Annotated in this window: 117 protein-coding genes (2 of these 117 cut by a window edge); 106 read left to right on the plus strand and 11 right to left on the minus strand. The window is 65.1% G+C overall.

The window, feature by feature from the left end:
- The 62 genes from pilM to IWX78_RS09925 form a co-directional block, all read left to right on the plus strand.
- Positions 1-221, plus strand: the final stretch of a protein-coding gene (gene pilM / locus IWX78_RS09620; protein WP_196833325.1) for a type IV pilus assembly protein PilM. Its footprint begins 829 nt before the window's first position; 221 of the gene's 1,050 nt are visible here — the last part of the coding sequence; the start codon falls outside the window, past its left edge; its stop codon occupies positions 219-221.
- Positions 218-940 carry a hypothetical protein gene (locus tag IWX78_RS09625; RefSeq protein WP_196833326.1) on the plus strand — a complete coding sequence of 241 codons (723 nt, stop codon included), beginning with the start codon at positions 218-220 and terminating at the stop codon, positions 938-940. Before pilM ends, IWX78_RS09625 begins: the two co-directional genes overlap by 4 nt.
- Before the next feature lie 2 nt (positions 941-942).
- A complete protein-coding gene (locus IWX78_RS09630) occupies positions 943-1,614 on the plus strand; it encodes a hypothetical protein (protein WP_196833327.1) in 672 nt (223 codons plus the stop codon).
- 204 nt (positions 1,615-1,818) lie between these two features.
- Positions 1,819-3,237, plus strand: coding sequence for an HNH endonuclease (locus IWX78_RS09635; RefSeq protein ID WP_196833328.1), 1,419 nt, complete (start codon positions 1,819-1,821; stop codon positions 3,235-3,237).
- A 237-nt stretch (positions 3,238-3,474) separates the two neighbouring features.
- A complete protein-coding gene (locus tag IWX78_RS09640; protein ID WP_196833329.1) occupies positions 3,475-4,299 on the plus strand; it encodes an amino acid ABC transporter substrate-binding protein in 825 nt (274 codons plus the stop codon).
- A 25-nt stretch (positions 4,300-4,324) separates the two neighbouring features.
- Positions 4,325-4,987, plus strand: a complete 663-nt coding sequence (locus IWX78_RS09645; RefSeq protein WP_196833330.1) for an amino acid ABC transporter permease — start codon at positions 4,325-4,327, stop codon at positions 4,985-4,987.
- Positions 4,974-5,756, plus strand: a complete 783-nt coding sequence (locus IWX78_RS09650) for an amino acid ABC transporter ATP-binding protein (RefSeq protein WP_196833331.1) — start codon at positions 4,974-4,976, stop codon at positions 5,754-5,756. The genes IWX78_RS09645 and IWX78_RS09650 overlap by 14 nt, the downstream gene beginning before the upstream one ends.
- Before the next feature lie 106 nt (positions 5,757-5,862).
- Positions 5,863-6,900, plus strand: coding sequence for a hypothetical protein (locus tag IWX78_RS09655; protein ID WP_196833332.1), 1,038 nt, complete (start codon positions 5,863-5,865; stop codon positions 6,898-6,900).
- A gap of 168 nt (positions 6,901-7,068) precedes the next feature.
- Entirely contained in the window at positions 7,069-8,343 is a 1,275-nt protein-coding gene (locus tag IWX78_RS09660) for an RDD family protein (RefSeq protein WP_196833333.1), read from the plus strand.
- Between the two features lie 37 nt (positions 8,344-8,380).
- Positions 8,381-12,892, plus strand: coding sequence for an FtsK/SpoIIIE domain-containing protein (locus tag IWX78_RS09665; RefSeq protein WP_196833334.1), 4,512 nt, complete (start codon positions 8,381-8,383; stop codon positions 12,890-12,892).
- A gap of 99 nt (positions 12,893-12,991) precedes the next feature.
- Positions 12,992-13,315: a hypothetical protein gene (locus tag IWX78_RS09670; RefSeq protein WP_196833335.1), complete on the plus strand. Its 324-nt coding sequence runs from the start codon at positions 12,992-12,994 to the stop codon at positions 13,313-13,315.
- A gap of 3 nt (positions 13,316-13,318) precedes the next feature.
- A complete protein-coding gene (locus IWX78_RS09675) occupies positions 13,319-14,590 on the plus strand; it encodes a putative T7SS-secreted protein (RefSeq protein WP_196833336.1) in 1,272 nt (423 codons plus the stop codon).
- 27 nt (positions 14,591-14,617) lie between these two features.
- On the plus strand, positions 14,618-15,154 hold the full coding sequence (locus IWX78_RS09680) for a hypothetical protein (protein WP_196833337.1): 537 nt from the start codon (positions 14,618-14,620) through the stop codon (positions 15,152-15,154).
- Positions 15,151-15,747 (plus strand): hypothetical protein, encoded by a 597-nt coding sequence (locus tag IWX78_RS09685; protein WP_196833338.1) that lies wholly within the window; start codon positions 15,151-15,153, stop codon positions 15,745-15,747. Before IWX78_RS09680 ends, IWX78_RS09685 begins: the two co-directional genes overlap by 4 nt.
- Positions 15,738-16,367, plus strand: a complete 630-nt coding sequence (locus IWX78_RS09690; RefSeq protein ID WP_196833339.1) for a hypothetical protein — start codon at positions 15,738-15,740, stop codon at positions 16,365-16,367. Before IWX78_RS09685 ends, IWX78_RS09690 begins: the two co-directional genes overlap by 10 nt.
- A gap of 76 nt (positions 16,368-16,443) precedes the next feature.
- Positions 16,444-16,731: a WXG100 family type VII secretion target gene (locus tag IWX78_RS09695; protein WP_196833340.1), complete on the plus strand. Its 288-nt coding sequence runs from the start codon at positions 16,444-16,446 to the stop codon at positions 16,729-16,731.
- A gap of 105 nt (positions 16,732-16,836) precedes the next feature.
- Positions 16,837-17,163: a hypothetical protein gene (locus IWX78_RS09700; RefSeq protein ID WP_196833341.1), complete on the plus strand. Its 327-nt coding sequence runs from the start codon at positions 16,837-16,839 to the stop codon at positions 17,161-17,163.
- A gap of 38 nt (positions 17,164-17,201) precedes the next feature.
- On the plus strand, positions 17,202-18,545 hold the full coding sequence (locus IWX78_RS09705; RefSeq protein ID WP_196833342.1) for a hypothetical protein: 1,344 nt from the start codon (positions 17,202-17,204) through the stop codon (positions 18,543-18,545).
- A 46-nt stretch (positions 18,546-18,591) separates the two neighbouring features.
- A complete protein-coding gene (locus IWX78_RS09710; protein WP_196833343.1) occupies positions 18,592-19,185 on the plus strand; it encodes a hypothetical protein in 594 nt (197 codons plus the stop codon).
- On the plus strand, positions 19,182-19,739 hold the full coding sequence (locus IWX78_RS09715; protein ID WP_196833344.1) for a hypothetical protein: 558 nt from the start codon (positions 19,182-19,184) through the stop codon (positions 19,737-19,739). Before IWX78_RS09710 ends, IWX78_RS09715 begins: the two co-directional genes overlap by 4 nt.
- A complete protein-coding gene (locus IWX78_RS09720) occupies positions 19,739-20,653 on the plus strand; it encodes a hypothetical protein (RefSeq protein WP_196833345.1) in 915 nt (304 codons plus the stop codon). Before IWX78_RS09715 ends, IWX78_RS09720 begins: the two co-directional genes overlap by 1 nt.
- A 22-nt stretch (positions 20,654-20,675) precedes the next feature.
- Positions 20,676-21,509: a PP2C family protein-serine/threonine phosphatase gene (locus IWX78_RS09725; protein ID WP_196833346.1), complete on the plus strand. Its 834-nt coding sequence runs from the start codon at positions 20,676-20,678 to the stop codon at positions 21,507-21,509.
- An 8-nt stretch (positions 21,510-21,517) separates the two neighbouring features.
- Positions 21,518-22,888: an FHA domain-containing protein gene (locus IWX78_RS09730; protein WP_196833347.1), complete on the plus strand. Its 1,371-nt coding sequence runs from the start codon at positions 21,518-21,520 to the stop codon at positions 22,886-22,888.
- Position 22,889: 1 nt separating this feature from the next.
- Positions 22,890-24,503: a serine/threonine protein kinase gene (locus IWX78_RS09735; protein WP_196833348.1), complete on the plus strand. Its 1,614-nt coding sequence runs from the start codon at positions 22,890-22,892 to the stop codon at positions 24,501-24,503.
- On the plus strand, positions 24,500-25,216 hold the full coding sequence (locus tag IWX78_RS09740; RefSeq protein WP_196833349.1) for a hypothetical protein: 717 nt from the start codon (positions 24,500-24,502) through the stop codon (positions 25,214-25,216). The genes IWX78_RS09735 and IWX78_RS09740 overlap by 4 nt, the downstream gene beginning before the upstream one ends.
- Positions 25,217-25,350: 134 nt before the next feature.
- On the plus strand, positions 25,351-30,630 hold the full coding sequence (locus IWX78_RS09745; protein WP_196833350.1) for an Ig-like domain-containing protein: 5,280 nt from the start codon (positions 25,351-25,353) through the stop codon (positions 30,628-30,630).
- Positions 30,631-30,671: 41 nt separating this feature from the next.
- Complete coding sequence (locus IWX78_RS09750; protein ID WP_196833351.1) at positions 30,672-31,640, plus strand: AAA family ATPase; 969 nt, start codon at positions 30,672-30,674, stop codon at positions 31,638-31,640.
- Between the two features lie 19 nt (positions 31,641-31,659).
- A complete protein-coding gene (locus tag IWX78_RS09755) occupies positions 31,660-33,033 on the plus strand; it encodes a DUF58 domain-containing protein (protein WP_196833352.1) in 1,374 nt (457 codons plus the stop codon).
- Complete coding sequence (locus IWX78_RS09760; RefSeq protein ID WP_196833353.1) at positions 33,030-35,588, plus strand: transglutaminase family protein; 2,559 nt, start codon at positions 33,030-33,032, stop codon at positions 35,586-35,588. The genes IWX78_RS09755 and IWX78_RS09760 overlap by 4 nt, the downstream gene beginning before the upstream one ends.
- Positions 35,585-36,307 carry an FHA domain-containing protein gene (locus IWX78_RS09765; RefSeq protein WP_196833354.1) on the plus strand — a complete coding sequence of 241 codons (723 nt, stop codon included), beginning with the start codon at positions 35,585-35,587 and terminating at the stop codon, positions 36,305-36,307. The genes IWX78_RS09760 and IWX78_RS09765 overlap by 4 nt, the downstream gene beginning before the upstream one ends.
- A gap of 5 nt (positions 36,308-36,312) precedes the next feature.
- A complete protein-coding gene (locus IWX78_RS09770) occupies positions 36,313-36,843 on the plus strand; it encodes a hypothetical protein (protein WP_196833355.1) in 531 nt (176 codons plus the stop codon).
- Positions 36,844-36,862: 19 nt separating this feature from the next.
- Entirely contained in the window at positions 36,863-37,498 is a 636-nt protein-coding gene (locus IWX78_RS09775; RefSeq protein ID WP_196833356.1) for a spermidine/putrescine ABC transporter substrate-binding protein, read from the plus strand.
- Between the two features lie 107 nt (positions 37,499-37,605).
- A complete protein-coding gene (locus tag IWX78_RS09780) occupies positions 37,606-39,102 on the plus strand; it encodes a hypothetical protein (protein WP_196833357.1) in 1,497 nt (498 codons plus the stop codon).
- A 273-nt stretch (positions 39,103-39,375) separates the two neighbouring features.
- Positions 39,376-39,750: a 30S ribosomal protein S12 gene (gene rpsL / locus IWX78_RS09785; RefSeq protein ID WP_196833358.1), complete on the plus strand. Its 375-nt coding sequence runs from the start codon at positions 39,376-39,378 to the stop codon at positions 39,748-39,750.
- Positions 39,750-40,220: a 30S ribosomal protein S7 gene (gene rpsG / locus IWX78_RS09790; protein WP_196833359.1), complete on the plus strand. Its 471-nt coding sequence runs from the start codon at positions 39,750-39,752 to the stop codon at positions 40,218-40,220. The genes rpsL and rpsG overlap by 1 nt, the downstream gene beginning before the upstream one ends.
- A gap of 89 nt (positions 40,221-40,309) precedes the next feature.
- Entirely contained in the window at positions 40,310-42,424 is a 2,115-nt protein-coding gene (fusA, locus tag IWX78_RS09795) for an elongation factor G (RefSeq protein ID WP_196833360.1), read from the plus strand.
- Positions 42,425-42,568: 144 nt separating this feature from the next.
- Complete coding sequence (gene tuf / locus IWX78_RS09800; protein WP_196833361.1) at positions 42,569-43,762, plus strand: elongation factor Tu; 1,194 nt, start codon at positions 42,569-42,571, stop codon at positions 43,760-43,762.
- Positions 43,763-44,180: 418 nt separating this feature from the next.
- Complete coding sequence (locus IWX78_RS09805; protein ID WP_196833362.1) at positions 44,181-44,393, plus strand: Rv0909 family putative TA system antitoxin; 213 nt, start codon at positions 44,181-44,183, stop codon at positions 44,391-44,393.
- 470 nt (positions 44,394-44,863) lie between these two features.
- Positions 44,864-45,172: a 30S ribosomal protein S10 gene (gene rpsJ, locus IWX78_RS09810; protein WP_005050520.1), complete on the plus strand. Its 309-nt coding sequence runs from the start codon at positions 44,864-44,866 to the stop codon at positions 45,170-45,172.
- Between the two features lie 8 nt (positions 45,173-45,180).
- Positions 45,181-45,837 carry a 50S ribosomal protein L3 gene (gene rplC / locus IWX78_RS09815; RefSeq protein WP_196833363.1) on the plus strand — a complete coding sequence of 219 codons (657 nt, stop codon included), beginning with the start codon at positions 45,181-45,183 and terminating at the stop codon, positions 45,835-45,837.
- Between the two features lie 4 nt (positions 45,838-45,841).
- Positions 45,842-46,540, plus strand: a complete 699-nt coding sequence (rplD, locus tag IWX78_RS09820; RefSeq protein WP_196833364.1) for a 50S ribosomal protein L4 — start codon at positions 45,842-45,844, stop codon at positions 46,538-46,540.
- A gap of 2 nt (positions 46,541-46,542) precedes the next feature.
- The gene (gene rplW / locus IWX78_RS09825; RefSeq protein WP_196833365.1) at positions 46,543-46,842 is read left to right on the plus strand and encodes a 50S ribosomal protein L23; all 300 of its coding nucleotides are present in this window, start codon (positions 46,543-46,545) and stop codon (positions 46,840-46,842) included.
- A 17-nt stretch (positions 46,843-46,859) separates the two neighbouring features.
- Entirely contained in the window at positions 46,860-47,699 is an 840-nt protein-coding gene (gene rplB, locus IWX78_RS09830; RefSeq protein ID WP_196833366.1) for a 50S ribosomal protein L2, read from the plus strand.
- Between the two features lie 12 nt (positions 47,700-47,711).
- On the plus strand, positions 47,712-47,993 hold the full coding sequence (rpsS, locus tag IWX78_RS09835; protein WP_196833367.1) for a 30S ribosomal protein S19: 282 nt from the start codon (positions 47,712-47,714) through the stop codon (positions 47,991-47,993).
- A 25-nt stretch (positions 47,994-48,018) separates the two neighbouring features.
- Positions 48,019-48,384, plus strand: a complete 366-nt coding sequence (gene rplV / locus IWX78_RS09840; protein ID WP_196833368.1) for a 50S ribosomal protein L22 — start codon at positions 48,019-48,021, stop codon at positions 48,382-48,384.
- A complete protein-coding gene (gene rpsC, locus IWX78_RS09845) occupies positions 48,384-49,139 on the plus strand; it encodes a 30S ribosomal protein S3 (protein ID WP_196833369.1) in 756 nt (251 codons plus the stop codon). Before rplV ends, rpsC begins: the two co-directional genes overlap by 1 nt.
- A 2-nt stretch (positions 49,140-49,141) precedes the next feature.
- Positions 49,142-49,561 carry a 50S ribosomal protein L16 gene (gene rplP, locus IWX78_RS09850; protein ID WP_108391772.1) on the plus strand — a complete coding sequence of 140 codons (420 nt, stop codon included), beginning with the start codon at positions 49,142-49,144 and terminating at the stop codon, positions 49,559-49,561.
- A complete protein-coding gene (gene rpmC, locus IWX78_RS09855) occupies positions 49,561-49,884 on the plus strand; it encodes a 50S ribosomal protein L29 (RefSeq protein ID WP_196833370.1) in 324 nt (107 codons plus the stop codon). The genes rplP and rpmC overlap by 1 nt, the downstream gene beginning before the upstream one ends.
- Positions 49,884-50,198, plus strand: a complete 315-nt coding sequence (gene rpsQ, locus IWX78_RS09860; RefSeq protein WP_196833371.1) for a 30S ribosomal protein S17 — start codon at positions 49,884-49,886, stop codon at positions 50,196-50,198. Before rpmC ends, rpsQ begins: the two co-directional genes overlap by 1 nt.
- A 33-nt stretch (positions 50,199-50,231) precedes the next feature.
- Positions 50,232-50,600: a 50S ribosomal protein L14 gene (gene rplN / locus IWX78_RS09865; protein WP_090712295.1), complete on the plus strand. Its 369-nt coding sequence runs from the start codon at positions 50,232-50,234 to the stop codon at positions 50,598-50,600.
- 3 nt (positions 50,601-50,603) lie between these two features.
- Complete coding sequence (rplX, locus tag IWX78_RS09870) at positions 50,604-50,963, plus strand: 50S ribosomal protein L24 (RefSeq protein WP_196833372.1); 360 nt, start codon at positions 50,604-50,606, stop codon at positions 50,961-50,963.
- Positions 50,963-51,544, plus strand: a complete 582-nt coding sequence (gene rplE / locus IWX78_RS09875; protein WP_196833373.1) for a 50S ribosomal protein L5 — start codon at positions 50,963-50,965, stop codon at positions 51,542-51,544. Before rplX ends, rplE begins: the two co-directional genes overlap by 1 nt.
- Before the next feature lie 249 nt (positions 51,545-51,793).
- The gene (gene rpsH / locus IWX78_RS09880; RefSeq protein WP_196833374.1) at positions 51,794-52,192 is read left to right on the plus strand and encodes a 30S ribosomal protein S8; all 399 of its coding nucleotides are present in this window, start codon (positions 51,794-51,796) and stop codon (positions 52,190-52,192) included.
- 7 nt (positions 52,193-52,199) lie between these two features.
- Complete coding sequence (gene rplF / locus IWX78_RS09885) at positions 52,200-52,736, plus strand: 50S ribosomal protein L6 (protein WP_196833375.1); 537 nt, start codon at positions 52,200-52,202, stop codon at positions 52,734-52,736.
- A 2-nt stretch (positions 52,737-52,738) separates the two neighbouring features.
- Positions 52,739-53,098, plus strand: a complete 360-nt coding sequence (rplR, locus tag IWX78_RS09890; RefSeq protein ID WP_090712305.1) for a 50S ribosomal protein L18 — start codon at positions 52,739-52,741, stop codon at positions 53,096-53,098.
- Positions 53,095-53,817 (plus strand): 30S ribosomal protein S5, encoded by a 723-nt coding sequence (gene rpsE, locus IWX78_RS09895; protein WP_196833376.1) that lies wholly within the window; start codon positions 53,095-53,097, stop codon positions 53,815-53,817. The genes rplR and rpsE overlap by 4 nt, the downstream gene beginning before the upstream one ends.
- On the plus strand, positions 53,817-53,999 hold the full coding sequence (rpmD, locus tag IWX78_RS09900) for a 50S ribosomal protein L30 (protein WP_196833377.1): 183 nt from the start codon (positions 53,817-53,819) through the stop codon (positions 53,997-53,999). The genes rpsE and rpmD overlap by 1 nt, the downstream gene beginning before the upstream one ends.
- Entirely contained in the window at positions 53,999-54,718 is a 720-nt protein-coding gene (gene rplO, locus IWX78_RS16375; RefSeq protein WP_334684675.1) for a 50S ribosomal protein L15, read from the plus strand. The genes rpmD and rplO overlap by 1 nt, the downstream gene beginning before the upstream one ends.
- 159 nt (positions 54,719-54,877) lie before the next feature.
- Positions 54,878-56,200, plus strand: a complete 1,323-nt coding sequence (gene secY, locus IWX78_RS09910) for a preprotein translocase subunit SecY (protein WP_196833378.1) — start codon at positions 54,878-54,880, stop codon at positions 56,198-56,200.
- Positions 56,197-56,781, plus strand: coding sequence for an adenylate kinase (locus IWX78_RS09915; RefSeq protein WP_196833379.1), 585 nt, complete (start codon positions 56,197-56,199; stop codon positions 56,779-56,781). The genes secY and IWX78_RS09915 overlap by 4 nt, the downstream gene beginning before the upstream one ends.
- Positions 56,782-56,796: 15 nt before the next feature.
- Positions 56,797-57,624: a type I methionyl aminopeptidase gene (map, locus tag IWX78_RS09920; protein ID WP_334684676.1), complete on the plus strand. Its 828-nt coding sequence runs from the start codon at positions 56,797-56,799 to the stop codon at positions 57,622-57,624.
- A gap of 19 nt (positions 57,625-57,643) precedes the next feature.
- A complete protein-coding gene (locus tag IWX78_RS09925; RefSeq protein WP_196833380.1) occupies positions 57,644-58,525 on the plus strand; it encodes an aminodeoxychorismate lyase in 882 nt (293 codons plus the stop codon).
- Between the two features lie 183 nt (positions 58,526-58,708).
- Here the strand turns inward: IWX78_RS09925 and IWX78_RS09930 are convergent, their stop codons facing one another.
- Complete coding sequence (locus IWX78_RS09930; RefSeq protein WP_196833381.1) at positions 58,709-60,655, minus strand: BglG family transcription antiterminator; 1,947 nt, start codon at positions 60,653-60,655, stop codon at positions 58,709-58,711.
- Positions 60,656-60,834: 179 nt separating this feature from the next.
- Here IWX78_RS09930 and IWX78_RS09935 point away from each other — a divergent pair, with 179 nt between their 5' ends.
- From IWX78_RS09935 to glmM, 18 genes are all read left to right on the plus strand, one after another.
- Positions 60,835-61,188: a PTS sugar transporter subunit IIB gene (locus IWX78_RS09935; protein WP_196833382.1), complete on the plus strand. Its 354-nt coding sequence runs from the start codon at positions 60,835-60,837 to the stop codon at positions 61,186-61,188.
- The gene (locus IWX78_RS09940; protein ID WP_196833383.1) at positions 61,181-61,447 is read left to right on the plus strand and encodes an HPr family phosphocarrier protein; all 267 of its coding nucleotides are present in this window, start codon (positions 61,181-61,183) and stop codon (positions 61,445-61,447) included. The genes IWX78_RS09935 and IWX78_RS09940 overlap by 8 nt, the downstream gene beginning before the upstream one ends.
- 73 nt (positions 61,448-61,520) lie before the next feature.
- Entirely contained in the window at positions 61,521-63,137 is a 1,617-nt protein-coding gene (gene ptsP, locus IWX78_RS09945) for a phosphoenolpyruvate--protein phosphotransferase (protein WP_442929246.1), read from the plus strand.
- Positions 63,134-64,717, plus strand: a complete 1,584-nt coding sequence (locus IWX78_RS09950) for a PTS mannitol transporter subunit IICB (protein WP_196833384.1) — start codon at positions 63,134-63,136, stop codon at positions 64,715-64,717. Before ptsP ends, IWX78_RS09950 begins: the two co-directional genes overlap by 4 nt.
- Positions 64,714-65,154: a PTS sugar transporter subunit IIA gene (locus IWX78_RS09955; RefSeq protein ID WP_196833385.1), complete on the plus strand. Its 441-nt coding sequence runs from the start codon at positions 64,714-64,716 to the stop codon at positions 65,152-65,154. Before IWX78_RS09950 ends, IWX78_RS09955 begins: the two co-directional genes overlap by 4 nt.
- Positions 65,151-66,296 (plus strand): mannitol-1-phosphate 5-dehydrogenase, encoded by a 1,146-nt coding sequence (locus tag IWX78_RS09960; RefSeq protein ID WP_196833386.1) that lies wholly within the window; start codon positions 65,151-65,153, stop codon positions 66,294-66,296. The genes IWX78_RS09955 and IWX78_RS09960 overlap by 4 nt, the downstream gene beginning before the upstream one ends.
- A gap of 147 nt (positions 66,297-66,443) precedes the next feature.
- Entirely contained in the window at positions 66,444-66,665 is a 222-nt protein-coding gene (gene infA, locus IWX78_RS09965) for a translation initiation factor IF-1 (protein WP_111720612.1), read from the plus strand.
- Between the two features lie 82 nt (positions 66,666-66,747).
- Positions 66,748-66,861, plus strand: a complete 114-nt coding sequence (gene rpmJ / locus IWX78_RS09970) for a 50S ribosomal protein L36 (RefSeq protein ID WP_011186712.1) — start codon at positions 66,748-66,750, stop codon at positions 66,859-66,861.
- 139 nt (positions 66,862-67,000) lie between these two features.
- The gene (gene rpsM / locus IWX78_RS09975; protein WP_196833387.1) at positions 67,001-67,375 is read left to right on the plus strand and encodes a 30S ribosomal protein S13; all 375 of its coding nucleotides are present in this window, start codon (positions 67,001-67,003) and stop codon (positions 67,373-67,375) included.
- Positions 67,376-67,419: 44 nt separating this feature from the next.
- Positions 67,420-67,818 carry a 30S ribosomal protein S11 gene (gene rpsK / locus IWX78_RS09980; RefSeq protein ID WP_163287585.1) on the plus strand — a complete coding sequence of 133 codons (399 nt, stop codon included), beginning with the start codon at positions 67,420-67,422 and terminating at the stop codon, positions 67,816-67,818.
- A gap of 126 nt (positions 67,819-67,944) precedes the next feature.
- On the plus strand, positions 67,945-68,937 hold the full coding sequence (locus IWX78_RS09985) for a DNA-directed RNA polymerase subunit alpha (protein WP_196833388.1): 993 nt from the start codon (positions 67,945-67,947) through the stop codon (positions 68,935-68,937).
- A 49-nt stretch (positions 68,938-68,986) separates the two neighbouring features.
- Positions 68,987-69,520, plus strand: coding sequence for a 50S ribosomal protein L17 (gene rplQ, locus IWX78_RS09990; RefSeq protein ID WP_196833389.1), 534 nt, complete (start codon positions 68,987-68,989; stop codon positions 69,518-69,520).
- A 78-nt stretch (positions 69,521-69,598) separates the two neighbouring features.
- Positions 69,599-70,417: a GNAT family N-acetyltransferase gene (locus tag IWX78_RS09995; protein WP_196833390.1), complete on the plus strand. Its 819-nt coding sequence runs from the start codon at positions 69,599-69,601 to the stop codon at positions 70,415-70,417.
- A 12-nt stretch (positions 70,418-70,429) separates the two neighbouring features.
- Positions 70,430-70,639 (plus strand): GNAT family N-acetyltransferase, encoded by a 210-nt coding sequence (locus tag IWX78_RS10000; RefSeq protein WP_334684704.1) that lies wholly within the window; start codon positions 70,430-70,432, stop codon positions 70,637-70,639.
- Positions 70,640-70,660: 21 nt separating this feature from the next.
- A complete protein-coding gene (truA, locus tag IWX78_RS10005) occupies positions 70,661-71,599 on the plus strand; it encodes a tRNA pseudouridine(38-40) synthase TruA (RefSeq protein ID WP_196833392.1) in 939 nt (312 codons plus the stop codon).
- Between the two features lie 137 nt (positions 71,600-71,736).
- Entirely contained in the window at positions 71,737-72,183 is a 447-nt protein-coding gene (gene rplM / locus IWX78_RS10010; RefSeq protein WP_196833393.1) for a 50S ribosomal protein L13, read from the plus strand.
- 28 nt (positions 72,184-72,211) lie between these two features.
- Positions 72,212-72,697 carry a 30S ribosomal protein S9 gene (gene rpsI, locus IWX78_RS10015; RefSeq protein ID WP_196833394.1) on the plus strand — a complete coding sequence of 162 codons (486 nt, stop codon included), beginning with the start codon at positions 72,212-72,214 and terminating at the stop codon, positions 72,695-72,697.
- 27 nt (positions 72,698-72,724) lie between these two features.
- Positions 72,725-74,086 carry a phosphoglucosamine mutase gene (glmM, locus tag IWX78_RS10020; protein ID WP_196833395.1) on the plus strand — a complete coding sequence of 454 codons (1,362 nt, stop codon included), beginning with the start codon at positions 72,725-72,727 and terminating at the stop codon, positions 74,084-74,086.
- Positions 74,087-74,176: 90 nt separating this feature from the next.
- On the opposite strand, the gene coaA is transcribed toward glmM, so the two are convergent.
- Positions 74,177-75,133, minus strand: coding sequence for a type I pantothenate kinase (coaA, locus tag IWX78_RS10025; RefSeq protein WP_196833396.1), 957 nt, complete (start codon positions 75,131-75,133; stop codon positions 74,177-74,179).
- A 34-nt stretch (positions 75,134-75,167) separates the two neighbouring features.
- On the opposite strand from coaA, the gene glmS reads away from it, so the two are divergent.
- From glmS to IWX78_RS10075, 10 genes are all read left to right on the plus strand, one after another.
- Positions 75,168-77,018 carry a glutamine--fructose-6-phosphate transaminase (isomerizing) gene (gene glmS, locus IWX78_RS10030; RefSeq protein WP_196833397.1) on the plus strand — a complete coding sequence of 617 codons (1,851 nt, stop codon included), beginning with the start codon at positions 75,168-75,170 and terminating at the stop codon, positions 77,016-77,018.
- Positions 77,019-77,080: 62 nt separating this feature from the next.
- Positions 77,081-77,455, plus strand: a complete 375-nt coding sequence (locus tag IWX78_RS10035; RefSeq protein WP_196833398.1) for a holo-ACP synthase — start codon at positions 77,081-77,083, stop codon at positions 77,453-77,455.
- Positions 77,452-78,558: an alanine racemase gene (alr, locus tag IWX78_RS10040; protein ID WP_196833399.1), complete on the plus strand. Its 1,107-nt coding sequence runs from the start codon at positions 77,452-77,454 to the stop codon at positions 78,556-78,558. The genes IWX78_RS10035 and alr overlap by 4 nt, the downstream gene beginning before the upstream one ends.
- Complete coding sequence (gene tsaE / locus IWX78_RS10045) at positions 78,555-79,037, plus strand: tRNA (adenosine(37)-N6)-threonylcarbamoyltransferase complex ATPase subunit type 1 TsaE (RefSeq protein WP_442929235.1); 483 nt, start codon at positions 78,555-78,557, stop codon at positions 79,035-79,037. Before alr ends, tsaE begins: the two co-directional genes overlap by 4 nt.
- Before the next feature lie 103 nt (positions 79,038-79,140).
- On the plus strand, positions 79,141-79,758 hold the full coding sequence (gene tsaB / locus IWX78_RS10050; RefSeq protein WP_196833400.1) for a tRNA (adenosine(37)-N6)-threonylcarbamoyltransferase complex dimerization subunit type 1 TsaB: 618 nt from the start codon (positions 79,141-79,143) through the stop codon (positions 79,756-79,758).
- The gene (gene rimI / locus IWX78_RS10055) at positions 79,755-80,243 is read left to right on the plus strand and encodes a ribosomal protein S18-alanine N-acetyltransferase (RefSeq protein ID WP_196833401.1); all 489 of its coding nucleotides are present in this window, start codon (positions 79,755-79,757) and stop codon (positions 80,241-80,243) included. Before tsaB ends, rimI begins: the two co-directional genes overlap by 4 nt.
- On the plus strand, positions 80,240-81,313 hold the full coding sequence (gene tsaD / locus IWX78_RS10060; RefSeq protein WP_196833402.1) for a tRNA (adenosine(37)-N6)-threonylcarbamoyltransferase complex transferase subunit TsaD: 1,074 nt from the start codon (positions 80,240-80,242) through the stop codon (positions 81,311-81,313). Before rimI ends, tsaD begins: the two co-directional genes overlap by 4 nt.
- Before the next feature lie 78 nt (positions 81,314-81,391).
- On the plus strand, positions 81,392-82,411 hold the full coding sequence (locus IWX78_RS10065) for a hypothetical protein (RefSeq protein ID WP_196833403.1): 1,020 nt from the start codon (positions 81,392-81,394) through the stop codon (positions 82,409-82,411).
- A gap of 13 nt (positions 82,412-82,424) precedes the next feature.
- Positions 82,425-82,754 carry a hypothetical protein gene (locus tag IWX78_RS10070; RefSeq protein WP_196833404.1) on the plus strand — a complete coding sequence of 110 codons (330 nt, stop codon included), beginning with the start codon at positions 82,425-82,427 and terminating at the stop codon, positions 82,752-82,754.
- Between the two features lie 3 nt (positions 82,755-82,757).
- Complete coding sequence (locus tag IWX78_RS10075; RefSeq protein WP_196833405.1) at positions 82,758-83,573, plus strand: nitroreductase family protein; 816 nt, start codon at positions 82,758-82,760, stop codon at positions 83,571-83,573.
- A 9-nt stretch (positions 83,574-83,582) separates the two neighbouring features.
- Here IWX78_RS10075 and IWX78_RS10080 read toward each other — a convergent pair whose 3' ends face one another.
- Positions 83,583-84,056, minus strand: a complete 474-nt coding sequence (locus tag IWX78_RS10080; protein WP_196833406.1) for an SRPBCC family protein — start codon at positions 84,054-84,056, stop codon at positions 83,583-83,585.
- A 102-nt stretch (positions 84,057-84,158) separates the two neighbouring features.
- On the minus strand, positions 84,159-85,346 hold the full coding sequence (locus IWX78_RS10085) for a class I SAM-dependent methyltransferase (RefSeq protein ID WP_196833407.1): 1,188 nt from the start codon (positions 85,344-85,346) through the stop codon (positions 84,159-84,161).
- Positions 85,347-85,490: 144 nt separating this feature from the next.
- Here IWX78_RS10085 and groES point away from each other — a divergent pair, with 144 nt between their 5' ends.
- From groES to IWX78_RS10100, 3 genes are all read left to right on the plus strand, one after another.
- Positions 85,491-85,787: a co-chaperone GroES gene (gene groES, locus IWX78_RS10090; protein ID WP_121672470.1), complete on the plus strand. Its 297-nt coding sequence runs from the start codon at positions 85,491-85,493 to the stop codon at positions 85,785-85,787.
- A gap of 102 nt (positions 85,788-85,889) precedes the next feature.
- On the plus strand, positions 85,890-86,885 hold the full coding sequence (gene rarD / locus IWX78_RS10095; RefSeq protein ID WP_442929236.1) for an EamA family transporter RarD: 996 nt from the start codon (positions 85,890-85,892) through the stop codon (positions 86,883-86,885).
- A 150-nt stretch (positions 86,886-87,035) separates the two neighbouring features.
- A complete protein-coding gene (locus IWX78_RS10100) occupies positions 87,036-88,316 on the plus strand; it encodes an ABC transporter substrate-binding protein (RefSeq protein ID WP_196833408.1) in 1,281 nt (426 codons plus the stop codon).
- A 61-nt stretch (positions 88,317-88,377) separates the two neighbouring features.
- Here IWX78_RS10100 and IWX78_RS10105 read toward each other — a convergent pair whose 3' ends face one another.
- Positions 88,378-88,995, minus strand: coding sequence for a TetR/AcrR family transcriptional regulator (locus tag IWX78_RS10105; protein WP_196833409.1), 618 nt, complete (start codon positions 88,993-88,995; stop codon positions 88,378-88,380).
- A 147-nt stretch (positions 88,996-89,142) separates the two neighbouring features.
- On the opposite strand from IWX78_RS10105, the gene IWX78_RS10110 reads away from it, so the two are divergent.
- Genes IWX78_RS10110 through IWX78_RS10125 form a run of 4 tightly spaced genes read left to right on the plus strand, consistent with a single transcriptional unit; the run spans position 89,143 to position 95,451 of the window.
- The gene (locus tag IWX78_RS10110) at positions 89,143-90,483 is read left to right on the plus strand and encodes an ABC transporter substrate-binding protein (protein WP_196833410.1); all 1,341 of its coding nucleotides are present in this window, start codon (positions 89,143-89,145) and stop codon (positions 90,481-90,483) included.
- Entirely contained in the window at positions 90,480-91,421 is a 942-nt protein-coding gene (locus tag IWX78_RS10115; protein ID WP_196833411.1) for a carbohydrate ABC transporter permease, read from the plus strand. The genes IWX78_RS10110 and IWX78_RS10115 overlap by 4 nt, the downstream gene beginning before the upstream one ends.
- Complete coding sequence (locus tag IWX78_RS10120; protein WP_334684677.1) at positions 91,418-92,350, plus strand: carbohydrate ABC transporter permease; 933 nt, start codon at positions 91,418-91,420, stop codon at positions 92,348-92,350. The genes IWX78_RS10115 and IWX78_RS10120 overlap by 4 nt, the downstream gene beginning before the upstream one ends.
- The gene (locus tag IWX78_RS10125) at positions 92,347-95,451 is read left to right on the plus strand and encodes a glycoside hydrolase family 2 TIM barrel-domain containing protein (RefSeq protein WP_196833412.1); all 3,105 of its coding nucleotides are present in this window, start codon (positions 92,347-92,349) and stop codon (positions 95,449-95,451) included. The genes IWX78_RS10120 and IWX78_RS10125 overlap by 4 nt, the downstream gene beginning before the upstream one ends.
- Before the next feature lie 63 nt (positions 95,452-95,514).
- On the opposite strand, the gene IWX78_RS10130 is transcribed toward IWX78_RS10125, so the two are convergent.
- From IWX78_RS10130 to IWX78_RS10145, 4 genes are read right to left on the minus strand one after another with little or no spacing between them, the layout of a single operon-like run.
- Positions 95,515-96,264: an ABC transporter ATP-binding protein gene (locus tag IWX78_RS10130; protein ID WP_196833413.1), complete on the minus strand. Its 750-nt coding sequence runs from the start codon at positions 96,262-96,264 to the stop codon at positions 95,515-95,517.
- Positions 96,261-97,229 (minus strand): ABC transporter ATP-binding protein, encoded by a 969-nt coding sequence (locus tag IWX78_RS10135; RefSeq protein WP_196833414.1) that lies wholly within the window; start codon positions 97,227-97,229, stop codon positions 96,261-96,263. The genes IWX78_RS10130 and IWX78_RS10135 overlap by 4 nt, the downstream gene beginning before the upstream one ends.
- Positions 97,216-98,199: a branched-chain amino acid ABC transporter permease gene (locus tag IWX78_RS10140; RefSeq protein WP_196833415.1), complete on the minus strand. Its 984-nt coding sequence runs from the start codon at positions 98,197-98,199 to the stop codon at positions 97,216-97,218. Before IWX78_RS10140 ends, IWX78_RS10135 begins: the two co-directional genes overlap by 14 nt.
- Positions 98,200-98,208: 9 nt before the next feature.
- Positions 98,209-99,516 (minus strand): ABC transporter permease subunit, encoded by a 1,308-nt coding sequence (locus tag IWX78_RS10145; protein WP_442929237.1) that lies wholly within the window; start codon positions 99,514-99,516, stop codon positions 98,209-98,211.
- A gap of 265 nt (positions 99,517-99,781) precedes the next feature.
- Between IWX78_RS10145 and guaB the strand changes: the two genes are divergently transcribed.
- From guaB to IWX78_RS10160, 3 genes are all read left to right on the plus strand, one after another.
- On the plus strand, positions 99,782-101,284 hold the full coding sequence (gene guaB, locus IWX78_RS10150) for an IMP dehydrogenase (RefSeq protein ID WP_196833416.1): 1,503 nt from the start codon (positions 99,782-99,784) through the stop codon (positions 101,282-101,284).
- 146 nt (positions 101,285-101,430) lie between these two features.
- Positions 101,431-102,324 carry an SGNH/GDSL hydrolase family protein gene (locus IWX78_RS10155; protein WP_196833417.1) on the plus strand — a complete coding sequence of 298 codons (894 nt, stop codon included), beginning with the start codon at positions 101,431-101,433 and terminating at the stop codon, positions 102,322-102,324.
- 187 nt (positions 102,325-102,511) lie between these two features.
- Positions 102,512-103,630 carry a GuaB3 family IMP dehydrogenase-related protein gene (locus IWX78_RS10160; RefSeq protein ID WP_196833729.1) on the plus strand — a complete coding sequence of 373 codons (1,119 nt, stop codon included), beginning with the start codon at positions 102,512-102,514 and terminating at the stop codon, positions 103,628-103,630.
- 52 nt (positions 103,631-103,682) lie between these two features.
- Here the strand turns inward: IWX78_RS10160 and poxB are convergent, their stop codons facing one another.
- On the minus strand, positions 103,683-105,413 hold the full coding sequence (gene poxB / locus IWX78_RS10165) for a ubiquinone-dependent pyruvate dehydrogenase (protein ID WP_196833418.1): 1,731 nt from the start codon (positions 105,411-105,413) through the stop codon (positions 103,683-103,685).
- 225 nt (positions 105,414-105,638) lie between these two features.
- Here poxB and IWX78_RS10170 point away from each other — a divergent pair, with 225 nt between their 5' ends.
- The 6 genes from IWX78_RS10170 to guaA all read left to right on the plus strand — a co-directional run bounded on the left by IWX78_RS10170 (position 105,639) and on the right by guaA (position 112,229).
- The gene (locus IWX78_RS10170) at positions 105,639-107,369 is read left to right on the plus strand and encodes a glycerol-3-phosphate dehydrogenase/oxidase (protein WP_196833419.1); all 1,731 of its coding nucleotides are present in this window, start codon (positions 105,639-105,641) and stop codon (positions 107,367-107,369) included.
- A gap of 88 nt (positions 107,370-107,457) precedes the next feature.
- Positions 107,458-107,988, plus strand: a complete 531-nt coding sequence (locus tag IWX78_RS10175; RefSeq protein WP_196833420.1) for a cation:proton antiporter regulatory subunit — start codon at positions 107,458-107,460, stop codon at positions 107,986-107,988.
- Positions 107,989-107,990: 2 nt separating this feature from the next.
- Positions 107,991-109,367, plus strand: coding sequence for a cation:proton antiporter (locus IWX78_RS10180; protein WP_196833421.1), 1,377 nt, complete (start codon positions 107,991-107,993; stop codon positions 109,365-109,367).
- Positions 109,354-110,196, plus strand: a complete 843-nt coding sequence (locus tag IWX78_RS10185; RefSeq protein ID WP_334684678.1) for an SURF1 family protein — start codon at positions 109,354-109,356, stop codon at positions 110,194-110,196. Before IWX78_RS10180 ends, IWX78_RS10185 begins: the two co-directional genes overlap by 14 nt.
- A gap of 4 nt (positions 110,197-110,200) precedes the next feature.
- The gene (locus IWX78_RS10190; protein WP_196833422.1) at positions 110,201-110,650 is read left to right on the plus strand and encodes a DUF3817 domain-containing protein; all 450 of its coding nucleotides are present in this window, start codon (positions 110,201-110,203) and stop codon (positions 110,648-110,650) included.
- Positions 110,646-112,229 (plus strand): glutamine-hydrolyzing GMP synthase, encoded by a 1,584-nt coding sequence (gene guaA / locus IWX78_RS10195; protein WP_196833731.1) that lies wholly within the window; start codon positions 110,646-110,648, stop codon positions 112,227-112,229. Before IWX78_RS10190 ends, guaA begins: the two co-directional genes overlap by 5 nt.
- A gap of 314 nt (positions 112,230-112,543) precedes the next feature.
- Here the strand turns inward: guaA and IWX78_RS10200 are convergent, their stop codons facing one another.
- Positions 112,544-113,318: the 3' portion of an EamA family transporter gene (locus IWX78_RS10200; protein WP_196833423.1), read on the minus strand. Its footprint extends 203 nt past the window's final position; only the last 775 of its 978 coding nucleotides appear in the window; its start codon lies beyond the right edge, outside the window; it ends in the stop codon at positions 112,544-112,546.

Consider the following 113,318-nt stretch of genomic DNA (forward strand, 5'->3'; position numbering starts at 1 on the left):
CACGACCGGATGCCCCGGTCGAACGAATTCTCCTCACCGGCGGGGGAGCCCACCTCGACGGTTTGCCAGACGCACTCGCCGAACTCACTCGAACCCCGGTGGTTCCGGTCGACCCCTTTGCCGGACTGGCCATCTCGAAGTCGATCAAACCGGACGAGCTTCGTGCCAACCAGTCGGGCATTCTCGTTGCACTGGGCCTCGCACTCGGGAGCGCAGCATGAGCAAGACAACAGACATTCTGATCGTCGGCGGTGCCCCACGATCTGACCTTCTCCCGAACGAGATCCGGCAGGAGCACAAAGGCCGACGCACCCGGCGCAAGCTGATCTGGGGAATCTTCGGAGTCGTGCTGCTGGTCTTCGTCGGCACGGGAGCGAGCTACTATTTCGCCCTCACCTCGCAGACGCAGCTGGCTGTTGCGCAGAACCGTACGAACGAACTGCTCCTCGAGCAACAGAAGTACACCGAGGTCCGAATCGTCCAGGACGAGCTCTCGACGGTCGAAGCCGGCCAGCGCGTCGGCGCAGCGACCGAGGTCGACTGGAAGTCCTACATCGACAAGATCGAGGCGAGCCTGCCAGCCAACGTCGCGATCATGGAGGTCGTGATCGACGGAGCCTCGCCGCTCGCCGACTACACCCAGCCAGAGGCACCCCTGCAAGGCATGCGCGTGGCGACACTCACCTTCGGCGCCTGGACGTCTGCTCTGCCCGATACGGATGCCTGGCTCGTCGCGCTGAGCGCCCTCCCGGGTTTCACGGACGCGAACCCCGATTCGATCAAGTTCGATGAAGAGGTGCAGCTGTACGAAACGGTCGTCACGATGCACATCAACGAAGGCGCCTGGTCCGAGAGGTTCGTGCCCGAAGACGAGAAAGCGGCGAATCAAGACGCCGCTGACGATGCTGAATCAGAGCAGACGGCCAAGGAGGAGGACTGATCATGGACAAGACAAAGATCTGGATTCTCGCCTCGGCAATCGTGATGGTCGGCATCCTGGCGCTGGGCTGGTTCGTCGGAGTCGACCCGCAGTTGAAAGCGAAGGCATCGACCGACGAACAACGCATCTCAGTCGAAGCGCAGAACACAGCCACCGAGCTCACGATCGTGAAACTCAAGAAGGACTTCGAGACCATCGATGACCTGAAGACACAGCTGGCCGGCCTTCGCGGCTCGATCCCGGCCGAGGGGCAGCTGCCGTCGTTCCTGACCCAGCTCGATACCCTCGCCGCCGCGAGCAACTCGAAGGTGACGTCGCTCACGGTGTCGGAGGCCATTCCGTACACGGCCCCCGCCACGTCGGTTGCGCCGGTCGAAGAACCCGTCGATAGCGAAGGAGAAGCCCCGGATGCCGACGCGGCAGCCGAGCCCGAAGCGCCGGACGTCCCTGACACGATCACCGACCCGCGCATCACCCCGGAGAACTTCGTAGCGATTCCGGTCGAAGTGCAGGTGGAAGGCGATCGCGACGCGGCTCGGGCATTCATCAGCGAGTTGCAGCATGGTCCTCGGCTGTTCATGGCAACGAACATCACCATCGCCCCGATCGAAGACAAGCCCGGGGTATTCACCGCGACCATCAGCGGCTACGTCTACGTGTTGTTGAAGGAGTAGGTCCCGTTCAACAGGTGTGATCGTCGATAGCGCACGTTCAACAGGTGGAATCGGCCGGTTCTGAGCGCGGTCACCTGCGGAGTGTTTCCGTGAAACGACCCGAGAATCGGCCCGTGTTTTCCCTCGCTGAGACGTTCCACATGGGCAATTGCGACTGCTGCTTTGTCGGGGTGGGATGTCAGTGGTCGGGTGCACACTTATCGTATGAACACCCCGATCAATGATGATTTCCCGGCAGGCCCCGAGCCCGACCGGGGATCGTCCGAGGGGGAACTCGGGGCGGGGGTTCTGGAGGCGCATCTCGACCGTATCGGTCGGTTGTCGTCAGACGAATTGTTGACCCTCATCGCCGACGCCGCTCGGCTGGTCCGACGGGCTGAAGCCGTTCTGGTCGCCGGGTCCCGCGAGGTCGCGAAACGCTCCGACAAGGCGTTCGGGTCGAAAGGGCTCGCAGCGCGTCACGGCTATGCCCGGCCGTCGTTTCTGTTGGAGCAGGTCACCGGGGTCTCATCGCGCACCGCGAATCGGTATTTGAGAGTCGGGGCGTTGACCGCCGCACGGGTATCAGACACCGGCGGAGCGTTGCCGGCCTTGTATCCCGCGGTCAGGGACGCGCTGAGCGCCGGTCTGCTGGGCGTCGAGGCGGCAGAAGTGATCACGAAAGCGTTGGAAGAGGCCGCGCCGCGGGCATCCGTCGATGATCTGGGAACAGCGGAGGTGGCGTTGGTGGGTCAGGCGACCGGGGAGACGGTGCCGGGCGGGATCGCGGTGCCGACGGATCTGATCGCCGGGCAGGCTCGGTTGTGGAAAGACTGCCTCGACCCCAACGGCATCGAACCGCGGGCGGAGTCAGCGTTCGGGCGCCGGGACTTCTGGGTTTCTCGCAAGGTCGAGAACGATCTGGTTGCGTTCGGCGGCCAGCTCACCGTCGACGTCGCGGCGAAACTGCACGCCCTGCTCGGTGCCGTCCTCACGCCGCGCAGTGCCCCACAATGTCTACCAGGCGGTGACGAGTCAGGCGAGTCCACCCCGGCCAACGAGTGGACCACAGCCGGTGGCAGCGCCCCGAAGCTTCAGGAGACGCGGACGCCGGGGCAGCAACGCGCCGACGTGTTCGCCGCGATGATCGATTCCCTGGCCCGGTCCGGCGACATGCCCACCAGCGGTGGGGCAGCGCCCACGGTTCTCGTCACCGTCTCGGCAGACACCCTCGCGAAGAAGCAGGGCACCGGGCAGACAGTCGGAGTCCCTGATCCGATCCCCTACTCCGCGATCGAGCAGATTCTCTGCGACGCGATCATCCAACCCGTGGGTTTGGACCCCGGTGGTGGGGTCGCGGCGCTCGGCACCCGACAACGCACCTTCAACCGAGTACAACGCGAGGCGATCATCGCCCGTGACGGACCCACCTGCTTCGAGTGTGGCATCCCCGCCATCGGCTGTGAGGTCCACCATGTCGTCCCGTGGTCAGAAGGCGGAACAACCACCGTCGATAACGGAGTGATTCTCTGCTGGTCGGATCACCGCAAGATGCACGCTGGCGAGTGGACGATGATCATGGTCGACGGTAAACCGGTCAGCATCCCGCCGGCCTGGATGACCCGCAAACCCTACTTCCACTGAGCCCTTGGTTCCACCGAGCTGGTGGTTCCGAAGCCGAGCAGTGGGCAGAGCTGAGCGGTTGGGCACAAAACAAAGCTGTTGGGCATAAACGGGAGGAATAGCACGTTCCCCTCCGATGTAACAGCGCGTCACGAGAATTTGGCGCGCCAGGCGCAGCGACTTACGCTCGCTTGCCGGAGTACGCGCAGAGTCCGATCGACCTGCATGCTCCGGTCCACTTCGAAAGGGAAACCCACCATGTCTTCACGTTCCGTCCTGTCAAAGCTCGCCGCAGCTGCCACCGTCGCCGGCCTCGCCGTCACCCTGTCGGCCTGCTCGGCGTCCACAGGTTCCGGGACCGCGTCGACCGACTCCGACAGCGCCCTCGACCGCGTCACCGAAGCCGGTGTTCTCATCGTCGGAACGGAAGGCACCTACAAACCCTTCAGCTACCACGAGGGCGGAGCGGGTGACCTCACCGGCTACGACATCGACGTCGTCACCGCCGTCGCCGAAAAGCTCGACCTCGAGCTGCAGTTCGAAGAGACCCAATGGGACGGCATTTTCGCCGGTCTCGAAGCCGGCCGCTTCGACATCATCGCCAACCAGGTTTCGATCAATGACGAGCGCGAAGAGCAGTACACCCTGACCGAGCCGTACACGGTCTCGCCCGGTGCTCTGATCGTCGCCAAGGACAACACCGACATCACCTCGCTCGAGGACCTCGCAGGCAAGACCACGGCCCAGTCGCTCACGAGCAATTGGTACGAGGTCGCCGAGACCGCCGGCGCCACCGTCGAAGGCGTCGAAGGCTGGGCACAGGCCGTCGAGCTCCTCGAACAGGGCCGCGTCGACGCCACCGTCAACGACAAGCTGACCTTCCTCGACTTCCTCAAGCAGAAGCCGGATGCCGGCATCAAGATCGTCGCCGAGACCGAAGACCCGTCGCGGAGCGCGTTCGCACTCAAAAAGGGCAGCGACGACCTCGCTGACGCCATCAACGAGGCCCTCACCGAACTGAGCGAAGACGGCACACTCGCCGAGATCTCTGAAAAGTACTTCGGCGAAGACGTGAGCAAGTAGCCTCGGCTCCTGCGATACTTCCCTCATGACTGAGTGGGAACTGGTCGTCAGCTCGTTCTGGCCGCTGCTGTCCGGGGCCATCACGGGCACCATCCCGCTGTCGCTGATCTCGTTCGCGGTCGGGCTCGTGATTGCGCTCCTGGTGGCGCTGATGAGACTGTCGCGCAACGCGATCGTCTCCGCGATCGCGCGGATCTACATCTCCATCATCCGCGGCACCCCACTGCTCGTGCAGCTGTTCGTGATCTTCTACGGGTTGCCGTCGATCGGCGTGAAACTCGACCCGTGGCCGAGCGCGATCATCGCGTTCTCGCTCAACGTCGGCGGGTACGCCGCCGAAGTCATCCGGGCCGCGATCCTGTCTGTGCACCAGGGGCAGTGGGAAGCCGCGTACACGATCGGGATGTCACGCAGGCGGGCTCTCCGGCGGATCATCCTTCCGCAGGCGGCGAGGGTCTCGGTCCCGCCGCTGTCAAACACCTTCATCAGCCTCGTCAAGGACACCTCTCTTGCATCGCTGATCCTCGTCACCGAGATGTTCAAACAGGCGCAGAAGATCGCTGCGTTCAGCAGCGAGTTCATGTTGGTCTACCTCGAGGCCGCCCTGATCTACTGGCTGATCTGCCTGGTACTCTCCTCGGGGCAGAACGTTCTCGAAAAGAGACTGGACCGCTATGTCGCCCACTGACCGCACCGCCCCTGATGCCCTCCTGACCGTCACAGGGCTGCACAAATCCTTCGGCGACAACGAGGTGCTCAAGGGCATCGACCTCGCCGTCCGCCGCGGCAAGGTCCTCGTGCTCATCGGGCCGTCAGGCTCAGGCAAGACAACCGTTCTGCGGTCGATCAACGGTCTCGAGATTCCGGATGCCGGCATCGTCACGTCGACAGACGGCATCCGTGTCGACTACTCGGCCAAGCCGCCGAAGAAAGACATCCTCACGCTCCGAGATCGCACGGCCATGGTGTTCCAGCACTACAACCTGTTTCCCCACATGACCGTACTGGAGAACATCATCGAGGGCCCTGTGCAGGTCCAAGGGGTATCGAAGACGGTGGCGACAGAAGAAGCCGTCGCTCTGCTCGAACGTGTCGGTCTCGCCGAGAAGCGTGACGTCTACCCGTTCCAGCTCTCCGGAGGCCAGGCGCAGCGGGTGGGGATCGTTCGCGCCCTCGCACTCAAACCGCAGCTCCTGCTCTTCGACGAACCGACCAGTGCGCTCGACCCGGAGCTCGTGGGCGATGTGCTCGCCGTGATGAAGGAACTCGCAGACGAGGGCTGGACGATGGTCGTCGTCACCCACGAACTCGCCTTCGCCAGACAGGTCGCCGACGAGGTCCTCTTCATGGACGGCGGCGTCATCGTCGAACGCGGCGCTCCGAAAGACATCTTCACCGCGCCGAAACAGGAGCGGACGAAGCAGTTCCTCCACCGCATCCTCTCGCCGCTGGATTGAATCGGCCTGCGCAGACGACCCGCGCGGTTCCGCGGAAATGCGCTCATCCGCCGGTACAGTGACTCCCACGGGGCAGATCAGGCCCCGATCGACGAGGAGTGTCACCATGAGCAACACCACCCCCGATCCGGGCAAGCCCAGCGACGGAACCACCCCGGAGGCTGTGCCCTCCGACACGACGGCCGACCCGCAGGCCACGCCCGAGGCGACCTCAGACGAGTTCGACCCGGATGCCTTCCGTGACTCGCGTCCGGAAGAGACCGCGAGCAACGACGCAGCCCCCGGCGACACCGCCGTGCTCGACACCCCCGTCGACCAGTCTCCCGTTTCGGACGCCGGTGCTGAAAGCTCCTCAGCAACCGCTCACCACCACACTCCCGAGGTTGCCGACCACGCTTACGCCGAGCAGGCCGACACCCACGTCCTGTCGTCGTCCGAGCCCACGGTTCTCACCCAGGCAGACCTGCATGCAGACCAGGTGCGCGCTGAAGAGTCCGAGCATGCCGGCGACACCGCCGTTGCTCCCGTGTACACCGACTCGACCGCTCCGGTCGCGCCGACGCCCGCGAACTACGACCGCGTCGAACCCGCCCCCGTGCGCCAGCCGGTCTACGTACAGGCACCGAGCGAGCCCAAGGCCAAGGGCAACCGCGGATTCGGCATCCTCGTCTCGCTCCTCGCCACCGTCGTCTTCGCAGCGATCTACGCGGTCGTCCTCGCGCTGCTGCTCGTCGCCAACAACGGGTCGGTCGACGTCGTCAACGACGTCGTCGTCAAGGCCCCGTTCTGGATTCCGGTGATCTTCTTCTTCGTCGGCATGGTCCTCGTCGTCGCCGTGGTGAACCGCGGTGGCTGGTGGGCATACGTTCTCGGTGGCTTCGTGGTCGCCGCGATCGTCTACGGCTCCTACCTCGGTGGAGTGCTCATCGAGCAGGCCTCACGCATCACCCCGAGCGAGGTCGCCGGAGTGGTCCAGAACGCCCTGTTCTCGCCCGCAGCCGTCGTCGCATTCGTCATCGGCCGCGAGGTTCCCATCTGGTTCGGCGCCTGGATCGCCGCACGGGGTCGCAAGGTCAAGGAACGCAACGTCGAGGCCAGGAACGAGTACGAGCGCATCCTCGACCAGGGTCCCGTCGTCTCCTGACGTGGTGACGACGTGCCCCGGAGATGGGTAGTTCTCCCCGGGGCAGGCTCGCACCCCGTTGGCTAAGCTGATGGCCGGGCAGGATGCCCCACCATCGACAACCGGTCGGGTTCGGCCGGGATTGCCTGTGGCCCTGCAGGAACGTGGGGCATGACCCGAGGAGCGACCGTGACCGTCACCCCTGCAGTGGCGTCCGAAGCGCCGGAGATCGGCTTTCTTCCCGACGGGCGGCCTGACCCGGAGTATGCGACGGCCGTCGGCCTCGTTGCAGCACCCCGTCTGCGTCGCTCCCTAGCGTTCGCGGTCGACGCGGTTATCTGGGGCGTCATCGCTGCGACCGGTCTGATCGGCGCCCTTCCGTTGCTGGCCGAATTGCAGGCCGGTGATGTCACACCCACGACGCTCGCTCGCAGCGACAACTTCGGCACCGCGCTCCTGTTCTACGTCGTCACCCAGTCGCTGCTTTTCGTCCTCGGCCTCGTGCAACTGATCCTCCACGGCATCCGCGGGGTGACCTTCGGCAAGATGATCTTCGGACTGCGGACCGTCCGCGCGTCGACCTTCGCAAAACCCGGGTTCTGGCGAATCGTCGCCCGCGCCGTCGTGATGTACCTGTCTGCCGTCATCGTGCCCTTTCTCGGTGTCATCGTCTTCCTGCTCTCTCCGATCTGGGACCCGCAGCGCCGAGGACGGGGCTGGCACGACCGGATGTTCACCGTCTGGATGGTCGATGTCCGCACAGGCCTCGACCCCACCGACGCGAAAGCCCTCCGCCTTGCCCGAAAAGCAGCGAGCGCCGGGCCCGCCGTCGAGCAGATCGTGCTTCCGTCGCTGGCCACCCGCGCCGGCCATGCGTCAGACGTCGAGTTCGTGCCCAGTGCGCGGTCGAGCTCGGGAGTCATCGCCGCGCACGCCCCTCTGGACACACCCGGTCCCCTCGAACCGTGGGACCCGCCCGCCATCGGAAACGGCACAGCGGCAGGCGACGTCCCGTCCGCTCCGGCGACGGCATCCGCCCCTGTCCCGCCTGACGCATCAGCACCTCCGCTGCCCCGGCAGGAGCCCGTGCAGCAGCCAACGTCCGAAGCGGTCGGCCTGGCTCCGTCAGCTTTTCTCCGTTTCGACGACGGAGCCGTGATCCATGTGCACGGGACCGGGCTCCTCGGCCGCAACCCCGAGCCCCGCCCGGGTGAGACGGTGCAATACGTGATTCCGGTTCCGGATTCCACCCTGCAGATCTCCAAGACGCACGCGAGTTTCGGCTTCGACGACCGCGGGTTCTGGATCTCAGACCGCAACTCAAGCAACGGCACCACGGTGATCCCGCCGTCCGGCGAACCGCTGGAGCTCACCGCCGGACAACGAGAGTACCTCGTCCCCGGCTCCTCTGTTCTGATCGGCGGACGCCGATTCTCCGTCGAGGTCGGGTCCAGCGCCGCATGACCCCTCCCTGCCGACAGCTACCCACGAAGGAACTTCCATGAAGGTCAAGCTCACGCTCCTGCGGCAGGCCGGCTCGTCGGTCGACATCATCATCACGGCGGACTCGACCGCGACGGTGCAGGACATCGCGCGATCGATCGCCGAGACGGATCCGCTCACCGCTCACCTGTCGAAGGACGGCCTCTCGGTCCTCACCCTGTCGGTCGCGCCGCCCACGTCCAGTGACCTCGTTCCGCTGCACCCCGACGTGCTCATCGGTGAGGCGCCACTGGGCTCCGGCTTCCAGGCGTCCGTGATTTCCCTCGGGACGTCGAACGCGCTGCGTACCCCGCAGGACCTTGAGGCGAGCCCGGTGGCCGCTGTCGTCCGCGTGCATTCCGGACCCGATGCAGGTAAAGACTTCCACGTGCCGCAGGGGCACAGCACGCTCGGCCGCGGCGCCGACGCCGACATCGTGCTCAACGACCCCCTGGTCTCGAAACGTCACGCCAGGCTCGAGGTGACCGGCGGGCTCGAGCTCGTCGATCTCAACTCCGCGAACGGTGTCCTCGTCGACGGTGGTCTCGTGCAGCGTGTGAAAGTCATCCCTGGGCAGCGCATCATTCTCGGTGACAGCGAGATCAGCATCACCCCGGTCGGGTCATCGGTTGCCGGAGGGGACATCGTTCTCGAACGGGGCGGCGGACTGATGTTCAACCGGTCTCCGCGCGTCGAAGTGCGTTACCCCGGCGTCGAATACCCGCACCCTAAGGTGCCGGCCGAGGCGGATCCCCGGGTGTTCCCGTGGCCGATGGTCGTCGCACCAGCCATGCTCGGCGTCGCCATGTTCTTCATCTTCGACCGGCCCGCTGCCCTGCTCATGGTGTTCATGTCCCCGCTCATGATGCTGGGAAACTTCGTCGGGCAGCGCACCCAGAGCGGCAAGAAGCTCAAACGGGAGATCGACACCTTCGAGCAGCAGATCGAGAAGCTCGAAGACGACCTCGTCGGCCAGGTCGCCATCGAACGGGACCGCAGGCACGCCGAAGCCCCCGCCGTCGCGACGGTCTACGAAGCGGCGATGCGACTCGGCGGGATGCTGTGGACACGGCGTCCCGAGCACTGGAACTTCCTCTCGATCCGCCTCGGCGTCGGCCGCGCCCGATCTAGGAACACCGTCTCAGACGGCGGGAACAACAACGGGATCCCCGAGTACTCGCAACGCGTGGATGAACTCACGTCGAGTTACGAATGGGTCGACGACGTGCCCGTGGTCGAGTTGCTGCCCAGCGCGGGTGCCATCGGCATCGCCGGGTCACGGGAGGTCGCCGCAGACATCCTGCGGGGAATCGGTGTGCAGTTGTTCGGTCTCCACGCGCCGAACGAACTGGTGACGGCAGCCATCGTCGACCCGTCCTGGACCAACGAGCTCGAGTGGATGAAATGGCTGCCGCACACGACAAGCCCGAAATCACCGTTTGCTGAGATGTCGCTGGCAGACAGCCAGTCTGCCGGAACGGCGCTCCTCAACGGCCTCGAAGAAGCCATCCTCGGCCGGCTCTCCGGAACTCCGAGCAGGCTGGGACCCCTTCGCGATTCAGAGTCGTCGATGGTACTCGGCTCACGAGTCGGCGAGACCGGCGCGGCAGTCGGCGCCCTCGAAGGCGACGTCGCCCTGCTCCTCATCGTCTCGAGCGATGCTCCGATCGATCGACCGCGCCTCACCCAGGTGATCGAGCGGGGACCGGACGCCGGGATCTACACGATCTTCGTCGGCCCCACCGTCGAGTCGCTGCCGGCGGCGTGCCGCACGTTCATCGACGCCACAGCGGGGATGGACGCCGCGCGTGTCGGTTACGTGCGAGCGGGGGAGGACTACACCGACGTCAAGGTGGAGGGTGTGTCGAATGCGTACGCGCACCTCTTCGCGAAGCGCCTTGCACCCGTCGTCGACTCGAGCACGGTCACCGCAGACTCGAGCGACCTCCCGAGGAGCGTGTCGCTTCTCAAACTCGTGGGTACCGACATGGCCTCTCAGCCAGGCGCAGCGATCGAACGCTGGGCTCAGAACAACTCAATCGTCGACCGTTCGGGTGCACAGCTTGGTCGGCTGAAGCGTGCGGGAACGCTCAAGGCCTACATCGGGCAGGCCAGCCCGGATGCCATGTCGCTTGACCTGCGCACCCAGGGTCCCCACGCCCTCGTCGGCGGAACCACCGGTTCAGGAAAGTCGGAGTTCCTCCAGGCCTGGGTCCTCGGCATGGCGGCCGAGTACAGTCCGGACCGCGTGACCTTCCTGTTCGTCGACTACAAGGGAGGGTCGGCATTCGCCGACTGCGTCGAGCTGCCGCACTGTGTAGGACTCGTCACCGACCTCAGCCCTCACCTCGTGCGCCGAGCGCTCACCAGCCTTCGAGCCGAACTCCACCACCGCGAGCACCTGTTCAACCGCAAGAAGGCCAAGGACCTGCTCGAGCTCGAGAAACGCCGGGACCCGGAGACGCCCCCTGCACTCGTGCTCGTGATCGACGAGTTCGCCGCCCTCGCCGGCGAGGTACCCGAGTTCGTCGACGGAGTCGTCGACATCGCCCAGCGCGGCCGCTCCCTCGGAATCCACCTGATCATGGCCACCCAGCGACCGGCAGGTGTGATCAAGGACAACCTCCGGGCCAACACCAACCTGCGGGTCGCCCTGCGGATGGCAGATGTGTCCGACTCCAACGACGTCGTCGGCGACCCCGTCGCGGGCACGTTCGACCCGTCCATCCCCGGCCGCGGTATCGCCAAGACCGGGCCGGGCAGGCTCGTTCCCTTCCAGTCCGGTTATGCCGGTGGGTGGACCAACGAGGAGGTCGACGAGGCACAGGTCAAGATCGCCGAGCTTCGATTCGGTTCGATCGTCGTCTGGGAGACGGATGCCGGCCCCGAGTCCGACTCGCACACCGAAGACCTCGGCCCCAACGACCAGAAGCGCATCGTGAAGAACCTCATCGAGGCCACGAAGGAAGCCAGGATCCCGGCACCTCGGCGCCCCTGGCTCGATGACCTCCGGGTCGAGGTCGACCTGCGGGAGTTGCCGCTCGTCGGAGACAACCGCATTCCGCTCGGCCTCGCAGACATCCCCGAGCGTCAGTTGCAGGAACCGGTGTACTTCGAGCCGGACACCGACGGGCACATGCTCCTCTACGGGACCGGTGGCGCCGGTAAATCCGCCGCTCTTCGCTCCATCGCGACGGCGATCGGCGCGAACCCCGAGATGGGTGCCGCGCAGGTGTACGGCCTCGACTTCGGTACCGGCGCGCTGCGGTCGGTCGAGATCCTTCCCCACGTGGGCTCGATCGTGTCGGGTGACGACGCCGAGCGTGTGCAGCGCCTGCTCCGCACGCTCCGATCGATGCTCGACGACCGCGCGAAACGGTACTCCGAGGTGAACGCCGCCAGCCTCACCGAGTATCGCGAGCTGAGCGGGCGCACAACCGAACCGCGCGTGGTGCTTCTCATCGATGGCTTCGGCACATTCAAACAGGAGTGGGAGACGACCTCAGCGCGTTCGCCGTACTACAACATCTTCATGCGGATCCTGGGTGAGGGCCGGCCGCTCGGAATCCACGCCGTGGCATCCGCTGATCGATACGGCGCGGTCCCGACCGCCGTCAGCGCAAACGTCCCCAAGCGCATCGTCCTGCGACTCTCCGATGACAACTCCTATGCCATCCTCGGAGCGCCCAAAGACGTCCTCAACGAGCGAAGCGGCCCCGGTCGGGCGATCGTCGACGGCTTCGAAACCCAGCTCGCGGTGATGGGTGGAACGTCGAATGTCGCCAAGCAGACCGCAGCGCTGCACGAGTTCGCCGAACAGCTCCGCGCCCGCGGAGCCATCGAGGTCGGTGAGATCGGCGCACTGCCGACCGAGCTCAAGGTGCAGGACCTGCCAGATTCGGTCGACGGGCTGCCCGTCATCGGTATCTCGGACGATGTGCTCGGCCCGAAGGGGTTCGAACCGATCGGGACCTTCGTCGTCGCCGGGCCGCCGCGCAGCGGAAAGTCCAATGCGCTGCGGGCCCTCATCATCGCCATGGCACGACTGGACCCGGAGGCGAAGTTCTTCCACATCGGTGGCAGGCGCGCCGTGCTCAGAGGCTTCAGGCCGTGGGTCAGGTCGGCGTCGTCTGTGGACGATGTCAGAGCACTCGCCAAGGAACTCACCGGCATCATCCCGGACGAGACGATCCCCGGCCGGATCGTCATCGTGCTCGAGAACGTCACCGAATTCGCCGACTCAGACGCCGAGCGGCCGCTCAAGGAAATGTTCCAGGCTCTCAACCGCAGTGACCACTTCCTTATGGGCGACGGCGACGTCACGCAGCTCGGGTCGGGTTACGGCTTCATCGGCGACTTCAAGGGCGGGCGTCGCGGAATCGTGCTCAAACCGGACACGTACGATGGCGACTCGTTGTTCAAGGTGCCGTTCCCGCGCGTGCAGAGACACGAGTTCCCCGAAGGCCGTGGTCTTTTCGTCGAGAACGGGCGTGCGGTCACTGTGCAGATGCCACTCGTCCCCGAAGACTGAGCCCTCCCGGGACCCGGGGGGTGATGGGGAGGACTCCCCATGGCCTCGTCGGATGCCGCTCGATAGGCTGAAGCCGAACGCACGAAATGGGGGGACCGGATGAGCGACATCATGCTCGACCTCGAACGACTTCGCACCGCCAACGAGGGGTTGGTGAACTCGATCAGCGAGTTCGAAAACGCTGCGAAGCGCAACGACGAGCTCGAAAAAAGCATCGGACGTCCGGATGACCGGAGCGCTCTCCGTGACAAGGCGAGCGACTTCGAAAGCGCCTGGAATGACAAACGTGAGGCACTTCTTGAGAATCTCACCGGCATCCAGGAACACCTGCAGGCAATCGTCGACAACTGGCACACCGTCGACACGGATGCCGCAGCGGCGATGACTGCGGACACCACGACCGTCCCATCACAGGCAAGGTAGACGATGGCACTGACTTCACCGACCAAGGGTTACGAACTCCGGCATCTCGAGGGCAAACCCACCGACATCAACACCCGCGGCAACGACCTCGTCACGCTCGGACAGCAGATGGCGGCCACGGCGCAGGCGCTCAAGGACATCGCCGATTCGGGCATGCACAAGAGCATGGGCACAGACAAGCTCAAGGAAGCCGCTGACGAGACTCACGCAGACCTCGACCAGGCGGCGACCAGATACGAGTTGACCGGCGCGGTTCTGGTGACGTACGCCGGCGTGCTCGAGACCGCACAGAACTGGATCGACCCTCGCATCGAAGACATCACAGCGGCCGAGGAGAGCTATCAGAGCGCTGTCGACGCGAAGAACGACGCGCAGGGCCAGGTCGATGATCTCGACCGGACCTGGATCTGGGAAGACGACCCGACACCCGCGGACCGGGACCAGGCTTCAGACGCGCTCGGAACGGCGTCGACCGCCCTCACCTCGGCTTCGACAGCTCGCGATACGCTCTGGAGCGAGTTCGAGACGACGTTCACCACCTGGTCGAACGGGTACGACACCGCTGTCGGCGATCTCGAGAAGGCGATGGAGACCGCGGGCAACAATGACGGCTTCTGGGAGAATCTCGGGGACTTCCTCGAGGTCCTCGGCTGGGTCATCGCGGTTCTTGCCGTCATCGCACTCTTCGTCTCCGGACCGTTCGGTCTGCTTCTGATGGGACTGATCGCTGTGCTCAGCGTCGTCCACTTCGTCGGGACGCTCGCTTCGGCCATCTCAGGACATACGACCTGGGACCAGGTGGTCTGGAGCGCCGTCGGCCTGGTGACCTTCGGCGCTGGCGCCGCGATCGCCAAGGTGATGTCCAAGACCGCACCGGGACTTGCGCGCGTGATGGCATCCGGTCGTGGTGTCCTGTATCAGGCGGTCCGTTCGACACTGCCGCAAGCACGCTTCTTCACCCCGTTCAAGAACATCGGCAACTGGTGGGCTGCACGTGGGGTCGCCCGCGCCGGCACACCGAAGCCGGGCTGGCTCGTCAACCCGTTCACCAGCATCCGCACGGGAAGCACAGGTACCGCCAGGATCAACAGCTTCCTCAACAACATGGGACGCAACTGGGGCACGCAGTTCCCGGAGGTCGCACAGTGGGCGAATGCCACACGGGGAACCGTGATGCCCGGTCTCGGCACCCAGGCCACCCAGGTCGCGACCTGGACCACGGGAACAGTGGCCAGCTGGGGCAGCAACCTCGGCGTATTGCCTCGATTCGGATGACCTCGGCGACGGCGCTAGTCTGACGACATGATGCCATTCAACCCGCTCGAGGCGCCGCCAGGCGTCGCGCGGCAGTACCTGATCGGGCGCGGGATCTTTATGGTCGGGGCGTTCAGCATGCTCGCGATCGTGCTGTTCATGTTCGTGTCCGGGCTGCTCGCAGGCGGCCAGTTCGGACCGACGAGCGACGTGAAGTGGGACGTCATCGTTCCCTGGCCGCTTCTCACGATCCCGGCCTGGCTGGTCATCGCTATCTGCGTCCTGCCCGCGCTCGGAGCGGTCATTCTCGCGCCGAAAGCGACCTGGGAGCAGGCGCCTGAATTCATCTTCATGCTCGCCGTCACCGTGGTCCTCTTCGTTCTGTTGCCGCTCGGCCTTTCCCGCATGTACCCGGATGCCGGCGCCGCCGTATTCGACGACAGATACCCGGAACTGGGACTGGCTCAGCACTGGATCGGAGCCCTCCCGCAGGTTCTCACGCTCGCGGTCCTCGGCATCCGGTTCGCCATGCTCGTTCCGGCATACAACACCGCCGTCCGGCGGAGCAGGGAGAACCCTTCGTGAGCACACTGGCCGACGAACTTCGGCAGCCCGCGGCGCCGTCCACCTTCCGTGTACTGTTGCCGCCAGGCTGGGCCCAGCACCAGCCCAACGAGGAGGGCAGGCAGAAGCTCGCCGAGAGCATCCGTGCCCGGTTCAAGCAGGCCGGGCGCCCCGACCTCGACGTCAAGCTCTCGTTCATGCTCAACCGGCAGTGGACGGCGCTCGGCCGGATGGGCGCCGTCGCCCTCTACCTCCCCACCGAAGATACCGAGGTGCCGATGCCGATGACCGTTGTCGCTGTCCCGTACACGGTCAAGGCTGGAGAGACGCTCGACGCGGATGTCCGCAAACGTGCACGCGGTCCCGTCGAGACGTACGACCTTCCGTTCAGCCGCGTATACCGGTGGATCGAGACCCAGAACAACGTCAACAGTGAAGCAGGCGCGTCAGCACGCTCGATCTCGTACCTGTATCCGGTTCCAGGCAGGAACCCGACTCGGGGGATGCTCCTCGCGACGAGCATCCTTCACCTCCAGTCGGGGGAGTCGGACGAGATGCTCGAGTCGCTGACCACCCTGTCCGATGCGATTGCGGAGACCTTTCGATGGAAATGAACACAGTCGGGTACTCCGTCGATGTCGATCCGGCGCTGTGGGTGCCCGTGCCCCTCGAATTCCCCACGAACGAGTGGCCGAACGCCCAGGTGTGGGCCGAGACGACGGTTCGCTCGCTCATGACCGACATGGAGATCCCTGACGAACTGCACGGGGACCTTGAACGGCTGGCGCTCTCGATCGCGGCGAGCGACTCCCCTCTGCCCGGCGCGGAGGGGCGGTTCTGGTATTTTCCCGTGACAGGGGGGATGATGCAGATCGCCCACCTCTATGCGTCGACGAGGGATGCCGTCGACGACCTCACGCTGGTCGAGGTCGCCGTCGGCGGGCGCGACGAACCGGAGCCTCAGCGGGCCGACAGCGTGCAGTTCGCCGGCTTCGACGACGCGTGGCGAGTCGTCCTGCTCGGCACGCTCCCCGGAGACGACGAACAGGTCCCCGTCGGACACATCCGCTTCATCGGAGAAGCGAAGGGCATCATCGTCATGCTCGATGTCACGGGAACAGACCTGGCGGTGCTCGGTGTGATGGAGAGCCACCTCGCGTCTCTCTTCGCCTCGATCCGGATCGGCACCGCTGCAGAACTCACCAGCCCGAACGTGGGGACTTCTGCCCATTGAGTAGTGTGTGGAGAGTTCAGTAGCGTAGCAATCACGAGGTCCGTAGGGGGCCGAAACCGAAACGGAAAGGTCGAACATGGCTGACTTCAAGGCGTCATACGGCGAAATGGAAAGCATGGCGGGAAGGCTCGAGCAGGGTCGCGAAGACATTGCAGACATCCTCCGCACTCTCAAGAGCGGCGTCGATACGCTTCTCGGCGATGATTTCAAGACGGAGCACGCATCCGGCAAGTTCGGCGAAGGCTACACGGAGCTCACAACAGGGCTCGAGACGGCTATCGACGGCATCAAGGACATGGGTGAGTCGCTCCGCAAGATGCAGCAGGCGATCAAGGACACCGACGCAGCGCTCGCAGGCCAGTAACACCAGCTTTTATCCGAACGGTGGGGAGACGCGGAAGCGTCTCCCCACCGTTCTCTTGAGACTTCGTCTTCATCTCGCACACCGCTGTCGTAAGGGAGCCCGGCCATGGCCGACGTCTACATCAAGGTCGAACACCTCAACCAGTTGAACGGTTCGCTGAAGCAGATCCTCGTCGAATTCAACGATGCGGCAACGCGCACCGACAAGCTCCAGGAAATGATCGACAGCCCGGATGGACGCACGGAGCTTCGCGACAAGACCCACGACTTCGAGGGCGGCTGGGACGACAGGCGCAACGCGCTTATCGAAAAGCTGACCGGCATCCAGGCAGCCGTTGAAAGCACCTGCACCGGATGGCAGGAGTTCGATGCAGACGCAGCCCAGCAGCTGAAGGTCAACAAGAACACCGGCGCCAACCTACCCACCCGATAACAGCCCTTCCCACCCGAACACAGCGCGGAGCTCAGCAGATGGAAACCAAGAACGGGCACAACGTCGCTGTCATCGTCGGCAACGCGGCAGGCATCCAGGACCGCGGTCGTGAGATCGAGGACCTCGGCGATCAGATGGAGGGTGCCTCAGACGTGCTCCGCGAGATCGGCGAAGGGGCGACCGAAGAAAAGGGCCGTTCCATCGAGCGGATTCAGAAAGAAGTCGGCGACGTCCACGAGGAACTGAAGCTCGCCGGTGAGCGCTACAAGCCAACCGGCACCGCCATGAAGAATTACGGCCGCATACTCGATTCAGTGCAGATCGCCATGCGGCGCATCGTCACCGAAGCCGAGACCGCCAAGCAGGAGCTCGATACGAAGAGATCCGCAGCCGTCTCGGCAGCGGAGACCGCCGATTCGGCTCCGGAACCCGCCCCGGACGATACGGCAGCGGCCACCGCGAACACGGAACTCGACGACGCAGCGACCGCCGCGGACACCGCAGCCGGGGACGCGCAGGATGCACTCGACGAACAGCTGCGGCTGTTCGACGTCGAGTGGGATACCTGGGACGCTGCGTACGACGACGCCCTCTCGGCGATCAATGACGCAACAGAGGGCAACGTCACCGACGACTGGACAGACAACCTCGCGGGTGTCGTCGAGGTCGTGCTCGAAGTTCTCAGCTGGGTCGGTGTCGCCCTCGCCATCGCCGCCCTCATCATCGGCGGCCCGATCATCGCGGCCATCGCTGCCGTAGTCGGAATCATCGCCCTGATCGGGACGATATACCTCGCCGCCAAGGGCAGGCGTGGAGCAGGGGACGTCGCGTGGGCCGTCGTCGGGATCCTTCCGTTCGGCAAACTGGGCAAGCTCTTCCAGAAGGGCAAGCGTCTCACCGGCCTGACCGAGTTCTTCACCGGTCCGTTCGTCGACACGGTGACACCGTTCCGCCGGATGCGGGCTCTCTCCGGCCTCGCAGACAATGCCTCTGGTTTCCGCGCAGGTGGAGGCCTTGGCCAGCGTGCCGCGGACGGCCTCGCCGCCCGGTTCGGTTCGGAGTTCTCGAACTTCGGCGGAGCGGGACCCCGCAACATCATCAGTCGCATCGTCGGCGGGTCGAGCAGGGGGTACTCGGTGGCGTTCGCTGAGAACTTCGCCAACCTCTCTGCCCACCACCAGAGGGTCGTCACCCCGCACCTCGGCGTCCTCGCCGATGTCATCGCAAGCGGCTCGAAGGGCGTACCGACGAGCGAGGCCATCTTCAACGTGGCTGAGTTCGCCGTCAAGAAGGAACGCCAGGTCGAAGCCCGGGTCAATGACGTCGTCGCCATGACGTCGCCCGACCCGGTGGACGCCTGGCGGGAACAGCTCACCCGCTAGCGGCACAACGGCAGATCGACGACACCGACCGGATAGGGTTGCACCGATGGCACTGAACGACGTCCCCCCGTTTCGACTGATCCTCCCAGCCGGCTGGGAGGAAAAGCCCGCCGACCGCGAGAGCGTCACGATGCTCATCGAACGGGCGCGCGAGGTCTTCCAGTCGCAGCACCGGCCTGACCTCGACAGTGAGTTCAGCCAGCTGATGGGTGTCTCCCTGCACAAAATGAAGCAGGGGGGAGTCTTCGCCCTCTACCTGCAGACGTCCGTTCCGGCCGACGAGGTGCTCCCGATGTCGATGACCGCCGCGGTCGCCCAGGGGCAGCTCGGGGGAACGCTCGACCGTCAGGTGACCTCACTCTTTCGCGAACAGAAGGCGGAGTTCCTCACCGACGATCGGGCGATCGTGCGCTGGCGCTCCGACGTGGAGCACACCGGCAGGCTGAGCGGTTCGTCATCGCGGAACCTCAACTATCTCGTCGCCGTTCCCGGCACCGAGAGGCGGTCAGCCGTGCAGTTCACGACCACGATCCCGTACCCGACCGGGGAGGACGTCGAGAACGAAGAACTTCTCGACGACATCACCCTGCTCAGCGACACGATCATCAGCACCTTCGCGTGGGAGCCCCAGAACTCATGAAATACACGATCGAGTACGACTCGGCCGCCTGGTTCCCCGTGCCGGAAAGTTTTCCTGACGACACCTGGGTGACCGAAGGCGCATGGCTCGACAGTCTGGTCGCGGATTTCGAGGCAGACCTCGGCAATCTCACCGACGACGCGCGTGCCGCCGTGCACGAGTTCGCGATCGGCGCCCGCGGAGCACGCGTTGCAGGCACATCGCAGACCCTGCTGTTCTGCCCGCGAACGCTGCCGGTGCTCGGGATGGCGAGCATCTATGTCGGAACGCCTGACGACGTCATCGACCTCGACCATGAAGCGTCCGCCGACCACCTCGCCCAGCTGCCCCCTCTCATCGAGGACTTCGCAACAGACAACCTCGGCGCCGGGCGCCGGGCGGCAGTCGTCATCGGGGCGAGCGACGGCAGCTCGGCCGCTGGTCGGTACAACTACGCCTTCAACCGAGACGGATGCGTCGTCACGGTCAGCGGGACGGCCGACGGGCTGCAGGACGCGGCGCTGATGCAGCCGTTCCTCGACGGACTCGTGCGCGGGATACGGCTCGAACCCTGATGCGCCTCGACGCCGGAACCGACGGAACGCCGGGCGCCCGCGCCGTCTCCGTTGTCGTGACGCGTGGTGCGAGTATGCCGCTCACCGAGGTGAGCCCACCTGCCGACGTGATGCGGGAGTTCGAGAACCTCGCGATCGCTCAGCTCGACGCTCTCGCCGCTCGCAAGCTGACCGACATCGACCGCCGATTCAACCGAGCGTCCTCGGCGCTTGGATCGGAGCTCGCCCGGCGGCAGGACGCCGCCTCGGAGACCTACCGTCGCAGGCATCCGGTGACACTCGACGTCTGGGCGTTCCTGTTCGCCGCCGTCAGTATCGGGCTCCTGCTCGCCGGCGGACGTTCAGGCCCCTCTGTTCCCACATCGGGTGCCCTCATCGGAGCATCCGTCCTCGGGGTCGTCGCCGCCGGCCTGCACTTCGTGAGTTCGTCCCGCGCCGCCGGGTCCCAGCAGAGCGGCACGCAGAGCTGGTACCTGGTGATGCTGACCGCCGTTCTTCTCTTCGCGTCTGCGCTCGCCGGCTACTGGCGGTACGGCACGGACACCGACGCCGGATTCCTCATCACCGCCCTGACCATCGGCACGCTGATCTCGTCGGGTGTGTTCGCGACTGTGCTCGTCGTCAGGGGAGCCGGCGCCCGGTCGGCGGAACTCCGGCAACGTGCCGCGCGACGCGAACGCGAAGACGCTCTGCGCGCCGACCTTCGCGTGCAGCTGGGCGATCTCATCGCCGTCTGCCGTGTCGAGGCCGAACGGGTTTTCAGCAGCCTCGACCCCTCGGCTCGGACGGCGCTCGACGCCGCTGTCGCCGCTGGAGTCGCGTCCGTGGAGAAACGCGGCATCCTCGAAACCGCCTCGATCCGCGAGCTGCGCACGAGTTCGCGAGGCGAACTCCGCTACGACCTTCCGCTCTAACCGAAGACCCAGATTGGCTGGCATGGCTGCACTCGTCGAAACCATCACGACCCCCAGGTCGATCGTGACCATCGCCGTGACCGGACGCACCGAAACCGGGCACGTCCGCGAGCACAACGAGGACAGCCTCCTGGCGTCGTCACCGATCTTCGCCGTTGCCGATGGCATGGGAGGCCACACCCGCGGTGACCTGGCCAGTCAGGCAATGGTGCACCAGCTGTCGCACAGCATCCGTCCGGGGCAGCCCACCACACCTGAAGCCGTGTTCACCGCGATCACCGCTGCGAACTCATACATCATGAGCTGGGCGGAGCAGTCCGGGATCGCAGGCACAACCGTGGCGGGGCTGGCGCTCGTCACACTGTCGAGCCAGGCAGACTGCCACTGGATGGCCTTCAACATCGGTGATTCTCGCGTGTACCTCTGGGACAACGATCAGCTCCGCCAGGTCACTGTCGATCACTCAGCCGTCCAGGAACTCATCGACGCCGGGACCATCACTCCGCTCGAGGCGTTGTCGCACCCCGAACGAAACGTGGTCACCCGGGCGGTGGGAGTCGAGACGGATGCCGACCCTGACGTCTGGCTGCTCCCCGCCTCCGAACACCAGGTCTTCGTCCTCTGCTCGGACGGTCTCACGAGAGAAGTGTCGACGGAGCAGATCGCCGACGTGCTCAGGGCAGGCGTCCATGAGGCCGCAGACCGGCTCACCCAGTTGGCTCTCGACGCCGGGGCGCACGACAACGTCACCGTTGTGGTCGTCGACTCCCGCGCGGTCGACACCATGCCGCCGCGCCCGGGATATCATGAAAACCGGTCTCTCGGTTACCTTGAGCAGACCCTGCCGAGAGTGTGAGGGGTGGCATGACCGGGTATTCCTATGAACCTGCGAGCGCGCAGAACTGGTTGGCAGTCGCCACCGCCGGTCGTCTGCTCGTCGCCCGGGTCGCCGATGGCGGAGACCGGGTCGGTGTGCTCGCAGCGACGGGAGATCCCGAAACATCGGTGCAACAGGTGCTCGAGGTCCTCACCGCCCAGGGACTCGGTGCGACAGGACCGTTCGCTCTCCTGTTCTGGGTCGACGGCGATCTGGGCGGCCAGGGACTCGGGGTCATCGTCCGCGGTGACGCTCGTGTCACCGTCGAAACCGCGGATGGCCCCCTCGAGATCTCGTCGCGTGGCGTGACGACCTGGACGGAGCAGGTGATCGAGAACCCGACCGGCTTCCGTGTCGACGTCGACGACAGCGCCGCGACCGCTCCTGAACTTCCCCTCGTCGCCGGAGCGGCCTGGGTATCGCGCATTCGGCTGACGGCATCCGTCAGCCCCCCCGCTTCTGGCGGGCAGGCCCAGACGCCCGCTGAGGCTCCGACGGTCACTGCTGCGCCGCAGGCTCTCGCAGGGTCGAGCGCTCCGGCACACGCGTCCCCTCCGGCCACGACATCCTCGGCCGCCGAACCGGCGGCGCGCGAATCAGCGGCACCCGACTCTCGCCCAGCCGAGATCTCGCACGAAGAAACGCGAGTATTCCATACCTCGACCCGCACCGGAATCGACACTGCTCAGGGCGGTACCGAGCAGCCAGCCGCGGCCGCCGCCGAACCGGAAGGGTACGACTATCTCTTCGGCGCGACGGTGTTCCGACCGGTCGGCGCCGCCGCAGGACTGCCTGCACCAGACGGGTCGGCGACGGCCACCACGCCCGACAGCGGGCCGGTTGCCCCCGTGCCCGCCTTCCTCGATTCCACCCGAGCCGCACAGCGGCAGGAGAAGCCGCCAGCACAGGGCGGAGACCACGATGGCCGGACCGTTCTCGCTGCTGATATCTCGGCTGCGCGTTCACAGGCCAGAGCGCACAAACCTGAGCAGCAAGCCTCCGAGAATCCTGTTCGCGAGGCCCCGCACAGCTACGTTCTCGAACTTCCCGACGGCGGGCGGCAGCCGTTGAGCGCTCCGGTCATCCTCGGCCGCGCGCCGAGCGTGTCGAACGTGCCGGCATCCGTGCTGCCGCACCTCGTCACCCTGACCGGCGACGACATCTCGCGGAGCCATGTGCGGGTCGCCGTCGAGGGGGACACGGTGGTCGTCACCGATCTTCACTCGAGCAACGGAACCCACGTGATCGCCCCGGGCAAACTCCCGCAACTGTTGCGTGCGGGGGAGCCGACACCGGTGATCACGGGAACCGTCATCGATCTTGGCAGTGAGATCGCCCTCACCGTGAGCGAGGCATAGGGTGGCCGCACGGCAGGTCGCAACTCCGCCGGAACTCCCTGGGCTGCGTTACAGCAGGCTGCTCGGTTCCGGCGGGTTCAGCGACGTCTACCTCTACGAGCAGGAGCTCCCGAAGCGGCTCGTCGCGGTGAAGGTGCTCGCATCCGAGGACCTCAGCGACACGTCTCAGGCGGCGTTCGTGGCCGAAGCGAACCTCATGGCCCAGCTCTCCGCCCACCCGTACATCGTCACCATCTACAACGCGGCTGTCGCCGCGGACGGTCGTCCGTATTTCGTCATGGAGTACTGCTCAGGGCCGAGCCTGGCCGAGCAGTACAAACGAGCCCGGTTCGGCGTCGCAGACGCGCTCCGCACCGGTGTGCGGCTGTCGAGTGCCGTTGCGACGGCTCACGCTGCGGGCATCCTGCACCGTGACATCAAGCCGGCCAACGTTCTCACGAACAACTACGGCTGGCCGGCGCTCACCGACTTCGGTATATCGAGCGCCGTCGACATCGACCTCCCGGTGAACACGACGACGCGAGACGCCATGAACGCGGCGGGAGCGGGTACAGCAACGGGGACCATTGGGATGTCGATCCCGTGGTCGCCCCCCGAGATGTTCGACGATCACCCGCAGCCAGACGTCCGTAGCGATGTCTTCTCGCTCGCAGCCACCCTGTACACCCTGCTCGTCGGTCATACCCCGTTCGAGGTGCCTGGCAAACCAAACGGAACCGTCGACCTGATCGGCAGAATCGAACGCGGCACCGTCACACCGATCACCCGCACAGACATCCCCCGTTCGCTCATCTCGATCCTGAACAAGGGCATGGCCGTCTCGGCCGAAGACCGGTTCGCCACCGCCGTCGACTTCGCTCGGGCGCTGCAGCGGGTCGAGATGGAACTGTCGTATGCGCCGACCGCAATCGATGTACCCAACCTGACCGTCCTCGAGCGAGCGCACGACGCCGATGCCGCGGAGTCGGGTGACGCCACCAGGATCCGCCGCGTCTCCACCATCGAGGCTCAGCCGGTCCTCGCTCCCAAGCCGCCAGACCCGTCTCCGCAGACTCCGGCAGATCCCACAGTGATCAGACGGATGCCGTCTGTGGCACCGCACGCGCAGGCCACTGCGCCAGAGAACACCGTTATCCGCCCCCGACCGACCGTCGAGGACCCGGTCGAGGAATCACCGGCCCCGACAGAGCAGGAACCCGCGTCCCGCCGACGGATCTGGCCGATCGTCGCGGGGATCGCCGGCGTGCTCGTGATCGGCGGAGGCATCGCCACCGCCGTGATCTTCGCTCCGACCGAGACCGACCCGTCGCCGACCCCCCAGCCCAGCTCCGACATCGTCACCGTCGGCGTTCCCTCTCCTGAGGCCGGGTCCGTTTCTCTCAATGCCGACGGCACCGCCGTGACGTTCAGCTGGACCAACCCCGAGCCCGAAGACGGGGACCGGTACATCTGGTACCGCAGCGACGGACCGAACCCGGGTGACAAGGTGCCGACCGAGTCGGAGTCGGTCGTCGTCGACGGCATCACGAACGGCAGCCAGGTCTGCATCGACGTTGTGATCCGTCGAACGACCGGCAAACAGTCGACCGAACCCCTGGAGATGTGCACCGAATGAAGGCACCACGGATCGAATTCTGCGGGGAGTGGTACGACATCACTCCGGGTGAACCATTCTTCGTCGGCCGCGAGTCCGACCTGATCATCGACGAGAACCCGTTCCTGCACCGCCGGTTTCTCTCGATCAGCCACGAGAACGACCTGTGGTGGCTCTCCAACGTCGGCAACCTCCTCGCGGCGACGGTGACAGACACCACCGGCCAGGTCCAGGCCTGGCTCGCCCCTGGCGCGCGACTGCCCGTCGTCTTTCCCGAACTCCAGGTGATGTTCAGCGCCGGCTCGACAACATACGAGTTCACGATCCACTCCGAGCCCGAGTACTTCGGCACGACGTCGCTGACCACCATGCAGGCTGGGACGACGACGGTCGGTCCGGTGCACCTCACCAGCAGCCAGCGGCTCCTCATCGTTGCGCTGGCCGAAAACGTGCTGAAGCAGGACTCTCCCGGACGCGGTGAGATCCCCGCGTCTGCGGATGCCGCTGCGCGTCTCGGCTGGACGCAGACCGCCTTCAACCGCAAGCTCGACAACGTCTGCGACAAGCTTGATCGCATCGGCGTGCGCGGGCTGCGCGGGGGACGCGGCAAGCTCGCGACCGGGCGTCGTTCCCGACTGGTCGAATACGCCGTCTCCTCACGTCTCGTCGATTCGGACGACCTCGTTCTCCTCGACCGTGAACGGTCGGAAGCCCCCGGTTCGACCGATTCCTGACCCCAGTTCGGGTCCCGAATCGATGCATTCAAATGACTGCATTTTTCGGCGTGACCGGCGTGTTAGCGTAGACCCGGTTCCTGTCTGAGATATCCGGGAATCAGCAACCGTCTGGATCGTGGGGGGACGACTACGTGTTGAAGTGGCTGAAGGCGCGCAAAGTCACGGCATCCGTGGTCGCGCTGTCGCTTCTCGTCGCGATCCCGGTCACCATCGCCGTTCTCCACGACGGATTCCCGGTCACAGACGTCGATCTCAGCGCGCGTGATGTCTGGGTCACCAACGGCACCGAGCTGCAGGCGGGCCGACTGAACCGCCAGATCGAGGAACTGAACGCTGCCGTTTCCACGGTCTCCAACGACATCGACGTCCTGCAGAACGGTGAGAACGTGCTCCTGCACGACCGCTCGGCATCGAGTGTCGAACGGATCGACTCGGCATTCACCACACTCGTCCAGCGGGCCGAACTCCCACCGAACGCCGCCCTGTCTCTCGGCAAGACGACGCTGTCGATTCTCGAGCCTGACAGCGGGGAGCTCTGGACGACACCGACCGCGGGGGAACTGCGCTTCTCCACCATCGACACCGAGCCGATCGCCAAGCTCGGCGCAGACGCCCAGAGCGTCGTCTCGAGCGAGGGAACGGTCTTCGCCGTCTCGCCCGAGAAGAAGAAGCTCTACGCCTACCCGTCCGCAGGCGGCGAGCCGAAGGTCACCGACCTCCCCGCGCTCGAGGAATACCAGCTGACCGCTGCGGGTGAGCAGGCCGTCATCCTCGACCTCACAAAGAACCGCCTCGTGACGGATGCCACGACCGCGATCGAACTGCCGACGAAGGCCGTGAAGATCCAGCAGGTGAGCGCAACCGGTGGCGAGGTCATCGTCGCGACCGGCTCGTCGCTGTTGCGGGCGCGGCTGAACGACAACACACCGCAAGAGATCGACGCCAACATCACGAACCCGGTCACGAAGGCAGGCGAGGTCTCGTCACCGGTGAACCTCAACGGCTGCGCGCACGGTGCCTGGTCGGGCGCGAGCCGTTACCTGTCCGTCTGCGGCGAAGCATCCCCGACCCGGCAGGACATCGAGCCGCTCGCCGAGGGAGCGAAACTCGAATTCCGGGTGAACAAGAACGTCATCGCCCTCAACAACCTGCAGACCGGAGATGTCTGGCTCGTCGACGCGAACATGCGACTCGTGCAGAACTGGGAAGAGGTCACCCCTCCGCAGGAAGACGACGGCGAAGAGGGAGACGAGAAGGCCTCGACCCAGTCGTTCGAGGACACCCTCGCCGACCGGACCGAGCAGAACCGCCCGCCGATCGCCCGAGACGACGTCCTCGGTGCCCGACCGGGCAAGAGCACGATCCTTCCCGTGCTCGACAACGACACCGACCCGGATGGCGATGTGCTCACCATCGGCCGCAACCTGCAGGGTCTCGTGCCCGAATCGGGCACGGTCGAGTTCATCGACGGTGGTCGGGCACTGCAGTTCACACCGAACCCCGACCAGGCTGCGGGCACGATCTCGTTCCGTTACTCCGTCTCAGACGGCCGATCAGGGGGCGTCTCCGAAGCGAACGTGAGCGTCACGATCATGCCGACCGAAGCGAACTCCGCGCCGGTCGAGCAGCGCAAGGGTGCCGTGTCTGTCGAGGCGGGCCAGGAGATCACCTACAACCCGCTCGCGGACTGGCGTGACCCCGACGGCGACGACGTGTTCCTTCAATCGGCGGTCAGCGACAACGGGGACCTCGTCAGGTTCTCGCACGAAGGTTTCGTCACCGTCACCCACACCTCGGGGCAGATCGGCCCGCGCGACATCGTCTATGTCGTGTCCGACGGTACCGAGACGGCATCCGGAACGTTCACGGTCGATGTGAAGGCCGCTGGCACGCTGAACCCGATCGGTACTCCCGACCACGTCGAGACGTTCGTCGGCGAGCCCGTCGAAGCCTTCCCGATCGCGAACGACCTCTCGACGAACGGATCGCAGCTCTCGCTGCTGGGGGCTGAAGCCCTCCAGGGCGGCCTCTCGGTCACCCTCAAGCCCGACACCAACTCGATGCAGGTGGTGTCAGGCAAGACCGGCGTCTACTACATCCAGTACACCGTCGGTGCCGGTGCAGCGACGAGCATCGGAATGATCCGGGTCGATGTCAAGGACGTCCCCGAAAAGGTTCAGCCGCCGATCGCCGTGCACGACACCGGCTACCTGCGACCCAACGAGCCCACCGTGCTCAACGTGCTCACCAACGACGCGTCGCCGAGCGGCAAGGTCCTCGCCCTGCGTTCTCTCGACATCCCCGATGAGGCACGGGTGCTCTCCATCGAGGTGCTCAACTCCTCGGTGGTGCGGGTGACGTCGAGCGCTGCCGTCACCGAACAGCTGCAGTTCAGCTACACCGTCTCCGACGGGGTCAACGAGGCGGTCAGCACAGTGGCCATCATCCCGGTGCCTCCGTTGACCAAGCACCAGGCGCCGATCGCCGCAGACGACGCCGTCACCGTGCGTGCCGGCGACATCGCCAGCGTCCCGGTACTGGACAACGACGTTCACCCCGACAACGCGGTGATGACACTCTCCCCCGACCTCGCCGAACCCGTGCAGGCCGGCCTCGCATTCGTCGCCGGAGACCGTGTGCGCTACCAGGCACCGCGCGAACCCGGCGTCTATTCGGCCATCTACGCGGTCACCGACGACTTCAAGCAGAAAGCGGTGGCGACGGTCACCTTCAACGTCGTGGCCATCGACGAGGATGCCAACGAGGAACCAGCGCCCAAGACGCTCACCGCGCGGGTCTTCGCAGACTCGGCCGTCACCGTCAACGTGCCCCTCGACGGGCTCGACCCCAACGGTGACTCGGTCATTTTCGACGGGCTGTCGAGCGCACCGGCCTACGGAAGTGTCACCGATTCGACGAGCACGAGCTTCACCTACACGGCGGCGCCCGGTTCGGCGGGGACGGATGTCTTCAGCTACCGGGTCAAGGACGTCTACGGCGCGACGGCCATCGGCACGGTGCGGATCGGTGTCATCGAGCGACCCGAGCAGGACTCGCCGCCGATCGCCGTCGACGACACCATCGAGGTGCAGCCCGGCCGCGTCGCCACCGTGCCTGTGCTCGGCAACGACTCGGATCCCAACGGCTACACGATCGAGGTGAGCAAGAAGCTCAAGGACGTTCCCGAGGGCATCACCGCCACAGTGCAGAACAAACGCTCCGTCGAGATCGAAGCCCCGGACGAGGAGACGAGCTTCGTCGTCCGATACGAGATCACCAACGGCCAGGGCGGATTCGACACGGCATTCGTGCAGGTGCGGGTCACCGAGGACGCCACGATCGCACCGCCGACGGCCATCGACCACATCGTCGAACCCGAGGACGTACTGGCCGAGAAGACCATCGACATCGATGTGACCAAGGGTGCCAACAACGCCGGCGGACGTGTCGATGACCTCGAGATCGGCATCGAGGGTCCCAACGCGGGCAGCGCAGAGATGCTCGCGAACGGCCTCGTCCGGGTCACTCTCGGTGATGCCAGAACGGCGATCGCGTACCGGCTCACCAACACGACCGACGACCTCAGCTCAGCGGCGTTCATCGTCGTTCCGCCGTTCTCCGACGGCCTCCCGCCCCGGATCAAACTCAACCTGCCGACCCAGTACGTCGACATGAACGAGACGAAGAGCTGGAAGCTGTCCGACATCGCCGAGTCGCCGACCGGCAAGGACATCCGCATCACTGGTGCGAACACCGTCAGCGCCATCAAGAGCGACGGCACGCCGAACTTCGTGGACGACCAGACGCTCACTTTCACCCCTGCTCTCGACTACCGGGGCCCGGCAAGCATCACATTCGAGGCGACGGACGGCTCAAACACCGGCGTAGCGATGCTGGTCCTGCCGATCACCGTCGGCGACCCCGAGATGAAGGACGTCCCGCCGACGTTCACCCCGCCTGAGCTGACGATCGAGGCCGGCGAAGCCGCGCAGACGCTCGATCTCCGCACCGCTAGCGACCACCCCAACCCCGAGGTGCTGTCTGCGCTCAGCTACAGCGGAATGTCTGCGGCAACCGGCGGGATCGTCGCCGGGCTCTCCGGTTCGACGCTCACCGTCTCTGCGCCGTTCGGCGTGCAACCGGGGACAGCGACCACCCTGAGCTTCACCATCAGCTACCGCGACTTCACGATCCCCGGAACTGTCCACGTCCGCGTGGTGTCGTCGTCGCAGCCGCTGCCGTCCACGGTGGATGACAGTTATCCCGACGGCCGCTCGAGCCAGGCCGTGACGATCAACGTGCTCCAGAACGACTTCAACCCGTTCCCCGAAACGCCGCTCAAAATTCTCACCGCGGCTGTGAGCAACGGCGCGAACGCCACCGTGCGGATCGACGGTCCGAACCTCATCATCACCCCCGGACCGGACAAGAGTCAGCAGATCAGCGTGATCTACAAGGTCGAGGATGCGACGAAGGACCCGAACAGGCAGGCCCAGGGTCGAGCGGACGTCACCGTCACCAGCGCTCCCGACCAGCCGCCGGCTCCGACACTGGTCGCCGAAGCCGACCGGATCAGGGTCACCATCAACCCGTCGCCGTCGAGCAACGGCGCCGAGATCACCGAGTACACCGTGACACGCACCGGCGGGGGTGGCACCGTCGTCCAGAAAGGCCAGGCCGGCAACGTGCTCGCCTTCACCGGAACCAACGGCACCGAGTACACCTTCAACGTCTACGCCACGAACAACGTCGGCAACAGCGAACGGTCGGCGTCCCAATCGGCAACGTCATACGGCAAACCGAGTGCTCCGAGCACCCCGAAGCTCTCACGCGACGGGGACTGGGCGCCGTCGACATTGACGCTCAATTGGAACAGGCCGACGGACACCGGCGGAAGTATCACCCGTTATAACTGGAGAGTCCCCAACGCCGGGTCAGGAACCGTCACCGGTGAGAGCAACCAGAGGGCGAAGACAGACCGTGTCCCCGCTGGGACATACGGCAACGGCCAGGTCCAGGCCTGCGGCAACGGCGGGTGCGGCCCCTGGAGCGCAGGGTCGAACAGCGTCGAAGTCAAGAACGAGCCGCCGCCCCCGCCACCGACGAAAGACATCACCAGGGTATGGGGGACCGACGGACCGCAGACACGCACCGACCCGCAGGGTCGCGCGATTTCCAACACCTACCGGGTCGCCTTCTCCTGGAGCGACTGGCCTGCCGGTTCCTATCAGGTGACTCCGCAGTACTGCAGCGGCGGCACCTGGAACGACGTCTCCAACACCTACGCCGTTCAGATGGGCGCTGGCGGCTCGTTCACGTTCACGGCGTGGGCGCAAGCGCAACTGCCATCGTGCGGCATCCGCGTCGTCGTCCAAGGTGAAAAGACCAGCGGAAGCTACCCGTTCCCCTAACACCAGATCGTCCATACTTCCCCCACAGAAAGAGAAGCTCAGTGCCCGTAACGCAAGAGCAGTCGGAGTGGTTCGCCGGCGCATTCGATTCCCTCGTCACCAACGTGGGCCAGGCCATCCTCGGCAAGGAGGAGACGATCAAACTCGTTCTCGCCTCGATGCTCTCGGAGGGTCACGTGCTCCTCGAGGATTTCCCCGGCACCGGCAAGACCGTGCTCGCCAAGGCCCTGGCCAACACGCTCGAAGGCACCAATTCGCGCATCCAGTTCACTCCTGACCTGCTGCCATCCGACGTCACCGGTGTCACCATCTACAACCAGTCGACGAACAAGTTCGAGTTCCACAAGGGTCCGATCTTCGCGTCCGTTGTTCTGGCCGATGAGATCAACCGTGCGTCGCCGAAAACCCAGTCCGCTCTCCTCGAGGTGATGGAGGAAGGGGTGGTCACCGTCGACGGTGAAAGCTACCCCGTCGGCAAGCCGTTCATGGTGATAGCGACCCAGAACCCGGTGGAGCAGGCCGGAACCTACAAGCTCCCTGAGGCTCAGCTCGACCGCTTCCTCATCAAGACCTCGCTCGGGTACCCCGACCGTTCGACGGCCGTCGACCTGCTTCTCGACTCAGCCAACCGGTCCAGGGCGTCACAGATCAGCCCGATCATCGGGGGACCGTCGCTCATCGCGATGTCCCAGCTGGCATCCGCCGTGCACGTCGACCGTTCGGTGATGGAATACATCACGGACATCGTCCACGCCACCCGTTCGCACAAGGATGTCGCGCTCGGCGTGAGCATGCGTGGGGGGCTTGCCCTCGCCCGGATAATCAAAACCTGGGCGCTCGCCCACGGTCGCGCATATGCGACCCCTGACGACGTCAACACGCTCGCCGTGCCGGTGCTCGCGCACCGCCTCATCGTGGATGCCGAGAGCGAGTTCGCCGGGGTCAAGGCCGAAGACGTGATCTCGGGCATCCTCGTCGAGTTGCCCGTTCCCGCCTACCGCGCCGCCTAGACACCCTGAATCCGCGCCCATGACGACAAGCCTCGAAACGCCTGTGCTCGATGAGCCGGCCGTGGCTGGACCGCGCCCCGAAACGGAAGCGGTCACGCCGGCGAGCCCCGCTCCGGTGAAGCGTCGTCGTACGCTCGACCTCTCCAGGGTCCGGGCCGTCGGTCGGGCGGTCGCCGCTCCGGTATCCGCCCTCTGGCGCATCGTTTCGTCGTGGGTCGGCTGGGGCTGGGGCCGGGTCAAACCGTACCTCGGCATCATCAGCGGGCTCGGAGCGCTCGTGCTCGGTAGCGCCGTCGTGGCTCTTGTCGCTGGGGTGCTGCTCGGCTGGGCCGAACTCACCGTCGTTGCGCTCACCCTTTTCGCCGCTCTCGCGGTCGCGGCCCTCTTTCTCATCGGTCGGGCCTCATATTCGGTCGACATCAACCTCAACCCCCGGCGCGTCACCGTCGGGGAGCGCGCCATCGGTCGCGTCCTCGTCACCAACATCGGCAAGAAGCAGGCGACGGCGACCACGCTCGAGGTGCCGGTCGGCGAGGGACTCGCCGAGTTCGCGATCTCGTCGCTCGCGCCCGGTGCAGAGACCGAGGAACTCTTCGCCGTCCCGACGAACAAGCGAGCAGTCATTCTGGCCGGACCAGCCGTCTCGGTCCGCGGCGACCAGCTCGGACTGTTCCGGCGAGCCGTGCGTTGGACCGACCAGATCGAACTGTTCGTTCACCCGGTGACCACGCGTCTCCACCCGACGGCCGCCGGCCTCGTTCGCGACCTCGAGGGCCAGATCACCAAGAAGATCACCAACAACGACATTTCGTTCCACGCCCTGCGCGCGTACGTGACAGGAGACGACGTCCGGTACGTTCACTGGCGTACGTCGGCCCGCACCGGGCAGCTCATGGTCCGTCAGTTCGAGGAATCCCGGCGCAGCCAGCTGACGATCGTTCACACGAGCGACGAGAGGTACTACGCGAACGATGACGAGTTCGAACTCGCGGTGTCCGTGACGGCATCCATCGGTTCCCAGGTCATCCGCGACGGTACCCAGATCAGCGTCGTGACCGAGGGGCGCATTCTCAAGACGCACTCGGTGACCTCCCTGCTCGACGACAGCTGCCGCGTCGAGAAGGTCTTCGGTTCCACGGCCACCCCGCGTGATTTCGCCCGTGAGGCGACCAAGCGACTTCCGCCGCCCAGCGTCGTCGTCATCGTCGCAGGATCCGGCATGGATGCCCCGGACTACCGGGCGATCCAGCGACTCTTCGGAGGGGAGACGAACGTCATCGCCCTGAAAATCGACCACGGCTCGCGTCCGCGGATCCAGGACGTCGCCGGACTCTCCATCGTGACGCTCGGAGCCCTCGGTGATCTTCCCCGGGTGATGGCGAGGGCGGTATGACCGACAACATTCCCAACCCGCCCGACGGCACGCCGCCGGGCGGCGGTACGAGCGCAGCCAAACAGCCGAAGGCGCCTCAACAGCCGAAGGCACCAAAGGCACCAAAGGCACCGAAGGCGGCCCGGACACCGGCCGCTCCCGCCCCGAAGCTTGCCGGCGGAACGGTTTCGGCCGGTGCCTGGCAGGACCTTGCGGTGGTTTCTGCGCTGGCTGCGCTCGGCATCTGGGGCCTCGCCCCGGCGTTCGGCGGCAACGGCTACCTCCTCGCCGGACTCGGCGGCCTTCTCATCGGAACCGCAGCGGGGTACCTGTCTCATCTGTTCCGGCTCAATGCGTTCTTCACCGGGCTCGGTGCGATCGCCCTGTATTTCGTGTTCGGGAGCGCGCTGGCGATGCCGGCAGACGCGACCTTCGCAGTGCTCCCGAACCTCGTCACCCTGCGCGGACTCGCTTTGGGGTCCGTCTTCGGCTGGACAGACATCGTCACCCTCGGCGCCCCGGTCGGTGCGCCGGACTACATCACCGTTCTGCCGTACGTCGCCGCCTGGCTGGTCGGACTCGTCAGCGCCGTCCTCGCCCTGCGCTGGCTCCCTCGCCATGACCGCTCAGCGACGAGGCTCGCCGTTCTGCTTCTCGGCCCCGCGCTGCTCTACGTTCTCAGCGTGCTCTACGGCACCTCGACGCCGTACCTCGCGAGCGTGCGGGGAATCGCCTTCGCCGTTCTCGCTCTCCTCTGGCTCGGCTGGAGGCGGGGCGCAGCGCAGAACGCCAGCCTGCAGGAGCGCCGCGGGCTCAACCGGTCCAAGCTCATCGGCAGCGCGATCGTCGCCGTCGCTGCGGTGCTGGTCGCCACCATCGCCGGTTCGATCCTCATTCCAGCTCCCGAGTCCCGCTTCGTCCTCCGCGAAGAGGTCGTTCCGCCGTTCGACCCACAGGACTACCCCAGCCCGCTCAGCGGATTCCGCAAGTACACGAAGGACCTGGGTGAGAGCGACCTGTTCCGGGTCACCGGGCTCACGGCATCCGACCGCATCCGTCTTGCGGTCATGGACAGCTACGACGGTCGGCTGTGGGACGTCTCCGGTCCGGAAGATCAGGCCGAGGGGTCGGGATCGTTCCGCCTCGTCGGCGCGGAACTTCCAGCGCCCCCGCTCATCGAGTCGTCCGCCGGCCGGTCGGTCACCATCGAGATCGCCGGATACTCCGGTGTGTGGCTGCCGGTCGTCGGCTACCCGGAAACGCTGGCTCTGCCGACGACCCCGACCGACAAGTCGCAGGATCTGCGCTACAACGCCGCGACGGCGACGACCGTGCTCACGTCCGGGGTCGAAAACGGCTACGAGTACAGCTTCACCTCCGACGTGCAGGACGAGTTCAGCGAAGACGCACTCAAGAACGTCCCCGTCGCCTCCGTCGAGCTCCCGCTCGTCGAGCGGGTGCCGGACGTCGTGGCGGCGAAGGCCGCAGAGTATGTGGGCACAGCAACGACACCGATCGAACAGCTGCGTGCCATGGAACAGGCCGTGAAGATCAACGGATTCCTCAGCCACGGACTCGCTTCTGACAGTGTGCCGTCGCGGGCCGGCCACGGCGCGGATCGGATCGAAGAACTCTTCACCCGCAATCAGATGATCGGTGACGAGGAACAGTTCGCCGCCGCGTTCGCGCTCATGGCACGATCGCTGGGTTTCCCGGCCAGGGTGGTCATGGGGTTCGCGCCCAAGGACGTTCAGGAAGGTGAATCGGTCACGGTGACCGGAGACGATGTCACCGCGTGGGTCGAGGTGCCGTTCGAGGGTGTCGGCTGGGTCAGCTTCTCGCCCACCCCGGACGAAAAAGAGATTCCGCAGGACCAGAACCCGAAGCCGAAGACCGAGCCGCAACCGCAGGTACGGCAGCCTCCGCGTGCGGAGAAGCAGGACGATGATCTGCTGACCGAGGTCGACATCAACGACAGCGAAGACGACGACAGGAACGACGACGCGTTCGTTCTCCCGCTGTGGGTCTGGATCCTGGCCGCAGCGATCGGCATCCCCCTGCTGCTCTACTTCGTGCCTGTGCTCATCATCGCAGCCATCAAACGCAGGCGGATGAAGCGGCGGCTCGAAGCCGAGACATCGGATGCCCGTGCTGCCGGCGCCTGGGACGAACTGCTCGACCGGTATGCGGAGTACGGTTTCGCTGTACCCGAGATCGGCACCCGTCGTATGTTCGCCGAGGATCTCGGCAGCCAGTTCGATTCCGTCGCATCGCCCGAGCCGTCAGGCGACCCAGCGGGTGCCACCGGCGAACAGCCAGGGGGAGTCGCGACGCTCACGCGCCTGGCACACGGCACGGACGAGGCGGTCTGGGCCGGACAGGATGTCTCCGACGAGCGGATCGACGAGCTCTGGACGACGACGACGGAGTCGAGTGAGCGCGCAGGCGCAGCGGTAGGCTGGTGGCGTCGGCAGGTCAGCCGCTTCCGGGTGAACTCGGGCCAGACCGTCGTGGAACGCCTCACCGCCCCCGGGCGTGGCGGCTCAGCCGGCCGACGGGGTGGGAGGAAGAAATGAGCGAAACGAACGAGTGGAACGGCTATGCCATCCCGCCGCGTCCACCGCTGCCCACCCCCGACCCGCAGGCGCCTCCCGCACAGACGCCGCCACCACCCGAGCTCGAAGCCACGCACGCACCAGCCGCTCCCGCGCAGGCGCCGCCGCCCGCTCCGCCGATCGCCACGCCCGCCTCTGCCGACCGAGGTGACACATCTGTGCGTCGGATCGGGATGCCGCCGGGCATGGAGCCGTCGCTCGACACGGTTCCGTCGTCGGACCACGCGGCGCCGGTGCCCGTTGCCCGTCCGGAGTTCGGGGTCGCCCCGACACCGTTCGCCCCCGCACCCGGAGTCGCTCCGGCGGCGGATCCCGCCGCCCCCGTCACCGCGCCGGTCGCTGCGGCATCCGGTAATCCTCGTCTCGTCCTGCCTGACGGCACCGTTCTTCCGCTGGCTGCCGGGCTCATCGTCGGTCGCGACCCCCAGGAGCAGGAGGGCTACGGCGTGACCGCAAGGGCCACGCTCCACGATGTCGAGCGCAGTGTGTCGAAGACGCACGCCATCCTCGGACTCTCTGAGGGCCGCGTCTGGGTCATCGACCTCAACTCGACGAATGGAACGGTGCTCGTTGCCGCCGACGGCACCGAGACGCTCTGCACCCCAGAGGTCGCCACTCCCATGCCTGCCGGATCCGACGTGCGGTTCGGTGAATACCGGGTACGCGTCGCGCTCGACTGAGCCCCATGTCAGCGCCCGAAGGGTCGGGACGGTCGGCCTCGTACCCGTACATGCTCGTTCTCTTCGCCGTCGTCCTCTACTTCGCTCTCGTCGTCTGCGCCTTCGGTTTCGTCAGCCTGCTGACCGACACTGACGTCGTCGACGCGTCGGATGCCGGCCCGCTGGTCGGACCGGCCGCCACCGGCTCGGCCGTGCTCACCGTGCTGTTCTTTCTCATCGGCATAGCCCGGCAGTACGAACATGACCTGCGTGCAGCGGTCGCCGGGGCGGTGGAACATCCGGTCCGCCTCCCGCTCGGCCGGTCGGTCCTGATCGGTGCGGTCAGTTTTGCCGCATACGTCCTGGTCGGGGCGATCCTCTACGCCGTCACAACAGGGGAGCTGTTCTCCGCGGTGCTTTTCGCAGCCGACTCCACCCTCTCGGGCTACGCCCTCGTTGCCGGCATCCTGGCTGCCGCGGTCGCCGTGATCTACATGATCGTTCTGGCGACCGGTGGCGAACATCCGGCGCGTCCGTTATGGCCGTGGGAGCGGTAAGGCGGGTACTCTCGGAGTCATGGACCGGTCGCTCGACACGCGAGTGAGTCAGGCAGTTGACGCGTGGCTGCGCTGGCTGCCGCGCTGGCGCCCGTCCACTCACCGCGGTCGGACCAGACTGTGCCGCCGGTGCTTCGGTTCGCCCATCATGGCCGCCGTCGGGCTCGACCATGACGTGCCCCATGCCGTGCAACACGGGCTGTCGACCCGGGTCAAGGCGATCGTCGACGACATCGTCGACGACTACACCCAACGGAACCTTCCACTCCTGCAACGTGAGCTCCACGAGGCGGACGTGCGCAAGGAGCGCCAGTACCGCCCGGATCACGGACTCGACCCCGAGTTCGACGGGTTGCCGGTCGACCCGGATCCGATTCCGGGAGAGCCGTACCTGTTCACCCTTGCCGGACTCGCGGGAGAAGAACCGTCTGACGATGATCTCCCTGTTCCGTTGAGCGAGGAAGAGAAGGCCGCACTCCGCACCGAGATCAGGCTCGCGGACGAATGTGCCATCCACGCAGGGAAGCTCGTCTGTATCGCCATCGAGGCGCACCGCGAGCGAATCCAGGAGGCCGTGGCACTGTACGTCGAGCCGCAGGTGGAGGCTCTTCTGGCCGACCTGACCCTCGAGCTGGATTCACCTCCGTCGTGGTGAGTTCGGCGTCATGGGGAGTACTGCCCCTGTGACAGCACTCCGCTGATCGGTAGGCTTCTCGCAACGCCGGGAACATCCGTGCGTGCAAATTTTCTCCGGGGGATGCGATGACGAACGACAACGACGGAACACAGCGACCGGGCGGGCCGTGGGGCGAACCGCAGCCGACCCCGCCGAACCCGTACACCCAGGGTCAGCCACCGCAGGACCCATCCGTGCAGGGCCAGCCGCCGCAGAACCCATACGCTCAGGGTCAGCCCGCACAGAACCCGTACACGCAGGGCCGGCCGCAGCAGGACCCGCACGCTCAGGCCCCTGCCGAACCGAACCCGCACGGTCAGGCCCCTGCCGAACCGAACCCGTACGGTCAGGCCCCTGCCGAACCGAACCCGTACGGTCAGGCTCCTGCTCAACCGAACCCGTACGGCCAGGTACCTCAGAACCCGTACAGCGAACGACAGGGAGCGTCCGATCCCACGTCGGCCCAGCCCACCGCCGCCTACCCGCACGCCCCGGCAGGCAACGTTCCCCCGTCATTGCCTGGCGGACCTCACGCGCCGACCGAGGTCTACCCGCCCTTCGGCGGTCAGCCACCCGTCGCGCCGCGGAAGAAGAAGCGGAGCCCTGCGGGCTGGATCGCTGCTGCCGTCGTACTCGTGCTCCTGATCGTTGGTGGGATCGTCGGCTTCAACATCGGAAGCGCGGCGCACGCCCCCGAGCTCCAGGTCCAGGCCTACCTCGATGCCCTGAAGAGCGGCAAGGCGGAGTCTGCGTTGAAGCTCGCCGGCACAAAGGTCGAAGAGACGGACCTCCTGCTCACCGATGAGGCCTATGCGAACGCGGAAGACCTCATCACCCGCTACACCATCAGCGATTCGACGGTCGACGGCGACTCAGCGACCGTCACGGCGAGCATCACGCAGGGTGGCGAGAAGTACGACCAGGACTTCACGCTGACCAAAGCCGGCACCGACATGGTTCTCTTCGACAAATGGGCGCTGGAAGCCCCCGACCTCGGCGCGGTAGCCGTCCCGGTGACCGCTCCAGACGACGCCGTCATCGAGGTCGGTGGCGTCGATGCGTCGTCCGCACGCAGTGAAGGAACAATCGAACTCCGAGCCCTGCCCGGCACCTACGCCGTTGCGCTCGGGGGAGAGGCCGCCTGGTACGACGCCGAGCCGACCACGGCATCCGTTCTCGGATTCGGCGAGGATGCAGCCGAGGTCGAGCCGCTCGTCATCGCCCTGACCGATGAGGGAACCCAGGCAGCGACGGATGCCGTCGACGCGTGGTTGGATGCCTGCATCGCCTCGACAGAACTCGTACCGCCCGGATGCCCGTTCTCGGCGTCGAACTCCCGCAACTACGAGATCTCGAACCTCGTCTGGACCGTGACCAAGCCCACCTTCACCATCGGCGAGTACTCCGATGGCACGTGGGCGATCGTCACCGACACCGAGGGGGAGGCGAAGGCCACAGCAGACGCCAAGGACCCGTCGACCGGTGGGACCGGCCAGATTTTCACCGACCCGTTCTCGTTCGAGGTGGGCGGAGTGATCGAGGGGTTCACTGACGACGGTGCGACCTTCGTCCCGTCCGAGTGAGTTGGCGGTCATTTGACCGCCACACCCCGACAGGCTATTATTCTTGAGGTGTGCGCTTTGTCGCGCTGCAACGTCGTGCCCGAAACGGTACGGCCTGGAGCTGGATGGATTTCACACCACCAGGGACGGATTGCACCTGCGTCGTCCCCCACGGCATACCCACCACATCAAGCACCGCTTTTCTGCAGTGCCGGTGGGTCCAAATGAACTCGCCTCGCGCGAATGCTAGCAAACATTGCAGCTGTCACCGTGCAGCAAAAACAAGGAGAAGTAGTGCCAACTATTCAGCAGTTGGTCCGTAAGGGTCGCTCGCCGAAGGTCACCAAGACCAAGGCTCCCGCCCTGAAGGCCAACCCCCAGCAGCGTGGCGTGTGCACCCGTGTGTACACGACCACACCGAAGAAGCCGAACTCGGCGATGCGCAAGGTCGCTCGTGTGAAGCTCTCCAACGGGACCGAGGTCACCGCGTACATTCCCGGTGAAGGTCACAACCTTCAGGAGCACTCGATGGTCCTCGTCCGTGGTGGACGAGTGAAGGACCTTCCTGGTGTCCGTTACAAGATCATCCGTGGCGCACTCGACACGCAGGCCGTGAAGAACCGCAAGCAGGCTCGCAGCCGCTACGGCGCAAAGATGGAGAAGAAGTAATGCCTCGTAAGGGACCAGCACCAAAGCGCCCCGTCGTCGCAGACCCCGTCTACGGCGCACCGATCGTCAGCCAGCTCGTCAACAAGATCCTTGTCGACGGCAAGAAGGGCCTCGCCGAGCGCATCGTCTACAACGCACTCGAAGGCGTTTCAACCAAGAACGGCCAGGACGCCGTCGTCACGCTGAAGAAGGCGCTCGACAACGTCCGTCCGACCCTCGAGGTCCGCTCACGCCGGGTCGGTGGCTCCACCTACCAGGTGCCCGTCGAGGTCAAGCCTCACCGCGCAAACACCCTCGCACTCCGCTGGCTCACCAGCTACGCCAAGGGTCGCCGCGAGAAGACCATGACCGAGCGTCTCACCAATGAGATCCTCGACGCATCAAACGGCCTCGGTGCCGCGGTCAAGCGCCGCGAAGACACCCACAAGATGGCCGAGTCGAACAAGGCCTTCGCTCACTACCGCTGGTAGCAGCGATCGGATGCCTCGGCGGTTTCGATCGCTGAGGCATCCGTTCAGCCTGTTCGGCCTTTTCACATTCAACTTCCTGGAGGAACCCAGTGGCACTTGACGTGCTCACCGACCTGAACAAGGTCCGCAACATCGGCATCATGGCCCACATCGATGCCGGTAAGACAACCACCACAGAGCGCATCCTGTTCTACACCGGTGTCAACCACAAGATCGGTGAGACCCACGACGGTGCCTCCACGATGGACTGGATGGAGCAGGAGCAGGAGCGTGGCATCACGATCACCTCTGCTGCCACCACGTGTTTCTGGGGCGACAACCAGATCAACATCATCGACACCCCCGGCCACGTCGACTTCACCGTTGAGGTGGAGCGTTCGCTCCGCGTCCTCGACGGCGCGGTCGCGGTGTTCGACGGCAAGGAGGGCGTTGAGCCCCAGTCCGAGACCGTCTGGCGCCAGGCCGACAAGTACGACGTTCCGCGCATCTGCTTCGTCAACAAGATGGACAAGCTCGGCGCTGACTTCTACTTCACCGTCGACACCATCATCAAGCGCCTCGGCGCCAAGCCGCTCGTGATCCAGCTGCCCATCGGCGCTGAGAGCGAGTTCGAAGGGGTCGTCGACCTCGTCGAGATGCGCGCGCTGACCTGGCGTGGAGACAGCAAGGGTGACGTCGAGATGGGCGCCAAGTACGCCATCGAAGAGATCCCTGCCGACCTCGCCGAGAAGGCTGCCGAGTACCGCAAGCTCCTCCTCGAGACCGTCGCCGAAACCGACGACGCACTGCTCGAGAAGTACTTCGGTGGCGAAGAGCTGACCGTCGCCGAGATCAAGGCTGCGATCCGCAAGCTCACCGTCAACAGCGAGATCTACCCGGTCCTCTGTGGTTCAGCATTCAAGAACCGCGGTGTCCAGCCGATGCTCGACGCTGTCATCGACTACCTGCCGAACCCGCTCGACGTGCCGGCAACCGAGGCACGCGACCCGCGCGACGAAGAGAAGATCATCCTCCGTCACCCGGACGCTGCTGAGCCGTTCGCGGCTCTCGCCTTCAAGGTTGCGGTTCACCCGTTCTTCGGTCGCCTCACGTACATTCGCGTGTACTCGGGTCGTCTCGACTCCGGTGCCCAGGTCATCAACTCGACCAAGGGCAAGAAGGAGCGCATCGGCAAGATCTTCCAGATGCACGCCAACAAGGAGAACCCCGTCGACTTCGTGACCGCTGGTCACATCTACGCGGTCATCGGCCTCAAGGACACCACAACCGGTGACACCCTCTGTGACCCGAACGCGCAGGTCGTGCTCGAGTCGATGACCTTCCCTGAGCCGGTCATCTCGGTCGCGATCGAACCGAAGACGAAGCAGGACCAGGAGAAGCTGGGAACAGCCATCCAGAAGCTTGCCGAAGAGGACCCGACGTTCCGCGTCGAGCAGAACCAGGAGACCGGCCAGACCGTGATTCACGGTATGGGCGAGCTCCACCTCGATATCCTCGTCGACCGAATGAAGCGTGAATTCAAGGTCGAGGCGAACGTGGGCAAGCCCCAGGTCGCCTACCGCGAGACGATTCGCCGTGCCGTCCCGAAGCACGACTACACCCACAAGAAGCAGACGGGTGGATCTGGACAGTTCGCAAAGATCCAGTTCGGCCTCGAGCCGCTCGAGATCACCGCCGAGAAGACCTACGAGTTCGACAACAAGGTCACCGGTGGGCGTATCCCCCGCGAATACATCCCCTCCATCGATGCCGGATTCCAGGACGCACTCCAGGTCGGAATCCTCGCCGGTTACCCGCTCGTCGGTGTGAAGGCGATTCTGCTCGACGGAGCTGCCCACGATGTCGACTCGTCTGAAATGGCGTTCAAGATCGCAGGCTCGATGGGCTTCAAGGAGGCCGCACGCAAGGCTGACCCGGTTCTTCTCGAACCGCTCATGGCCGTCGAGGTGCGCACCCCCGAGGAGTACATGGGTGACGTGATCGGTGACATCAACTCCCGCCGTGGCCAGATCCAGTCAATGGAGGACGCGTCCGGTGTCAAGGTGATCGCCGCCAAGGTCCCGCTCTCCGAAATGTTCGGCTACATCGGTGACCTGAGAAGCAAGACCTCTGGTCGCGCCGTGTACTCGATGACATTCGAGAGCTACGCGGAGGTCCCCAAGGCAGTCGCCGAGGAGATCATCCAGAAGAGCAAGGGCGAGTAATCGCCCTGCGGCGGGGGAGTGCGCGAGAGTGCTCTTGTGCATTCCCCAGCCGCAACCTAGTAACATAAACACACAAATCCCCGTAGTAAATCCGGTCGCAAACCAGTGCCCGGCTTCGCTACATCAGTCCTGAGGAGGACCATAGTGGCTAAGGCCAAGTTCGAGCGGACCAAGCCGCACGTAAACATCGGTACGATCGGTCACGTCGACCACGGCAAGACCACCCTTACCGCTGCCATCTCCAAGGTGCTTGCTGACAAGTACCCGTCGGCAACGAACGTTCAGCGCGACTTCGCGTCGATCGACTCGGCTCCTGAGGAGCGCCAGCGCGGTATCACGATCAACATCTCCCACGTCGAGTACGAGACGCCGAAGCGTCACTACGCTCACGTCGATGCACCCGGCCACGCCGACTACATCAAGAACATGATCACCGGTGCGGCCCAGATGGACGGCGCCATCCTCGTGGTTGCCGCCACTGACGGTCCGATGGCCCAGACCCGCGAGCACGTTCTGCTCGCCCGCCAGATCGGCGTTCCTTCGATCCTGGTCGCGCTGAACAAGTCCGACATGGTCGACGACGAAGAGATCCTGGAGCTCGTCGAGCTCGAGGTTCGCGAACTTCTCTCCAGCCAGAACTTCGATGGCGACAACGCCCCCGTCGTTCAGGTCTCGGGCCTCAAGGCTCTTGAAGGCGACGAGAAGTGGGTCAACAGCATCCTCGAGCTTATGCAGGCCGTCGATGACTTCATCCCGGACCCCGTTCGCGACAAGGACAAGGCGTTCCTCATGCCGATCGAGGACGTCTTCACGATCACCGGTCGTGGAACAGTCGTCACCGGCCGCGCCGAGCGCGGAACTCTCAAGATCAACTCCGAGGTCGAGATCGTCGGCATCCGCCCGACGCAGAAGACCATCGTCACGGGTATCGAGATGTTCCACAAGCAGCTCGACGAGGCGTGGGCCGGCGAGAACTGTGGTCTCCTGCTTCGCGGCACCAAGCGTGAAGACGTTGAGCGCGGCCAGGTCGTCGTCAAGCCGGGTTCTGTGACCCCTCACACCAACTTCCAGGGGAACGCCTACATCCTGTCCAAGGATGAGGGTGGCCGTCACAACCCGTTCTACGCGAACTACCGCCCGCAGTTCTACTTCCGCACAACGGACGTCACCGGCGTCATCACGCTGCCTGAGGGCACCGAGATGGTCATGCCTGGTGACACCACCGAAATGACCGTTGAGCTGATCCAGGCCATCGCCATGGAAGAGGGCCTCGGCTTTGCAATTCGTGAGGGTGGCCGCACCGTCGGTGCCGGTACCGTCACGAAGGTTCTCAAGTAATTCTGAACCGATAGATCCGCGAAAAGGGTCCGGCCGAGAGGCCGGGCCCTTTTTCGTGCGCTGAGAGGCCCGAGCCTGCTGCGCACGAGTACGGCTCGGCACACGGACAGCGCGACAGCTAAGGACATCTCCTGATCATCGTGCGACTCATCGCCCGCGGTGTTTGCCCAGGGCGACGCGGAGAAAACGGGCGACACCCGAACTGGGGGCGGAGAAGTCCCGCGTTTTGGATGTGATAGATCCTCATGTCTGGCAGTCTGGACTCAGCCGTGACAACACCCCCTCGGTCACGACCACCGGCGGCCCCACCCCCTCAGGGGCCGCCGGCTGGCCGGTTCCCGTTCCGATCTGGAACTCGCCGGTCGTCTCCGCCAGAATGGCGACACCGCGATTCGCGGCAGAAGACGGAGGATGCAGCATGGCACTGGACGACATCACGAAGAAGGCGCAGGAGTTTCTCGCCGACAACAAGGTCAAGGATGCGCTCGACAGCCAGCAGGCCGAGGATGCCAGTGACAAGCTGCTCGACTCGGTTGCGGATGCCGCCAGCCGCATGACCGGCGGAAGATTCGACGAGCAGATCGCCGGTGCGAAGGACGCGGCGGACAAGGCTGTCGGGACAGAGAAGTAGACGCATCGCAGACCTCGAACAGTGAGTCCCGGCCTGCGAGCCGGACTCCCTGTTTTACCGGGGAATCGCGGGCCGCTGCCGAGCAGGGCGACCCAGGGCTCCAGCGCGACACGCCCGGGTTGCACAATGGGCACGGATCTGTCAGACTCATCTAGTTCAACATTTTCTGCGCGCTTGAGTGCTGCGCAGAAATCACTGCCAGGCAGTGCATAGGTCACGTTCGAAACCGAGCAAGCAAACCTAGGCCGCGGGTAGCAGAACATCGACTTGGTCGACAATCCCCAACAACTGGCGTGAGCCGCAATCGCAGGGTATTTCTGCGCGTGCGGGATGCGTCACGGGGGCTGCGACAAGACTTGACAGTAAAACAGTGGTGCGACAGCAAGTAGTGCCCAGCGTTGTCCTCAACGCTAAGAAGCGCGTCCAATGCGAAGAGATTCGTAAGACGCAAGACAGAGAGTGAGTCAAACATGGCGGGACAGAAGATCCGCATTCGACTTAAGTCATATGATCACGAGGTCATTGACACCTCGGCGCGCAAGATCGTCGACACGGTAACCCGCGCGGGTGCCACGGTTGTCGGTCCAGTGCCGCTTCCGACGGAGAAGAACGTGGTGTGTGTCATCCGTTCTCCCCACAAGTACAAGGACAGCCGGGAGCACTTCGAGATGCGCACCCACAAGCGTCTGATCGACATCATTGACCCGACGCCCAAGGCCGTCGACTCGCTCATGCGACTCGACCTGCCGGCGGACGTCAACATCGAGATCAAGCTCTAAGGGAACGCATGTCTATCGAGAACAAGACCAGCAAAGGTCTGCTCGGCACGAAGCTGGGCATGACCCAGGTCTGGGACGAGAACAACAAGCTCGTACCCGTGACCGTCATCGAAATCACCCCGAACGTCGTGACGCAGATTCGCACGCCCGAGGTCGACGGCTACAACGCGGTTCAGATCGCCTATGGCCAGATCGACCCGCGCAAGGTGAACAAGCCGGACGCCGGACACTTCGACAAGGCAGGCGTGACTCCTCGCCGCCACGTCACCGAAGTTCGCACCGCTGACGCCGGCGACTACGCCGCCGGCCAGGAACTCACCGTTGATGGAACGTTCGAAGCCGGCCAGAAGGTCGACGTCGTCGGAACCAGCAAGGGTAAGGGTTTCGCCGGTGTGATGAAGCGTCACAACTTCAAGGGTGTCTCCGCATCTCACGGTGCCCACCGCAACCACCGCAAGCCCGGATCCATCGGTGCTTCGTCGACCCCGAGCCGTGTCTTCAAGGGCATGCGCATGGCCGGTCGCATGGGTGGAGAGCGCGTCACCGTGCTCAACCTGCACGTCCACTCGGTTGACGCCGAAAAGGGCCTGCTGCTCGTCAAGGGTGCCGTTCCCGGCGCTCGTGGCCGCATCGTTTTCGTCCGTAACGCAGTGAAGGGAGCGTAGTTAGATGCCTAACGCAACTAGCACCGCAACGCTCGACGTTCTCGACACGAAGGGCAAGAAGTCCGGCACCGTCGAGCTGCCCGCCGAGTTGTTCGACGTTCAGACCAACGTTCCGCTGATCCACCAGGTCGTTGTTGCTCAGCTCGCCGCAGCACGCCAGGGAACCCACAAGACCAAGCGTCGTGGAGAAGTTTCCGGTGCAGGCCGCAAGCCGTTCAAGCAGAAGGGAACCGGTCGCGCCCGTCAGGGATCGATCCGTGCTCCTCAGATGACCGGTGGTGGCATCGTCCACGGACCGCAGCCGCGTGACTACTCGCAGCGCACCCCCAAGAAGATGATCGCTGCAGCTCTGCGCGGTGCACTCTCCGACCGGGCCCGCGGCGAGCGGATCCATGTGGTCGAGACCCTCGTGATCGCTGAAGAGCGCATCACCAAGGCTGCCGTCGACTACCTGGCGACCATTGCCACCTCTCCGCACGTCCTGATCGTTCTCGAGCGGGCCGACGTCGAGAGCTACAAGGCTGTTCGCAACATCCCAACCGTTCACGTCATCAACCATGACCAGCTGAACGCCTACGACGTGCTCGTGGCAGACGACATCGTCTTCACCAAGGCTGCCTTCGACGCTTTCGTCGCAGGTCCGGCCAGGGGTAAGTCGGTCACGGCTGTTGCTTCGTCCGCTGACGTCACTGAGGAGGCCTAGTCATGTCCAACATCAACAAGGACCCGCGCGACATCATCATCTCGCCGGTCGTTTCGGAGAAGAGCTACGGCTTGATCGACGAGGGCAAGTACACCTTCGTCGTCGACCCCCGTGCGAACAAGACCGAGATCAAGCTCGCTATCGAGAAGATCTTCAAGGTCGAGGTCGCCTCGGTCAACACCCTGAACCGCACCGGCAAGACCCGTCGTACCAAGTTCGGCATCGGCAAGCGCAAGGACACCAAGCGCGCCATCGTGACGCTCAAATCCGGTTCCATCGACATCTTCACGGCTGTCGGCTAGGAGCGTAAGGAAAAACTATGGCTATTCGTAAGTACAAGCCCACGACCCCAGGTCGCCGTGGATCGAGCGTCGCCGATTTCGCTGAAATCACGCGCTCGACCCCTGAGAAGTCGCTTCTGCGTCCGCTCTCAAAGACCGGTGGTCGCAACAACCAGGGCCGCATCACGACCCGTCACATCGGTGGTGGCCACAAGCGCCAGTACCGCGTTATCGACTTCCGTCGTAACGACAAAGACGGTGTCAACGCCCGTGTCGCTCACATCGAGTACGACCCCAACCGCACGGCGCGCATCGCGCTGCTGCACTTCGTTGACGGCACCAAGCGCTACATCCTCGCTCCCAACAAGCTCGCACAGGGCGACGTTGTCGAGTCAGGTGCCGGCGCCGACATCAAGCCGGGCAACAACCTGCCGCTGAAGAACATCCCCACCGGTACCGTCATCCACGCAATCGAATTGCGTCCGGGTGGAGGCGCCAAGATGGCTCGCTCAGCTGGAGCTTCGGTTCGTCTCGTCGCCAAGGACGGCATCTACGCGCAGCTTCGTCTGCCGTCTGGTGAAATCCGCAACGTCGACTCGCGCTGCCGCGCCACGATCGGCGAGGTCGGCAACGCCGAGCAGTCGAACATCAACTGGGGAAAGGCCGGCCGCAAGCGCTGGAAGGGCGTTCGCCCGACCGTCCGCGGTGTCGCCATGAACCCGGTCGACCACCCACACGGTGGTGGTGAGGGTAAGACCTCGGGTGGACGTCACCCGGTCAGCCCGTGGGGTCAGAAAGAAGGCCGCACCCGCCACCCGAACAAGGAAAGCGACAAGCTCATCGTTCGTCGCCGTACCGCCACCAAGAAGCGTAAGTAGGAGTTGTAGAAGATGCCACGCAGTCTGAAGAAGGGCCCCTTCGTTGATGACCACCTGCTCCGCAAGGTGGTTCGTGCGAACGAGTCCAATAGCAAGAACGTGATCAAGACCTGGTCGCGCCGCTCGATGATCGTCCCGTCCATGCTGGGACACACCATTGCGGTGCACGACGGTCGCAAGCACATCCCGGTGTTCGTCACCGAGTCGATGGTCGGGCACAAGCTCGGCGAGTTTGCACCCACCCGCACCTTCCGTGGACACGTGAAGGATGACAAGAAGGGTCGTCGCCGCTAAGGCGGTGACGAAAAGGAGGAGAGAAATGGTGGAGTCAGTCGCACGAGTGCGTCACATCCGCGTCACCCCCATGAAGGCCCGCCGCGTCGTCAACATGATCCGCGGAAAGCAGGCCGCCGAGGCCCTGGCCATTCTGAAGTTCGCACCTCAGGGTGCGTCAGAGCCCGTCTACAAGCTGGTTGCTTCTGCCATCGCGAACGCTCGCGTCAAGGCAGACAAAGACAACCAGTTCCTGGACGAGCAGGACCTGTACATCGCCAAGGCATACGTCGACGAGGGTGCAACCCTCAAGCGTTTCCAGCCGCGTGCCCAGGGCCGCGCATTCCAGATTCTCAAGCGCACCAGCCACATCACTGTTGTGCTCGCCACTCCTGAGGAGGGTACGAAGTAATGGGTCAGAAAGTTAATCCATACGGCTTCCGCCTCGGAATCACCACCGACCACGTGTCGCGCTGGTTTTCCGACAGCACCAAGCCTGGTCAGCGTTACAGCGACTTTGTCGCCGAAGACGTCAAGATCCGTCGTCTGCTGGGCACGTCGCTCGATCGTGCGGGAGTTTCCCGTATCGAGATCGAGCGGACCCGTGACCGCGTTCGCGTCGACATCCACACCGCCCGTCCGGGCATCGTGATCGGTCGCCGTGGCGCCGAGGCCGAGCGCATCCGCACCGACCTCGAAAAGCTCACAGGCAAGCAGATCCAGCTGAACATTCTCGAGGTCAAGAACCCCGAGGCTGACGCCCAGCTGGTCGCACAGGGAATCGCCGAGCAGCTCTCCGCACGTGTGGCTTTCCGCCGCGCGATGCGTAAGGGTCTGCAGGGCGCCCAGCGCACCTCGACCGTCAAGGGTGTCCGCATCCAGGTCTCCGGCCGCCTCGGCGGCGCCGAGATGAGCCGTTCCGAGTTCTACCGCGAAGGTCGCGTGCCTCTGCACACGCTCCGCGCGAACATCGACTACGGCTTCTACGAGGCGAAGACCACCTTCGGTCGCATCGGCGTGAAGGTCTGGATCTACAAGGGCGACATCACCAACAAGGAGCTCGCTCGCGAGCAGGCGAACGCCAAGTCGAGCCGTCCGGAGCGCAGTGACCGTCCGCGTCGCGCACCGCGCGCCGAGGCTCCGGTCGCAGAAGGGGCAACGGCCTAATCATGCTTATTCCACGTCGTGTCAAGCACCGCAAGCAGCACCGTCCCCACCGCACTGGCCAGGCCACCGGTGGAACCGTTGTCAGCTTCGGCGAGTACGGCATCCAGGCCCTCACACCCGCCTACGTGACCAACCGTCAGATCGAGTCCGCTCGTATCGCGATGACGCGTCACATCAAGCGTGGTGGAAAGGTGTGGATCAACATCTACCCCGACCGTCCGCTCACCAAGAAGCCTGCTGAGACCCGCATGGGTTCCGGTAAGGGTTCGCCCGAGTGGTGGGTCGCGAACGTCAAGCCCGGCCGTGTGCTCTTCGAGGTCGCCGGCGTCCCCGAGACGCTGGCCCGCGAGGCACTCACCCGTGCAATCCACAAGTTGCCTCTCAAGGCACGCATCATCAAGCGCGAGGAGGGCGACGCATAATGGCGATCGGTTCCAAGGAGCTCACCCCCGTTGAGCTCGACACATTTGAAGACGAACGTCTTGTCGACGAACTGCGCAAGGCCAAGGAAGAGCTGTTCAACCTGCGCTTCCAGGCCGCGACCGGCCAGCTCGAGACCCACGGCCGCCTGCGTGCCGTGAAGCGCGACATCTCTCGCATCTACACGATCATTCGTGAGCGCGAGCTCGGCATTCGGGCAACGCCCGTCGCCGAGGTGGTGCCGGCCAAGGCTGCGAAGAAAACCAAGAAGAAGGACGCCGCCGCTGAGGCAGCGTCCGACACCGAGACTGAGGAGGCCAAGTAATGGCTAAGTCTGACGCTAAGGGCGCAGCACCCGAGGTCGCCGCAGTAGAGGCCGAGGCCGTTGTTCGTGGCTACCGCAAGACCGCACGTGGCTATGTCATCAGCGACCGCATGGATAAAACCATCACCGTCGAGGTCGAAGACCGAGTGAAGCACCCGCTTTACGGCAAGGTCATCCGCCGCACCTCCAAGAGGAAGGTGCACGACGAGCTCAACGGCGCCGGCATCGGTGACCTCGTTCTGATCAGCGAGACCCGTCCGCTCAGCGCCACGAAGCGCTGGCGCCTGGTCGAGATCCTCGAGAAGGCCAAGTAAGCCTCGCGGCTTGCTTGTCAGAAGGAGTAAGAAATGCTTCAGCAGGAATCCCGAGTAAAGGTCGCCGACAACACCGGCGCCAAGGAGCTCCTCACCATCCGCGTTCTCGGTGGATCCGGTCGGCGTTACGCCAGCCTCGGCGACACGATCGTCGCCACCGTCAAGGATGCGATCCCCGGTGGGAACGTCAAGAAGGGTGACGTCGTCAAGGCGGTCATCGTTCGCACCAAGAAGGAAGTTCGTCGTCCGGACGGCTCCTACATCAAGTTCGATGAGAACGCAGCGGTCATTCTGAAGAACGACGGCGACCCCCGTGGTACCCGCATCTTCGGACCGGTCGGTCGTGAACTTCGCGACAAGAAGTTCATGAAGATCGTGTCGCTGGCACCGGAGGTTATTTAAGTCATGGCGAAGATCAAAAAGGGCGACCTCGTCCAGGTCATCTCAGGCCCGACCCAGGCTCGCGGCGGTTCACGCGGCAAGCAGGGTCGTGTCATCGAGGTGCTCGTGGAGAAGAACCGCGTCATCGTCGAGGGTGTCAACTACGTCACCAAGCACGTCCGTCAGGGACAGAGCCAGCGTGGAACGAAGACTGGTGGCATCGAAACCCACGAGGCTCCGATCCACATCTCCAACGTGGCACTCGTCGATCCCGAGACCAAGAAGCCGACCCGTGTCGGCCACCGCAACGAGCAGGTAGTGAAGAACGGCGTCACCAAGACGGTCCGTGTTCGCTACGCCAAGAAGTCAGGTAAGGACCTTTGATGACCATCGCGTCAGTGGAGTCTGGCAAAATCCAGCCCCGCCTCAAGGAGAAGTACAAGGCAGAGATCCAGGAGCAGCTGCTCAAGGAACTCGGCCTCAGCAACGTGCACGAGATCCCGACGCTCACCAAGATCGTCGTGAACATGGGTGTCGGTGAAGCAGCGCGCGATGGCAAGATCATCGACGGCGCCGTTGCCGACCTCGTCAAGATCACGGGCCAGAAGCCGCAGGTCACGAAGGCCCGCAAGTCGATCGCCCAGTTCAAGCTGCGTGAGGGCCAGCCGATCGGCGCCCACGTCACGCTGCGTGGCGACCGCATGTGGGAATTCCTCGACCGCCTGCTGAGCCTCGCGCTTCCGCGTATCCGCGACTTCCGTGGCCTGAGCCCGAAGCAGTTCGACGGCACAGGCAACTACACGTTCGGTCTGACCGAGCAGTCGATGTTCCACGAGATCGACCAGGACAAGATCGACCGCGTTCGCGGAATGGACATCACGGTCGTCACGACCGCGAAGACCAACGATCAGGGTCGCGCGCTGCTCAAGGCGCTCGGGTTCCCGTTCCAGTCGACCGAAAAGTAGTCGAAGCAACAGACTCAGGAAAGTAACGGTATATTAGGTCGGTTGCTTGCAATCGGCCCGCGTGCCGCAGCACAACTGAAGAACTTGATCGCCCAGGGCGCCGGTCAGCCGATTTCTCTGTGAAATCGGGTGGCTGGCGCACTGCGGCGTCGAGATCAGGGGGGCGGAGCATCCGTTTCACCCCTAACCACCACAGGTCGTCATTCGTGTAACGGGTGAACGAAACCTGGTGAACGAAGGAAAAATCATATGACAATGACAGATCCGGTCGCAGACATGCTGACCAGACTGCGCAACGCGAACTCGGCACACCACGAAACCGTGTCGATGCCGCACTCGAAGCTCAAGTCGCACATCGCCGACATCCTCACTTCTGAGGGCTACATCTCCGGTTGGGAAGTTGCAGACGCCCGCGTCGGCCAGACCCTGACCCTCAACCTCAAATTCGGCCCGAACCGTGAACGCTCCATCGTGGGCATCAAGCGTGTTTCGAAGCCAGGACTGCGCGTTTACGCGAAGTCGACCGAGATTCCCAAGGTTCTCGGTGGCCTCGGCGTCGCCATCCTGTCCACCTCCTCCGGTCTGCTCACTGACCGCCAGGCCGAGAAGAAGGGCGTAGGTGGGGAAGTCCTCGCCTACGTGTGGTAGCCATAACATGTCGCGTATTGGAAGACTTCCCATTGAGATCCCTGCAGGGGTCACCGTAGCGGTCGACGCATCTGTCGTCTCGGTCAAGGGCCCGAAGGGTGAGCTGACGCTGAACGTCGCCAGCCCCATCGAGGTCACTGTCGCAGATGGCCAGGTTCTCGTGACTCGCCCCGATGACGAGCGCGAGTCGCGCTCACTGCACGGGCTCACCCGCACGCTCATCAGCAACCAGATCATCGGTGTGACCCAGGGTTACACCAAGGGCCTGGAGGTCGTCGGTACCGGTTACCGCGTCGCTCAGAAGGGCAGCTCAGTCGAGTTCGCACTGGGCTTCTCCCACCCGGTCCTGATCGACCCGCCTGCCGGCATCACGCTCACCGTCGAGGGCAACAACAAGCTCACGGTGTCCGGGATCGACAAGCAGGCCGTCGGCGAGGCTGCTGCCAACATCCGTAAGATTCGCAAGCCTGAGCCCTACAAGGGCAAGGGTGTGCGTTACGCCGGCGAGATCGTTCGCCGCAAGGCCGGAAAGGCTGGTAAGTAACCATGGCCGTAAAGTCCAAGTCGGCTGCCCGTGACCGTCGTCACGCGCGCCTCCGTAAGAAGATCGATGGAACAGCGGCTCGCCCGCGTCTCGTCGTGACCCGTTCGGCTCGTCACGTATTCGTCCAGGTCGTTGACGACAGCAAGGGTTTCACCCTCGCGTCGGCATCCACCCTCGAAGCTGACCTCCGTACCTTTGACGGAGACAAGACCGCCAAAGCCAGGAAGGTCGGCGAGCTCGTTGCAGAACGCGCGAAGAGCGCCGGCATCGAAGAAGTCGTTTTTGACCGTGGTGGTAACCGTTACGCGGGTCGCGTCGCGGCCATCGCCGAAGGTGCTCGAGAGGGTGGGTTGAACCTGTGAGTGAAACAAGCAAGGTTGAGGCCGCTACCGCGGACCAGCCAGTCGAAAAGCCGGTCGAGACCGCAGCTGGAACCGAGAGCTCCGGGCGCGTTGACGCTCGTGGCGACCGTGGCAGCCGCGGAGGACGTGGCGATCGCAACCAGGGTCGCGAGCGCAACAGCCGCGATGCTGACAAGAGCCAGTTCCTTGAGCGCGTCGTCACCATCAACCGTGTGTCCAAGGTCGTCAAGGGTGGTCGTCGCTTCAGCTTCACCGCACTCGTCGTCGTCGGAGACGGCAACGGACTCGTCGGTGTCGGATACGGCAAGGCACGTGAGGTTCCCCTCGCGATCTCGAAGGGTGTCGAGGAAGCGAAGAAGAACTTCTTCCGCGTTCCCCGTGTCGGCTCGACCATCCCGCACCCCGTCCAGGGTGAGGCTGCCGCCGGAGTCGTCCTCCTGCGTCCGGCCGCTGCGGGTACCGGTGTTATCGCCGGTGGTCCCGTCCGCGCCGTTCTCGAGTGCGCCGGCATCCACGACGTCCTGAGCAAGTCGCTCGGTTCGTCGAACACGATCAACATCGTTCACGCCACCGTCACGGCGCTGAAGATGCTCGAAGAGCCCCGCGCCGTCGCCGCACGCCGTGGCAAGGAGTACGACGAGATCGCTCCTGCCAAGCTGCTGCAGGTCGAGGCACAGGCCGCCGCGAAGGCTGCGGCCTCCGCAAAGGTAGGTGCCTGATGGCTCAGCTGAAGGTCACGCAGACCAAGTCCAAAATTAGTGAGAAGCAGAACCAGCGCGACACGTTGCGCAGCCTGGGACTGAAGCGCATCGGAGATGTTGTTATCCGTGAGGACAACAAGCAGAACCGTGGCTACGTCAACACTGTTGCTCACCTCGTAAAGGTTGAGGAGATCGACTAATGGCGATCGACAAGAAGGACGTCACCGAGGAGACCGCCAAGAAGGCTCCCGCGAAGAAGGCCGCTGCGAAGTCGGCCGACACGAAGGCGCCCGCCAAGGCGGCAGCCGACAAGGCTCCTGCAAAGAAGGCACCTGCGAAGAAGGCCCCGGCCAAGGCCGCACAGGCTGACTCCGCAGCTGCTGACGCTCCCGCTGCCAAGGCACCTGCTGCCAAGGCACCGGCAAAGAAGGCTCCTGCGAAGAAGACTCCGGCCAAGAAGGACGAGGAGGTGACCCCTCGCGCCCAGGTGCTGAAGGTCCACCACCTCCGCCCAGCCGAAGGTTCCAAGAAGGCACGCCAGCGTGTCGGTCGTGGTGAAGGCTCGAAGGGTAAGACGGCAGGCCGCGGTACCAAGGGTACGAAGGCTCGTTACACCGTTCGCCCCGGTTTCCAGGGTGGACAGCTTCCGCTGCACATGCGTACACCGAAGCTGCGCGGGTTCAAGAACCCGTTCCGCGTCGAGTACCAGGTCGTCAACCTCGAGAAGCTGGCCGAGCTCTACCCGAAGGGTGGCGACGTCACCGTCTCCGACCTCGTGGCCAAGGGTGCCGTTCGCAAGAACGAGAAGGTCAAGGTCCTCGGCAACGGCGACATCGACGTGAAGCTGAACATCTCGGTAGACAAGGTCTCCGGGTCGGCCGAGCAGAAGATCGTCGCAGCCGGCGGTTCTGTCAAGTAATTCCACAGTCGCCGGACTGCCCCTCGCGCAAGCGAGCAGGTCACCGATTGTTCGACAGGCCCGGTAATCGAGTAGATTCGATTGCCGGGCCTGTTCGATACGGGACCATTGACCGGCACCAAGAGCCGAATTCTTCGGTTCGACATCAGGAGGCCTTTTTTGTTTAGCGCCGTTGCGCGGATCTTCCGCACACCAGACCTTCGCCGGAAGATCGGGTTCACACTGGGCATCATGGCCCTGTACCGACTCGGGTCGTTCGTGCCTGCACCGTTCGTCGACTTCGGCAACGTTCAGGCCTGCCTCGCGCAGAACCAGGGAACATCGGGCCTTTACGACCTCGTCAACCTGTTCTCAGGTGGCGCGCTGCTCCAGCTGTCGATCTTCGCTCTCGGCATCATGCCGTACATCACCGCGTCGATCATCGTGCAGTTGCTCCGCGTGGTCATCCCGCACTTCGAAACTCTCCACAAGGAGGGCCAGTCCGGGCAGAGCACGCTCACGCAGTACACCCGCTACCTGACGATCTTCCTCGGCATCCTGCAGTCGACGACGCTCATCACCGTCGCGCGGAGCGGTGCCCTGTTCGGCACCAACACCAGCGCGGAGTGCAGCCAGCTGCTCACCAACGACACCTGGTACGCCGTTTTGCTCATGGTCATCACGATGACCGCAGGAACCGGCCTCATCATGTGGTTCGGTGAGATGATCACCGAGCGCGGTATCGGCAACGGGATGTCGCTCCTCATCTTCACCTCGATCGCCGCCACGTTCCCCGGATCCCTCGGCGCCATCGCCCAGTCGCGCGGATTCGAGACCTTCCTTCTGGTCATCGCCGTCGGCCTCGTCATCATGATGCTCGTGGTGTTCGTCGAACAGTCGCAGCGTCGCGTTCCCGTGCAGTACGCCAAACGTATGGTCGGCCGCCGCACTTACGGCGGAAACAACACCTACATCCCCATCAAGGTCAACATGGCCGGAGTCATCCCGGTCATCTTCGCCTCATCGCTGTTGTACCTGCCCGCGCTCGTCGCGCAGTTCAACGCACCGGCCGCCGGTCAGGAGCCAGCAGCCTGGGTCACCTGGATCACGAACTACCTCACCACGGGTGATCACCCGCTCTACATGGCGATGTACTTCCTGCTCGTCGTCGGCTTCACCTACTTCTACGTGGCGATCACGTTCAACCCTGAAGAGGTCGCAGACAACATGAAGCGGTACGGCGGCTTCATCCCCGGCATCCGTGCCGGTCGTCCGACCGCCGAGTACCTCGACTACGTGCTCACCCGCGTCACGCTCGCCGGTGCGCTGTACCTCGGCTTCGTCGCTCTCATCCCTCTCGTCGCCCTGTCTCTCGTCGGTGCCAACCAGAACTTCCCGTTCGGCGGCGCCAGCATCCTCATCATCGTGGGTGTCGGACTCGAGACCGTGAAGCAGATCGACGCACAGCTTCAGCAGCGGCACTACGAAGGACTGCTTCGTTGAGCGCGCGGTTGCTCATCGTCGGCCCGCCGGGGGCAGGCAAGGGAACACAGGCTGCCGTGCTCGCGAACGCCCTGGGCATCCCCGCCATCTCCACCGGAGACATCTTCCGTGCCAACATCAAGGACGGCACCGAGCTCGGTCTCAAGGTCCAGGAGATCGTCTCATCCGGCGGCTACGTCCCCGACTCGCTGACAAACGCCATCGTGCAGGATCGTCTGCACCAGCCGGATGCCCTTGACGGCTTCCTGCTTGACGGCTATCCGCGCACTGCAGAGCAGGTCGCAGAACTCGACCGGATCCTCGCAGAGACCGGTTCGGAGCTCGGCGCAGTCGTTCAGCTCGTGGCCGACCCGGACGAGGTCGTGACACGGCTGCTGAAGCGCGCAGCCGAACAGGGGCGTGCTGATGACACGGAAGCGATCATTCGCCACCGCCAGGACGTCTACCACGAGCAGACCGAGCCGGTGATCGCCGCGTACAAGGACCGCGGCATCGTCGTCGAGGTCGACGGGCTCGGAGCCGTCGATGAGGTCAGCGCACGCGTGCGTGCCGCTCTCGTCGACCACGGCATCGCCTTCTGACCCGTCGGGTTCGACATGCTTCGCAAATCGATCTACAAGACGCCTGCCCAGATCCGCCTCATGGTGGAGCCAGGGCTGGCAACGGCGGCATCCCTCGTCGCGGCCCGTGCCGCCCTGCGCGTCGGGTCGACGACCGCTGCGGTCGACGCGGCCGCCGAGGCAGCGATTCTCGCGCTCGGCGGTGCACCGAATTTCAAACTCGAACCCGGCTACTCACACACCGTCTGCGCATCGGTCAACGAGGATGTCGTACACGGCATCCCGAATCACCGGGTTCTCGAACCAGGCGACATCGTCTCGATCGACAGTGGAGCCGTACTCGGTGGCTGGAACGGGGACGCCGCTTTCACTGTCGTGCTGCCGGATCCGACCAGGCCCGAGCTCGTCGCTGAGCGGCAGCGGCTTTCGGATGTCACCGAGGGTTCGCTCTGGGCCGGTATCGCCCGGCTGGCGTCTGCTTCCCACCTCAACGAGGTCGGCGACGCCGTCCAGGGCTACATCGAGAACCGGGGGAGCTTTGGCATCCTCACCGATTACGTCGGGCACGGGATCGGTCGATCCATGCATGAGGCACCACCCGTGTTCAACTACCGGGTGCGGCAGAAGGGCCCGGAAGTGAAGCCGGGGCTCGTCGTCGCGATCGAACCGATGGTCGTGCTCGGCAGCATCGACACCCACATCAAGGACGACGACTGGACCGTCGCCACCGATGACGGGCTTGCCGCTGCACACTGGGAACACAGCGTCGCCGTGCACCGGGACGGAATCTGGGTGCTGACCGCTGAAGACGGCGGCGCCAGCGGCCTTGCGCCATTCGGCGTCACTCCTACGCGTCCGGCCTGAGCGCAGTAGGGTCAAGTCCATGACCTCGCTCGTGCTGCTCCTCGACCCGATCGCCGCAGACGCCCAGCCGGACGACGTCGAGCTCGCGGCCTCGCTGACATTCGTTCCGCCCGAGGAACCGATCCTCTCCGCTTTCGATGCCGGGGCTGGGCGCGGTGACGGGATCTTCGAAACACTCGGAGCGAACGACGGCCGTGCCAGGGGAGTCGAGGCGCATCTCGACCGGTTGGCGGCATCCGCTGTCAAACTCGACCTTCCGATGCCGCACCTCGGTCAGTGGCGAGCGGGAATCGCTGCGATCCTCGAGGCGCTGCCCGCGGACGGACAGGCGTCGATCCGGCTCGTTCTCACCCGCGGAACCGACCCGTCAGGCCCGCCGACCTGCTGGCTCACCGGAACGACGGTGCCCGATCGCGTGCCGGAGCGCACCACAGGCATCCGAGTGGTGACTCTCAGCCGTGGGTACGTCAACGACGTGGGGGAGTCCTCTCCGTGGCTGCTCGTCGGGGCCAAGACCCTGTCGTATGCGCTCAACATGGCTGCGCTCCGTGAAGCTCGACGGCGGGGAGCAGACGATGCCGTGTTCACGTCGACGGATGGCTTCGCACTCGAGGGCCCGACCTCGTCGTTGCTGGTCCGGCAGGGCAACACGATCGTCACACCGGCGATCCAGCACGGCATCCTCGCCGGTACGACGCAGGCCGACCTGTTCGACTTTCTCGCGTCGGAGGGATTCGCGTGCGAGTACCGCACGGTCGAGGCGTCGGAGTTGCTGCGGTCGGATGCCGTCTGGCTCGTCTCCAGCGTCAGGCTCGCTGCTCCGGTCACGGCGGTCGACGGCACTGCTGTCGCCACCGACCTCGACCTCACGGCCCGGATGAACGCGGCCCTGCTGGCCTGAGTCCCGTCCGTTGCCCGTCTCCACATTCAGGAGCCCCCTCCACATTCAGGAGATTTGTCCGACACGCCGTGGTGAGAGCGCTCCCGTACGGCGTGTCGGGTCGGATCTCCTGAATTTGCAGCAGGGGCGAGGGGCGAGGGGCGAGGGGCGAGCGGCGAGGGGCGAGGGCGAGGGGCCAGCGGGTCAGGAGTCCATCGTGTGCACGAGCTCGTCGATGAACGCCCCGAAGTCCACCGACCTCTTCACGATGCGCTGCACATCCTCACGCTCAGAGAACACCTCGACGAACTGATCGAACACGCGCTGGAAATTCGCTCGCTCCGCCGCACTGAACGCGATGAACGCGACGACGTTCACCCGGTTGTCACCCCAGGGCATGCTCGACTCATTCACCGCGATCGCGATGGACGTCGAACGGGCGGTCATCGCCATCGCGTGGGGGACAGCGAGGGAATCCGTGAACGCCGTCGACGACATCCGCTCGCGTTCGATCGCACCGTCGACGTAGGCGTCGTCGATCACGCCGCGAGCCACCATGAGGTCACCCAGCTGACGAATCATGCTCGTCTCATCCTTCGCCCGGACGTTGCGTAGGAAGAGCGACTCATCGAAATACTGCAGAACCTCGTCCTTGATGAGGGCCCTGCGCTTCACCCGTCGCACCCGGCTCAGCGCCTGGCGCACGCGGTCGGCGTCTCCCTGGGTGAAGAACGGCTGGATGACGAGGATCGACTCGTCCGGAACGGGCGGTTCGATCGTGGTCAGGACGATGTCCGCGTCGAGGCTGCTCCACGAGAGGTCGCTTCGGGTGACCACACGCACCACATCGATGGCATCACCGAGCATGAGCATCACCCGGTCGCGCAGCAACAGGTGCATGTCGTAGTAGTTCGGGCAGACGAGGACACAGCGCAGCAACTCGTCCGATCTGGACTGCTGCTGCAGGTGCGCGCCGACGTGCATGGCGATGTACGCGATCTCGTCGTCGGTGATCTCGACCGACCCGTGCTGTTGCAGCCTGCTCGCGATGTAGACCGCGAGTTCGTAGATCATCGGGTATGAGGTCTTGATCGACCGGGCCATCGGGTTGCGCGAGTACGAGTGGTCCTGCGCGCGACGGAGCAGATTCTGCACGTGCAGGGTCAGTCGTGTGATGAAATCCTCGTCGGACAGGTCGACGAGGTACTCCTCGCCGGCGTTCTTCACGATGCTGCGCACGATGTCGAGGTCGGCCTGGTTGAGGTAGCCGGAGTCTGGCGTATCGGCGGCGATGGTCACCGCGCGGGTGGACAGCAGATAGGCGAGATAGTCGATGTCGGCGTCGCCGAGAGCCGTGTCGAAGTGGGTGGCGATGAGTGTGGCCAGTGCGGTCGGGATGCCGTCGGCGTCCGCGACCGGATCGACGGCGGGGGAGGGCACGAGCCTGTTCTTCGATACGCGGTCGACGGCGATGGCGATGTGCAGAAGCACGTTGTCGATGCCGTAGTCGTTGAGCGCGAAACCCCGCTCGGTCAGCATGTCGATGAGCGCCGTCTTGAATTCGCTCAGGCTGTCTGACGCGAACTCCCGCTGGATCGCCTCGAGCTCGATCAGCCCGCGCTCGGTCTCATCGCGGAACATCCGGGACAGCAGTCGCCTCCGAGCGAGCTCCGTCCCGCTCAGAGTGACCGTGCTCGCTGCCCTGGTCAGGGACAGCTCAGCCTCGGCGAGGAGCAGACGCACGCGGGAGAGGTCGGATTCGATCGTGGACTCAGAAACGTGCAGGCTCTCGGCCAGTTCGAAGACATCGAGACCGTCGGGGCTGTCGACCAGCCGACGAACGATGCCGTACAGCCGGGCACGTGGCGTCTCCGCCTGCTCGACGCTCGCTGACGCCCGAAAGGCCGCATAGGCATCCGGGTTGATCCGGTACCCGCTCGGACCTGCCTCGACCACCGGGCTGCCCCCAGCACGTCCTTTGACGGCCGTCACATAGCTGCGGATGCTGCGGGAAGTGACCCCGAGGACGTCGGCGAGCTCGCCTGCCGTCACCCACGTGCCCGCTCTGGCGAGGTAGGTGAGGATCCTGTCTTGCCTGTCCCGTGTCACGATCTCCCTCAGGCGCTCGACCGGCAGCGGCGCTGCCGCCATCGGCGTCCTCTCCGAGTCAACCACCTGCCGGCCCATCCCGTGCGTCGGAGTCACGATTTTCCGCAGGGGCGGAAAGCACTGTGGTGGCGGGCGGTTCGCGACCGGGGAGAGAATCGGTCAAGCCTGCGCGTGAGCCGGGCGGCACCGACCAGAACGTTGAACGGCAATGGAGGCGATCGATGAGAATTCTCGTGGTGTGCGGTGCCGGAGCATCGTCGACCTTCGTCGCCCGCCGTATCCGTAAAGCTGCCGACACCCGCTCTCTCGAGGCAACGGCTGAAGCGTGCCCGATCGACTCGCTCGGTGACCGACTCGATACAGCCGACGTCGTGCTTCTGGGGCCGCACCTCGATGGCCGCCTCGCCGACGTTCGCCGCAGCGCGGATGCCGCCGGTGTCGCCGTCGCAATGATGCCATCCACTGTCTTCTCGTCGCCTCTCGGCGACGAAGCCCTCGACCTCGCCCTGGAAGCTGCAGGGGCGCTGTCACGACGAGGGGAACCACAACGCAGCGACGGAGGAACGCATGGCTGAACGCACCGTACGAATCGGATCATCACACGGGCTGCACGCGCGGCCGGCCAAAATCTTCACCCAGGCCGCGACGGCATCGGGGTCGAAGGTCACCCTCGCGAAAGGAAGCGGCAAGCCTGTCAACGCCGCCAGCATCCTCGGGGTCATCTCGCTCGGTGTGAACCACGGCGACTACGTCACCCTGACCGCAGACGGCGACAACGCCGAGACCGTGCTCGACGGCCTCGTCGAGCTTCTGGTGACCGACCATGATGAGTAACGACCTCGCAACGGGCATCGTCGGCACCGGCACCGGCATCGGGCAGGGCGTCGCCGTCGGAGTCGTTGCCCGGATGTCCGAACCCCTCCCCGCCCCTGACGACGCGGCGAGCAGCCGCACGCAGGCGGAGGAGACCGAGCGGTCACGCGCGTCACTGTCCGTCGTCGCGCGGGAGCTCGAGCAGCGTGGCGCGTCTGCAGGCGGTGCCGCGAAGGACGTGCTGGAGGCGCAGGCCATGATGGCCGAGGACCCCATGCTGTCCGACGCCATAGACGAGGCGCTCGCCGCGGGAAAGACCGCGGAGCGGGCCGTGTTCGAGGCATTCGCAAGCTTTCGCGATCAGCTCGTCGCCATGGGCGGATACCTCGGCGAACGCGCCGCTGACCTCGATGACGTGTCACAGCGCGTCATCGCCCACCTCCAGGGTGTCAGCGCCCCCGGAGTGCCCAACCCGGATCACCCGTTCGTCCTCGTGGCCCGCGACCTCGCTCCTGCAGACACGGCAATGCTCGATCTCGGCAAGGTGCTCGGCCTCGTCACCAGTGACGGCGGACCGACCTCGCACACCGCGATCCTCGCCAGGGAGAAGTCCATCGTGGCCGTGGTCGGGGCAGCGGATGCCAGGACGCTGGCAGACGGCACCGTCGTCATCGTGGACGCGGAAGCGGGAACAGTGACGGCCGACCCGACCGACGAGCAGATCGCCGACGCCGAGCGTCGCATCGCCGAACGCCAGGCCGCCGCAGTCGCCCCGGTCACCCCTGGAGCGACCGCAGACGGAACAGCCATCCCGCTCCTCGCCAACCTCGGCTCGTCTGCGGGTGCGCAAGCTGCAGCAGGCGCCGGCGCGGAAGGCGTCGGTCTGTTTCGAACCGAGTTCCTCTTTCTCGACGCCGGTGGCTCCGCCCCGACCGTCGAGCAGCAGCGCGAACACTACATCCGGTTGCTCGAGGCTTTTCCGGGCAAGAAGGTCGTCGTCCGGGTCCTGGACGCGGGCGCAGACAAGCCGCTGCAGTTCCTCAACGACGCGCACGAAGAGAACCCGGCACTCGGTCTCCGTGGGCTCCGCTCGCTCCGCGCCAGCGAGGACATCCTTCGTGAGCAGCTCACCGCGCTCGCCGAAGCGGATGCCGCGACAGACGCCGAACTGTGGGTGATGGCCCCGATGGTCGCCACGGTGGAGGAGACGCGGTACTTCGTCGGTCTCGCCCGCGAATACGGCATCCGCACTGCCGGTGTCATGGTCGAGGTGCCTTCAGCAGCCCTCCTCGCGGACCGCGTTCTCGCCGAGGCCGACTTTGCCTCCATCGGGACGAACGACCTCACCCAGTACACCCTCGCCGCCGACCGCATGCTCGGCTCCGTCGCCGCGTTCCAGGACCCCTGGCATCCGGCCGTCCTCCGGCTCGTCGGCGAGGTCGGCGCCGCCGGCGCCGCGGCGAACAAACCTGTCGGCATCTGCGGAGAGGCGGCAGCAGACCCCCTGCTCGCCGTCGTGCTCGTCGGTCTTGGCGCCACCAGCCTGTCGATGTCCACCCCGGCGCTCGTCGATGTGCGTGCATCGCTTCTGACCTACACCATCGACGAGGCTCGACAGCTCGCCGAGATCGCCCTGGCCGCCGATGGGGCGGCCGAATCCCGCGCAGCGGTTGCCGCCGCTGCACTCACCCTGAAAGAGGCAAAATCATGACGACGACGTCAACCCCGAGCAAGTCGGGAGGTGCGAGGGTCCGCGTCCAGCGATTCGGAACCTTCCTCTCCGGCATGGTCATGCCCAACATCGCCGCGTTCATCGCGTGGGGGCTCATCACCGCGTTCTTCATCGCCACCGGATGGCTGCCGAACGGCATCCTCGGTGGATTCGGCGACGCGGATGTCATCGGCTGGCAGGGCGCAGCAACAGCGCTTGCACAGACCGAAGACGGCGCCACCTTCCAGCAGTATGTCGGGTTGGTCGGTCCGATGATCACCTACCTGCTCCCTCTGCTCATCGCCAACACCGGTGGACGGATGATCTACGGTGAACGCGGCGGCGTGGTCGGCACCATCGCCACCATGGGTGTCATCGTCGGATCGAGCATCCCGATGTTCATCGGCGCGATGATCATGGGCCCGCTCGCCGCATGGCTGATCAAGAAGGTCGACAGCATCTGGGACGGCAAGATCAAGGCCGGTTTCGAGATGCTCGTCAACAACTTCTCCGCAGGGATCCTCGGCGCGCTCCTCTCCATCGCCGCCTTCTTCGGCATCGCCCCGATCATCACGACGGTGAGCGCATGGCTCGAAGGGGTCGTCAACTGGCTCGTCAGCCTGTCGCTCCTTCCCCTCGTCAGCATCTTCGTCGAACCGGGCAAGATCCTCTTCCTCAACAACGCCATCAACCACGGCGTCTTCACCCCTCTGGGCGTGCAGCAGGTGGAGGAGAGCGGCAAGAGCATCCTGTTCCTGATCGAGGCGAACCCCGGCCCGGGACTCGGCATCCTGCTCGCGTACACGTTCTTCGGGCTGGGAATCGCCAGGGCCAGTGCCCCTGGCGCGATCATCATCCAGTTCTTCGGCGGGATCCACGAGATCTACTTCCCGTACGTGCTGATGAAGCCGATGCTCGTCTTCGCAGCCATCGCCGGCGGTATGGCGGGGGTCGCGACCAACGTGGTCTTCCAGACAGGTCTGCGTGCCCCTGCATCCCCAGGAAGCATCATCGCCGTGCTCATCCAGACGGCATCAGACAGCTACGTCGGCGTCATCCTGTCGGTCATCGTCGCGGCCGGTGTCTCGTTCCTCGTCGCGGCCATCATCCTTCGTGCATCGCGTAAGAAGGACCTGGCATCGGGCAACGCCGGCGACATGAGCGCCGCCGTTGCAGCGACCGAGGCGAACAAGGGCAAGAAGAGTTCCGTCCTCGGGGGTCTCGTCACCGAAGGAACGACCGACACCGGCAACGCCGGTGGTACCGCGACGGCGACTCTCGTCAAGAACATCGTCTTCGCGTGTGACGCCGGTATGGGATCGAGCGCGATGGGAGCATCCGTTCTTCGCAACAAGATCAAGAAGGCGGGCGTCGATGGAGTGAAGGTCACCAACCAGTCCATCGCCAACCTCACCGGCGATGCCGACCTGGTCATCACCCACCAGGACCTCACCGACAGGGCACGGGAGAAGTCACCGAACTCGCAGCACATCTCGGTCGACAACTTCATGAACAGCCCGAAGTACGATGACGTGGTCGAACTCGTCAAGCGAAACAACAGCCAGGGGGCTACCGAATGACAGACCAGATTCTCACGGTGTCCACCGTCGTCGCTGCAGGTTCAGCGACGACGAGGGACGAGGCCATCCGCGAAGCGGGGGAGCTCCTCGTCACCGCCGGAGCTGTGACACCCGCGTACGTGGACGCCATGCTCGAACGCGAGGGTTCGGTGTCCACGTACATGGGCAACTACCTCGCCATCCCGCACGGCACGAACGAGGCCAAGGACGCGATCACCCGGTCGGCCCTGTCGCTGGTTCGTTACTCCCAGCCGATCGACTGGAACGGCGACGAGGTGCGCTTCGCCGTCGGCATCGCCGGACTCAATAATGAGCACCTCGAGATCCTCTCGAAGATCGCCATCGTGTTCTCCGACGAAGACGAGGTGCAGAAACTGATCGATGCGGCAGACGCGAACGAACTGTTCACCCTGCTCGAGGAGGTCAACGCCGAATGAAAGCCGTTCACTTCGGTGCAGGGAACATCGGCCGGGGCTTCGTCGGGCTCCTCCTCCACGACGCCGGTTACGAGGTGGTCTTCGCCGATGTGAACGCCGAACTCATCGATGCGCTCGCCTCGAGCGAGTCGTACACGGTCCACGAGGTCGGTGACGGCGGCGGGAACCGCACCGTCACCGGCTTCCGGGCCGTGAACAGTGCGTCGCACGAGAACGAACTGATCGCCGAAATCCAGACGGCAGCTGTCGTGACGACCGCCGTCGGTCCGAACATCCTGCGGTTCGTCGCGCCGGTGATCGCGCGGGGCTTGGCCCTGCGCGACCCCGGTCTCCCGCCGCTCGCTGTGATGGCATGCGAAAACGCCATCAACGCCACCGACCTGCTGAAGACCGAGGTCCAGGCAAGCGTCGGACCGGACGAGTGGGAGGCGATCGCCAACCGCGCGGTCTTCGCCAACACGGCCGTCGATCGGATCGTGCCAGGACAGGACGCCTCAGCGGGGATCGACGTCACCGTCGAGACCTTCTACGAGTGGGTGATCGAGTCGGGGCCGTTCGGGGACGAGGCCCCTGACATCCCTGGCGCGACATTCGTCGACGCGCTCGGCCCGTACATCGAACGCAAGCTGTTCACCGTGAACACCGGGCATGCGACCGCCGCATATTACGGCTTCGCTGCCGGGATCGACAAGATCTCCGACGCGCTCGCCGACCCCACGGTTGCGGATGCCGTCCGTCTGGTACTCGAGGAGACGAGCGCGCTGCTCGTCGCCAAGCACGGGATCGATCCGGATGCGCAGCGTGCCTACCGGGAGAAGATCCTCGGCCGGTTCGCCAACCCGCACCTCCCTGACACCGTGCAGAGAGTCGGCAGGCAGCCGCTCCGCAAGCTGTCGCGCAACGAGCGCTTCATCTCGCCCGCCGCGGAACTCGCCGAGAGGGGGATCGGGCACAGCGCCCTCGTCGGGGCTGTGGGCCAGGCCCTCGCGTTCGATGTGCCTGACGACGAGCAGAGCGTCGAACTGCACCGGATGCTCGCCGAGCTCGCTCCCGAGTCGTTCGTCGAGCAGGTCACGGGACTCGCGCCGGAGCATCCGCTCTTCAGCGAACTCGTGGCCGTGGTGCGGGCGCGCGCGGGCTGACCGCCGGTTGGCGAAAATGCGCCGAATACCATAGGATTGTCCGTTGGTGCTTTGTGCACGCTTTCCGGCGTGTTCTCCATACGGACTTTGCAGCACCATCATCCATCCGCACGACCAGTGCGTACTATTTTTAGCGACAGTGAGGCTATGGCCAAAAAAGACGGTGTCATTGAGATCGAAGGCGCAGTTGTCGAAGCTCTGCCCAACGCGATGTTCCGCGTTGAGCTGACGAACGGCCACCGCGTTCTTGCCACCATTAGCGGCAAGATGCGCCAGCACTACATCCGCATCCTTCCTGAGGACCGCGTGATCGTCGAGCTCAGCCCATACGATCTGACCCGCGGCCGGATCGTTTACCGCTACAAGTAGAACGCGCTGTAAGTAACGGCCTTGACCTGTTTCGAGCGTGCTCGAGCAGCCAGGCACGACGACAGCGAAAAGAGAGAATCACATGAAGGTCAACCCCAGCGTCAAGAAGATCTGCGACAAGTGCAAGGTCATCCGTCGCAACGGACGCGTCATGGTCATCTGCGAGAACCCGCGCCACAAGCAGCGTCAGGGCTAGTCCTCTCTTTCCTGAGGACAACCGCACGACCAGCAACACACTATCGGCAGTTCCAGAACTCGATCGAGGGACACCTCGGGTCGGAGGCCCGGGCACAGGAACTGCTCCACACCTCCACTAACTCCTAGGAGAAGCCACCATGGCACGTCTCGCCGGCGTAGACATTCCCCGCGATAAGCGCGTGGAAATCGCACTGACGTACATTTACGGTGTTGGACGCACGAGGGCTCTGAAGACCCTCGTCGACACCGGCATCAGCGGAGACATCCGCGTGAAGGATCTCAGCGACGATCAGTTGATCCTGCTGCGTGACTACATCGAAGGCAACTACAAGGTAGAGGGTGACCTCCGCCGTGAAGTTCAGGCCGACATCCGCCGCAAGGTCGAGATCGGTAGCTACGAGGGCATCCGCCACCGTCGCGGCCTGCCCGTTCGTGGACAGCGCACCAAGACCAACGCTCGTACCCGCAAGGGCCCGAAGCGCACCGTTGCCGGCAAGAAGAAGGCTCGCTAGGCCCCGGCCTTCGAGCTCTTCGCCGAAAGATTTAGGAGATATTCATGGCTGCACCCAAAACGGCTGCCCGCAAGCCCCGTAAAAAAGAGAAGAAGAACATTGCTGTGGGCCAGGCCCACATCAAGTCCACCTTCAACAACACCATCGTCTCGATCACGGACACCACCGGTGCCGTCATCAGCTGGGCGTCTTCTGGTGGAGTCGGCTTCAAGGGTTCGCGCAAGTCGACCCCGTTCGCCGCTCAGCTCGCTGCAGAGTCTGCTGCCCGCCAGGCGCAGGAACACGGCATGAAGAAGGTTGACGTTTTCGTGAAGGGTCCCGGTTCCGGCCGCGAGACCGCCATCCGCTCCCTCCAGGCTGCAGGCCTCGAGGTCGGTTCGATCAACGATGTCACCCCGCAGGCGCACAACGGATGCCGCCCGCCGAAGCGTCGCCGCGTCTAAGCCTTTCAGCCATGGTCGATTGAGCAGTGCCAGGCGGCGCTGCTCAATCGACCGTTGACGAACACAACTCAATACCTCGCCATTGCAAGTGTCATATAGCGGACACTTAGCCGAAAGGAATACATAGTGCTTATTGCACAGCGCCCAACGCTCACCGAAGAGAACATCTCAGAGTTCCGCAGCCGGTTCGTGATTGAGCCCCTGGAGCCTGGCTTCGGTTACACCCTCGGTAACTCACTTCGCCGTACCCTGCTCTCCTCCATCCCGGGCGCTGCTGTGACCAGCATTCGCATCGATGGCGTGCTGCACGAGTTCAGCACCATCCCCGGTGTGAAAGAGGACGCCACCGAGATCATCCTGAACATCAAGGGTCTCGTCGTCTCGAGCGAGCACGACGAGCCGATCACCGCTTACCTCCGCAAGACCGGCGCAGGCCAGGTCACCGCGGCTGACATCTCGGCTCCTGCCGGTGTCGAGGTGCACAACCCGGATCTCGTCATCGCGACGCTGAATGACAAGGCGAAGTTCGAACTGGAACTCACCATCGAGCGTGGCCGCGGCTACGTGTCTGCAACGCAGAACCGCAACGAGTTCTCCGAAGCCGGCCAGATCCCGATCGACTCGATCTACTCGCCCGTCCTCAAGGTGACCTACCGTGTCGAGGCGACTCGTGCCGGTGAGCGCACCGACTTCGACCGTCTGGTCGTCGATGTGGAGAGCAAGCCGGCCATCACGCCGCGCGACGCCATCGCATCCGCCGGCAAGACCCTGGTCGAGCTGTTCGGTCTCGCCCGCGAGCTGAACAACGCGGCTGAGGGCATCGAGATCGGCCCAGCGCCGGTCGACGCCGTGCTCTCCAGCGAACTCTCGATCCCGATCGAGGACCTCGATCTGTCGGTGCGTTCGTACAACTGCCTCAAGCGTGAGGGCATCAACACGGTGTCCGAGCTCGTCGCCCTGAGCGAGACGCAGCTGATGAACATCCGTAACTTCGGCCAGAAGTCGGTCGATGAGGTTCGCGACAAGCTCGTTGAAATGGGCCTTTCGCTGAAGGATTCGGTTCCCGGATTCGACGGCGCCCACTTCTACTCGGGTTACGAAGACGAGACCAGCAACTAAGGCTCGTCCTCGACGCCTTTTCACTTTTTGATTCTGGAGAATAACGACAATGCCTCAGCCCACTAAAGGCCCCCGCCTGGGAGGCGGACCAGCGCACGAGCGTCTCATGCTCGCTAACCTGGCCGCTGCCCTGTTCACCCACAAGAGCATCAAGACCACCGAGACGAAGGCCAAGCGTCTCCGTCCCATCGCCGAGCGTCTCATCACGTTCGCGAAGCGCGGTGACCTGCACGCCCGTCGTCGCGTCATGCGCATCATCGGTGACACCTCGGTCGTCCACGAGCTCTTCACCGAGATCGCTCCGCTCGTCGCCGAGCGCGAGGGTGGCTACACCCGCATCACCAAGCTCGGTTTCCGCAAGGGCGACAACGCGTCCATGGTGCAGATCGAACTGGTTCTCGAGCCCGTCACCCCCAAGGTGAAGAAGTCGAAGCCCGCCGCTGCCGCTGAGAAGCCGGCAGAGGCTGCTCCGGTGGAGGAGGCCGAGGTTGTGGCCGACGACGCTGCGGTCGAAGAGACCCCCGCCGCCGAGTCGACCGACTCTGCAGACTCCGCTGACGCCGAGAAGGCCGAAGAGAAGTAACACCCCTGCGGTGTACGAAGCCCCCGGTATCCGAGAGGATGCCGGGGGCTTCGTCGTTCGCCCGCATAGGCTTGAGGGATGAACCAGGTTCTCCCTCCCCTCAGCAGCCGCGTCGATGCCCCGCCCGAGTTGGCGCTGCCCGCGCACCCTGACGTCGCCGTGTGGCGAGCGGCGTTCCTCGACGATGTCGATGCGATCGCCGCAACACAGGCCCTCGCCGACCGGATCGACCACCCGGACTGGGCAACACCCCGGGAAGACCTCGACGACGACTTCCGGGCATCGCACGTCGACCTGGCTCGCGATTCGATGGTCGGCTTCGACGCCGATGGCGCGGTAGCCGCGTTCGGCTATGTCGTCCTCGGCCCGGGACAGGACACCCGGGTGCAGTCCTACCTGCCTGGCACCGTGCGTCCAGACCTGCGCGGGCGTGGCATCGGACGCATCCTCCTCGACTGGCAGAAGAACCGGTCACGGCAACAGCTCTCCACGTCGGAGAAGACCGTTCCAGGATGGTCGATGGTCGACGTCGCCCACGGAAACGACGCCGCTCTCGCTCTCGCCCAGGACCTCGGCTTCGTCATCTCCCGTTACTTCACAACGATGAGCAGGGTGGCGGCAGAGCCGGTTCCCGACGTGGAGGCGCCGGACGGCATCCGTATCGTTCGGTGCACGCCCGACCTGTTCGAAGCGACCAGGCTGGCGCGCAACGATGCGTTCCGTGACCACTGGGGCAGCCAGCCGCGGATGCCGGAAGAGTGGGCCAAGATCACCGGGAGCTCGCAGTTCCGGCCGGAGCTGTCGTGGGTGGCTGTCGACGGAGACGGAACGGACGCCCGTGTGGTGGCATTCGCCCTGACGTCGCTGAACGAACACGACTGGGCGTCTCAGGGCTAGAGTTCCGGCTACATCGAACTCATCGGCGTCGTGCGCGACTGGCGCGGCAGACGCCTCGCGCCGGCCCTCATCTCGCGGCTGCTCACCTCGTTCGGCGAAGCCGGGCTCGAGCGGGCCGTCCTCGACGTCGACACGGCGAGCCCGACCGGAGCGAACAGCCTGTACGAGCGACTGGGCTTCCAGGCGGGTACCCAGGAGATCGCGCTCGTCATCGAATACTGACGGCGACCGTAAACTGGCCACGTGACCACCCAGCCGCAGCGATTCCGACTCGATATCGCGTACGACGGTTCCCGGTTCGCCGGCTGGGCGAAACAGCCGGGCCTCCGCACCGTACAGGGTGTACTCGAAGAAGCGATCACGACGATCCTCGGCCGTACCGGCGACCGAATCCTGGTCGCTGTCGCTGGGCGCACCGACACCGGCGTTCACGCCACCGGGCAGGTCGCCCACCTCGATCTCGACGAGGAACGGGCGGCTCGAGTGCGTCGCGGACGCCCGGCGAAGGACGGGCTGCATCCCACCGGTAGCGCTCTGCGCCGCAAGGTGAACGGAGTGCTCGGGCAGTACCCGGACGTCGTGATCACCAACGCCGCCCCAGCGCCTGACGGCTTCGACGCCCGGTTCTCTGCCGTGTGGCGTCGGTACGAATACCGCATCGCTGACAGCCTCTCTTTCAGGAACCCGCTTGAACGCGCTCAGACGGTGTGGCATCCGGCGCCGCTCGACGTCGACCTGATGAACGCCGCAGCAGAGTCCCTCGTCGGGCTCCATGACTTCGCGACCTACTGCCGGCCCAGGGAGGGCAGAACGACGATCCGCTCGCTCCAGCGGTTCGGCTGGACCAGGGACGCCAGCGGCGTGCTCGTCGCCGGCGTTCGCGCCGACGCGTTCTGTCACAGCATGGTTCGTGCTCTCGTCGGCGTGTGTGTCGCGGTGGGGGAGGGCAAGCTGCAGGTGGCGGATGCCGCGCGGCTTCGCGATGCGCTGCACCGGTCGAACGAATTCGCCGTGATGCCGGCGCGTGGACTCACCCTCGCCGAGGTCGGATACCCCACCGATTCGCTCCTGCGGATGAGGGCGGAGCTCACTCGGTCGCGGCGGTCCCTGCAGGATGGCGCCGATCCGTTCGCCGATACCGGCCCGTTCGCAGAGTTTGACCACGACGACGACGCCGGGTAAGCTTGCTCCTTGGTGTCTGCTCTGTCTGCAGCGCGGCATCCGAAGTTGAGCCCTCCACCTGCGGCGTTCCGATTCCGGAACTCCCAACGGAGCGGGATTCACGACCAACCAACTTACGACAAGAAAGCAGCACTATTGTGACGCGCACGTATTCCCCCAAGGCTTCTGAGATCCAGCGGGACTGGTTCATCATCGACGCCACCGACATTGTGCTCGGCCGCCTGGCCAGCCACGTCGCCATCCTCCTCCGTGGAAAGCACAAGGCTACCTTTGCCAACCACATGGACACCGGTGACTTCGTCATCATCATCAATGCCGAGAAGGTCGCCCTGACCGGCCAGAAGCTCCTCCAGAAGAAGGCTTACCGCCACTCCGGTTACCCGGGTGGCATCAAGGCCGTCACCTACGCCGAGCTGCTCGAGAAGAACCCCGGCCGCGCGGTGGAGAAGGCTGTTCGCGGCATGCTCCCCAAGAACTCCCTCGGTGCCGCGCAGCTGCGCAAGCTGAAGGTCTACACCGGTGCAGAGCACCCGCACGCTGCTCAGCAGCCCAAGACGTACACCCTCGACCAGGTCGCCCAGTAAGCGCCGGATAGACATAAGGATTCCTACAGTGGCGAAGATTTCAGATTCCATCGCAGAGACCCCGGAGAGCTTCTCGACCGAGACGCCCACCGAGGCAGCCCCCAAGGCGGCCCGTCCGGCCCTCAGCGTTCCCGGCGCAGCCGTCGGACGTCGCAAGCAGGCCATCGCCCGCGTGCGCCTCGTTCCCGGTTCAGGCACCATCACGGTCAACGGCCGTGAGCTTGCCGACTACTTCCCGAACAAGCTGCACCAGCAGCTGATCAACGACCCGTTCACGGTTCTCGACCTCGCCGGCGGCTACGACGTCATTGCACGGATCTCCGGTGGTGGCCCGTCCGGCCAGGCCGGTGCACTGCGCCTCGGCATCGCCCGTGCGCTCAACCAGATCGACGAAGAGAACAACCGCGCAACGCTCAAGAAGGCCGGCTTCCTCTCCCGTGACGCTCGCGTCAAGGAGCGCAAGAAGGCTGGACTCAAGAAGGCACGTAAGGCACCTCAGTTCTCGAAGCGCTAACCGCGCTCCGGTCCTGGACTGTTTTCCATGCCTCGTCTGTTTGGTACTGACGGAGTTCGCGGTCTCGCGAACTCCGACCTGACGGCAGACCTCGCTCTCGGCCTTGCCCAAGCCACCGCAGTGGTGCTTGGGCAGGGCCGAAGTGCTGAGGCCCGCCGCGCCGCCGGTAAGCGGCCCGTCGCCGTTCTCGCGCGCGACCCCCGTGTCTCCGGTGAGTTCCTCGCTGCCGCCGTCGCCGCCGGACTCGCTTCGAGCGGTGTCGACGTGCTCGACGCCGGCGTCATCCCGACCCCCGCTGCGGCGTTCCTCATTGCCGATATCGATGCGGACTTCGGTGTGATGATCTCGGCGAGCCACAACCCCGCGCCAGACAACGGCATCAAGATCTTCGCTCGCGGCGGACGCAAACTCCCCGACGAGGTCGAGGAACGCATCGAGTCGTACCTGACCGAACCCAAGCTCGCCCCGACCGGGGCAGGGGTCGGTCGCATCCGGCGATTCGCCGATGCGGAGGACCGCTACGTCCTCCACCTCCTCGGGAGCCTGCCTCACTCCCTCGACGGGCTGCACGTCGTGCTCGACTGTGCGCACGGTGCTGCTGCCGGCGTTTCCCCTGAAGTGTTCAGGGATGCCGGAGCGAAGCTCACCATCATCGGCAACGATCCCGATGGCATGAACATCAACGACGGCGTCGGATCGACCCACCTCGACCTGCTCGCCGAGGCCGTTCGCGAGCACAAGGCAGACATCGGAATCGCCCACGACGGCGACGCCGACCGCTGCCTGGCCGTCGATGCGGCCGGCAATGTCATCGATGGTGACCAGATCATGGCGATCCTGGCCGTGTCGATGAAGGAGCGCGGACACCTCACGGACGACACCCTCGTCGCCACGGTGATGAGCAACCTCGGGTTGCGCATCGCGATGGAAGAACACGGCATTTCAATGGTGCAGACCAAGGTCGGTGACCGATATGTCCTCGAGGCCATGAACAAGGGCGGTTTCGCCCTCGGTGGGGAACAGTCCGGCCACGTGATCATGAGCGAGTACGCGACGACCGGCGACGGCATCCTCACCGGCCTTCACCTCGTCAGCGAGATGGCCAGGACGAAGAAGACGGCGGCAGAGCTCGCAAGCGTCATGGATGTGTACCCCCAGATCCTCGTGAACGTCCGGGATGTCGATCGCACGGGCATCCACACCGACGAGGTCCTCGCCGAAGCGGTGCGCGCCGCTGAAGCCGAGCTGGGCGACACCGGCCGCGTGCTGCTGCGCCCCAGCGGCACCGAGCAGCTCGTGCGTGTCATGGTCGAGGCGGCCGACCAGCCGACCGCAGACCGGCTCGCACACGCCCTCGCGGATGTCGTCCGGGAACGCCTGGCCGTCTGAACAGCGTGAAGAAGGCCCTGCCGTCCCACTCGGGACCGCAGGGCCTTTCTGCAGCACTCGCGCCCTTCAGCATTGCACCACGCGCGGCGCTCAGACCTTGCGGAGCAGGACCTGGCTCACGGTGTGGTCCGCCGCCTTCTTCAGTACGAGTTTCGCCCGCGCGCGGGTCGGACGGATGTTCTCACGCAGGTTCGGTTCGTTCACCTCGCGCCAGTAGAACCGCGCCTTGTCACGCGCCTCGTCTTCGGAGAACGAGGCATAGACGTTGAAGAACGAGTTCGGATTGGTGAACGCACCGCGCTGCAGCGCCATGAAACGCTCTTCGTACCAGGAGGCGATGTCCGATGTGCGGGCGTCGACGTAGATGCTGAAGTCGAAGAGGTCACTCACCGTCAGGCGGTGGCCGTTCCCCGCCGGCTGCAGAACGTTGAGGCCCTCGACGATGAGGACATCGGGGCGCCTGACGACCACCTGGGCGTCAGGGACGATGTCGTACCTGAGGTGGGAGTAGAACGGAGCCCGCACCTCGCCCGCGCCGCTCTTCACCTCACTCACGAAACGAAGGAGGGCTCGCCGGTCGTACGACTCGGGGAACCCTTTTCGCTCCATGATTCCCCGCCGCTGAAGTTCCGCGTTGGGGTAGAGGAATCCGTCGGTCGTGATCAGCTCGACCCTCGGGGTGTCCGGCCAGCGAGACATCAGTTCACGGAGCAACCTGGCAACCGTCGACTTGCCGACGGCCACCGACCCGGCGACACCGATGACGAACGGCGTGCGCTCGGTCTTCTCGCCGAGGAACGAGCTCGTCGAATCGTGCAGTCGCTTCGCGTTGGCCACGTACAGGCTGAGGAGGCGGCTGAGAGGGAGATAGACCTCGGCGACCTCGTTGAGGTCGAGCCTGTCGCCGAGCCCGCGCAACTGGAACACTTCGGCATCCGTCAGCGGCAACTGTGTCGTCGGGGCGAGTCGTGCCCAGTCCGATCGGTCGATTTCGACGAAGGGGGTCGACTGGCTGTGCGACGCAGCGACGGAGGAGGGGTCGGACATAGGTTCCCAGTCTATTGCCGGTATCGTTGAGCCCATGTGTGGAATCGTCGGTTACGTTGGCAACAACGACAGCATCAATGTCCTTCTCAGCGGTCTCGGTCGACTGGAGTATCGCGGCTATGACTCCGCCGGTGTCGCCGTCATCGACGAATCGGGCGCGATGCGCACCCGCAAGCGTGCCGGCAAGCTCGCCGTGCTCGCCGGCGACGTGAAAGCGAGCGCCATGCAGGTCAGCCACACCGGCATCGGCCACACCAGGTGGGCGACCCACGGTGCCCCCACCGACCAGAACGCCCACCCGCACCTCGGCGACGACGGCAAGCTCGCACTCATCCACAACGGCATCATCGAGAACTTCGCGCCGCTGAAGAAAGAACTGCTCGCTGACGGCTTCAGCTTCATCAGCGAGACCGACTCCGAGGTCGCCGCCGTGCTCCTCGGCAGGGAATACCGCGAGACCCAGAACCTGCGCGAAGCCTTCCAGCGCGTCGTCGCCCGCCTCGAGGGCGCGTTCACCCTCCTCGCCGTGCACGAGAACGAACCGGGAGTAGTCGTCGGTGCCCGCCGCAACTCTCCGCTCGTGATCGGACTCGGAGACGGTGAGAACTTCCTCGCGTCTGACGTCGCCGCGTTCGTCGAGTACACCCACAAGGCCCTCGCCATCGGCCAGGACCAGATCGTCTCGATCACCCCTGACGCCGTCGACGTCACCGACTTCTTCGGCGCAGCCGTCGAAGTCGAGCCGTTCGAGATCCAGTGGGATGCCAGCGCTGCCGAGAAGGGTGGCTGGTCCAGCTTCATGGCCAAGGAGATCGACGAGGAACCGGATGCCGTCGCCAACACCCTGCGCGGTCGCATCGACGCAGACGGCCAGGTCGTCATCCCCGAGCTCAGCGGTCTCGACGAGCTGTTCGCCGACATCAACCGCATCGTCGTCGTGGCGTGCGGAACGGCGTCGTACGCCGGGCAGGTCGGAAAGTACGCCCTGGAGAAGTGGGCAGGCATCCCGGTCGACGTCGAGCTCAGCCACGAGTTCCGTTACCGTGAGCCCGTCATCACCCCGCAGACGCTCGTCGTGTCGATCAGCCAGTCAGGCGAGACGATGGACACCCTCATGGCCGTGAAGTACGCGAGTGACGCCGGGGCGAAGACCCTGTCGATCTGCAACACGCAGGGTGCAACGATTCCCCGTGAGTCCGATGCCGTCGTCTACACCCACGCAGGACCAGAGGTCGCCGTGGCGTCGACGAAGGCGTTCGTCGCGCAGATCACGGCGCTCTACCTCTTCGCGCTCCACCTCGCTCGCGTCCGTGGCGCCCAGGCGCCCGCTGTGCTCGCCGAGCAGTCCCGCGAGCTTCTCGACATCCCCGCGAAGATCCGGACGATCCTGGGTGAGAAGGATGTCGTCACCCAGCTGGCACGCTGGATGAGCGACTCCCGCGCCGTGCTCTTCCTCGGTCGCCACGTCGGATTCCCGATCGCGCTCGAAGGAGCGCTCAAGCTCAAGGAACTCGCGTACATTCACGCCGAGGGTTTCGCAGCAGGTGAGCTCAAGCACGGTCCGATCGCCCTGATCGAGCCCGGACAGCCGGTCTTCGTCGTCGTGCCGAGCCCACGCGGCTCGGCGACCATCCATTCGAAGGTCGTGTCGAACATCCAGGAGATCCGCGCCCGCGGCGCCAAGGTGATCGCGATCGCGGAAGAGGGAGACGCATCGGTGCTCCCGTTCACCGACGTGGTCATCCGCATCCCGCTGGCCGCGCCGCTGTTCGAGCCGCTGCTCGCCGTCATCCCGTTGCAGATCTTCGCGATGGAGCTGGCCAGCGCCAAGGGCCTCGACGTCGATCAGCCGCGCAACCTGGCGAAGTCCGTCACGGTCGAGTAGCACGGTCGAGTAGCACGGTCGAGTAGGCATCGTCGCACTCCCGTGAGGGAGAGGAGAGCAGTGTGATCGTCGGCATCGGAGTTGACCTCGTCGACCTCGCGCGATTCGAGCGCGCGGTCGATCGAACCCCGAAGCTTCGCGATCGCCTGTTCGCCGAGAGCGAACGGGACAAGCCGCTGCGCTCCCTGGCCGGCCGCTTCGCCGCAAAAGAGGCGCTCATCAAGGCGCTCGGAAGCTCAGACGGCGTGCGCTGGCTCGACATCACGGTGTCGAACAGCGCTGAGGGCGACCCCCGGTTCGACCTCAGCGGGCAGACCGCCGACGTCGTCGCCGCCCGCGGCATCACGTCGCTCCACCTGTCGATGAGTCACGACGCAGGGGCTGCGATTGCTTTCGTCGTCGCTGAGCGGGCAGACGCACAGGCGGGAGGGTCATGACCGGCTTCCGGCAGGCGCAGATCGACCTCGACGCGGTGACCGCGAACATCCGGCACCTGCGCGCGATAATCGGGACGCCGCACGTCATCGCCGTGGTGAAGGCAGACGCCTACGGTCACGGCGCCGTCCCGGTCGCGCGCGCAGCACTTGCCGGAGGAGCGGACTGGCTCGGGACCGCAGACATCGACGAAGCACTCGCGTTGCGCGCAGCGGGGATCGACGCGCCCCTTCTCTGCTGGCTCCACCCTGCTGGAGCAGACTTCGCCGCTGCTCTCGCCGGATCCATCGACCTCGGTGTGTCTTCGGCGGCGCAGCTCGCCGAGATCGCGGATGCCGCAGGACCTGCCACCGCGCAGGTCCACCTCAAGCTCGACACCGGCCTCAGCCGCAACGGCATAGCCGAAGCCGACTGGGAGGCCACGTTCGCCCACGCCAGTGAACTCGAACGCGCGGGGAAGATCGCGGTGCGGGGGATCTTCTCGCATCTGTCGAACGCCTCAGCGACGGATGACAGGGCGGCGCTCGGGGTCTTCACCCGCGGGCTCGCGCTCGCCGACGCCGCAGGGCTGACACCCGACCTCGTCCACCTCGCAGCGACGGCGGCGGCGATCGACATGCCTGACACCCGCTTCAACACCGTGCGGATCGGCATCGGCATGTACGGCCTGTCGCCGTTCGACGACCGGAGCTCTGCCGCTCTCGGGCTCACGCCGGTGATGACACTGTCCGCCCAGGTCGCCGCCGTACGGCGGGTCGCCGCAGGAAGTGGCGTGTCGTACGACTACACCTACCGCACGACGGACGAGTCGACCCTTGTGCTCGTCCCGCTCGGGTACGCTGACGGCATCCCGCGCCAGGCATCAGGGGCAGGGATCGTGTCGATCGGCGGCCACCACTTCCGGGTCGCAGGCAGGATCGCCATGGATCAGTTCGTCGTCGATGTCGGCAACTGTGCCGTCGCTGTCGGCGACGAGGTCGTCGTCTTCGGGGACCCGGCTGTCGGTGTGGCCTCCGCCAGCGACTGGGCGACGGCGGCGGGGACGATCAACTACGAGATCGTGACACGCATCGGCTCCCGTGTGCAGAGGCGGTATCCGGTGTGATCGACTCCCCGGTCGACGTTGTGATTCACACCGCAGACGACATGCATGACTTCGGGGTGCGACTGGGCCGCGATCTCACTGCCGGTGACCTGCTCGTGCTCACCGGACCGCTTGGCGCGGGCAAGACGACACTGACGAGGGGAATCGGCGAGGGGCTTGGCGTCCGCGGGCCGGTCACCAGCCCGACCTTCGTGCTCGCCCGCACCCACCCCAGCCTCGTCGGCGGACCTCCGCTCGTACACGTCGACGCCTACCGGCTGAGCGAACCGATCGAGCTCGACGATCTCGACATCGACTTCGCCGGCAGCGTCGTCATCGTCGAGTGGGGGCGGAGCCTCATCGACGCCGTGGCATCGGCCTGGCTCGACGTCGAAATCGAGCGTCCAACAGGAGCGTCCGAGTCCGCTGGGACGGATGCCGCCGACAGCGACGTGACCGATGAGCCGCGTCGCGTCCGCATTTTCCGCCACGGGTCCTGACCAGTCCGTCTGCCGGTTCGTCGCTCCGCGACTGCCGGCGCTGAGAGAACCGGTCCTCTCTCGGAGGATCAAGCCCACGCCGGCGACCGCGTAGGCTTGATCCGTGCTTCTCGCCATCGATTCCTCCATCGGCACGTCCGTTGCCGTCGTGGATCGCGACGGCGGGATCCTCTCAGAACTCAGCGTCGCCGACACGATGGGCCATGCCGAGGTCGTCGGGGCGCTTCTCAGGGATGCCATTGCCGACGCAGGCGTCGAGGTGGGCGACCTGTCTGCGGTGGCGTGCGGGATGGGTCCTGGCCCGTTCACCGGACTCCGCATCGGTATCGCGGCGGCCCGCGCCTTCGCGTTCGGCGCAGGAAAACCCGTTGTGCCTCTCGTCAGCCACGACGCCATCGCCTTCGCCTGGTATCGCGAGGGAAACAGCGGAGATCTCCTTCTCACCACAGATGCCCGCAGGCGCGAGCTCTACTGGTCGGCATATTCGGGCGCGGACCCGAGCGGTCTGCCGGTCCGTATCACCGGCCCCGGGCTCGCCAGGCCCGACGACGTGCCGGTCGCGTCAGCGGTGCGTCTCGACGCCGTCGGGGTCTCGTCCGGCGCACTGGGGATGCTCGCCGAACTCACCTGGGCGGCCGGGGCGTCCTTCGCCGCCGACGAACCGCTCTACCTTCGCTCGCCTGACGTGAGCATGTCGACCAGGAAGCGGGTGACGGGATGACCTGGAAACTGCGCGCTGCCACCGTCTCCGACCTGTCCCACATCATGCAGATCGAGAATTCCGTCTTCGCGACAGACGCCTGGTCCGAATCTGCGATGCGCAGCGAACTCGAATCGGCTCACACCCATTACGTGGTGGCGACGGCGCTCGGCGCGCCAGACATCGTGCAGGGCTACGGCGGGATGCTGGCACCGCAGCTGGCAACGGAAGCCGACATCCAGACGCTCGCGGTTGCGCCGGATGTGAGGCGGATGGGGCTCGGGCGGGTGCTGATGCACGCCATGCTCCGGACCGCGAGGGCCGAGGGTGTTCGCGAAGTCTTCCTCGAGGTCAGGGCAGACAACGACGGCGCGCAGGCGCTCTATCGCTCACTCGGATTCGAGTCGATCGGCGTGCGTCCGGGGTACTACCAGCCCGATGACGTCGATGCGATCGTCATGAAGCTCGAACTCACCCGTCAGGGGCCAGCGGTGGGTGTCTCATGAGCGCACCGGGAACACACAGTGGTGCCCCGCTCGTTCTCGGCATCGAGACCTCGTGCGACGAGACCGGAATCGGCATCGTCCGTGGGAAGACACTCCTCAGCAACACCATCGCATCGTCGATGGATCAGCATGCGCGGTACGGCGGCGTCGTACCCGAGGTCGCAGCGCGCGCCCACCTCGAAGCGCTCCTTCCGGCGCTGAACGCAGCCGTCGATGAGGCAGGGGTGACCCTCGATGAACTCGATGCCATCGCTGTGACCAGCGGGCCCGGCCTGTCCGGTGCGCTCATGGTCGGGGTCGGTGCAGCAAAGGCTCTTGCGGTTGCGCTCGACAAGCCGATCTACGCCGTGAATCACCTCGTCGGTCACGTCGGCGCCGACATCCTCGACGAATCAGGGACCCCGTTCGACTACCCGACGATCGCCCTCCTCGTGTCCGGCGGTCACACGTCACTCCTGCTCGTCCGTGACCTCGTCAGCGACGTCGAACTGCTCGGCGAGACCATCGACGACGCGGCCGGTGAAGCATTCGACAAGGTCGCCCGCCTGCTCGGGCTTCCGTACCCGGGCGGCCCGGAGATCGACAGGCTCGCCGCGACCGGCGATCCGACAGCGATCCGTTTTCCGCGCGGGCTCAGTCTTCCGAAGGACCTCGTCCGCCATCGCTACGACTTCTCCTTCTCCGGGCTCAAGACCGCGGTCGCCCGATGGGTCGAGAAGCAGGAAGACCTCGGCAACGAAGTGCCGGTGGCGGATGTCGCGGCCAGTTTCCGTGAAGCGGTCGCCGACGTCCTGCTGACGAAAGCACTCGCAGCGTGCGCTGACCACGGTGTTCCCCGACTACTCCTCGGAGGAGGAGTCGTCGCGAACGCGCGGGTGAGAGAACTCGCAACCCAGCGGGCCGCGGCCGCTGGCGTTGCCCTCCGCATCCCACCGCTCTCGCTCTGCACCGACAACGGCGCGATGATCGCCGAACTCGGAGCGCAACTCATCATGGCAGGGCACGAACCGTCCACCCTGAATTTTTCGGCGGATTCGACGCTGCCGGTGACCGAGATCCAGGTGCGCTGAGGCGTCACTGGCAACGCGCGGTCGCTCGACCGACGGGGGAGCGGCCTCCGGGTTCGCCTCCGGGGTAGTGTTTCAGTCATGTCGAATTCCGGGCTTCCCGAGAACCTCCCAGCGCGTCCCCCGCTTCCACCGCAGGCCGAGAGTCCTGTGCACCCCGACGCGCCACGCTCCCCAGACGAAACGACGCCTCCCACCGGGATCGTATCCCCGGCTGAGAGTGAACGACCGGCCGGCAGCGAGTCGAGTGGAGAACGGCCGAGAGGAAACACCGGATACTCCGGCACAGCCAGCCCGCCACCCAACCCCTACGGCCAGGCCAGGCATGCGCCGCCTGTGCCCCCGTCCTCCGGCCCCCCGTCGCCTGTGCCCCAGCCCTCCGGGCCGTCCTCGTCCAGCTTCGCGCCGCCGAGCAACCCCGGATTCGGTCAGCACCCCCAGCCAGCAGCCGGTCAGCAGGCTCCGCCGCGGTACGGCCAGCAGGCTCCGCCGCGGTATGGCCAGCAGTCACCGCCGGCTTCCGGCCAGCAGCGCCCTCCGGCCTCCGGCCAGCAGGCTCCGCCGCAGAGTGGCCAGCAGGCTCCGCCGCAGTACGGCCAGCAGGCACCGCCGCCGCAGGCCAGACAGGCTCCACCGGCCTCCGGCTACCAGGTTCCCCCGGCCTCCGGTTACCAGACTCCGCCCGCATTCGGCACGCAGGGGCAGCAGGCCCCGCCGCCTTCCGGGCAGCAGGCTCCGCCGCAGTACGGCTCGCAGGCTCCGGCGGCGTACGGCCAGCCGCCGGCGGCGTCCGCCCCGGGCTACGCCCAGACCTACGGGATGCCGCCGCTCGCCGCCGCTGCTCCAGCGAAACCCGCGTCGAGGAGGGCAACAACGGGTCTGGTGCTCGGCGTCATCGGCGTCATCGGTGGCATCATCTTCGGCTGGACTCTTCCGCTTGCCATCGTCGCAATCGTGCTCGGATTCCTTGCCAGAGCGCGTGAGCCCCAGGCCGCAGGGACTGCGCTCGCCGCCATCGTCACCGGCTTCGTCGGCCTTGTCCTCTCTGTCGGCTGGCTGGTGTACAGCGTGGTCACCTGGCTCGCGCTGACCGCGTCGTAGCGAAGAGTCCGTCGTGCCCGTGAAACCCGCCGTGCTGTTCACGGCCGCCACCACCAGTTACCTGGCGAACTGCGTTCTCGGTACAGCCGTCGCCACGGGAACGCTCACGACAGGGCGAGCTCACTGGGTGCACCATGCCCTGTACATTTCCACCGCGACGCTGGCCGGCGCGGCAACCAGCTCGCTGTTCTGGAGCCGCAACCGGGCCGGCTGGCTGCTGCTCCCCGCCGCGGTTCCGCTCATCCTCATTCCCGCCATCAGCTCGCACTCGCGTCGGCACATCGGAACGGCTCTCAGCGCCGCACCGTTCTTCGTGGCGAGCCTCATCAAAGCCTGGAGGTAGCACGTGGAATTTCTCGACGTCGTTCGTCGAAGGAAAACGACCAACGGTCCGTTTCTCCCCGACCCGGTCAGCGAAGAGCACCAGCGGCTCCTCATGGAACTCGCCGGCCGTGCACCGTCGCAGTTGAACAGCCAGCCGTGGCGCTTCGTGATCGTCGAAGAAAAATCGACCATCGAACAGATCGCTGCGATCAGTGGTGAGAGCATGACCGAAGCCATGTCGAACGGCACGTTCTTCGAGCGCTACAAACCGTACTTCCGATTCAGCGCCGAAGAGATGGCGACGAGACGTGACGGGATGCTCTTCGATCGTCTGCCCGCCGCCCTGCGGCCGTTCACGAGCCAGGTCTTCACCTCGCGCGGCCAGAAACTCATGAACACGATGCGAGTTCCGCAGAAGCTCGGCGAAGAAAACCGCAAACTCGTGGCAGGGTCACCCCTGCTGATCGGAGTGATGCTCGACCGGGCGGAGTATCGGCCGGGGGAGCTCTCGTCGTTCTACTCGGTGTTCAGCATGGGCGCGGCGATGGAGAACGTGTGGCTGGCCACCGCGGAACTCGGGATGGGCATCCAGTTCGTGTCGTTCCCCATGGAGGTGCCTGGCAACTGGGCGAAGATCGAGGCCCTCCTGCAGGTTCCCGACAGCCTCGAACTCATGGCGGTCTACCGGCTCGGCTATCTTCCGCCCGAGCAACGGCGCCCAGCGATCGACTGGTCGAGCCACGAGCGCAAGCTCCCGTCTCAGTACGTCTTCCGTGGCACCTGTGAAACGCCTCAGGCCGGGTGGGACACCCCGCAGGGAGCATCCGACCCGGCCTGAGACCAGTGGTCAGCGACCGGTCGCGTCCGGCTCCCGGTCGACGTTGCCTCGCCATGCGCCGGTTTCGAAGCCGTTCGACTCGATCAGTTTCTTGAACTTCTTGAGGTCGTGACCGATCTGGATGTCGTCGACCTGCAGCAGGGCGCCGGCCTTTTCGACGAGGCCCTGTGGCTTCCAGTCGAGCTGCACAGAGATGCGGGTCTCGGCGTCGCTGAGGCGGTGGAAGGTGACGACACCGGCGTGGTCTTCGCCGCCCGTGCTCTTCCAGGCGATCCGCTCGTCGGGGTTCTGCTCGGTGATCTCGGCGTCGAACTCGCGGTTGATCCCGGCGATGGAGACCTTCCAGTGGGTCGAGGTGTCCGTGGTCTGGACGACCTCGTCGATGCCGCTGAGGAACTGTGGGAACGACTCGAACTGGGTCCACTGGTTGTAAGCGGTGGAGATCGGTACTGAGACGTCGATATCGGAGTGGACGGTAGCCATGGGGCATCCTTCTCTCTCGTAGTGGATGGGTCCTCAGCCCATCACGGGCACGATCCGCTGTCGAGGGGGTTGCGACGCGGCCCCCGGGCGTGACAGGGATTGTCACAGCCGTTCGCAGAGCAGAGCGGCGTGCCTTCCATCGACCCGCGTGAGCACGAGAGTGGCGCTGTTCGGGCCCTTGAGACCCATGCGGGTGCGGAACGCCGCCGGGTCGATGTCTGCTCCGCGTTTCTTGACCTCGAGCGTGCCGATTCCGCGTGAGCGGAGTTCGCGCTTGAGCGTTCGTTCGTCGAGCGCGAAACGCTCGAGCACCCGGAACCCGGTCGCGAACGGAGTCGTCCCCTCCCTGTCGCCGGTCAGGTATGCGATGCCGTCGCTGAGCATGCGGGCGTCGAGCGAGCGCGCGACATCGCCGATCAGCCGCGCCCGAATCACAGCGCCGTCCGGCTCCCAGAGATACGCGCCGAGCGGGCCGCCGTCGACGTCCTCACTGTCTGCCGCTGCGTGCATCTCGTGACTTCCGGCAGCATCGAGAACGAGGGCAGACCGCCGGATGCCGATCCGGGCGAGTGCGCCGAACCAGAGCCCGAGCTCGACCACCTGCCCGTCGACGCTTACCCACTGCGCTTCGGCCTCATCGGGGATCAGGTCGCGGTCAAAGCCGGGCCCGAGCTTGACCCCGGTCGGCCGGGTCGCTGCGGCCTCGAAGACCAGGTCGAGTGAGGGGGTGTAATCGGCGTACCTGGTCAGCCGCGACGTGTTGGCGTGGCCGGCCGTGCGTCTCGCCGGGTCGAAATAGAGAGCGTCGAATCGGGTCAGATCGACGTCTTCCGCCGCCCGATGCTCGACGCTCGACGATTCGAACGGGGCGAGGTTGTAGCTCGCCACCGTCGCGGTCACCTCGTCCACATCGACGGCGGTGACCTGGAGCCCCAGTGCAGCGAACGCCATGGCGTCCCCGCCGATCCCGCAGCCGAGGTCGGCGACGTTCGTGAGTCCGGCGCGCTCGAAACGGCCGGCGTGGAGCGCGGCGACGCGCAGCCTGGTCGCCTGTTCGAGACCGGCTTCGGTGAACAGCATCCGCGATGCGAAGTCCCCGAACTTGGAACGTGCCTTCACTCGCAGGCGAGCCTGGGTGAGGACGGCAGCGACGAGGGCGGGGGAGTGGCCGGCCGCACGGAGCCGGGACACGGCGGCGACGGGGTCTCCGCCGGTGTCGGAACCGGAGACATCGTCGAGGAGGGTCAGGCCGTCCGGTGTCAGCAACGCGAGGAGCTCGGCTCTTTCCATCCCGCAAACCTACCAAGCGCTGCCACCCCGGCGGTCGCCCGATTGGCACTCACGTTGCGAGAGTGCCAGCGGATGCCTAGACTGGCGTTAGCACTCTCGATGTGAGGGTGCTAACTCAAGTCTTAGTTCAGAAAGAGGTCAACCGTGTCGGTCTCCATCAAGCCGCTCGAGGATCGCATCGTCATCAAGCAGGTCGACGCCGAGCAGACAACTGCTTCAGGTCTCGTCATCCCTGACACCGCCAAGGAGAAGCCCCAGGAGGGCGTCGTCGAAGCAGTAGGCCCCGGCCGCATCGACGACAACGGCAACCGCGTTCCGCTCGACGTCGCCGTCGGCGACAAGGTCATCTACTCCAAGTACGGCGGAACCGAAGTGAAGTTCGACGGCCAGGACTACCTGGTTCTCTCGGCTCGCGACGTTCTCGCTGTGGTGGTCCGCTAAGGACCGCACGTTTTACGCGAACGAATCCCGGATGGCGGAAACCATCCGGGATTCGTCCGTTTAACCGACGGGAGCATGGGGCACAGCGAGTAGCATCGACGGGTGCCTGCCGCCTCTGACCCCGCCGATCTCGATGTCGTTACCGGCGGTGTCGCGGTCGCAGCCGACCAGGAACCCGCCCGTCTGAATCGCGCGGGACTGGCATCCGCTGTGACCGCATATACCCTCTGGGGTGGCCTGCCGCTCTACTTCCTGCTCCTGGCGCCAACGGGGCCGTTCGAGCTGGTCGCCGCCCGGGTGATCTTCTCCCTGATCTTCTGCGCCCTCCTGCTCACCGTCACCCGGGCGTGGAAGCCGTTCATCCGGCTGTTCCTCACCCCGCGGATCAGTTTCACCATGGCGCTCGCCGGCGCATTGATCTTCGTCAACTGGCAGACCTACGTCTACGGCGTGCTCAGCGACCAGGTGGTCGAGGCGGCGCTCGGCTACTTCATCAATCCGATCGTCACCGTGTTCCTCGGCGTCTTCTTCCTGCGCGAACGGTTGCGCCTGATCCAGTGGATCTCGGTCGGCATCAGCATCGTCGCCGTTCTCGTCCTCGCCATCGGTGCGAACGGCGTGCCTTGGATCGCCCTCATCCTCGCCTTCTCGTTCGGCTTCTACGGCTACATCAAGAAGCGGGTCGGTCAGCGAGTGGATGCCGTCGCCGGGCTCACACTCGAAACGGCGTGGCTGTTGCCGGTGGCCGTCGTGCAACTCGTCATCGTCGGAGTCACCAGCGGCCTGACGATCGGCACCATCGGGCCATGGCACACGGCACTTCTCATCGGTACCGGGGTCGTCACCGCCGTTCCCCTGCTGTTCTTCGCTTCGGCATCGAGACGGCTTCCGCTCGTCTGGATGGGGTTCATCCAGTTCTTCGCTCCGGTCATTCAGTTTCTCGTCGGAGTGCTGGTGCTGCGTGAAGAGATGCCGATCGAACGCTGGATCGGGTTCGGACTGGTCTGGATCGCCCTCGTCGTTCTGATGGTCGATATGGCGGCCAGCGCGCGACGCTCGGCGCTCCGGCGCAATAAAACGTCTCAGTCGCGGCTCTGATCGCGGGAAAAGATCACGGACTGTAACGATTGCGCCCCTGTTACACGGATGTAACCCGGATGTATTGTTCGCCGACGGTTGCTCGAATAGGTTGGCACAACGACAGTACAGAGCACTGTCCTTTGGATACGACACACAGCAAGGAGCAACATGGGCGTTTTCACCCGGGCTACGGCCTCCCGCTCACGCACCCGCACAGCCACTCTCAGTGGGCTTGCATTCCTCGGAGCCAGCGCGCTGGTTCTCACCGGATGCTCGGCCCCAGGCGGAGGCGACGGCGGGGGCAACGAGCCGCCAGCAGGCGACCTGACCCTCAAGATCGGAACGCAGCTGCCCCAGACCGGAAACCTGGCATTCCTCGGCCCGCCCGAAGAAGCAGGTGTCGGACTCGCCGCCAAGGAGATCAACGACGCTGACCTTGGCATCGAGATCGATGTCGAGTACGGCGACTCAGGCGACACCGACAACAAGGCATACGCCACCGAGGTTCCGCGACTGCTCCAGGCGGGTGTCTCGGCCATCATCGGTGCGGCATCCAGTGGTGTCACGAAGCTGTTCATCGACGAGGTCACCGGTGCAGGCGTCATCAACTTCTCCCCGGCGAACACGTCGGCCGACTTCACCACGTGGGACGACAACGGACTGTTCTGGCGAACAGCTCCCAGCGACGTTCTGCAGGGCGAGGTCCTCGGTAACCTCATCGCCGAAGACGGCAAGGAAACCCTTGGCATCCTCTACCTGAACGACTCATACGGAACCGGCCTCGCCCAGTTCACCACTGAAGCGTTCGAGGCAGCTGGCGGCGAGGTCGTCGAGGAGCAGTCATACAACACCGGTGACACCTCGTTCGACGCGCAGATCAGCGCGCTGACAGCGGCCAACCCCGACGCGATCGCCCTGATCGCGTTCGAGGAGACGAAGACGATCGTTCCTGCTCTCTCCGGTTACCCGGCAGAGAACCTGTACTTCGTCGACGGCAACCTCGCTGACTACTCGGCCGATTTCCCGGCAGGCACCCTCACGGGCGCCAAGGGAACGCTCCCGGGCCTCGACACTGCTTCGCTCGGTGACTTCACCGACCGGCTGCAGGAGTTCTGGCAGGGTGAAGGCAACGACGAGCTGAAGGACTTCAGCTACGCGGCCGAGTCCTACGACGCCGTTGTTCTCATCGCTCTCGCTGCCATGGTGGCCGGATCGACCGAGGGCGCCGACATCGCCGAGAAGCTGCAGGAAGTTTCCGGCGGCGCGGGCGAAGGTGAGAAGTGCGGCACGTTCACCGAATGTGCTGAGCTGATCAACGAGGGTACGACCGTTGACTACGACGGTAACTCCGGCCCGATCACGTTCGATGAGAACGGTGACCCGACCGAAGCGACCATCGGTATCTTCCAGTACCTGGAAGACAACACGTACGAGCGCATCGCGAACTAAGTACATGACAAGCAGGGCCACGGGAAACCGTGGCCCTGCTTGTCGTTAACCGGGATTGTGGTCAGGCCCCGGATGCGTCGCGGGTCAGCAACTGCAGGTAGTCGCGCAGGCACGCAGCAGTGTCGATCGCATCCGGCTCGAGGAGCCACTGGGTCTGGATGCCGTCCCAGAGGGCGACGAGGGATGCGGCGGCGCGGCTGGAATCGACTCCGGGTCGCAGGAGGCCGTCTCGCTCCATCCCTTCGAACACCTCGACGTAAGCTCGGCGGAGATTGTGGAACCGGGTGACGAAGAAGTCCCGACCGGGGTGGGCTGCGGTCAGCGATTCGGCGCAGAGCACGGTGTAGAGCTCCATCACGCCCGGGTACTCCTCGTTGTACGCGGCCTGCCGCACCACCGCATCGATGAATGTCTCGTCCAGGTCAGGGGGAGTCGTGCCGTCTCCCGTGATCGAATCACGCCAGTTGAGGACGGCGAACAGCAGATCCTGTTTCTTCGGGAAATAGTGCAGGAGACTCGTCTGGCTCATGCCGACGAGGTCGGCGACGTCCTGGAGGGAGCCGCTCCTGTACCCCTGGGCGGCGAAGACCGTGTGCGCGGCCGCGACGATGGAGCGGCGGCGTTCAGCCGATTTGGCGTACGGTCCGCGGCGAGCCGCACCAGCCTCGTTCATGCTCATGGCGACAGCGTACCGCCGGTCGGGACCGACTGAGACGAAATTCGAGTATCTGCTCGAAGTCTGTGCTAGCGTCGAAAAACCGGTCCCCGGGCATGCCACCGCCTGGCGGCGGCATACGACTGTTCCGCCACGACGAAGTGAAGGCACATGACACCACTCACACGACGCCAACTCCTCGGCGCAGGGTTGAGCACCGCGGCCATCGCCGTGCTCACCGGATGCGCGACACCGGGCACCGTCTCGGTCAATTCAGCTCCGACGGTTGCTCCGGCTGCCGGTGGAGAGAAGATCACCCTCACCTACTGGGCCTGGCTCAAGGACCTCCAGAAGGTCGCTGACGTCTGGAACGCCTCGCATCCGAATGTCCAGGTCGAAGCCGTCTGGATCCCCGGCGGAAACGACGGCGGATACCAGCGGCTGTATGCGGCGCTCGCCGCAGGTGGAGGGCCGGACATCGGTCAGGTCGAGATGCGCTCCATTCCCGAGTTCATGCTGGTGAACGGCCTCGTCGACCTGTCACGGTACGGAGCTGACGAGTACGCATCGCTGTACGACCAGACGTTGTGGAGCCAGGTGAGCTACGTGGACGGTGTCTACGGCATCCCGCAGGACTCCGGTCCGATGGCGATGTTCTACCAGCCTGAGGTTCTCGCGACGGTGGATGGATCCGCACCGTCGACCTGGGACGACTGGGCTGCGCTCGCCCGCGAACTACGCGGGGCAGACGCGTACATCGACTGCTTCCCGCTCGCAGACGCGTCGTTCTTCGCTGCCATCGCCACGCAGGCCGGCGCGAACTGGCTGCGCGCTGACGACGACGGCTGGGTGATCAACATGACCGACGAAGCCACCCTGGGCGTCGCACGCTTCTTCGACGCCGCCATCGACGACGATCTCGTCGAGACCGGGTACGGGGCGTACTCGCCCGCGTGGTTCGCCGCGGCCGCGGACGGCCAGATCGCCTCCGTCGTCACGGCCAGCTGGGGCGACGCCCTCATCGAGGGGGTGAGCAACGGCTCGGGCAAGTGGGAGGTCGCGCCGATGCCGACCTGGGGAGACACCGGATTCGGCTCGAGTTACCTGGGCGGGTCGACCGCGGCTGTCTTCGCCAACAGCGCCCATCCGAAAGAAGCACTCGAGTTCGCGGTGTGGATGACCACCTCGCAGGAGGGCATCGACGCCATGATCGAGAACAGCGGAATCGGCTGGTCGCCGTCACCCGACGTGATCGGTTCGAAGCGTGAAGAGCCGTCCGAGTTCTTCAGCGGACAGCGCTACAACGAAGAAATCTTCGTTCCGGCGACCGAGCAGCAGAACTCCGACTGGTCGTGGTGGCCGACCACCCAGCAGTCCTTCAACATCCTCAGCGACGGTTTCCGCCGCAAGGCATCCGGAACCTCACTGGTCGACTCGATCGCCACCTCCGAGCAGCTCATCATGAAATCTTTCGAGAACAAGGGTCTCAGCATTCGCAAGGAGGAGTCATGACCTCGACGATCGAACGCCGCGCTGGCGAGCGCCCCGCCGCAAAACGGGGTGCCAGGATCGCAGCGACGACGCGCGCACCGTGGATGCTTCTCGCCCCGTTCCTGGCGCTGTTCGTGCTCACCTTCCTCCTCCCGATCGTCGTTGCGATCGGCTCGAGTTTCACGAAGGTCACTCGGCGAGGCCTCTTCGGTGAAGAGGGCGTGACGAGCGAATTCGCCTGGTTCAGCAACTACGCCCAGGCGCTCGCCGACGGCAACTTTCTGGCATCCATCGGCCGGATGCTGTTGTTCGGTGTGGTTCAGGTGCCCGTGATGATCGTGCTCTGCACTGTCCTCGCGCTCATGCTCGAGTCCGCTTCGGCGAAATGGCCGGGAGTCTTCCGGGCCGCGTACTTCCTGCCGTACGGAGTCCCAGGTGTGATCGCCACGATCCTCTGGTCGTTCCTCTATGTTCCCGGGCTCTCACCGCTGTTCGACATCGCCGGACTGTTCGGGCTGACCCCGGACTTCCTTGGTGCGAACACCGTGCTGTGGTCCATCGCGAACATCGTTCTGTGGAGTTACACCGGCTACAACATGCTCATCATCGTCGCGCAACTGAAGTCGATCCCGGTCGAACTGTACGAAGCAGCGAAGGTGGACGGTGCATCGACCCTGCGGTTCGCGACCAGCATCCAGCTCCCGTTGATCCGACCGGCCCTGCTGCTCACCACCGTGTTCTCGATCATCGGCACGCTGCAACTGTTCGCGGAGGCGCAGGTATTGCAGTCAGTGGCCCCGGCCATCGACAGCCAGTACACGCCCAACCTCAGCGCGTACACGACAGCGTTCGCGTACAACGACTACAACGTCGCCGCCGCCCAGGCCGTGCTCATCGCTGTCGTCGCCTTCGCCCTCTCCTTTACCTTCCTGAAACTGACGAACAGGAAAAAGTCATGACCGCACCGACGACCGTGTCCACTCGGCAGACGACCGTCGATCCGTCGGCGACGAACGCGAACGATCAAGCGAAGCGCAGGCGCACCCGAACGAACCGCGCATCGACGATCATCGTCACCGGCATCCTCACGATCGTGGCGTTGTACTTCCTCGTTCCCGTGTACTGGGTCGTCGTTGCGGCGACGAAGTCGACGGAGGACCTGTTCTCCACCTACGGGTTCTGGTTCGCTCCGACGATCTCGCTGTGGGAGAACCTCGGCCAGGTGCTGAGCTACGACGACGGCATCTTCGTCCGTTGGTTCGCGAACTCGGTGCTCTATGCCGGGGTGGGCGCGCTCCTTGCCACCTACTTCGCCGCAGCGGGCGGGTATGCGCTGGCGAAGTACGAATTCAAAGGACGCAACCTCGTCTTCGGAACGATCCTCGGAGGCGTCCTCGTGCCGGGAACGGCGACGGCACTGCCGTTGTTCCTCCTGTTCAGCCAGATGGGCATCGCGAACACTTACTGGAGTGTGTTGCTCCCGTCGCTCGTCTCACCGTTCGGACTGTTCCTCTGTCGCATCTATGCGCAGGCCACGGTGGATTCGTCCCTCGTCGAAGCGGCGCGTATCGACGGTGCGGGGGAGATCCGGATCTTCCACACCATCGGACTGAAGATTCTCACCCCGGCGCTCGTGACCGTGTTCCTCTTCCAGCTCGTCGGCATCTGGAACAATTATTTCCTGCCGCTGGTGATGCTCTCGGACTCCGACCTCTACCCGATCACCCTGGGCCTCAACAACTGGTTGAGCCAGGTCGACCGGCTTCCCGAGTTCTATGAACTCACCACGGGCGGTGTGCTCCTGTCGATCATTCCGCTCGGCATCGCCATGATCGTGCTGCAGCGCTTCTGGCGCGGCGGCCTAACCGAAGGATCAGTCAAGTCGTGACTCCAGCAACATCAGCGAACGTCTCCTATCTCACCGACACCGGTCCAGGCTCCGGTCGGCGCACGCCCGCCCGATCGTGGCTTCGCACAGACGCCCCGGTGCAGTCGCTCAACGGGGACTGGCGTTTTCGCCTGCTCAGTGGAGCGCCGGGCGCTCCGGGGGCAGGCGGAGTGCTTCCTGACGGTGAGGCGGTCGAGGACGTGGCACGCGAGAACTTCGACGATGCCAATTGGGACACTCTGCCTGTACCCTCACACTGGGTGCTGCAGCAGGACGGCCGGTACGGCCTGCCGATCTACACCAACGTGCAATTCCCGTTTCCCGCCGACCCGCCGAACGTCCCGGACGCCAACCCGACGGGTGACTACCGTCGAACCTTCGATCTGCCGGAATCCTGGTCTGACGCTGCCGCCATCGTGCTCCGCTTCGACGGTGTCGAGTCGCGATACAAGGTGTGGATCAACGGCATCGAGATCGGCGTCGGCGTCGGAAGTCGCCTGGCCCAGGAATTCGACGTGACGGATGCTGTCCGCCCCGGTTCGAATGTCGTGGTCGTTCGGGTGCACCAGTGGTCCGCTTCCAGCTACCTCGAGGATCAGGACCAGTGGTGGCTCCCCGGCATCTTCCGTGACGTCACCCTCCAGGCCAGACCGGTTGGCGGCATCCACGACGTCTGGGTGCGAGCGGGTTTCTCGGGCGACGCCACCGACCGTGGGGTCGGTCGGCTCGAGACCGAAGTCACTGCGGGACCAGACGCATACCCGGTCACCCTCTCGGTTCCTGCCCTCGGCGTCGACGTGACCTGGGAATCGGCGTCGGACGTGGCATCCGTCCTGATCGACGACGTCGAACCGTGGTCGGCCGAGAAGCCGGTGCTCTACGACGCGACGATCTCCAATGCCGCTGAGACGATCTCGCTCCGGCTCGGCTTCCGAACCGTCGAGATCACCGACGGGCTGTTTCTCGTGAACGGCCGCCGCGTCGTCTTCCACGGCATGAACAGGCACGAGACACACCCCGATCGCGGTCGGGTCTTCGATGAAGACTTCGCCATGGACGACCTCATCCTGATGAAACAGTTCAACGTGAACGCGATCAGGACCAGCCACTACCCGCCGCACCCGCGCCTCCTGGATCTCGCAGACGAGCTGGGGTTCTGGGTCGTGCTCGAATGCGACCTCGAAACGCACGGCTTCGTCGCCCACGACTGGGCGGACAACCCGAGCGACGACCCCCGCTGGCGGGACGCATACGTCGACCGCATGGAACGCACGATCGAACGTGACAAGAACCACCCGTCGATCGTGATGTGGTCGCTGGGCAACGAGGCTGGAACCGGCTCGAACCTCGCGGCCATGTCTGCATGGGCGCATGCCCGTGACAGCTCGCGTCCTGTGCACTACGAGGGCGATTACACGGGTGCGTATACGGATGTCTATTCGCGGATGTACTCCTCGGTACCCGAGACGGATGCCATCGGCCGGAACGACTCCCGCAGCCTCCTGCTCGGCTGCTCGGCGGCGGAATCGGCCCGCCAGCGGACCAAGCCGTTCCTGCTCTGTGAGTATGTGCACGCCATGGGCAACGGACCTGGTGCGATCGACCAGTACGAGGACCTCGTCGACCGGTACCCGCGGCTGCACGGCGGTTTCGTCTGGGAGTGGCGCGATCACGGCATCCGCACGACGACAGCAGACGGAACCGAGTACTTCGGGTACGGCGGAGACTTCGGCGAGGTCGTGCACGACGGAAACTTCGTGATGGACGGCATGGTGCTGTCTGATTCCACCCCGAGCCCCGGACTGTTCGAGTACAAGCAGATCGTCTCCCCGATCCGACTCGCGCTCCACCGTGACGACACGGGGACACCGGTCGTCGCGATCACCAACCGGCGGCATTCGGCAGACGCGTCTGACCTCGTGTTCCGCTGGAGGGTCGAGGAAGACGGAGAGGTCGTCGCATCCGGCGAGTTCGAGGTCGACGGTGAAAGCCTCGTTCCTGGTGCCACCCACACGGTCGATCTGCCGGTCACTCCCGACGGACTCGGCTCGACCTCCGGCGGGGCCGAAACCTGGCTCACCGTGGAGGCGCAGCTCGCCACGGACGCCGCCTGGGCTTCTGCCGGGCACTCGCTCGTCGCCGCGCAGCTGTCGCTCGGGGCGCCGGACCGGGTCAAGACCCCCCGTCGCCCCGGGACACCGACCGAGTACCAGCCGATCAGCAGCACGCTCACGCTCGGCGCTGCCGTGTTCGAGCACGGCAGGCTCGCCAGTCTGGCCGGCCAGCGCGTCGACGGCCCGCGGGTCGAACTGTGGCGGGCACCGACCGACAACGACCGTGGAAGCGGACGCGGAGCATACGACCTCGACGATCCCTGGTTGAACAACGGCGACGGGACACCGGCCCCATCGTCCGCGGTCGTCTGGGAAGCGGCAGGACTCGACAGGCTCGACGGCCGGGTGGAGGAGATCTCCCAGGGCGAGGGTACCCTCACCATCCGCTCGCGATACGCGGCGGCGGATGCCCGGCTCGCCGTTCTACTCGTCGAGCACTGGCAGTTCGACGGCGAAGACCTGTGGTTGGGTGTCGACCTGGTTCCCCTCGGGGAGTGGGGAATCGTGTGGCCCCGCCTCGGGGTGCGTTTCGACCTGCCTGGCGGGGTCGACTCCGCCGACTGGTTCGGCCTCGGACCCCGCGAATCGTACCCGGACAGTCTCCGGTCCGCGGTGGTCGGCCGTCACCGGTCCGACATCGATGACCTCGTGACTCCGTACGCACGGCCGCAGGAGAGCGGTCACCGCAGTGACCTCCGCAACCTCGGCCTGACGGTCGACGGAGGGCCGTGGCTCCGGATCGAGACCGTGCCGGACTCCCAGGGTCGGCGCCCGGGGTTCAGCCTCGCCAGGCACACCGCCCAGCAGGTGGCTCGATCAGCGCACCCGCACGAGCTGCCGGTGAACGACAGGACCTTCCTCTATCTGGATGCCGCGCAGCACGGGCTCGGATCGCGCGCCTGCGGCCCCGACGTCTGGCCGGACTTCATCCTCCGGCCGGAGGCCCGGTCGCTGCAGTTCCGGATCCGGGCAGACTCCGGTTCCTGAGACTCCACCAACGATGCCCCGCAGGCCAGGCCTGCGGGGCATCGTTGTCGTGCCCGGTGCGGGCTATTCGTCGTCGCCCTGGCCGAGCGTGCCGAGGTAGAGACCGATCACCTTTTCGTCGTTGAGCAATTCGCGACCGGTGCCGGTGTACGCGTCCGTGCCCTGGTCGAGCACATACCCGCGGTCACAGATCTGCAGGCATCGCCTCGCGTTCTGCTCGACCATGATCGTTGTGACCCCGGCCTTGTTGATGTCGGACACACGCAGGAACGCGTCGTCCTGACGCACGGGGGACAGGCCGGCGCTTGGCTCATCGAGCAGCAGCACATGCGGGTCCATCATCAGTGCGCGCGACATGGCGACCATCTGGCGTTCGCCACCGGACAGGGAGCCGGCGCGCTGTTTGAGCCGCTTGCCGAGTTCGGCGAAGATCCCGGTGACGAACTCGAGCCGCTGTGCGTAGATCTTCGGATTCTGGAAGAGACCCATCTGCAGGTTCTCCTCGATCGTCAGGCTCGGGAAGACGTTGTTCGTCTGCGGAACGAAGCCGACCCCGCGGGATACCAGCTTGTCGGCCTTGAGCCCCGTGATGTCTTCACCGTTCAGCCTGATCTCGCCGCCGCGGACCTTGACCTGCCCGAAGATCGACTTGAGCAGCGTGGACTTGCCCGCGCCGTTCGGGCCGATGATTCCGATGAGTTCGCCCTTGGCCGCGACCAGGTTGGCTTCGTTGAGGATGTTGACCCCTGGCAGGTAACCGGCGGTGAGGTTTGTGACCTCGACGACGATTTCGGGTGCGGTCGTTGCGCTCACTTGTCGTCCTCGTCTTTCGCTGTGTTGCCGGTGTGCTCGGCGTCGATTTCGGCGAGAAGCTCGTCGACCTCGGCCGTCTTCTCACCGGACACCCGTCCGGTGACCACTCCGAGGTCGACGTCCTGGTGGCTGCCGAGGTACGCGTCGATGACCGCTGCGTCCTGCATGACCGTCTCCGGGTCGCCCTCGGCGACGACGCGCCCCTCGGCCATGACGACGACCCAGTCGGCGATGTGCCGCACCATGTGCATGTCGTGTTCGACGAAGAGCACGGTCATGCCCTCGGCCTTGAGGTTGAGGATGTGCTCCAGCAGGGACTGCGTCAGTGCCGGGTTCACCCCGGCCATCGGCTCGTCGAGCATGACCAGCTTCGGAGAGCTCATCAGCGCCCGGGCCATTTCGAGGAGCTTGCGCTGTCCGCCCGAGAGGCTTGCAGCGAAGTCGTCCTTCTTGGTGTCGAGCTTGAACCGGGCGAGGATCTCGATGGCGCGCTCTTCGATCTCCTCTTCCTGCTTGCGCCACAGCGGCTTCACCAGGCTGGTGAGGATGTTCTCCCCGGCCTGCTTCTGAGAACCCAGCTTCATGTTCTCGAGAACGGTGAGAAGCCCGAGCGCCTTGGTGAGCTGGAAGGTGCGGACCTGACCCATCCGGGCGACCTTGAACGCCGGGACGCCGTTGAGTCGTTTGCCGTCGAACGTCCAGGTGCCGGTGTCCGGCTTGTCGAATCCGGTGAGGAGGTTGAACAGGGTCGTCTTTCCTGCACCGTTCGGTCCGATCAGGGCCGTGATGGCCCCGCGCGGAATCTCGAGGTGCTCGACGTCGACCGCGGTGAGCCCGCCGAAGGTGCGGGTGACATTGTCGGCGATGATGATCGGGTCGACCTTGGAGACGCCGGGGGCGGCGTCTCCGACGTGCAGTCCCGTTGTCTTGACCGGGCGGACCGGGGAAGCGTTACTGCTTGACAAAGGTCAGCTCCTTCTTGTTTCCGAGGATGCCCTGTGGTCTGAATATCACGATGAGCATCAGGGCGAGTCCGACGAGGATGAAGCGGAGTGTCGCAGCCTGCGTCGTCGACATGAACGGCAGGAGACCGCTCGACGCCATGGCAGGAAGGACGTTGGAGAGGAAGCCCATGATCACCCAGAAGATGACCGCCCCGAGGAGTGGACCGAATACCGTCGCGGCTCCACCGAGGAGGAGGATCGTCCAGATGAAGAAGGTCAGGCTCGTCACGTACACACTCGGCACAACGGCAGACGGGAGTGCGAACACCACACCGCCGAGAGCGCCGAACAGTCCACCGACGACGAGCGCCTGCATCTTGTATGCGAAGACGTTCTTGCCGAGCGCGCGCACGGCGTCCTCGTCTTCACGGATTCCCTTGAGAACGCGACCCCATGGGCTGCGCATCAGCAACCAGACGAGAAGCGCGGCGACGATGAGCAGACCGATTCCGAAGATCCGGACCCACCAGCCGTTGGCGTTGTACGTCCACGGGCCGAAGCCGTACGTGCCCTCGGGGAACGGGTTCGCTGCGCGGAATCCGGCGTGGTAGTTGCCGAGTCCGTCAGCCGAGTTGGTCACCGAGTCGAAGACCTGCGTGGTGAAGAGCAGCCGGACGATCTCAGCAGCCGCGATCGTCACGATGGCCAGATAGTCGGCTCTCAGCCTCAGCGTCGGAATACCGAGGATGAACGCGAACACGACGGATGCCAGCATCCCGACGATGATTCCGACCCACCAGGGCAGACCGAAGGTCAGGATCGAGATGGCGTAGCCGTAGGCGCCGAGCGCCATGAAGCCGGCCATACCGAAGTTGAGCAGTCCGCCGTATCCGAAGTGGACGGCGAGTCCGAGGGCGGCCAATGCGTATGCAATGGTTTCCGGGCTGATCAGCCAGGAGGCGGTGTTCGACAGAATTGATTCCCAGTCCATGGCGTCCTCCTATCCAATTCTCTCTTTGCGGCCCAGGATGCCCTGAGGTTTGACGATCAGCACGGCGATGAGCACGACGAGCGCTCCCACGTACTTGATGTCGGACGGAATCCACAGTGTGGACACTTCGACGAGGAGCCCGACGATGATCGCACCGATCAGGGCACCGAACGCCGTTCCGAGACCACCGAGCACGATGGCGCCGAAGACGAGCAGCAGGATCTGGGTGCCCATGTCCCATTTGATACCCGGGCGGAAGTATGCCCAGAGGATGCCGGCGAGACCGGCGAGTGAGCCGGAGAGGATCCAGACGATACGGATGACCTTGTCGACGTCGATACCACTCGCGGCGGCGAGCGACGGGTTGTCGGAGATCGCGCGGGTCGCCTTTCCGGTGCGGGTGTTCACGAGCCACCACGCGACGCCGAGGAGCACGACAATCGATGTGCCCATGCTGATCATGTCCGTCACCGAGAGGGCGACGGTCCCGAACAACGTGATCCGTGCCTCACCTGCGCCTGGCAGCTGATACGTGCCACCGCCGATGAAGTAGAGGAAGACGTAGCGGAGCAGGAGCGACAGGCCGATCGAGACGATCATCACCTGCACGATGCCGATGCCCTTGCGGCGCAGAGGTCTCCACAGCCCGGTGTCGAGCACGAGGCCGAACACTCCGCTCATGATCACGGCTGCGATCAGCGCCAGCCAGATGGGGAATTGGAGACCGGTGAACATCAGTGCCATCACGGCGCCGAACGTCACCATCTCACCGTGGGCGAAGTTCGACAGCCCCGTCGTCCCGAAGACGAGGGAGGCGCCGATCGCTGCCAGGGCGAGGAGCAGACCGAAGTTGAGACCGTTGACCACACGTTCGGCCAGCTGGTCCCAGAAGCTCACCGTCACGCGCACCCCCTCACCGAGGAAGTAGTTGACGATCTTGGAGTTCGTGAGTGCGATCTCGGCGTCGACTGTGGCGGAACCTTCAGCGACGATCACGCCGTCTGGGAGGGTCTCCTCGTCGAGGGTGACCGTGTACGTCCCCTTCTCGGGAACGCCGATCTTCCACTTGCCTTCGGCATCCGTGTCGACGTCGGCCGTGTAGCCGTTGCCGTCGACCGTGATGTTGACGCCTTCGAGGGGTTCGCTGTCGTACTTCACGTTGCCGGCGAAGTAGAAGTCGTACTCCTCGCCGACTTCGTCAGCCTGAGCGGGAGCCGCTGTCGCTGTCTGCAGTATCAGCGCACCGAACAACAGCGCGAAGAACAGCAGAATCGTGCGCACACGGCGCGGGGCTTGGACTGAATGAGGGGAACTCACTGCACCTCCAGTGCGGGACCGCCAGGTCCCTCGAGCAGGGACCGCCAGGTCTCCTGATGAACTTTCGCCGAACGGCTCTGTTTGACGATACGACCCGATTATGACCTACATGTTTCGGACATGGGTATTCCTCACCTCAATGTGCCCAGCTTCAGGGCATAATCGTTACCTTTCTGCGGTTAGCATTGAATACCGGTCCTCGTGCGCAGTGTTTCTGGCATCCGTCATCGTCCCCAATGACGCCGGTACACCGTGAAGGGAAGCAATGGAAACCTCAGACCCGTTCGGCTTTGTTGGATTGACCTATGACGACGTGCTGCTGCTGCCAGGGCACACCGACGTCATTCCGAGCGAGGCAGAGACTTTCTCGCGCCTGACCCGTCGTATCACCGTCGCAACTCCTCTTCTCTCGAGCGCGATGGACACCGTCACCGAATCGCGCATGGCGATCGCGATGGCCCGTCAGGGCGGCATCGGCATCCTGCACCGCAACCTCTCGATCGCCGACCAGGCCGAGCATGTCGACCTCGTCAAGCGCAGTGAATCCGGGATGATCACCAACCCGGTGACGACCACAGCGGATGCCACTGTGGCCGAAGTCGACGCGCTGTGCGGCCAGTTCCGCGTCTCGGGACTCCCCGTCATCGACAATGACGGCGTGCTCGTCGGCATCATCACCAACCGGGACATGCGCTTCGTCGCCCCGTTCGAAAAGGCCACGACGGCCGTGCGCGATGTGATGACGCGGATGCCCCTCATCACCGCTCCCGTCGGCATCGACCCCGACGACGCCATCGCGATCCTCGCCCAGCACCGTATCGAGAAGCTTCCGCTCGTCGACGCGGCAGGCAGGCTCAAGGGGCTCATCACCGTCAAGGACTTCGACAAGAGCGAGAAGTATCCGCACGCCACCAAGGACGAGGAAGGCCGGCTCCGCGTCGGCGCAGCCATCGGCTTCTTCGGTGATGCGTGGCAGCGGGCAGGCGCGCTCGTCGACGCCGGCGTCGACGTCCTCGTGGTCGACACCGCCAACGGTGATTCAGCGGGCGTGCTCGACATCATCCGCAAACTCAAGAGCGACAGTGCGTTCGCCGGCGTTGACGTCATCGGCGGCAACGTCGCCACCCGCTCAGGCGCGAAGGCGATCGCCGAAGCCGGTGCGGACGCCGTGAAGGTCGGCGTCGGGCCAGGCTCGATCTGCACCACCCGTGTCGTCGCCGGTGTCGGCGTCCCCCAGGTGACCGCCGTCTACGAGGCATCCCTCGCCGCTCGTGAGTACGGCGTCCCCGTGATCGCCGACGGTGGACTCCAGTACTCGGGTGACATCGCCAAAGCGCTGGTCGCCGGTGCGGACACCGTCATGCTCGGCTCGCTCCTTGCCGGCTGCGACGAGAGCCCCGGGGAGCTCGTCTTCGTCAACGGCAAGCAGTTCAAGACCTATCGCGGAATGGGGTCGCTCGGCGCCCTGCAGACGCGCGGCGAGAAGACCTCGTACTCCAAGGATCGGTACTTCCAGAACGATGTGCCGTCGGATGACAAGCTCATCCCCGAGGGAATCGAGGGTCAGGTTCCCTACCGCGGACCGCTCGCTGCCGTCGCATATCAGCTCATCGGAGGGCTGCGTCAGTCCATGTTCTACGTCGGCGCACGCACGATCGACGAGCTCAAGAGCAAGGGCAAGTTCGTGCGAATCACCCCCGCCGGTCTCAAGGAGTCTCACCCGCACGACGTGCAGATCGTCGTCGAGGCGCCGAACTACCGTCGTTAGGCGCAGCACGCACCGCGAGCACTGCCTCCCGGACCTCGCCAGGAGGCAGGTGCTGTCGCCGTCGACGTGAGTCGGGGGCTGCCGGAGGGTCGCGGACGCCCCGCGCACCCATTGTTTCGTCTCCACAGGGCGAGTATGGTGCGGCCATGTTGAATAATTCTCACGTTTCTGTGCGGTTTCTGTCGCGCCTCGGCGCCTTGTCACTTCTGACGTTCGGGCTGGTCGTCGGTTCGGCCGTTGCCCCGGCCACCGCGGTCCAGGCGGTCCCCGCCGGAAGTGTCTTTTCAGCCTCGGCGATCGTCGGATCGGCGTCATCCGGAGCGTCGCTCCGATCGGCCGGATCGTACGTGGCGTTGGGCGATTCGTTCACCTCGGGCCAGGGTGCCCCGCCATACTCGAACGAAGCCTGCAAACGCAGCACGTACAAGAGTTACCCTGTCATCGCCTCCGTGATCAGCCCCTACCGGCTCTCGGCGAACAAGGCGTGTTCAGGGGCGAGCATCGCCGCCGTTGCCGGCCAGCTCGCCGGGGTCAGTCCCTCGACCGCGCTCGTCACGATCACCGTCGGTGGCATCGACGCCGGGTCCAACCAGGTACTCGCCGCGTGCACCGACCCGACGAGCGCCCTCTGCGCGGCGACGGTCGCCGCGAGTTCGGCGACGATCGCGTCTCTGGGGCCGAGCCTCGTTGCGGCGTACGCGACCGTCGCAGCCACCCTTCCCTATGCGCGCATCGCCGTGCTGGGCTACCCGCGGCTCTTCCACCCGGGCGTCGCCCCCCTCGGTGACTTGGTGAACGCGGGCACAGACGCTCTCAACGCGGTGATCAAGGGTTCCGTCTCCGCGACGGGAAACGCACGGATCGGTTTCGTCGACGTGAGCCAGGAGTTCGCCGGTCACGGCATCGGCTCCTCCGTTCCCTACATCAGTTTCAACCCGGCGAACCCGCTGGCCGCGGCGAACTTCCACCCGAACGTGCTCGGCAACGGACTTGGCTACGCCAGGGCGCTCGCCAACGACGGGGTGCTGCGCCGGCCGTAACGCCGTCTCGACGGAACGTTCTCATCGGCACCGCGCCACTGTCGCCAGGGCCGCTTCACCCCGAGGGCACCCGTCGCGGACGAGGGCATCCAGCACACCGGATGCCCTTGTCCGAATCGGGTGCTTTCGTCGGTATGTGGCCGTCGAAGTGACCGTCGCGGCGGACCGGTAGGCTGGGACTGTGAGTATGGAAACTGAGATCGGCGCGTCCAAACGTGCCCGCCGCGCGTACGCTTTCGATGACATCGCCATCGTCCCTTCGCGTCGGACCCGCGACCCCGAAGACGTCTCGATCAGCTGGGGCATCGACGCCTACCAGTTCGACATCCCGTTCCTCGCCGCTCCGATGGACTCCGTTGTCTCACCGACGACGGCCATCATGATGGGCAAGCTCGGCGGCCTCGGAGTCCTCGACCTCGAGGGTGTCTGGACCAGGTACGAAGACCCGGAACCGTTGCTCGCCGAGATCCGTGGCCTGCCCGACGACCGGGCGACGGCCCGGATGCAGGAGATCTACTCGGAGCCGATCAAACCCGAGCTCGTCACCGCGCGCCTGGCCGAAATCCGCGCAGCAGGAGTCACCGTCGCCGGTGCGCTCTCACCCCAGCGCACCCAGGAACTCTACGAAACCGTCGTTGCCGCCGGTGTCGACCTGTTCGTCATCCGTGGCACGACCGTGTCTGCCGAGCACGTGTCGAAGAACCAGGAACCGCTCAATCTCAAGGAGTTCATCTACGAACTCGACGTCCCAGTGATCGTCGGTGGCGCTGCGACGTACACGGCTGCACTGCACCTCATGCGCACGGGCGCTGCCGGTGTGCTCGTCGGATTCGGTGGGGGAGCAGCGTCGACCACCCGCGCGACACTCGGCATCCACGCACCGATGGCCACTGCCGTCGCCGACATCGCCGGTGCCCGCCGTGATTACATGGACGAGTCAGGCGGACGGTACGTTCATGTGATCGCGGACGGCGGACTCGGCACAGCAGGCGACATCGTCAAGGCCGTCGCCTGTGGTGCAGACGCCGTCATGCTCGGCACGACCCTCGCTCGCGCCACCGACGCCCCTGGCGGCGGCTACCACTGGGGAACCGAGGCGTACCACTCGCAGCTGCCACGCGGCCGCCGCGTCGAGGTCGGCCAGATCGGCTCCCTCGAAGAGGTACTGTACGGGCCTGCAACCGTCGCAGACGGCAAAGCGAACCTCGTCGGCGCTCTGCGCCGTTCCATGGCGACCACCGGATACTCGGATCTCAAGGAGTTCCAGCGGGTCGACGTCGTCGTCGCGCCGTACCACGTTCAGTGAGACGGATGCGGTGACGATGCCACACCGAGCGGGCCCGTCGCGTCTACCGGTCTCAGTCGAAGATCCGCCTGACGACGTTCGTTTTCGCCAGGTCGATGAGTTCCTCACCTCGTCCTGAGAGCACCGTCCGGATGGCGTAGAGGGTGAATCCCTTTGCCTGCTCGGCCGTGACGGCCGGGGGCAACGACAGTTCCTGCCTCGCAGTGACCACGTCGACGAGTGCGGGGCCGTCGTGCGCGAATGCTTCGCGCAGCGCACCGGGGAGGTCGTCGGGGTTTTCGACCCTCTGTCCGTGGATGCCCATCGCCGTCGCCACATCGGCGAAGTTCGGGTTGACGAGCTCGGTGCCGTAGTTCACGAGCCCCGCTGCCTTCATCTCGAGTTCGACGAAGTTCAGCGACGAGTTGTTGAACACGATGATCTTCACCGGCAGCCGGTTCTGGACGAGGCTCAGCAGCTCGCCCATCATCATCGTGAGGCCTCCGTCTCCGGCCAGCGCTATCACCTGGCGTTCCGGCTGGGCAGCCTGCACGCCGATGCCCTGGGACACCGCGTTCGCCATACTGCCGTGGGTGAAAGATCCGATCAGCCGTCTGCGCCCGTTCATCGTGAGGTACCGGCTGGCCCAGACGACCGGTGACCCGACATCAGGAAGGAAGACTGCGTTCTCCGACGCGAGCTCGTCCACGAGCCTGGCGAGGTACTGCGGGTGGATCGGTGCACGGTTCCGGTCGTTCGTGGCCAGGTCGTCGAGCCCCGACCGGCTCTTGGCGTAACGCGCCAGCGACGTTTCGAGATGGCCGCGGTCCGTCTTGCGCTCCAGAAGGGGAAGCAGAACCTGTGCCGTGTCGCGGACGGTGCCGACAAGGCCGACGTCGACCGGAGTCCGTCGGCCGAGCTGCTCGCCGCGGACATCGACCTGAATGATCGCGGCATCCTCGGGGAAGAACTGCTGGTACGGAAAATCGGTGCCGAGCATGAGCAGGGTGTCGCAGGATTCCATCGCCCGGTAGCCGGACGCGAAACCGAGCAGGCCGGTCATGCCGACATCGAACGGGTTGTCGTACTCGATGTGTTCCTTGCCGCGCAGGGCGTGAACGATCGGTGCACCGAGAGCATCCGCCAGCGCGAGAACCTCGGCATGCGCACCGGCGACGCCCGCACCCGCCAGGATGGTCACCTTGTCGGCGGTGTTGAGCAGCGTCGCCGCTTCGGCGAGACCCGCGGCGGACGGAAGAACAGAACTCGATGTCGGGCGGATCTCCACGGTCCTCGCGTTCTCGGCTGTCGCCTGCAGGACGTCACCGGGAATGACGAGGACGGCGACCCCGCGTCGCTCCACCGCCGTGCGCATCGCGATCTCGAGGAGTCGCGGCATCTGCTCGGCCGAGCCGACCATCTCGCAGAACACGCTGCACTCTCGGAACAGCTCCTGCGGATGGGTTTCCTGGAAGTAGCCGCTTCCGATCTCTGAGCTGGGAATGTGCGTGGCGATTGCGAGCACAGGGACCCGCGACCGGTTCGCGTCGAAGAGGCCGTTGATGAGGTGCAGGTTCCCCGGTCCGCAGCTCGCGGCGCACACGGCCAGCTCCCCGGTCACCGCGGCGTCAGCGGATGCCGCGAACGCCGCGGCCTCTTCGTGCCTGACGTGTACCCAATCCAGCTCGCCGTCTGCCCGCAAAGCGTCGGTGAGACCGTTGAGCGAATCACCCGGGAGCCCGTAGACGCGCTTCACCCCACTCGCCTTGAGCGTCGCGACGATGTTCGATGCGATGGTTCCCATTTCAGCCCCCAGTCGGTTGGCACGTGACACGGATCTCGGGCCCAGCACCCCGAGTCGACCACAGACGCTGAGATTTGTCAGGGCGGTTGCGCTCGGACGCAAGGCAGTTGTGAGTGCAGAATCGGTGCGTTAGCGTCAGAGGACATGCGGTGGCGTAGCCTGTCGGTGCCACCTCGAGCAGGAGTCCGGGAATCGTGACAGGCTCGATTCCCGGTGGAGGCAAGAATGGCCAATCACAACACTGTTTCGCGCTCGACCAAACTCGGTATGGAGGAGCGGGACGCCGCCATCGCAGCCCTCAAAACCAAGGAGCTCGACGTGCTCGTGGTCGGCGGAGGCATCGTCGGGGCAGGAAGCGCGCTCGACTCCGTGACGAGAGGACTGTCCACCGGCATCCTCGAAGCGCGTGACTGGTCGAGCGGAACCTCGAGCCGCTCATCGAAACTGGTGCACGGTGGCATCCGTTACCTCGAACAGCTCGACTTCCGACTCGTGCGCGAGGCTCTCATCGAACGCGGACTGCTGTTGCAGCGCATCGCCCCGCACCTGGTGAAGCCGGTGAAGTTCCTCTACCCGCTCAACCGGCCGGTCTTCGAACGGATCTATATCGGCGCCGGAATGCTGCTCTACGACATCTTCAGCTACACCGGTGGTCGTCCGCCCGGCGTGCCGCACCACCGCCACCTGTCGAAGCGGCAGATTCAGAAGTCCATCCCCTCGCTCAGGAACAACGCATTCGTCGGCGGGCTCACCTACTACGACGCCCAGGTCGACGATGCCCGCTACGTCTCGACTCTCGTGCGTACAGCGTCGTCGTACGGCGCCCACGCTGCCAGCCGGGTGCGGGTCGAAGGATTCCTCAAGGTCGGTCAGCGCGTCGTCGGGGTGAAAGCGCACGACCTCGAAACCGGCGAGCGATTCGAGGTCCGCGCTCGCCAGGTGGTCAACGCGACCGGCGTCTGGACGGATGACACACAGTCGATGGTCGGAGAACGCGGTCAGTTCAAGGTTCGCGCGTCGAAGGGCATCCACCTGCTCGTTCCGCGTGACCGGTTCCAGTCGACGATGGGTCTGCTCCTCCGCACGGAAAAAAGCGTGCTCTTCGTGATCCCCTGGGGACGGCACTGGATCATCGGCACGACAGACACCGACTGGAGCCTCGACAAGGCGCACCCGGCGGCGACGGCAGCAGACATCGATTACCTGCTCGAGCACGTGAACAAGGTGCTCGCCGTTCCGCTCACCCGTGACGACGTCGAAGGCGTTTACGCCGGACTGCGCCCGCTGCTCGCCGGCGAGTCCGACCAGACGTCCAAACTGTCGCGTGAGCACCTCGTCGCGCATTCGGTGCCCGGCCTCGTCGTCATCGCCGGCGGCAAGTGGACGACGTATCGGATCATGGCGAAGGATGCCATCGACGCGGCTGCGGATGCCCTCGACGGCAAGACCCCGAAGTCGATCACAGACAACATCGCCCTGATCGGTGCGGAGGGCTACCAGGCGGCGTGGAACAAGCGCGGCAAGATCGCGAGGGCGTTCGGCGTGCATAAAGTGCGAATCGAGCACCTCCTCAACCGTTACGGCGTGCTGACAGACGAACTGCTCGACATCATCCGCGAGCGGCCGGAACTCGGCGATGCCCTCCCGGGCGCAGACGACTACATCGGAGCCGAGGTCGTGTACGCCGCAACGCACGAGGGAGCGCTTCACCTCGAGGATGTGCTCGCACGCCGCACCCGGATCTCGATCGAGGCATGGGACAGGGGAGTGTCTGCCGCTCCTGTCGCCGCCCGGCTGATGGCCGGAGTGCTCGGCTGGGACGACGAACGCACACAACACGAGGTCGCGGTCTACCTCAAGAGGGTGGCCGCGGAGCGCGCGTCGCAGGAGCAGCCTGACGACGAATCCGCCGACCGGATCCGCCTCGAGGCACCGGACATCGTGGTCGCGAAGTAAGCAGCGCCTCCCGCCCGTTGCCGGGCGGGAGGCAACCGACGCTCCGATAGACTGGGGGTACTGCCCACAAGCTTTGAGGAGTCCGGCGATGGTCGATGTTCGGCGGGTCAAACTTCCCGGAGTCGGTGTCCTGCACACGTTCGTCACGGATGACGGGGGCAAGGTCGGGGTCATCGCACACCGCTCAGGGCACAGTGACCTCATCACCTTCGCCGATGACGAAGACGGATCGGATGCCAGCAAAGTCTCGCTGCGACTGAGTGAAGACGAAGCGCACACGCTCGCCGAACTGCTCGGCGGCACCCAGATCACCGAGTCGCTGACCGCACTCGACCAGATCCCCGGCCTGTCGATCGACTGGTTCCGAGTGGACTACGAAGACCACATCGCGGGCCAACCGCTCGGCGACCCCGCCGATCGCGGCATCGTCGGCCTCACGGTCGTCGCCGTCGTGCGCGGTGAAAGCGCCAACCCCGCACCGTCCGCCGACTTCCGGGTCTTCCCCGGAGACACCCTCGTCGTTGCCGGAAGTCCCGAGAAGGTGGCCAAAGCCTTCGCCTTCTTCCGCACGGGTGAGTCTCGGCTCAAGGGCGCGACCGAAGCTCCGCCGGGAAGCTAGCGATGTCGTTCGCCGCCGCCGCAGCCGAACACACCTCTTTGGGGACGGATCTGATCGTCCTCGGAACACTCTTGATCGTCGCATACATCTTCGGACGACTCGGCAAACTGATCGGCCTCCCCGCCATCCCGATCTACATGATCGTCGGTTTCCTCGCGAGCCCGAATACCGGCTGGTTCCCGCTCAACTTCGAGAGTTCGTACATCGAACTGATCGCGGTGTTCGGACTCATCCTGCTGCTGTTCAACCTCGGTCTCGAGTTCGACCAGGACGAGTTCTTCGGGAACGCGGGCAAACTGCTCATCTCAGGCGGCTCGTACCTGGTACTGCTCATGGGCGCAGGACTCATCTTCGGGTTCATGCTCGGCTGGGGCACGCGTGAAGCTCTCATCGTCGCCGGCATCATCGGTACGTCGTCGAGCGCGATCGTCACCAAGCTGCTCATCGAGCTCAACCGGCTCGCGAACCGCGAAACCCCGATGATCCTCGGCCTGATGGTCGTGCAGGACATCTTCCTCGCCATCTACCTCGCGATCGTCTCGGCCGTGCTGAGCGGCGAAACCAACCCCTGGCTGGTCGCCGGTCGCCTGGCGATCGCTTTCACCTTCCTCATCGCCATGTTCAGCATCGCCCGCTGGGGCGGGTCGTACGTGAGCCGGCTATTCCGGACAAAGGACGATGAACTCTTCACCATCCTTTTCTTCGGACTCGCCGTCTTGTTCGGCGGACTCGGTGAAGTGCTCGGGGTCAGCGACGCCATCGGCGCTTTCCTCATCGGTCTCGTCCTCGGCGCCACGCGCTACGGCACCAAGATCGAACACGTCGCGGTTCCGCTCCGCGATGTCTTCGGTGCCTTCTTCTTCCTGAACTTCGGTCTCACTCTCGATCCGACCCAGTTCCCCCTGGTGTTCTGGCCGGTGGTGTTCGCCGTCACTCTCACCGTCGTGCTCAACGCCATCGCCGGGCAATTCATGGCCCGGCTGTACGGATTCAGCATCCAGGCAGGAATCAACGCAGCGACGATCATCATGAACCGCGGCGAGTTCGCGCTCATCCTCGCGATCCTTGCACTCAGCGCGGGCCTCGACGAACGACTGCAACCGTTTGCCGGGCTCTACGTTCTCATCATGAGCGTGATGGGACCCTTGCTGGCTTCGAACTCCGAGAAGATCGGATCGGTTGTCCTCCGCAGGGTCGAGCCGCACAAGACCCGCCGCGAGGCTCCTCTGCGGACCGAAGAGATCGCGCTCGTCGAAGCGGCGACGGCCGATCCGCCCGCCAGGGACACCACCCGCTCGGTCGACCGCATCATCGAGCAGGCCATGAATCAGACAGACAACACCAGCCACGACCGATCAAAGCGAGATGACGATTACTAGCAGTTCCCCCTCTCCTGAGAACGGCATCCGACCGTCGACCACACTCGGCCGCACGATGCTGCAACCGCGATGGATCGCGATGCTGCTGCTCGCCCTGCTCGTCTCAGGCGCATTCGCCTGGCTGGGGCAGTGGCAACTCGAACGTGCCGTCGTATCTGCGGAGACGAGTGAGGGTCCGACCGAAGAGCTTCTTCCGCTGGCCGATGTCGCAACGCCAGGCGAACCGCTGCGCGACCGGGTGATCGGCCAGCTGGTCGAGGTCGACGGCAACTGGGTCGCCGGTGACTTCCTTGTCGTCACCGAGCGCGTCAACCGCGGGGAAACCGGCGCGTGGGTCGTCGGACACCTCTCGACCGGCGACAACGCAAACGACCCTGCGGTTGCCGTCGCGCTCGGCTGGGCGGCCGACCGCGACACGGCCGAGGACGTCGCCGCCGCGCTCAACGACCGCGGCGACGCATCCGAACTCACCGTCTCCGGTCGCCTCAATGCCTCGCAGGCGCCCGAGCTCCCCGATGGCGACGATCCGTTCGAGATGACCACCATGAGCGTCGCCGCCCTCGTCAACATCTGGCCCGGCCTGCAGGAACGGCCGATCTACAACGGCTACATCGTGTCGGCGGATGCCCCGGACACTCTCACCACGATCGACGCTCCCGCCGTCGAACAGGAGACGACCGTCAACTGGCTCAACATCTTCTACGCCATCGAGTGGGTCGTCTTCGCCGGCTTCGCGATCTTCCTCTGGTATCGCCTCGTTCGGGATTCCTGGGAGCGGGAGCAGGAGGAAGCCGAGGCTCTTCTCGCCGATAACGGACCCGTAGAATAGAGCCATGCCCCTCCAGCCTCGAGAGAGTGATCTGCCGCGCATCCCGGCTGCGCTGACGTTCTACAAATTCTCCTCCGTCGTCACCGGTGTTCTGCTGCTGCTTCTCTGCGGCGAAATGATCATGAAGTACGCCTTCGGGCTTGAACTCGAACTCGGCGGGGCATACGGGTTCCTCGCGTTCGTTCCCAGCGACACCCTGCAGGCTGTGAACCTGTCTCTCGGCATCCTCATGGTGCACGGCTGGGGCTACGTCGTCTACCTGTTCGCCGACTTCCGGATCTGGAGCCTCATGCGCTGGCCGTTCAGCCGGTTCCTGCTCATCGCTCTCGGCGGCATCATCCCGTTCCTGTCCTTCTTCCTCGAAGTCCGAGTGGCGCGCGAGGTGACGGCCTACCTGGCCGCCCGCGCGACGCCGATCGGCGCCACCCCCGAATCAGTGGAGGCATCCCATTAGCGAGCAGGCAACCAGCCAGCGCCCCGTCCTCGTCGTCGACTTCGGCGCCCAGTACGCCCAGCTGATCGCACGTCGAGTGCGTGAGGCGGGCGTCTACTCCGAGATCGTTCCTCACTCGATCACCGCAGCGGAAGTCGCCGAGAAGAACCCGATCGGAATCGTGCTCTCGGGTGGACCGTCGAGCGTGTACGAAGAAGGCGCTCCTGCACTCGACGCCGGGATCTTCGACCTCGAGGTCCCGACGCTCGGCATCTGCTACGGCTTCCAGGTGATGGCCCGCGCCCTCGGCGGCGAAGTGGCCAACACCGGCCTGCGTGAATACGGCTCGACGGATGCTGCCCTGTCGGTCGATGGAGGAGTCCTCCTCGACGGCCAGCCCACAGACCAGACCGTGTGGATGAGCCATGGCGATTCGGTCGCTCAGGCCCCGGAAGGATTCACCGTTCTCGCTTCCACCGCGTCGACGCCGGTCGCCGCGTTCGGCAACGACGCACGGCGTCTGTACGGGGTGCAATGGCACCCCGAAGTCAAGCACTCGTCGTACGGTCAGGCGGTGATCGAGAATTTCCTCCACCGCGCAGCCGGAATCCCCGCCGACTGGAACTCCGGGAACGTGATCGCCGAGCAGGTCGAACGGATTCGCGCCCAGGTCGGCACAGGCAAGGTCATCTGCGGACTCTCCGGAGGAGTGGACTCAGCCGTTGCCGCCGCGCTCGTGCACGAAGCCGTCGGTGACCAGCTCGTCTGCGTGTTCGTCGACCACGGCCTGTTGCGACAGGACGAACGCCGGCAGGTCGAAGAGGACTACGTCGCCGCCACCGGCGTGCGTCTGATCACCGTGGACGCCCGTGAACAGTTCCTGAACGCCCTCGCCGGCGTCAGCGACCCCGAGCAGAAGCGCAAGATCATCGGGAGGGAATTCATCCGCACCTTCGAGAAGGCCCAGGCCGACCTCATCGCCGAGTCCCTCGAAGACGACGGCGACCCCATTGCGTTCCTCGTGCAGGGAACGCTGTACCCCGACGTGGTCGAGTCCGGCGGCGGCACAGGAACCGCGAACATCAAGAGCCACCACAACGTCGGCGGGCTCCCCGACGACCTCACCTTCGAGCTCGTCGAACCGCTCCGTACCCTGTTCAAGGACGAAGTACGCTCCATCGGCCGCGAACTCGGACTCCCAGAGGTCATCGTCGGCCGCCAGCCGTTCCCCGGTCCTGGCCTCGGCATCCGGATCGTCGGCGAAGTGACCGCCGAACGGCTCGACCTGCTGCGTAAAGCGGATGCGATCGCCAGGCACGAACTGTCAGCGGCAGGCCTCGACAGCGAGATCTGGCAGTGCCCGGTCGTGCTGCTCGCCGACGTCCGCTCGGTGGGCGTCCAGGGAGACGGACGCACCTACGGGCATCCGATCGTCCTGCGCCCGGTCAGCTCCGAAGACGCCATGACGGCGGACTGGACCCGGCTGCCGTATGACGTGCTCGCGAAGATCTCGAACCGCATCACCAACGAAGTGGAAGGCGTCAACCGGGTCGTGCTCGACGTCACGTCGAAGCCGCCGGGGACGATCGAGTGGGAGTGAGTTGGGGTGAGGAGTGAGTATTTGCCCCTCGGCTCAAACAATGACGAATTCCGGACCGGCTCTCTCGAGCCGGTCCGTTTTCGTGTTGATGCGCAAGGCGCCAGGTGTTGAGCCGGTCCGCACCTCGCCATAACTCGACACCCGCGAGGCGTAGCCTCGCGAAAGGCGGCAGCCGTACCTCAGGCACTCTGTGAGAGGTGACGGCGATCGGTGACCGCCTCACCCGCGGGGGGTTGCTGGGCCTTGCCGATCTGCGCTTCGGCGCGGGATAAGGAGATCGGCGTGGGAGAAGGATGGGGAGGAGCCGAGGATCCTTATCCCGGGGCTTTTTCCTCGCGTGGGGCCGGGGCGTAGGTGTCCGCGCGGACCATGATCACTCCCGCCAGGATGCCGACCCCTCCGAGGAGCTGGAGCGGACCCGGCAATTCGGCGAGCAACAGCCACGAGGCCAGCACGGCGAACACGACCTCCGACAGACCGACGAACGATGCCAGGCGCGTGCCGAGACGCGCGGTGGCGATGATCCCGGTGACGTACGCCGCCACCGTCGAGACCAGCACGAGCACCAGGAGCGGAACCAGCCACGACATCTCGGAGCCGAACATCGCCACATCCGTCGTCGAGAACGCCAGCGGGAGCAGCCCGAAGACGCCGCAGACCGCCACGACGACGGTACCGACGAGAAGGCCGCCACCGGCGAGCACGAGCGGCGGCAGGTCGTCGCTGATCCTCGTTCCGAGAACGAAGTAAGTGGCAAGCGAAACGGCGGCGAGAAGCGCCCACGCCACGCCGAGCGGATGAACCGTCTGGGCGCCGGTGAGATCGAGAACGAGAACCATGCCGAGGACGGCTACCACTGTGCCACCGATGGTCAGCACGCCGGGTCGGCGGCGGGTCCGAACCCAGACCAGGCCGACGAGAAGGACCGGGGCGAGGTACTCGATCAGCAGGGCGACCCCCACAGACATGTACGACACGGCGTTGAAGAAACCGACCTGGGCGCCGGCGATTGCGACCACGCCGTAGAGCGCGACGATGCCGCCGCTTCGCCTCAGGGTTCCCCAGCGCCCGCGCATCAGCATCAGGGTC

Source organism: Mycetocola sp. CAN_C7, assembly GCF_015752285.1.
Lineage (GTDB): Bacteria > Actinomycetota > Actinomycetes > Actinomycetales > Microbacteriaceae > Mycetocola_A.

Bases quoted from the DNA above. Each gene is read 5' to 3' on its own strand.
- IWX78_RS09760 (WP_196833353.1), top strand. From the start codon at position 33,030: ATGACCGACAACATTCCCAACCCGCCCGACGGCACGCCGCCGGGCGGC.
- IWX78_RS10120 (WP_334684677.1), top strand. From the start codon at position 91,418: ATGACCGCACCGACGACCGTGTCCACTCGGCAGACGACCGTCGATCCG.
- rpsG (WP_196833359.1), top strand. From the start codon at position 39,750: ATGCCTCGTAAGGGACCAGCACCAAAGCGCCCCGTCGTCGCAGACCCC.
- rplO (WP_334684675.1), top strand. From the start codon at position 53,999: ATGGCGATCGACAAGAAGGACGTCACCGAGGAGACCGCCAAGAAGGCT.
- IWX78_RS09635 (WP_196833328.1), top strand. From the start codon at position 1,819: ATGAACACCCCGATCAATGATGATTTCCCGGCAGGCCCCGAGCCCGAC.
- IWX78_RS10155 (WP_196833417.1), top strand. From the start codon at position 101,431: ATGTTGAATAATTCTCACGTTTCTGTGCGGTTTCTGTCGCGCCTCGGC.
- IWX78_RS09715 (WP_196833344.1), top strand. From the start codon at position 19,182: ATGAAATACACGATCGAGTACGACTCGGCCGCCTGGTTCCCCGTGCCG.
- IWX78_RS10170 (WP_196833419.1), top strand. From the start codon at position 105,639: ATGGCCAATCACAACACTGTTTCGCGCTCGACCAAACTCGGTATGGAG.
- rplR (WP_090712305.1), top strand. From the start codon at position 52,739: ATGGCCGTAAAGTCCAAGTCGGCTGCCCGTGACCGTCGTCACGCGCGC.
- rplF (WP_196833375.1), top strand. From the start codon at position 52,200: ATGTCGCGTATTGGAAGACTTCCCATTGAGATCCCTGCAGGGGTCACC.
- IWX78_RS09630 (WP_196833327.1), top strand. From the start codon at position 943: ATGGACAAGACAAAGATCTGGATTCTCGCCTCGGCAATCGTGATGGTC.
- guaB (WP_196833416.1), top strand. From the start codon at position 99,782: ATGGAAACCTCAGACCCGTTCGGCTTTGTTGGATTGACCTATGACGAC.
- rplC (WP_196833363.1), top strand. From the start codon at position 45,181: ATGTCTATCGAGAACAAGACCAGCAAAGGTCTGCTCGGCACGAAGCTG.
- IWX78_RS09925 (WP_196833380.1), top strand. From the start codon at position 57,644: ATGACCTCGCTCGTGCTGCTCCTCGACCCGATCGCCGCAGACGCCCAG.
- IWX78_RS09950 (WP_196833384.1), top strand. From the start codon at position 63,134: ATGACGACGACGTCAACCCCGAGCAAGTCGGGAGGTGCGAGGGTCCGC.
- ptsP (WP_442929246.1), top strand. From the start codon at position 61,521: ATGTCCGAACCCCTCCCCGCCCCTGACGACGCGGCGAGCAGCCGCACG.
- infA (WP_111720612.1), top strand. From the start codon at position 66,444: ATGGCCAAAAAAGACGGTGTCATTGAGATCGAAGGCGCAGTTGTCGAA.
- IWX78_RS09680 (WP_196833337.1), top strand. From the start codon at position 14,618: ATGATGCCATTCAACCCGCTCGAGGCGCCGCCAGGCGTCGCGCGGCAG.
- IWX78_RS09705 (WP_196833342.1), top strand. From the start codon at position 17,202: ATGGAAACCAAGAACGGGCACAACGTCGCTGTCATCGTCGGCAACGCG.
- alr (WP_196833399.1), top strand. From the start codon at position 77,452: ATGACCGGCTTCCGGCAGGCGCAGATCGACCTCGACGCGGTGACCGCG.
- rpsH (WP_196833374.1), top strand. From the start codon at position 51,794: ATGACAATGACAGATCCGGTCGCAGACATGCTGACCAGACTGCGCAAC.
- rplW (WP_196833365.1), top strand. From the start codon at position 46,543: ATGTCCAACATCAACAAGGACCCGCGCGACATCATCATCTCGCCGGTC.
- IWX78_RS09675 (WP_196833336.1), top strand. From the start codon at position 13,319: ATGGCACTGACTTCACCGACCAAGGGTTACGAACTCCGGCATCTCGAG.
- IWX78_RS09755 (WP_196833352.1), top strand. From the start codon at position 31,660: ATGACGACAAGCCTCGAAACGCCTGTGCTCGATGAGCCGGCCGTGGCT.
- coaA (WP_196833396.1), bottom strand. From the start codon at position 75,133: ATGTCCGACCCCTCCTCCGTCGCTGCGTCGCACAGCCAGTCGACCCCC.
- IWX78_RS09995 (WP_196833390.1), top strand. From the start codon at position 69,599: ATGAACCAGGTTCTCCCTCCCCTCAGCAGCCGCGTCGATGCCCCGCCC.
- IWX78_RS09955 (WP_196833385.1), top strand. From the start codon at position 64,714: ATGACAGACCAGATTCTCACGGTGTCCACCGTCGTCGCTGCAGGTTCA.
- IWX78_RS10105 (WP_196833409.1), bottom strand. From the start codon at position 88,995: ATGAGCATGAACGAGGCTGGTGCGGCTCGCCGCGGACCGTACGCCAAA.
- IWX78_RS09720 (WP_196833345.1), top strand. From the start codon at position 19,739: ATGCGCCTCGACGCCGGAACCGACGGAACGCCGGGCGCCCGCGCCGTC.
- IWX78_RS09805 (WP_196833362.1), top strand. From the start codon at position 44,181: ATGGCACTGGACGACATCACGAAGAAGGCGCAGGAGTTTCTCGCCGAC.
- IWX78_RS09935 (WP_196833382.1), top strand. From the start codon at position 60,835: ATGAGAATTCTCGTGGTGTGCGGTGCCGGAGCATCGTCGACCTTCGTC.
- IWX78_RS10110 (WP_196833410.1), top strand. From the start codon at position 89,143: ATGACACCACTCACACGACGCCAACTCCTCGGCGCAGGGTTGAGCACC.
- rpmD (WP_196833377.1), top strand. From the start codon at position 53,817: ATGGCTCAGCTGAAGGTCACGCAGACCAAGTCCAAAATTAGTGAGAAG.
- IWX78_RS09775 (WP_196833356.1), top strand. From the start codon at position 36,863: ATGGACCGGTCGCTCGACACGCGAGTGAGTCAGGCAGTTGACGCGTGG.
- IWX78_RS09655 (WP_196833332.1), top strand. From the start codon at position 5,863: ATGAGCAACACCACCCCCGATCCGGGCAAGCCCAGCGACGGAACCACC.
- rpsS (WP_196833367.1), top strand. From the start codon at position 47,712: ATGCCACGCAGTCTGAAGAAGGGCCCCTTCGTTGATGACCACCTGCTC.
- IWX78_RS10085 (WP_196833407.1), bottom strand. From the start codon at position 85,346: ATGGAAAGAGCCGAGCTCCTCGCGTTGCTGACACCGGACGGCCTGACC.
- rimI (WP_196833401.1), top strand. From the start codon at position 79,755: ATGACCTGGAAACTGCGCGCTGCCACCGTCTCCGACCTGTCCCACATC.
- rplV (WP_196833368.1), top strand. From the start codon at position 48,019: ATGGTGGAGTCAGTCGCACGAGTGCGTCACATCCGCGTCACCCCCATG.
- rpmJ (WP_011186712.1), top strand. From the start codon at position 66,748: ATGAAGGTCAACCCCAGCGTCAAGAAGATCTGCGACAAGTGCAAGGTC.
- IWX78_RS09710 (WP_196833343.1), top strand. From the start codon at position 18,592: ATGGCACTGAACGACGTCCCCCCGTTTCGACTGATCCTCCCAGCCGGC.
- IWX78_RS10080 (WP_196833406.1), bottom strand. From the start codon at position 84,056: ATGGCTACCGTCCACTCCGATATCGACGTCTCAGTACCGATCTCCACC.
- IWX78_RS09960 (WP_196833386.1), top strand. From the start codon at position 65,151: ATGAAAGCCGTTCACTTCGGTGCAGGGAACATCGGCCGGGGCTTCGTC.
- rpmC (WP_196833370.1), top strand. From the start codon at position 49,561: ATGGCGATCGGTTCCAAGGAGCTCACCCCCGTTGAGCTCGACACATTT.
- rplQ (WP_196833389.1), top strand. From the start codon at position 68,987: ATGCCTCAGCCCACTAAAGGCCCCCGCCTGGGAGGCGGACCAGCGCAC.
- IWX78_RS09670 (WP_196833335.1), top strand. From the start codon at position 12,992: ATGAGCGACATCATGCTCGACCTCGAACGACTTCGCACCGCCAACGAG.
- IWX78_RS09770 (WP_196833355.1), top strand. From the start codon at position 36,313: ATGTCAGCGCCCGAAGGGTCGGGACGGTCGGCCTCGTACCCGTACATG.
- IWX78_RS10175 (WP_196833420.1), top strand. From the start codon at position 107,458: ATGGTCGATGTTCGGCGGGTCAAACTTCCCGGAGTCGGTGTCCTGCAC.
- IWX78_RS09690 (WP_196833339.1), top strand. From the start codon at position 15,738: ATGGAAATGAACACAGTCGGGTACTCCGTCGATGTCGATCCGGCGCTG.
- poxB (WP_196833418.1), bottom strand. From the start codon at position 105,413: ATGGGAACCATCGCATCGAACATCGTCGCGACGCTCAAGGCGAGTGGG.
- IWX78_RS10065 (WP_196833403.1), top strand. From the start codon at position 81,392: ATGTCGAATTCCGGGCTTCCCGAGAACCTCCCAGCGCGTCCCCCGCTT.
- IWX78_RS10115 (WP_196833411.1), top strand. From the start codon at position 90,480: ATGACCTCGACGATCGAACGCCGCGCTGGCGAGCGCCCCGCCGCAAAA.
- IWX78_RS09930 (WP_196833381.1), bottom strand. From the start codon at position 60,655: ATGGCGGCAGCGCCGCTGCCGGTCGAGCGCCTGAGGGAGATCGTGACA.
- rplX (WP_196833372.1), top strand. From the start codon at position 50,604: ATGGCGAAGATCAAAAAGGGCGACCTCGTCCAGGTCATCTCAGGCCCG.
- rplB (WP_196833366.1), top strand. From the start codon at position 46,860: ATGGCTATTCGTAAGTACAAGCCCACGACCCCAGGTCGCCGTGGATCG.
- IWX78_RS10190 (WP_196833422.1), top strand. From the start codon at position 110,201: ATGCCCCTCCAGCCTCGAGAGAGTGATCTGCCGCGCATCCCGGCTGCG.
- rpsC (WP_196833369.1), top strand. From the start codon at position 48,384: ATGGGTCAGAAAGTTAATCCATACGGCTTCCGCCTCGGAATCACCACC.
- rpsJ (WP_005050520.1), top strand. From the start codon at position 44,864: ATGGCGGGACAGAAGATCCGCATTCGACTTAAGTCATATGATCACGAG.
- rpsQ (WP_196833371.1), top strand. From the start codon at position 49,884: ATGGCTAAGTCTGACGCTAAGGGCGCAGCACCCGAGGTCGCCGCAGTA.
- IWX78_RS09640 (WP_196833329.1), top strand. From the start codon at position 3,475: ATGTCTTCACGTTCCGTCCTGTCAAAGCTCGCCGCAGCTGCCACCGTC.
- IWX78_RS10100 (WP_196833408.1), top strand. From the start codon at position 87,036: ATGGGCGTTTTCACCCGGGCTACGGCCTCCCGCTCACGCACCCGCACA.
- IWX78_RS09650 (WP_196833331.1), top strand. From the start codon at position 4,974: ATGTCGCCCACTGACCGCACCGCCCCTGATGCCCTCCTGACCGTCACA.
- IWX78_RS09665 (WP_196833334.1), top strand. From the start codon at position 8,381: ATGAAGGTCAAGCTCACGCTCCTGCGGCAGGCCGGCTCGTCGGTCGAC.
- rplN (WP_090712295.1), top strand. From the start codon at position 50,232: ATGCTTCAGCAGGAATCCCGAGTAAAGGTCGCCGACAACACCGGCGCC.
- IWX78_RS10160 (WP_196833729.1), top strand. From the start codon at position 102,512: ATGGAAACTGAGATCGGCGCGTCCAAACGTGCCCGCCGCGCGTACGCT.
- IWX78_RS09645 (WP_196833330.1), top strand. From the start codon at position 4,325: ATGACTGAGTGGGAACTGGTCGTCAGCTCGTTCTGGCCGCTGCTGTCC.
- rpsM (WP_196833387.1), top strand. From the start codon at position 67,001: ATGGCACGTCTCGCCGGCGTAGACATTCCCCGCGATAAGCGCGTGGAA.
- IWX78_RS09780 (WP_196833357.1), top strand. From the start codon at position 37,606: ATGACGAACGACAACGACGGAACACAGCGACCGGGCGGGCCGTGGGGC.
- rplE (WP_196833373.1), top strand. From the start codon at position 50,963: ATGACCATCGCGTCAGTGGAGTCTGGCAAAATCCAGCCCCGCCTCAAG.
- IWX78_RS10180 (WP_196833421.1), top strand. From the start codon at position 107,991: ATGTCGTTCGCCGCCGCCGCAGCCGAACACACCTCTTTGGGGACGGAT.
- rpsK (WP_163287585.1), top strand. From the start codon at position 67,420: ATGGCTGCACCCAAAACGGCTGCCCGCAAGCCCCGTAAAAAAGAGAAG.
- glmM (WP_196833395.1), top strand. From the start codon at position 72,725: ATGCCTCGTCTGTTTGGTACTGACGGAGTTCGCGGTCTCGCGAACTCC.
- rplP (WP_108391772.1), top strand. From the start codon at position 49,142: ATGCTTATTCCACGTCGTGTCAAGCACCGCAAGCAGCACCGTCCCCAC.
- IWX78_RS09740 (WP_196833349.1), top strand. From the start codon at position 24,500: ATGAAGGCACCACGGATCGAATTCTGCGGGGAGTGGTACGACATCACT.
- IWX78_RS10185 (WP_334684678.1), top strand. From the start codon at position 109,354: ATGACGATTACTAGCAGTTCCCCCTCTCCTGAGAACGGCATCCGACCG.
- map (WP_334684676.1), top strand. From the start codon at position 56,797: ATGCTTCGCAAATCGATCTACAAGACGCCTGCCCAGATCCGCCTCATG.
- IWX78_RS09940 (WP_196833383.1), top strand. From the start codon at position 61,181: ATGGCTGAACGCACCGTACGAATCGGATCATCACACGGGCTGCACGCG.
- IWX78_RS09765 (WP_196833354.1), top strand. From the start codon at position 35,585: ATGAGCGAAACGAACGAGTGGAACGGCTATGCCATCCCGCCGCGTCCA.
- glmS (WP_196833397.1), top strand. From the start codon at position 75,168: ATGTGTGGAATCGTCGGTTACGTTGGCAACAACGACAGCATCAATGTC.
- IWX78_RS09700 (WP_196833341.1), top strand. From the start codon at position 16,837: ATGGCCGACGTCTACATCAAGGTCGAACACCTCAACCAGTTGAACGGT.
- IWX78_RS09725 (WP_196833346.1), top strand. From the start codon at position 20,676: ATGGCTGCACTCGTCGAAACCATCACGACCCCCAGGTCGATCGTGACC.
- IWX78_RS10140 (WP_196833415.1), bottom strand. From the start codon at position 98,199: ATGGACTGGGAATCAATTCTGTCGAACACCGCCTCCTGGCTGATCAGC.
- IWX78_RS09625 (WP_196833326.1), top strand. From the start codon at position 218: ATGAGCAAGACAACAGACATTCTGATCGTCGGCGGTGCCCCACGATCT.
- IWX78_RS09730 (WP_196833347.1), top strand. From the start codon at position 21,518: ATGACCGGGTATTCCTATGAACCTGCGAGCGCGCAGAACTGGTTGGCA.
- tsaD (WP_196833402.1), top strand. From the start codon at position 80,240: ATGAGCGCACCGGGAACACACAGTGGTGCCCCGCTCGTTCTCGGCATC.
- rplD (WP_196833364.1), top strand. From the start codon at position 45,842: ATGCCTAACGCAACTAGCACCGCAACGCTCGACGTTCTCGACACGAAG.
- IWX78_RS09695 (WP_196833340.1), top strand. From the start codon at position 16,444: ATGGCTGACTTCAAGGCGTCATACGGCGAAATGGAAAGCATGGCGGGA.